Genomic DNA, 111313 nt, shown 5'->3' with positions numbered 1-111313 from the left:
CGCGGCTGCTCGGGGTCGCGCCGCCGACCGGGTCGGGCGGCATGCGGGACCTGCTGCCCGCGCTGGACCGGGCCGCGCCGGGCCGTCCGCTGTGGCTGCTGCGGTTCGGGGCGACGTCGCTGGAGTATGTGCTGGCCTACCAGCGGGAGCGGCTTCTGCTGGAGTATCCGTCCGGGTACGGGGCGGGGATGGAGCGCGCGGGTTTCGGCGACCGGCTGGCGTCGAGCGAGCTGTACTGGTGGCTGTCGCGGCGCTGACCCCGGCGCCGGTGGTCAGTGCCGCGCGGCCTGGACGGCGGCGGCCCGCCGCACGTCCCGGACCGTGCGCAGGAAGCGCCGCCTGCCGGCGGGCAGGCCGAACGTCTCCTGCCAGCGCCAGGGCCCGCCGGAGCCGGTGGCGGCGGTGAAGGCCCAGCGGAGGAACTGGCTCGGCACGCCGTCCCCCGCGTGGACGGTCGCGCGGCCCTCCTCCTCGACCAGCAGGTAGGAGCGGCCCGCCCGGAAGCGGGCGCGCAGGGCGGCGTGCCCGGCCGGCGCGCCGGGCAGACCGCGCTCCTCCAGCACCGCGCGGACGCCCGGCGTCCCCGGCAGGAGGTGCCAGTGCGCGTGGTCGACGCACGCGCCGCCGCCCTGGGACGTCGCCGGGCCGTGCTCGAACAGCACCAGGTCGCCGCTCCCGTAGGCGGCCTCGTAGAGGCGGGAGACGTGGTCGCGCCAGTGGAGGGCCGATCCCCACAGCGGGGCGCCGAACGCCCCGGCGCACTGGTGGTGGCGCCGGGTCACCAGGAGGAGGTGGCCGGCGGCGAGGGGCGCCACGTCCGGGATGAGCAGGAACCCGGGGTCGCGGGCGAGCACGGCGGAGTCTCCGGGCAGCCCGGCCGCGGCGTTGACGCGGAACCGCAAGGGCGGGCACAGGACGCAGTCGCGGACGGGCGGGCTCCAAGTCGATGGCTCGGCCAACCGTCCTCCTGCGCCGGGGGCCGCACGGGATCTGCCCTTCCCAGCGTGCCCGGTGGCCGGGCGACCCGATCTGTGCGGGCACCGATACAGACATGGAACCCACGGGGTACAAAGCCTGGCCGGGCGGGCATAAAACATACAGAAGGCGATACCGTGCACCAGTCTCCCCCAGAACCCCCGCTTCCGCAGGCCACCCGTGGCGCCCGTCCGGACGATCCGTTCCCGGTCACCGGGGCCGTCATCGACATGGCCGTCCTCGCGACGCGGCTGGAGGAGTCCCTCGACGTGCTGCGCGACACCTACGCGCCCGCGCTCGGCGCGGGCGGCGGCTGGTACCACGAGCTCACGCGGCCCGAGCCGGGGACGACCGCGACGGCCCTCGGCCTGCTGGCGTTCGTGGAGGCCGGAAGGCCCTTCGAGTACTTCCACGAGGGGCTGGCGCTGCTCGCCGCGCGGCAGGCCGCCTCCGACGACGCGCTGCGCGACGGGGGCTGGGCCACCCGCACGAGCCTCGGCATGCCCGTCGTGGAGGCCACCGGCTGGATCGCCAGGTTCCTCGCCCGCGCCCGCTGCGACCTGCGCGAGGACGCGCCCGACCTGCGGCGGGCCTACCAGTGGCTGCTGCGCAACCAGAACCCCGACGGCGGCTGGGGCTCGCTGCGCGGCTGCCCCTCGCGGGTGTGGCTGACGTGCCTGGCGCTGCGGGCGCTGAGCCAGCTCAACCCGCACGACCCGGCGGTCGACCGGGGCGTGGAGTGGCTGACCGCGGACCGGACCGCGCACCGCCCCGGCTGGGGCCCGACCCCGGCCGCCGCGCCCACCGTCACCCACACGGCGTTCGTGCTGGTGACGCTGGCCGAGGCGCGTCCGGAGCTGGCGACCGAGCGGCTGCTGGACGCCCACGACTGGCTCGCGGCGCGGCTGGACGGCGCCGAAGACCACATCTGGATCGAGACCTACGACGTCTCCCCGCCGGGCGCCGCGCCGGGGCCCGTCTGGCGGCTCGCGCTGTGGCACTACGGCCTGCCGATCGCGCTGGTCGCGCTGCTGCGCGACCCGCGGGGCCCGCGCGGGCCCGCCGTCGCCCGCGTGTTCCGCGCGCTCGCGCGCGGCGAGGTCACCGGCCCCCGCTGGAACAGCCATCCCGGCGGCGGGCGCACCTCGCTGTGGACGCTGTGGTGGCGGCTGGAAAGCCTGGTCGCACTCACCCGTATCCCGCTGGCGGGGCGCGCGGACGTGCTGCACTGGCTGCCGGACGCCACGATCGTGCAGCGCGCCCACGCGCGCGAGCTGCCCCTCGCCGCGCTGCTGCCGCACCACCGGCGGCTGGAGCCGGTGGCGCTCGTCCGGCGGCACTGGTCGGCGCTGCTGCTGGCGTTCATCTGCCTCGGCAGCGCGCTCGGCGTCACGGCCGGGGCATGGGGCTGGCGGGACTTCTGGCTGAGCGTGATCCTGCCGATCGTCCTGGCGATGGTGGACGAGTCGCTGAAGCGGCGGCGCGGCTCGCGCGACCCGCCGCTCGACCCGACCTGACCCGCGACCCGCGCGGGGATCAGGCGCGGCGGGCGAGTTCGGCCTCCCCGGCGGCGCGCATCGCCTCCACCGGGACGTCCTCGCGCCCGGTCATCAGCGCCACCTGCCGGACCGCCTGGTGCAGCAGCATGCCGAAGCCGCCCGCGACCGTCCCGCCCGCCGCCGCGACGGCACCGGCGAGGGCGGTGGGCCACGGCGCGTAGACGACGTCGAACAGCGCCGCGCCCGAGGCCGCGACCGGCTCGGCGTAGGCGTCGGCGGCCCGTCCGGGCAGGGTCGAGACCACGAGCCCGGCCGGGAGGTGCTCGGCCAGCCGGTCCAGCGGGACGACCCGGACCGCGAGCCCGAACCGCTCCCCCACGGCGGCGGCCTCGGCGGCGCGCGCGGGGGTGCGGGCGGCGAGCACCGCCTCGTCCAGGCCGAGTCCGGCGAGCGCCGCCAGCGCCGAGGCGGCGGTCGCGCCGCCGCCGAGCACCAGCGCGGAGCCGGGCGCCGAGAGGCCCGCCTCGGCGAGCGCCGCCGTGATCCCGTGGACGTCGGTGTTGTCGGCGTACCGCCGCCCCTCCCGCAGGACGATCGTGTTGGCGCCGCCGACGCCGGCCGCGAGGTCGGACACCGAGTCCGCCAGCTCCAGCGCGACCCGTTTGAGCGGCATGGTCAGCGACAGGCCCGCCCACTGCGGTCCGAGCCCGTCCAGGAGTGCGGCGAGGCCGTCCTCGCCGCACTCGACCGCCTCGTAGGACCAGGCGTCCAGGCCCATCGCCGCGTACGCCGCCCGGTGCAGGACCGGCGAGAGCGAGTGGGCGACGGGCGAGCCCAGCACCGCCGCCCGCCGGACCGCGCCGTCCTCCCGCTCCGCCCGCGTCAGTTGCCCGGGTGCTTGCGCTGCCACTCGCGGAACTCCTGCTCCAGCTTCTGCCGGTCCGCCTCCGTCGAGGCGAACTTGGTGATCTTTCTGGTCGGGTCGGTGGCGACGAAGAACAGCCAGTCGCCCTTCTCCGGCGTCACCGCCGCCTCGATCGCCTCCGGCCCCGGGTTGGAGATCGGCCCCGGCGGCAGCCCCTTGTGCTTGTAGGTGTTGTAGGGCGAGTCGACCTGCAGGTCGCGGTTGCGCACGTCCAGCGTGCGCTTGTTGAGCGCGTACAGGACCGTGGTGTCGAACTGGAGCGGCATGCCCGTCTTGATCCGGTTGTAGATCACCCGCGAGATCTTCGGGAAGTCCGACGGTCGGCCGCCCTCGGCCTGCACGAGGCTCGCGAGCGTCAGCACCGTCCCCGGGCTCAGGTCCGCCGCCTTCGCCTTCTCCTCCAGGCCGACCGACTCCGCCTCCTTGCGGAAGCGGTCCACCATGAGCTTGAGGGCCTGCTTCGCCGAGCCGTTCGGGTCGAGGTCGTAGCGCCCCGGGTAGAGGTAGCCCTCGACGTTCCCCTTGGCGTAGGCGGGGAGGCCGAGGCCCGCCCCGTCCTTGGCCGCCGTCTGGAACTCCTTCACCGGGATGCCGGTCTTCTTCGACAGGAACTGGTAGACCTCGATGGCGCGGCGGCCCTCGGGGACCGTGACCTGGTTGCCCGCGCGGGACTTCGCGTCCAGCAGCAGCGCCATCGCCGCCGACGAGGACATCTTCAGCCGCATCTGGTAGAAGCCCGGCTGGATCGAGGACGCCTTGGTCTCCTTGCCGTAGGCCTTCACGAACGCGCGGACGCTCTTGACGACGCGGTGCTCCTGGAGCGTCGTGCCGATCGCCGAGCCGCTGTCGCCGTCCTTGATCTGGACGGTGACCTTGCCGCTCCCGGCGCCCTTGTAGTCCGGCGGGTGGAGCTTGTTGTCGAGCCAGGCGGCGCCGAGGACGCCGCCGGTGCCGAACACGGCCACGATGAACGCCATCGCGAACAGCGCGGCGGCCCGGCCGCTGCCCTTGCGCCTGCGCTGCTTCTTGCGCACGCGTCGCTGGGCCCGCCGGCCGGGCTGCTGGCGCTCCGGCTGCGGGCCGTCCCCGTGGGGATCGGAGAAAAGGTCCAAATCGTTCATGAGCTCCCCCGGACGATCTCGCCTGGGGGGCGCCCAGTCAACCGTTCCCCGTCAAGAGCCGCTTGAAGCAGGACGGCGGCCGCGGCCTGATCGACGACGCGGCGGCGCGCCTGACCGTGCACGCCGCCCGCGCGCAGGCCCGCCTCGGCCGTGACCGTGGTGAGCCGCTCGTCGTAAAGGCGGACCTCCGCGTCCGGGAGGCGGCCCGCGAGCCGCGCCGCGAACCTGCGCGCCGCCTGCGCCGCCGGGCCCTCCCGGCCCGACAGCGACGTCGGCAGGCCGACGACGACCTCGATCGCCTCGTGCTCGGCGGCGAGCCGGACGAGCCGGTCCACGTCCCCCTTGCCGCTCTTCACGGTCTCCAGCGGCGAGGCGAGGATCCCGCCCGGGTCGCAGCGGGCGACGCCCACGCGGACGGTCCCCACGTCCACCCCGAGCCGGACGCCCGGCCTCATCGCTCCGCCCGCCCCGGCCGGGGCGGGCACGCGCTCGTTCCCCCGAACGCGGGCCTCACGCGGCCCCTACGGCGTTCTCGACGGCGGCGAGCGCCTCACCGAGGGCGGCCGCGTTCGCGCCGCCTCCCTGGGCGAGGTCGTCCTTCCCGCCGCCCCCGCCCCCGAGGGTCCTGGCGGCCACGCCGACGAGCGCCCCGGCCTTCAGGCCGCGCTCGCGGGCCCCCTCGGTGACGGCGACCACGACGACCGGGCGGTCCTTCGGGACGCCGCCGACCATGACCACGGCGGGCCGGCCGGTCAGCCGCCCGCGGACGTCGACGGCGAGCTTGCGCAGGTCGTCGGCGCCGGTGCCGTCCGGGGCGCGGTGCCCGACGAACGCGGTGCCGCGCACGTCGCGGGCACCCTCGGCGAGCGACCCGGCGACCGCGAGGACCTGCTGCGAGCGCAGCCGCTCCAGCTCCTTCTCGGCGTCGCGGAGCCGGGAGACGACGCCGGAGATCCGCTCGGGGAGCTCCTCCTTGCGCGCCTTCATCTGCTCGGCGAGCTGCGCGACCAGGACGCTCTCGCGGGCCAGGAAGCGGAACGCGTCGATGCCGACGAGCGCCTCGACGCGGCGCACCCCGGCCCCGATCGAGGACTCGCCGAGCACCTTGACCAGGCCGAGCTGCCCCGAGCTGGCGACATGGGTGCCGCCGCACAGCTCGCGGGAGTAGTCGCCGACCTCCACGACCCGGACGTCGTCGCCGTACTTCTCGCCGAACAGCGCCAGCGCGCCCATCGCGCGCGCCTCGTCCAGCGAGGTGTGGAAGGCCCGCACGTCCAGGTCGTTGACCAGGACCTCGTTGACCTCGTCCTCGACGTCGCGCAGCACGCTGACCGGGACGGCGCCGGAGGCGGTGAAGTCGAACCGGAACCGGCCGGGCGAGTTCTCCGAGCCGGCCTGCGCGGCGGACTCGCCGAGCGCGCGGCGGAACCCGGCGTGGACCATGTGGGTCGCGGTGTGCGAGCGGGAGATCGCCCGCCGCCGCTCCACGTCGACCTCGGCGTGCGCGGTGTCGCCGGCCCGCGCCTCGCCGCTGCGCACGCGGCCCCGGTGCACGATGAGACCCGCGAGCGGCGCCTGCACGTCGGTCACCTCGATGACGGCGCCGTTGCCGAGCCTGATCAGCCCCTGGTCGGCGAGCTGGCCGCCGCCCTCGGCGTAGAAGGGGGTGCGGTCGAGGACGACCTCGACCTCGGTGCCCTCCCCCGCCGCGCCCGCGTTGGCGCCGTTGACCAGCAGGCCGACGACGCGGGCGTCGCCGAGCAGGCTGCTGTAGCCGATGAAGTCGACGGTCCCGCCCGCGCCGGTGAGCAGCTCGTCGAGGACCGAGACGTCGAGGTTGCCGGTCTTCTTGTCGCGGGCGTCCTTCTTGGCGCGCTCCCGCTGCTCCCGCATGAGCCTGCGGAAGCCCTCCTCGTCGACCTTGAGGCCCTGCTCGGAGGCCATCTCCAGGGTCAGGTCGATCGGGAAGCCGTAGGTGTCGTGGAGCTTGAACGCCTGCTCGCCCGCCAGCGCGCGGCCGCCGGACCTCCGGGTCTCCTCCACCGCCGTGTCGAAGATCGCGGTGCCGGTGCGCAGCGTCTGGAGGAAGGAGTCCTCCTCGGCGTCGATGACCGTGTGGATGTTCGGGGCGGTGCGGACGAGGTCGGGGTACTGCTCGCCCATCGCGGCGACCGCGACGGCGGTCAGCTCGTGCATCAGCCCGGCGTCCTGCCCGCCGAGCAGCCGCAGGTTGCGGATGGAGCGGCGCAGGATGCGGCGCAGCACGTAGCCGCGGCCCTCGTTGCCGGGGCGGATGCCGTCGGCGACCATCATCGTCCCGCTGCGGACGTGGTCGGCGACGACGCGCAGCGACACGTCCGCGCGCTGGTCGCGGCCGTACTTCGCGCCGGTCAGCTCGGCGGCACGGTCCAGGACGCGCCACAGCGTGTCGGTCTCGTAGATGTTGTCGACGCCCTGCAGGATCGCCGCCATGCGCTCCAGGCCCATGCCGGTGTCGATGTTCTTGGCGGGCAGGTCACCGAGGATCGGGAAGTCGGTCTTGCTGTCGCCGGGACCCCGCTCGAACTGCATGAACACGAGGTTCCACACCTCAAGGTAGCGGTCCTCGTCGGCGACGGGGCCGCCCTCGCGCCCGTACTCGGGGCCGCGGTCGTAGTAGATCTCCGAGCAGGGCCCGCAGGGGCCCGGGACGCCCATCGACCAGAAGTTGTCCTCCATGCCGCGCCGCTGGATGCGCTCCAGCGGCACCCCGACCTTGCGGTGCCAGATGTCCTGGGCCTCGTCGTCGTCGGTGAAGACGGTCACCCACAGCTTCTCCTCGGGGAACCCGAAGCCGCCCTCTTCACGCGGCCGGGTCAGCAGGTCCCACGCGAAGGGGATCGCCTGCTCCTTGAAGTAGTCGCCGATGGAGAAGTTGCCCAGCATCTGGAAGAAGGTGGCGTGCCGGGTGGTCCGGCCCACCTCCTCGATGTCGGGGGTCCGGACGCACTTCTGGGCGCTGGTCATCCGCTGCGACGGCGGCGTGCGCTGGCCGAGGAAGTACGGCTTGAAGGGGACCATGCCGGCGTTCACCAGCAGCAGGGTGGGGTCCTCGGCGATCAGGCTGGCCGACGGCACCACCGTGTGGCCGCGCTCCTCGTAGAACCGAAGGAAGCGGCGCGCTACCTCTGCCGACTCCATGATCAGTGGCCATCCTTGTCGTCGTCGATGATCGTGTACCTGGCCCGCAGGACCCGGCGGGGCCGGGAGCCGTCGGGCTCGGGAGGAGCCTGGTCCATGCGGACGGCCTCGCGCAGCTCCTCCTCGCGGGCCCGCATCTCGGTACGCACGTCGGCGGCGAAATCCCTCAACCGCTCGCCCGCGCCCTGCCCGGTCGAGACCGCGCGGGCCGCGACACCCTCGGGCGACCAGGTGCGCGCGATGCGCTCCACCCGCCGCTTGACGCGGTGCGTGGCGTAGATGCCGGCGCCCGCCCCGACCGAGAGCCAGAAGAGCCTTCTCATCCGCGTCCCTTCCCGTCGGAGCGGGTCTGAAGCTCGCGCCGGCCGGACCCGGCGGACCGGCCCCTGCCCTTCCCCGCGCGCCTGCCGGAGCGCTTGCGCGGGGCGGGGGCCGGGGCGGCGTCCTCCTCCGCGCCCTTCGCCGAGCCGCCGAGCGCCTTGCGGACGCCGTAGGAGAACGCGGCGGCCTTCACCACCGGGCCGCCGACGACCGAGGTCATGACGGTCGTGACGGCCGAGACGTTCTGGGTGACGCCGGCGACCTGCTTGGTGATCACGTCGGTGCGGCCGAGCTGCTCGTTGGCGCGGCCGACCGTGCGGGCCATCTCGTCCATCAGCGGGCCCGCCTGGTCGCCGATCTCGCGTACGACCTCGCTGGCCTCGCCGAGCAGCCGCGCGAGCCGCAGCAGCGTCAGCGCGACGAACGTGACGAGCACCGCCCAGAAGACGGCCACGATGAGACCTGCGAGCTGTCCACCAGTGAGCATCGGGGCTTTCCGTTCGACGTGTGTGCGGCTCGGGCCGGGTCAGCAGACCCTACCGTGGGCGCCGGCCCCGGCCGCTCGGGCGATCCAGGCTATCGGGCGAACGCCGCCGATGGCGCGAGCACCGCGTGATCACGGCGTGGGCGTGATCACGGCCTGGGACGGCGCCGGCCCGGCCGGCGGGCGGCGCCGCGTCAGGGCGTCCCGTTCGCGCGGGTGCCGCGCAGCACCGACCGGATCCGGGCGAGGACCTCGGTGAAGCGGGACTCGGCGCCGTGCCGGGTCGGGCGGTAGTACTCGCGGCCGTCCACGGCGTCGGGCGCGTACTGCTGCCGGACGACGCCGCCCGGGTGGTCGTGGGCGTACTTGTAGCCCTTCCCGTGCCCGAGCTGCTTCGCGCCCGTGTAGTGCGCCTCGCGCAGGTGCGTGGGGACGGCCCCGGCGAGGCCCTTGCGGACGTCGCCGAGCGCCTCGTCCACCGCCTTGACGACCGCGTTGGACTTGGGGGCTAGAGCCAGGTGGATGACCGCCTGGGCCAGGTTGATGCGGACCTCCGGCAGACCCACCAGCTCCACGGCCTGCGCCGCCGCGACGGCGGTCTGGAGCGCGGTCGGGTCGGCCATGCCGACGTCCTCGCTGGCGTGCACGACCAGCCGCCGCGCGATGAACCTCGGGTCCTCGCCGGCCTCGATCATCCGGGCGAGGTAGTGCAGCGCGGCGTCGACGTCGCTGCCCCGGATGCTCTTGATGAACGCGCTGATCACGTCGTAGTGCTGGTCGCCCTCGCGGTCGTAGCGGACGGCGGCGCGGTCGACGGCCCGCTCCAGCACGTCCACGTCGATGGTGCCGCCCTCCTCGACGACGAGGGACCCGGCCTCCAGGTAGGTGAGGGTGCGGCGGGCGTCGCCGCCCGCGAGCCTGATCAGGTGGTCCTCGGCGGCGGGGTCGAGGCCGACGGCGCCGCGCAGGCCGCGCTCGTCGGCGAGCGCGCGGCGGATCACCTCGCGCAGGTCGTCCTCGCCGAGGGGCTGGAGGGTGAGCAGCAGCGACCGCGACAGCAGCGGGCTGATCACCGAGAAGAAGGGGTTCTCGGTGGTGGCGCCGATGAAGGACACCCAGCGGTTCTCGACGGCGGGCAGCAGCGCGTCCTGCTGGGCCTTGTTGAAGCGGTGCACCTCGTCGACGAACAGCACCGTCTGGCGGCCGGTCATGCCGAGCTCGCGGCGGGCCAGGTCGATCTCGGCGCGGACGCGCTTGACGCCGTCGCTGACCGCCGAGACCTCCACGAACCGGCGGGAGGTGACGTGGCTCACGACGGTGGCGAGGGTGGTCTTGCCGGTGCCCGGCGGCCCCCACAGGACCAGCGACATCGGCGCGTCCCGGTCGACGAGCTGGCGGATCGGGGTGCCGGGGCCGAGCAGGTGCGCCTGGCCGACGACCTCGTCCAGCCCGCGGGGGCGCATCCGCACCGCGAGCGGCTGCCCGGCCTCGGTGCCGGTGTTCCTGGAGGCCGCCGCGGACTCCGGTGCCGGGGACTGCGCCGGGCCGCCGGCCGGATCGTCGAAAAGGCCCTCTGGTTGGCCCGATTCCGCCCTACTGGTCACGCTCCGACACTATCTCGCCGCGCCGACGCCCCGGCCCGGCCGCGGTCCCGGTCGTCCAGCGCCGGGATCCGGGACGTGGCCCACAGCGCGGCGACGACGATGGCCGACCCGGCGACGCCGTCCAGCCAGTAGTGGTTGGCCGTGAGCACCACGACCAGCAGCGTGACCACGGGATGGGCCGCGGCCAGCCAGCGCCACCGGCCGCGGGCGTAGCGGATCACGCCCCAGGCGATCAGCAGCGCCCAGCCGACGTGCAGCGAGGGCATCGCGGCGAACTGGTTGGTGATCCCCTGCCCCGGCTCGGTCGCGTAGGCGCTCGGCCCGTAGGCGGTCATCAGGTCCACGAACCCGTGGCCGGGCAGCATCCTGGGCGGCGCCAGCGGGTAGGCGAAGTGGACGAGCAGCGCCGCCGCCGCCGACCCGAGGATCACCGCGCGGACCCGCGGCCAGGCGCGGCGCCGCCAGAAGTACACCCAGACCATGAACGCGGTGATCGCGGGGAAGTGCACGCGGACGTAGTACTCGTTGGCGGCCCGGACCCAGCCGTCCCAGCGCAGCGCGCCCTTCTGCAGGGACGACTCGTCCGGCAGGAACAGGGAGCGCTCCAGCCCCCAGACGGCCCGCGCGTGCTCGTAGGCCCGCTCGGGGCGCCCGTCGGCGAGGTGGCGGCCGTAGGCGTAGGCGCCGAGCGCCGCCGCCATCAGCAGGAACTGCAGGACGGCGGCGAACGCCAGGCCCGTGACGCGCCTGTCGCCGCGCAGTGTCGCTCCCTCGCCCGCCCATCGCCGCATCCGTTCATCATCCAACTACCCGCGCTTCCGCGCGTGATACGTCAGGAGGGTTCGCCTGGTACGTCAGGAGGGGCCGCGCTCCATCCGAGGTCCCAGGCACGGGGAACCCCAGGGCGGGTTTTGGCGTTGGAACCGGCCGGAGGGTTGAATCAGGAGCGTGAGGGTGCCAGGGACGACCCAGCGTCGGCGGCACGGGCTGGCAGGGCTGCTCGTGGCGCTCTTCGTCGTGGGCGGGCTCGTCTTCAGCTACGGGCTGGGCCACGCCCCGCCCGCGCGCGCCTGCACCGAGCACGCGGTGACCGCCCCGGTGGGCGCCCCGACCGGGCACGCCACCGGGCAGACCACAGGGCAGACCACAGGGCACGCCACCGCCCGGCATGCCTTGCAGGGGGCCGTCGCCGACGCCGCGATGAACGTCCCGAAGCCCCCGGCGCACGGCCCGGCCGAGGTCTGCCTGTGCCTGGCCGTGCTGTTCACCCTCCTGGCCCTCGGCCTGCTGGCGGCGGGCCTGCGGCGCCCCCTCCTGCGCCTGCCCGCCCGCTCCGGCTGGTCGCCGGCGCTGCCCCGGGGCGGCGTCCCGCCGCTCTCCCCCGTGTCCTCTCTCCAGGTGCTCCGGCTGTGACGGACCGGCCGTAAGGCCACCGGCACCCGTCGCCCGCGCCCGCCGCGGTGCGGCGCTGCCGCCGTTTCCGAACATCCAGCCAGAGCGGAGGGGACAGCCATGTCCAAGAGCAGTCGCAACAGGAACGCCAGGAACACCAGGAACACCAGCGCGAGAGGCTCCGGCGCCAGGAACAAGAACGTGCTGACCCAGCGGCAGGTGCCGTGGGGCGGCATCGCCTTCTTCACCGTGATCGGCCTGGTCGCGGTCGTCGCGATCACCTACGCGTTCATGCAGACCAGGTCGGCCTCGGCGGGGTCGGCGTCGATCTCCGGGCTCGTCCAGAAGGACGGCCTCGGCCGCGACCACACCACCGGCGCCGTCAAGTACGACGCCGAGCCGCCGATGGGCGGCGACCACGACCCCACGTGGCAGAACTGCGACGCGCACGTCTACGACCGGCCGCTGCGCAACGAGAACGCCGTCCACTCCCTGGAGCACGGCGCCGTGTGGATCACCTACCGCCCCGGCCTGCCCGCCGAGCAGCTCGACCGGCTCAAGGCCCGGGTCGCCTCCACCGACTACACGTTCCTGAGCCCCTACCCGTCCCTGGACGCCCCGCTCGCGCTCACCGCGTGGGGCCGCCAGGTCAAGCTCCAGGACGCGGGCGACGGGCGCGTGGACGCGTTCCTGCGCGCGTTCGTGAAGGGCCCGCAGACCCCGGAGCCCGGCGCCGCCTGCAACGGCGCCAAGGACGCCCCGTGAGCACGCCCGCCCCCGCGCGAGGACGGCGGGTCACCGTCGTCCTCGCGGCCCTCCTCGTGGCCGCCGCGCTCGCCACGCTGGCGATGACGCGCTCGGGCGGCCCGGGCGCGGACGGCCCCGAGGCGGGGTTCGCCCGGGACATGAGCACCCACCACGCGCAGGCGGTCCGGATGTCCTTCCTCGTCCGGGACCGCACGCGCGACCCCGCCGTCCGCCTGCTGGCCTACGACATCATCAACACCCAGTCGGCGCAGATCGGCATGATGACCGCCTGGCTGGACGAGTGGGGGGCGCCCAAGACCGACCCGGCGGGCCCGATGCGCTGGATGTCCGGCCATCCCGGCCACGGCGCGGCCTCCCCGGGCGGGACGGCTCCGGCGCGGATGCCGGGGATGGCGTCCCGGGAGCAGCTCGCGGAGCTGGAGAAGGCCGAGGGCCGGGACGCCGAGCTGCGCTTCCTGCGCCTGATGATCGCCCACCACCGCGGCGGCGTCGGCATGGCGGAGGCGGTCCTCGCCCGCACCGGCCGGGACCGCGTGCGGCGGCTGGCCCGCACGATGGTGGACGGCCAGAACGCGGAGATCACGCTGATGAACCGGATGCTCGCCGAGCGCGGCGGCGGCGCCACGTGAGGGCCGCCGAGCGGGGGCGCTCCCATGGCGGACCGGTCCGGAGGTGACCCCGGCCACCTTCGTGATATCGCTTGACAGCGTCCCCCGATCGCGGGTCACTGACGACCATGGCTCAGAACCTCAGCGGCTACCACCGGGCCCTCGACCTGTTCGAGGGCCTGGTGGCCGGCGTCCCCCGGGACGGCTGGGACGCCCCCTCACCCTGCGCCCGCTGGACGGCGCGGGACGTCGCGGGCCATGTCACCGGCGGCCAGCACCTGGTCCGCGCGCTGGCGTGCGGCGAGCCCGTCCCGGACGTCACCGCCGACCCGGCGCGGTTCGTCCCCGGCGATGTGCGGGCGGCGTGGGACGCGGCGCGCGAGGAGTGCGCGGCGGCCCTCACCCCGGAGGCGCTGAGACGCCCCGTCCCGGTGGGGGCGCTGGGCGAGCTGCCGCTGGGCGACTACCTCGGCGGCTACGTCCTGGAGCCGCTGGCGCACGCGTGGGACCTGGCCGTGGCCACCGGCCAGCCGTCCCGGCTGGACCCGGGCCTCGTCCACCACGCCTTCGCGACCGCCCACCTGATCGCGGCGCCGCTGCGGGCGGCCGGGCACCTGGCCCCGGCGCTGCCGGTCCCGCGCGGCGCGGACGAGCAGACACGCCTGCTGGCCTTCCTCGGCCGCGCCTCCGACGGACACGCCGACGGCCGCGGCTCCGACGGACATCCCGCCGGGCGCGCCTCCGACGGACACGCCGACGCGCGGACCTACCGGGCGTGACCGGCGCGGGTCAGGAGAACGGCGCGGGTCAGGAGAACTCGGCGAGCGTGCGCTCGGCCTCCTCCAGCCACGCGCGGCGGGCCGACAGCGCCTCCTCGGCGTCCTTGATGTCCTTGTCGCGCCCCGCGCCGCGGGCCTTGTCGAGGCGCTTCTCCAGCTGCTCGATGGAGCTGCGCAGCTGGTTGACGGTCGCCTCGGCGCGGGCGCGGGCCTCGGGGTTGGTGCGCCGCCACTCGTTCTCCTCGGCGGAGCGCACGGCCTCCTCGATCTTGCGGAGCCGCCCCTCCAGCCGGTCGCGCTGCTCGCGCGGCACCATCCCGGCGGCCTCCCAGCGCTCCTGGACGGTCCGCAGCGCCTGCCTGGCGGCACGAACGTCCCGGACGGGCAGCAGCCGCTCGGCCTCGGCGAGGATCTTCTCCTTCTCCTCGGCGTTGCCGCGGAACTCGGCGTCCCGCTCGGCGAACGCCGATCCGCGCGCCTGGAAGAAGGTGTCCTGGGCGCCCTTGAAGCGGGCCCACAGGTCCTCCTCGGCCTCGCGGGACGCGCGGCCCGCCATCTTCCAGCGGCGCATCAGGTCGCGGTAGGCGGCGGCGGTGTCGCCCCAGTCGGTGGACCCGGCCATCGCCTCGGCCTCGGCGACCAGCCGCTCCTTCTCGCGGCGGGCCTCCTCGCGCTGGTCGTCCAGCGTCGCGAAGTAGACCTTGCGGCGCTTGGTGAAGGCGTTGCGGGCGGCCGACAGCCGCTTCCACAGCGCGGTCTCGGTCGGCCGGTCGATGCGGTCGGCGGCCTTCCACTCCTCGACCAGCTTGCGCAGCCGCTCCCCGCCGTTCTTCCAGTGGGTCTCCTCGGCGGCGATCCGCTCGGCCTCGGCGACGATGCGCTCCTTGACCTCGCGGGCCTCGTGCCGGTGCTGCTCGCGCTGGGCCTTGACCTCCTCGCGGCGGCGCCCGACCTGCTCGGTCAGCCCGTCCAGCCGGCGCGCGAGGGCGCCGAGGTCGCCGACCGCGTGCGCGTCGACGACCGCCTCGCGCAGCCGCTCGATGCTCTGCTGCGCCTGCGCGGGCTGGAGGTCGGTGGTGCGGACGCGCTGCTCCAGCAGCCCGATCTCGGTGGCGAGCGCGTCGTACTTGCGCTTGAAGTAGGCGAGCGCCTCCTCCGGCGCGCCCGCCTGCCAGGACCCCACGACCCGCTCACCGTCCGACGTTCTCACGTAGACGGTGCCGTCCTCGTCCACCCGGCCCCAGGGATCGGTAGCGCTGGACACCCTTGCCTCCTGAATCGCAGGTCCGATCGAGCTCTCGGCCACCGGACCCTCCACACCTTAGTATCCCGTTCGGCTATTTCCCGACGATCGTTACGTCCTGGATCGTGACCTTCTCCTTGGGCGCGCCGTCGAAGCCGGGCTGACCCTTCTCCTGCTTGTTGTCCGCCACGCCCGCCTTCGCCGCCTTCTCCAGCACCTCGACACCCTTGGTGATCTTCCCGAACACGGTGTAGTCGGGCGGGAGCTGCGAATCGGCGTACACCATGAAGAACTGGCTGCCGTTGGTGTCGGGGCCGGAGTTCGCCATCGCGAGCGTCCCCTTGGGGTACTTCGCGCCGGTGGTGTTCTCGTTGGCGTACTGGTAGCCGGGCCCGCCGCGTCCGGTCCCCTTGGGGTCGCCGCACTGGAGCACGTTGAGGGAGCCCCCGCCGGTGATCCGGTGGCACGGGGTGTTGTCGAAGTAGTTCTTCTGCGCCAGGAACCCGAAGGAGTTCACCGTGCAGGGCGCCTTGGACGCGTCCAGCGACATGACGATGTCGCCCTGGCCGGTCTTGACGGTCGCCTGGACCATCCCCGTGTAGGCGGGGTTCCCGGGCGGCGTGCCGACCTTCTTGGAGTCGGCGGCCTGCGCGGCGTCGACCGCCTTGTAGGCGCAGCCCGAGGCCACGGGCGCGGGCTTGGCCTTGGGCTTGTCGTCGTCCTTCATGACCACGGCGGTCGCGGTGCCGCCGCCCGCGAGGACGACCACCCCCGCGACGGACCCTATGATCTTGACCCGGCGGGCCCTGGCGGCCTCGGCCTGCCGGCGCTGCTCCTGGCGCTCGTAGCGCTGCCGAGCGAGCTGCTTCTTGCGATCCTTCCCCGCCACGGGCCTGCCTCTCCACGGTGATCAGGTGAACGTGCAGCGCATAGTAGCGGTACCGCGCGCGGGGCGCCCCTCCCCCTGAACGAACATGGAGGAACCCTCCTGCTCTCCCCCCACGAGCCCGCCACGAGCCCGCACGGCAGGCTCCGCGACACGGCGGCCGCGGCATCTCGTTCGCGGTGGCCTCGGCCGCGCCGGTACCCTCGGACACGCCCATCCGAGATGGTTCGAAGGAAGGACGGCCGTGCTCGTCGCCGGGTTCCCCGCTGGATCGCTCGCCGCGAACTGCTACGTCGTGGCGCCCGCCGCGGGCGAGGAATGCGTCATCGTCGACCCGGGCCAGGACGCCGGGGGCGGGATCGAGGAGATCCTCCGCGAGCACCGGCTGAAGCCGGTCGCGGTGCTGATCACGCACGGCCATTTCGACCACGTCATGTCGGTCGCCCCCGTCTGCGGCGCCCGGGACGTCCCCGCCTACATCCATCCGGACGACCGGGCCCTGCTCAGCGACCCCGGCCGCGGGCTGAGCCTCGCCGCCGCCCAGCAGCTGCTCGGCGGCCTGGAGATGAGCGAGCCCGACGACGTGCGCGAGCTCACCGACGGGACGACGCTGGAGCTGGCGGGGCTGACCCTCACCGTCGACCACGCCCCCGGCCACTCCCCGGGCTCGGTGACGTTCCGGACGCCCGCGACCGCCGAGATCCCCGAGGTGATGTTCTCGGGCGACCTGCTGTTCGCCGGGTCGATCGGCCGCACCGACCTGCCCGGCGGGTCGGACGAGGAGATGACCGAGAGCCTGCGGCGGGTGTGCCTGGCGCGTCCCGACGACACCGCCGTCCTGCCCGGCCACGGCGTGCAGACCACAATCGGCCGCGAGCGGGCGACCAACCCCTACCTCACGCGGCTCGCGCCGGGCGGCGCTCCGGGTTCGCCGGGCGAGGCACCGCTGAACGCGCCCACCAAGGGAATCTGAGCCAAGAAGATCATGAGTTCGAGCTTTCAGGCCCCCAAGGGGGTCAGTGAATACGTCCCGCCGCGCGCGGACCTCTTCTACGCCATCCGGGAGGCGTTCGCCGAGCAGGCCCGCCTCGCCGGCTACGGCTACCTGGAGCTGGCCGTCTTCGAGGACACCAACCTGTTCCGGCGGGGCGTCGGCGAGTCGACCGACGTGGTGTCCAAGGAGATGTACACCTTCGAGGACCGCGGCGGCAGGTCGCTGACGCTGCGTCCGGAGTTCACCGCGACCGTGCTGCGCTCGGTCCTGGAGAACAACCTGCACAAGCAGGGCGCGCTGCCGGTCAAGGTGTGGACGAGCGGGCCCGCGTTCCGCGCCGAGCGCCCGCAGCAGGGCCGCTACCGGCAGTTCTACCAGCTCGACCTGGAGGCGATCGGCAGCGAGGACCCGCAGGTCGACGCCGAGACGATCGCGATCGCCGCGAACTGGTACCGCTCGCTCGGCCTGACGCGGGTGCGGCTGCTGCTGAACTCGCTCGGCTGCCGGGAGTGCCGCCCGGCCTACCGGGCCCTGCTCCAGGACTTCCTGCGCCGCCTCGACCTGGACGAGGCGACCCGCGCCCGCATCGAGATCAACCCGCTGCGCGTCCTGGACGACAAGCGCCCCCGGGTGCGCGAGCAGCTCGCGGGCGCGCCGCTGATGGCCGACCACCTGTGCGCGGCCTGCAAGGACCACCACGACCGCGTCCGCGGCCTGCTGGCCGACCTCGGCATCGGCTGGGAGGACACCCCCACCCTCGTCCGCGGCCTGGACTACTACACCCGCACCACCTACGAGTTCGACCACCCGATGCTCGGCGCGCAGTCGGGCATCGGCGGCGGCGGGCGCTACGACGGCCTGTCGGAGGACATCGGCGGCCCGCCGCTGCCCGGCATCGGGTTCGGCCTCGGCCTCGACCGGACCGTGCTCGCGCTGGAGGCCGAGGGCGCCGCGTTCGCCGCCAAGCCGCGCTGCGAGGTGTTCGGGGTGCCGCTCGGCGACGCGGCCGAGCGCGCGATGTTCGCGCTCGTGGCGGAACTGCGCGGCGCGGGCATCGCCGCCGACATGGCGTTCGGGGGCAAGCGGCTCAAGGGCGCGATGAAGGACGCGGACCGGTCGGGCGCCCGGTACGCCGTGATCCTCGGCGAGCGAGATATCTCGGACGGCGTCGCCCAGGTCAAGGATCTGACCGAGGGCGAGCAGACCGCCGTCCCCCTCGCCGACATCACCCCGACGTTGAAGGAAAGGCTTTCGAGATGATCCGCACGCACGAGGCGGGGACGCTCCGCAAGGAGCACGCCGGGCAGCAGGTCACGCTGGCCGGCTGGGTGGGCCGCCGCCGCGACCACGGCGGCGTCACGTTCATCGACCTGCGCGACGCGTCCGGCACCGCGCAGGTGGTGTTCCGCGAGGAGGGCGGCCCGGACGCCGCGGGGGCCGCCCCCGAGGGCGGCGCGGGGGCCGTGGTGAGCGGCGTCGCGCACGACCTGCGCGCCGAGTTCTGCGTCCGGGTCACCGGCGAGGTCCGGGTGCGGCCCGCCGGCAACGAGAACCCGGAGCTGCCCACCGGCGGCATCGAGGTCGCCGCCACCGAGATCGAGGTCCTGTCGGACTCGGCGCCGCTGCCGTTCCCGATCGAGGGCGACGTCAACGTCAACGAGGAGATCCGGCTCCGGTACCGCTACCTGGACCTGCGCCGCGACGCGGTCGCACGGACGATGCGGATCCGCTCGGAGGCGACCTTCATCACCCATGAGGTGATGCGCGAGCACGGCTTCGTCAACGTCGAGACCCCCACCCTCACCCGGTCCACGCCCGAGGGCGCCCGCGACTTCCTCGTGCCCGTCCGGCTCCGCCCGGGCCACTGGTACGCGCTGCCGCAGTCGCCGCAGCTGTTCAAGCAGCTCCTCATGGTCGCCGGGATGGAGCGCTACTACCAGATCGCGCGCTGCTACCGCGACGAGGACTTCCGCGCCGACCGGCAGCCCGAGTTCACCCAGATCGACATCGAGATGTCCTTCGCCGAGCAGGACGACGTCCTGCGGGTCGGCGAGGACCTCGTCGCCCGGCTCTGGAAGGACGTCGCGGGATACGAGATCCCCCGCCCGATCCCCCACATCACCTACGCCGACGCCATGGCCCGCTACGGCTCCGACAAGCCCGACCTGCGGTTCGGCAACGAGCTGACCGACCTGACCGAGTACTTCGCCGGCACCTCGTTCCGGGTGTTCCAGGCGCCCTACGTCGGCGCCGTGGTCATGCCGGGCGGCGCGTCCCAGACCCGCAAGGAGCTGGACGGCTGGCAGGACTGGGCGAAGGCGCGCGGCGCCCGCGGCCTCGCCTACGTGCTCGTCGGCGAGGACGGCACGCTCGGCGGCCCGGTCGCCAAGAACCTCTCCGACTCCGAGAAGTCAGGGCTCGCCGCCGCGACCGGCGCGGCCGCCGGCGACGCGATCTTCTTCGGCGCCGGCAAGCGGCACGCCACGCAGGAGCTGCTCGGCGCGGCCCGCCTGGAGATCGGCCGGCGCGGGAACCTGATCGACCAGTCGGCCTGGGAGTTCGTCTGGGTCGTGGACGCGCCGATCTTCGAGCCCGTCGAGGACGAGAAGGGCGAGCAGATCGGCTGGACGTCGGTCCACCACCCCTTCACCGCGCCCAAGCCGGAGTTCGCCGACTCCTTCGCGGACGACCCGGGCACCGCGCTCGCCGACGCCTACGACCTCGTCCTGAACGGCACGGAGATCGGCGGCGGGTCGCTGCGTATCCACCGCGCCGAGACGCAGCAGCAGGTGTTCGACGTGCTCGGGCTGTCCAAGCAGGAGGCCGAGTCGCAGTTCGGGCACCTGCTGGAGGCGTTCAAGTTCGGCCCGCCGCCGCACGGCGGCATCGCCTTCGGCTGGGACCGGACCGTCATGCTCCTCTCCCGCCAGGACACGATCCGCGACGTGATCGCCTTCCCCAAGGCGGCGTCCGGCACCGACCCGCTGACCGACGCGCCCACCACGATCACCGCGCGGCAGCGCGAGGAGGCGGGCGTGGACGTGGTCCCCGACGAGGACGAGGCCCAGGCCGAGGGCTAGGGACGGTTCAGGGCGACCGCTCAGCGCGGTCGCCCTGGAGGACCCGCCCCGGATCCGCCCCGGGGCCCGCCGCCGGTGTTACCGGGTGGCGCCGCTGGTCACCCGGTAGACGTCGTAGACGCCGTCTATCGACCGGACGGCCTTCAGGACATGGCCGAGGTGCTTCGGATCGCCCATCTCGAAGGTGAAGCGCGACACCGCGACCCGGTCGCGGGTGGTGGTGACCGACGCCGACAGGATGTTGACGTGCTGGTCGGACAGGACGCGCGTCACGTCCGACAGCAGCCGGGGGCGGTCGAGGGCCTCGACCTGGATCGCCACGAGGAAGACCGAGTCCTCGCCCGGGGACCACTTCACGTCGATCAGCCGGTCGGGCTGGGACTTCAGGCTCGCGATGTTCGAGCAGTCGGCGCGGTGCACCGACACGCCGTGCCCGCGCGTGACGAACCCGACGATGTCGTCGCCGGGGACGGGCGTGCAGCAGCGCGACAGCCGCACCCACACGTCGGGGTCGTCGGCGACGACGACACCCGGGTCGCCGGCGGGACGGTTCCGCTTGCGCCGCGTCGGGAAGGCGATCTCGGCGAGGTCCTCCTCGGCGCTCTCCACGCCGCCGAGGGCCTCCACGAGCCGCTGGACGACGGTCTGCGCGGACACGTGCCCCTCGCCGACCGCCGCGTACAGCGACGAGACGTCGGTGTAGCGCATGTCGCGGGCGAGGGCGAGCAGCGCCTCACCGGACATCATGCGCTGGAGCGGCATGTTCTGCTTGCGCATCGCGCGGGCGATGGAGTCCTTGCCGGACTCGATCGCGGTGTCGCGGCGCTCCTTGGAGAACCAGTGCTTGATCTTGTTGCGGGCGCGGGCGCTCTTGATGAAGCCCAGCCAGTCGCGGCTCGGGCCCGCGTCCTGCGACTTGGAGGTGAACACCTCGACGGTGTCGCCGTTGTCGAGGGTCGATTCGAGGGGGACGAGGCGGCCGTTGACGCGGGCGCCGATACATCGGTGCCCGACCTCGGTGTGGATCGCGTACGCGAAGTCGACCGGGGTCGCGCCCTGCGGGAGCGCGATCACGTCGCCCTTCGGGGTGAAGACGAAGACCTCCGACACCGACAGGTCGAACCGCAGCGACTCCAGGAACTCGGCGGGGTCGGCGGTCTCCTTCTGCCAGTCCAGGAGCTGGCGGAGCCACTGCATGTCGCCGGCCTTGCGGCCGCCGACCGTCTCCTCCTTGTACTTCCAGTGCGCGGCGACGCCGTACTCGGCGCGGCGGTGCATGCCCCAGGTGCGGATCTGGAGCTCGACGGGCTTGCCCTCGGGGCCGATGACCGTCGTGTGCAGCGACTGGTACATGTTGAACTTCGGCATCGCGATGTAGTCCTTGAACCGGCCGGGGACCGGGTTCCACCGCGCGTGGATCGAGCCGAGGGCGGCGTAGCAGTCGCGGACGCTGTCCACCAGGACCCGGATGCCGACCAGGTCGTAGATGTCGTCGAAGCTGACGTCCCGCGCGATCATCTTCTGGTAGATCGAGTAGTAGTGCTTGGGGCGCCCGGTGACGGTCGCCTTGATCCGCGCCTCGCGCAGGTCGGTCGAGACGTTCTCGATCACTTCCTGGAGGTAGACGTCGCGGCGGGGGGCGCGCTCGGACACCAGGCGGGCGATCTCGTCGAACCGCTTGGGGTACATCGTCGCGAACGCGAGGTCCTCCAGCTCCCACTTGAGGGTGTTCATGCCGAGGCGGTGCGCGAGCGGCGCGAACACCTCCAGCGTCTCGCGGGCCTTCTTCTCCTGCTTGTGCCGGGGCATGTAGCGCAGCGTGCGCATGTTGTGCAGCCGGTCACCGAGCTTGATCACCAGGACGCGGATGTCGCGCGACATCGCCACGACCATCTTGCGGACGGTCTCGGCCTCCGCCGCCTCGCCGTACTTGACCTTGTCGAGCTTGGTGACGCCGTCGACCAGCGCGGCGATCTCGTCGCCGAAGTCGGTGGCGAGCTCCTCCAGCGTGTAGGGGGTGTCCTCGACGGTGTCGTGCAGCAGCGCCGCGCACAGGGTCTCGGTGTTCATGCCGAGCTCGGCGAGGATCGTCGCGACCGCGAGCGGGTGGGTGATGTAGGGGTCGCCGCTCTTGCGCTTCTGGTGCCGGTGGTAGTGCGCGGCGACGTCGTAGGCGCGCTCGATCAGCCGGAGGTCCGCCTTCGGATGGGTGTTGCGGACCGTCTTGATGAGTGGTTCGAGTACCGGGTTCATAGTGGGACCGCGCTGGGCGCCCAGCCTGGCGAGCCTGCGGCGCACCCGGGCGGCGGACGGCGGGATGGTGGTGGACGTGGCGGACGGGCCCCCGCCGGCGGGGCCGTCGGCGGTGGCGGCGCTCCCGGGCGTCGCGGCGGGCCCTGCGGGCCGGTCGGACGGTGCTCTCTCGGGAGCCCTCTCGGAGGCCGCCGTGCCCGGCGGCGGCGTGCTGTCGGACGCCGCCCTGCCGGCGGAGGACCGGTCGGACGATGTCGCGGCGGCCGGTAGGGCGGGCGGGCCCGGGGGCGACGCCCCCGCGGGCGGGGAGCCCGCGGATGGCGACCGGGCGGGCGGCGACTGGGCGGATGGCCTGGCGGGCGGTCTGGCCGGCGGCATGGCGGAGGGCGGCGTTCCCGCCGCCTCGGCGGTCTCGTCCACGGCGCCGCCCCGGTCCGGGCGGGACTCGGCCGCGAGATCCACCGCGGCGTCGGTCACCGCGTCGGTCGATACCACCTCACCTGGCACTCAGCCTCCCTGGTCAGAGCGGGCCCGGTGCGCCGACCGGTCCCGCGGGCCGCGACCGGCCCGGATCTCGCCAGTGTATCCGGCCCCTTTTTGGTGCTAGACCGTAACCAGCGAATGGACGTCCACATTCCCGAGCCTCTGGCGTCCCTGGAGGAACGAAAGCTCGATCAGGACGCTGATCCCGGCGACCTCCCCGCCGCCTCGGCGGACGAGATCGACGGCCGCCCTGGCCGTCCCACCGGTGGCCAGCACGTCGTCGACGATCAGCACCCGGTCGCCGGGGCCGAAGGCGTCGACGTGCATCTCGATCGTCTCGGTCCCGTATTCGAGATCATAGGTCTCCTCGTGGGTCCGCGAGGGCAGCTTTCCCTTTTTGCGCACCGGAACGAAGCCCGCGCCGAAGTGGTAGGCGACGGGCGCGGCGATGATGAAGCCGCGCGCCTCGATCCCGACGATCTTGTCGATGGTGCCGCGGCCGTGGTGGTTGACGATCGCGTCGACCACGCCCGCGAACGCGACATGGTCGGCCAGCAGCGGGGTGATGTCCTTGAAGAGCACACCCGGCTTCGGATAGTCGTCCACGTCGCGGATCCGCTCCTGGATCAGCTTGTCGAGGTCCACGCTCGTCTCCCTGCGCTCGGTACCGCCGTGCTGGATGCCGCTGGTCCCCTTGAGGATGGACTCCACCGCTCAAGGAACGGCCGTGCGCGCGTCCCCTCCCGGTCGGGAGGGGCGCGGCACGGCCGCCGGTGTCTATCCGATCTTCGCTACTTGCCTCGGCGCTGCTGGCGGCTGCCGCGTTTGGGCTGCTGGCGCGGCCCCTGCTGCACCACCTTGCGGACGGTCACGCTCGCCTTCACGTCCTCGGCGCCGCCGTCGTCGTCATCGTCGTCGGCATCCTCGTCGGAGGACCCCGTCGCCCGCGTGACCTTGGCGGCCTTGGCCTGCCGCTTCGCGCTGTGCTCGCGGCGCGCGATGTTGGCGCGGATCTGCTTGTACTTCGGCTCGCGCTCCTTGAGCTGGACGAGCAGCGGCGTCGCCACGCACAGCGAGGAGTACGTACCGATGATCATGCCGACGAACAGGGCGAGCGACAGGTCCTTCAGCGTTCCCGCGCCGAACAGCGTGGTGCCGATGAACAGGATCGCCCCGACCGGCAGGATCGCGACCAGCGAGGTGTTCAGCGAGCGGACGAGGGTGCTGCTGAGCGCCTGGTTCGCCGCCTCGCTGTAGGTCGTCCTGGAGGCCGCCGTGAGCGGTTTGGTGACCTCCTTGATCATGTCGAAGACGACCACCGCGTCGTACAGCGAGTACCCGAGGATCGTCAGGAAGCCCAGCAGGGTCGCGGGGGTGACCTCGAAGCCCGACCAGGCGTAGACGCCCGCCGTGATCACCAGGTCGTGGACGAGCGCGACCACCGCGGCCAGCGCCATCCGCCACTCGAACGCCACCGACAGGTAGCCGATGATCAAGATCATGAAGACGACCAGCGCCTGCCAGGCCTTCTTCTGGATCTCACCGCCCCACGAGGCGCCGACGACCTGGGTGCTGACCTTGCTCTCCGGCACGTCCAGCCGCTGGGTGACGCTCTTCTTGACCTCGGTGACCTGCGCGGAGGACAGGCTCTCGGTGGTCACCCGCCAGTCGCCGCCGGCCTTCTGCACGATCGCCTGGTGGGCGCCGCCGCCGGTGACGGCGCCGCGCACGTCCTCGATCGAGTGGCCGGAGGCCTTGAAGGTGAAGACCGAGCCGCCCTTGAACTCCACGCCGATGTTGAGGCCCTGGACGAGCAGGCCCGCGATCGACAGCACGAGCAGGAACCCGGAGATCGAGTACCAGATCTTCGGCTTTCCGACGATGTCGGCGCTGATCTCGCCCCGGTAGATCCGGGAGATCGCCGCACGCAGCCCCATTTCGCTCAGACCTCCTGGCTCGTCGTGCGCGCGGCCTTGGTGGCCGCCGCGTTCTGCGCGGACTTGCGCAGCCGCTTGGCGTCCAACCCGGACAGCGGATGGCCGCGGCCGAAGAAGTCGGTGCGCGACAGCAGCGCCACCATCGGCTTGGTGAAGAAGAACACCACGACGACGTCGATCAGCGTCGTGAGACCCATCGCGAACGCGAAGCCCCGCACGCCGCCGACGGCGAGGAAGTACAGGACCAGCGCGGCGAGGAAGGTGACGGCGTCGGCGACCAGGATGGTGCGCCGGGCCCGCTTCCACGCGTTCTCCACCGACGAGCGCAGCTTGCGGCCGGCGCGCAGTTCGTCGCGCAATCGCTCGAAGTAGACGATGAACGAGTCGGCGGTGATGCCGATGGAGACGATCAGGCCGATGATGTGCGGCAGCGAGAGCCGGAAGCCCATGCCCTCACCGAGGATCACCACCGAGATGTAGGTGATCGCCGAGGCCACCACGAGGCTGGACACGGCCACCAGGCCGAGGCCCCGGTAGTAGAGCATGCAGTACAGCACCACCAGGCCGAGGCCGATCGCGCCGGCGATCAGGCCGCCCTCCAGCTGGTCGGCGCCGAGCGTGGAGGACACCTCGTCGATGGAGCTCTGCGTGAACTCCAGCGGCAGCGCGCCGTACTTGAGCACGTTGGCGAGGTCGGTGGCGTACTGGCGGTTGAAGCTGTCGGGCGGGCCGTCGATGCTGGCGGTGCCGCCGTTGATCGCGCCCCGGTTGATGCTGGGCGCCGAGACGACCTGGCCGTCCAGGACGATCGCGATCTGCGCCTGCGGGGAGCTGGGGTTCTGCTGGTAGGCGCGGTAGGCCTCGGTGGTCACCTGGCCGAACTGGCGGCCGCCCTTGCCATCGAACTTCAGCGAGACCGACCAGCTCGCCTGGCCCTGCTGGGAGTCCGGCGGCATCGCGTTGGCGCCGTCGACGTTCTCGCCGAGGACCCGCACCGGCCCGAGGATGTACTTGGTGACCTGGCCGTTCTCTTCCTTCTGGTCACAGGCGGCGACCCACTTGCGGTTCGGGTCGTTGGACCCGGGCGCCCGCCGGTCGCCGGTGTAGCAGTTGAGGGCCTCGAACTGCTTGATGACGTTCTTGTCGTCGATGCCCGTGTAGTCCTGCTGGGGCTGCTGCGGCTGCTGGGGCTGCTGCGGAATGCCCGACGGGACGCCCGTCGGCGTCCCCGAGGGAGTGCCGGACGGGGTGGCCGAGCCGGACGGATTCGGGGTGGGCGCGGTGAGCGCACCCGACAGCGCCCGCCCCCGCGGGGTGGCGGACGCCGAGCCGGACGGCGAGGCCGAGGCCGACGCGGACGGCGAGGGGCTGGCCTTGTCGTCCTTCTTCTTGCCGTCGTCCTTGCCCGACGGGCTCGCCGAGGGCGCGGGCGAGGCGGGCGCCCCGGTGGTCGGCTTGCCGTCGGCGATCGCGAAGGCCTGCCGGAACTGGAGCTTGGCCGTCGTCCCGATCAGCGAGACGACGCGCCCCTGGCCCTCGCCGGGCACGTTCACGACGATGTTGTTGTTGCCCTGCTTGGCGACCTCCGCGTCGGAGACGCCCAGGCCGTTGACGCGCTGCGTCATGATCTTGACGGCCTGGTTCATCTGCGAGGACGGGGGATTCTTCCCCGACTCGGTCTTGGCCGTGAGGGTGACGGTGGTCCCGCCCGCGAGGTCCAGTCCCAGCTTGGGCGTGGTCCGCCCCTGCAGGACGGCCACGCAGGCCAGCACCACCATGATCGCGAAGAGCGCTAGGAGCGTGCGCCCTGGCTTGGGAACATTGCTAGGCGGAGCCACTGGTCGTTTTTCCCGTCTTGTATCGGTGCCGGAGGGGGCGTCAGGCCGTGGGCTTCTCCGCGGCCTTCGCCTTCACGCGCACCCTCGACCTGGACCCGGACTTGGCGGCCGGGGCATCGGTGTCCGCGACGTCCGCGGCCGTCGCCCCCGCCCCTTCGGCGACCTCGACGGACTCGGCGCCCTTGGAGCGCCCCGAGCCCTTGGCGTCGTCGTCGTCGCCGTCCTCGTCCGCGGTGTCATCGGCGGAGGCGGTCTCGTCGGCGGCGTCCGTGTCGTCGGACTTGTCGGCCGCACCGGACTTGGTCAGCTCGACACGCCCCGCGTCCTCGGCCTCGTCCTGGTCGTCGTCGTCCTCGTCGAGCTCGTCGTCGAGGTCCTCGGGCTCGTCGTTCTTGAGGACCTGCATGACGGCCTGCTTGAGGAAGCGGACCTCGACGCCGGGGGCGATCTCCAGGAGAAGACCGTCGTCGTCGACCTCCACGACCGTGGCGCGCATGCCGCTGGTCGTCAGCACCGTGGCGCCGGGTTCCATGCGGGCCTGCATCTGCGCCTGCTCCTTGCGGCGCCGGCTCTGCGGCCGGATCAGCAAGAAGTAGAAGACCAGGGGTACGGCGAGGAGCAGCAGCAGGTTGAAACCCCCGCCGCCGCCCGAACCCGCCGCGATAATCATGTCGCTGCCGCCCATTACTGGGGCATCCTTCCGATGTGGTTTGCCCAGCCTGTGACCGAAGCGGTCACTCCCGCGAAACCGTCGGCTGGGGACGGTGAACCAAGTCCCGGAGTCTAGAGAGTACGCGAGACCCCGGCAACGACGTGACGATCGGTCACGCCGGGAAGTTCCCAAGCCGTTATCCGATGATCACTACTCCGTGCCTTCGGCGTCCCCGTCCACGTCGAAGAGCGTGCCGGTCAGCGGCGCGGCGGGCGGCGGCGTGAGGCCGAGGTGGGCCCAGGCGGCGCCGGTGGCGACGCGGCCGCGCGGCGTGCGGGCGAGCAGCCCCTGCCGGACGAGGAAGGGCTCGGCGACGACCTCGACGGTCTCGGGCTCCTCCCCCACCGACACCGCGAGCGTCGACAGCCCCACCGGCCCCCCGCCGAACTTGCGCAGCAGCGACCCGAGGACGGCGCGGTCGAGCCGGTCGAGGCCCCGCTCGTCCACCTCGTAGAGCTTCAGCGCGACCCGGGCCAGCTCCCGGTCGATCACGCCGTCGGCGCGGACCTCGGCGTAGTCGCGGACGCGGCGCAGCAGCCGGTTGGCGATCCGGGGCGTGCCCCGGGACCGCCCGGCGATCTCGGCGGCGCCGTCGTCGGTGATCTCCACGTCCAGCAGCCGGGCCGACCTGCGGACGATCACCTCCAGCTCGGCGGGGCCGTAGAAGTCCATGTGCGCGACGAACCCGAACCGGTCGCGCAGCGGGCCGGGCAGCATCCCGGCCCGGGTCGTGGCCCCCACCAGCGTGAACGGCGCGATGTCGAGCGGGATGGCGGTCGCGCCCGGGCCCTTGCCGACGACGACGTCGACCCGGAAGTCCTCCATCGCCATGTAGAGCATCTCCTCGGCGGGCCGCGCCAGCCGGTGGATCTCGTCCAGGAACAGCACCTCGCCCTCGGCGAGCGTGGACAGGACCGCCGCGAGGTCCCCCGCCCGCTCGATCGCGGGCCCGGAGGAGATCCGCAGCGGCTGCCCCAGCTCCGCGGCGATGATCATGGCGAGGGTGGTCTTGCCGAGGCCGGGGCCGCCCGACAGCAGGACGTGGTCGGGGGTGCGGCCGCGCCGCAGGGCGCCGTGCAGGACGAGCGAGAGCTGCTCGCGGACCCGCTCCTGCCCGACGAAGTCGTCGAGCTTCTTCGGCCGCAGCGCCGCCTCGATCACCTGCTCGTCGACGTTCTCGGCGTCCGCGGAGACGAGCCGCTCCTCCTCGCTCATCCGCTGAGCTTCCGCAGCGCGGACTTGAGCAGGGCGGCGACCGGGGGCGTCTCGCCGCCGTCCAGGTCGGCTGCGACGGCCTCCACGGCGGCGTCGGCGTCCTTGGCCGACCAGCCGAGGTTGATCAGCCCGGCCTGCACCTGGGCGCGCCACGCCTGGGCGGGGCCCGCCGCGCGGGTGGCGGGCGCGCCGTCCCCGACGGGGCCGCCGAGCCGGTCCTTCAGTTCCAGGACGATGCGCTGGGCCCCCTTCTTCCCGATCCCCGGGACGCGCGTGAGCGCGGCCAGGTCCTCGGCGGCCACGGCGTGCCGCAGCGCGTCGGGGGTGTGGACGGCGAGCATCGCCAGCGCCAGCCGGGGGCCGACCCCGCTGGCGGTCTGGAGCAGCTCGAACACCGTGCGCTCGTCGTCGTCGGCGAACCCGAACAGCGTGAGGGAGTCCTCCCGGACGACCAGGGACGTGGGCACCCGGGCCTGGTCGCCGACCCGCAGGCCGGCCAGGGTGGCGGGGGTGCACTGCACCGCGTACCCGACGCCCCGCACGTCGATCACCGCCCCGTCGGGCCCGGCGGCGGCCACCTGGCCGCTGACGAAGGCGATCACTGGCTGGTTCCTCCTCTGGTCGGGGCGGTCCGGACCGCCGGGGCCGTCCGAGCGGCGAGCCGCTCACGTTCGGCGCGCGCCGCGTCCTCGATCCGGCTCCGCTGCTCGCGCGCGAGCCGCTGCTGGGCGCCGCCGCGCCACACGTGGCAGATGGCGAGCGCCAGCGCGTCGGCGGCGTCGGCGGGCCTGGGGGCCGTCTCCAGGTTCAGCAGGCGCGTCACCATCCGGGTCACCTGCGCCTTGTCGGCGCGGCCGTTGCCGGTGACGGCGGCCTTGGCCTCGCTCGGGGTGTGCAGCGCGACCGGCAGCCCGCGGCGGGCGGCGGCGAGCATGGCGATCCCGGCGGCCTGGGCCGTGCCCATCACGGTGCGGACGTTGTGCTGGGAGAACACGCGCTCGACGGCGACGGCCTCGGGGGCCAGCTCGTCCATCAGCGCCTCGACGCCGCGCTCGATGCCGAGCAGCCGGAGGGCGTGGTCCTCGCCCGGATCGGTGCGGACGACCGACACGTGCACCAGATGGAGCCGCCGCCCCGGGGCGCCCTCGACGACGCCCACCCCGCACCGGGTGAGCCCGGGGTCCACCCCCATCACCCGCACGGCCACTCCTTCGATCATCTGTTCGGCCGAACACGCTACCAAGCCAGCATCCCACCCGTTCAGCGGCGGCGGACGTGTCGCGGAAGTAATCCGCTTCCGGAAGGCCCTCAGAAGTAGTCCAGGGAGAAGGGGGCGGCGGCGAAGGGCGCCGTGAGCGCGCTCGCGTTGCCGCCCCGGAGCAGCCCGGAGCGGCGCAGGGTGGCGACCGGGACGCCCGCGTAGAGCGCGGCGAGGCCCCGCGGCCCGAGCCGGACGGCGTCCGGGTGTTCGGCGGAGCGTTCCAGCCGGCCGCGCCCGTCCGCGACCTCGAACAGCCAGTGGCCGGAGTTCGACGGGCGCTGCGGATCGTCGACCAGCAGGGGCACCCGGGCGCCCACCCCGGCCGGGTAGCCGCGCGCCTCGATCGCGGCGGGCGCGTCGACCACGCGCAGCATCCACTGGTTGCGGCGGACGTGGTCGACCTCGCGCTCGGCGGGCAGCCACAGCGCCGCGTCCATGGGTCCGACGCACGCGTGGACGGTGGGCGCGACCGACGACCCGGACCCCACGATCGCCCACAGCGCCCGCAGGGTGCGCTCCGACGCCGCGACGAGCCGGACGACCTCCAGCGCCGTCTTGCCGCCCGTCCAGCGGTAGGTGAGGAACCCGTCGTCGGCCAGGTAGGAGAAGTCGTTCTCCTCGGCGAGTTGGACGCGCCAGTCCGCGTCCGCCCATCCGACCGGACCGCAGTCGCCCGCGCCCCGGTGGACGCGGCGGATGACGGCCGCGACCTCGGCGGCGTCCTCCGGCCCGGCGCGGCGGACCGGGACGCGCTCGGCCGCGATCCCCCGCAGCGCCTCGGCCGAAAAGTCGATCTTGTGCTGGGCGCCCGCGTGCTCCCAGCCGAGCGAGCGGTACAGCCGCGTCGTCGCCGGATACAGCATGGACAGCGGGTGCCCGAGCGCCGCGCAGCGCTCCAGCAGGTCGGCCATCAGCGCGCGGCCGAGCCCGCGGCCGCGCTCCTCGGGCGCGACCGCGACGCCGCCGACGCCCGCCAGCGACACCGCCCGCCCGTGCCACCACTGCGTCATGTCGTGCAGCCGTCCGGCGGCGACGACGCGTCCGCCGTCGAAGCCCGCGAACTGCCGCCCGGCGGCGAGCGTGGCGGCGTTGTAGCGCAGCGACCGCTCCCACTCCGCGTCCGAGTAGGGCCCGAAGGCGCGGGCCCGGACGTCGCGGGCGGCCTCGGGCTCATCGGGTGCGAGGGCGCGGATCTCCATGATCCAGACCGTACCCGCCGCCGGTGACCGGCGGCGGGCCGGGCCGGGCTAACCCGCCGAGACCGTGCTCAGGCGTCGATCGAGGCCATGATCTCGTCGGAGACGTCGAAGTTGGCGTAGACGTCCTGGACGTCGTCGGAGTCCTCCAGGGCGTCCAGGAGCCGGAAGACCTTCTTGGCGTTGTCCTCGTCGAGCGGGACGGTGACGCTCGGCAGGAACTTGCTCTCGGCCGACTCGTAGTCGATGCCGGCCTCCTGCAGCGCGCTGCGGACGGCGACCAGGTCGCCGGCCTCGCTGACGACCTCGAAGTTCTCCTCGTCCAGTTCGGCCACCTCCTCGGCGCCGGCGTCCAGCACGGCCATCATGAGGTCGTCCTCGCTGGTGCCCGCCTTGGGGACGATCACGACGCCCTTGCGGTTGAACATGTAGGACACCGAGCCGGGGTCGGCGAGCGAGCCGCCGTTGCGGGTGAGGGCCACCCGGACCTCGGACGCGGCGCGGTTGCGGTTGTCGGTGAGGCACTCGATGAGCACGGCGACACCGCCGGGGGCGTAGCCCTCATAGGTGATGTTCTGCCAGTCGGCGCCGCCCGCCTCCTCACCGGCGCCGCGCTTGCGCGCGCGCTCGATGTTGTCGTTGGGGACGGAGTTCTTCTTCGCCTTGTAGATGGCGTCGTACAGGGTGGGGTTCGCGTCGGGGTCGCCGCCGCCGGTGCGGGCCGCCACCTCGATGTTCTTGATCAGCTTGGCGAAGAGCTTGCCCCGCTTGGCGTCGAGGGCCGCCTTCTTGTGCTTGGTCGTCGCCCACTTGGAATGGCCGGACATCTGTCAATCCTCCTCGGTCGCCCGGCGCACCAGATCGGCGAAGTAGTGGTGCACGCGGAAGTCGCCCGTCAGCTCCGGATGGAAGGCGGTCGCCAGCAGGCGGCCCTGACGGACGGCGACGATCCTACCGGCGTTCGGACCGCCCTCGGCGCGTCCGAGGACGTCGACGGCCTCCCCGACCGACTCCACCCAGGGCGCGCGGATGAAGACGGCGTGGTACGGCGTGTCCCCCATGCCGGTGAGCGGCACCTCGGCCTCGAAGGAGTCCACCTGGCGGCCGAAGGCGTTGCGCCGCACGGTCATGTCGATCCCGCCGACGGTCTCCTGGTCCGCCACGCCGTCGCGGATCCGGTCCGCCAGCATGATCATGCCGGCGCAGGAGCCGTAGGCGGGCATCCCGCCCTCGACGCGCTTGCGCAGCGGCTCCAGCAGCTCGAAGGAGCGGGCCAGCCGCCACATCGTGGTGGACTCCCCGCCGGGGAGGACGAGCCCGTCCACCCGCTCCAGCTCGTCAGGGCGGCGGACGTCCAGCGTCCGCGCCCCGGCGGCCTCCAGCGCGCGGGCGTGCTCGCGCACGTCTCCCTGCAGGGCGAGGACACCGATCGTCGGCACAGCAGTCACGTAGGAACCTTCCGGGGGTACGCGGGGGTTTGGCCGGTATCAGACGTCTCGTACAACGTTCCAGGACGTGCGGGATCTTCCCGGAGGAGCGAGGGTCAGGCGTGCTTGAACCGGCGGAGCGGCAGCTCCAGCGGGAGGAAGCCGTCCTGGCCCCGGCTGGCGATGCCGCGCCCGAACATGTGGGCCTCGGCGAGCGCCAGGCCGAACTCCTCGGGGTCGAAGGGCAGCGGCACGTCGGCGGCGCCCGCGTCGATCGCGCTCCAAAAGGGGCGCTCGGCGGGCAGCCGGTCGCCCTGGTCGACGACGACGCCGTCCTCGGCGGTCACGAAGACCTCGCGGAGCAGCGCGCCGGACTCGTACCAGCGGAACCAGCAGCCGTGGATGACGGTGTGCAGGACGAGGACGCCGCAGCGCGAGCCCGGCAGCGCGGCGGCGGCGGTGTCGGCGATGCGGCGGGCGTCGTCGTCGAGGCTGAACAGCCGCCGGTCGCACAGCAGCAGCGCCCGCTCGAACGCGCCGACGAACAGCTCGTCCTCGTAGGGCCAGAGCGCGAAGTCCAGGACCGTGTCACCGGTCTCGGTGAGGGTGGCCGCCGGATAGAGACCGCGCGCGATCTCCGCGGCCGCGCCCGGATCGGACACCAGGCCCGGCCGGAACACCTCGGTGGGTTCACCCGCGCTCGCGCATGCCAGCGCGACCGACCAAGCCATGCTCGTCCCTCCCGCGGCCGGGCACCGCCCGGGAGGCCTCGCGCCTGCCCACCGGCCGCGCGGCCAGCGTAATCCCTCGACCTGCGCGTTGTGGAGGGGGGTCCCCCGGTTGCCGCCCGGCCGCCGCGCCCGTGCCGGCGGGCTCGGGCGGGCGGCGGGCGCCGGGGTCGGTCAGCGCGGGGTCACCAGCCGCGGCCGGCGAACTTCTGGTCCTCGCCGAGGGAGGCGGCGCTGATCCCGACCATGGCCTCGCCGAGGCCGCGGGAGACCTTGGCGATCACCTCGGGGTCGTCGTGGAAGGTGGTGGCCTTCACGATGGCCTCGGCGCGCTGGGCGGGGTTGCCGGACTTGAAGATGCCCGATCCGACGAACACGCCCTCGGCGCCGAGCTGCATCATCATCGCGGCGTCGGCGGGGGTGGCGATGCCGCCGGCGGTGAACAGCACGACGGGCAGCTTGCCGGCCCGCGCGACCTCCTTCACCAGCTCGTACGGCGCCTGCAGCTCCTTGGCGGCCACATACAGCTCGTCGTCGGCGAGCGACCCGAGCCGGCTGATCTCCCGCCGGATCTGGCGCATGTGGGTGGTGGCGTTGGAGACGTCGCCGGTGCCGGCCTCGCCCTTGGAGCGGATCATCGCCGCGCCCTCGGTGATGCGGCGCAGCGCCTCGCCGAGGTTGGTGGCGCCGCACACGAACGGGACGGTGAAGGCCCACTTGTCGATGTGGTTGTCGTAGTCGGCCGGGGTGAGCACCTCGGACTCGTCGACGTAGTCGACGCCGAGCGCCTGGAGCACCCGGGCCTCGACGAAGTGGCCGATGCGCGCCTTGGCCATCACCGGGATGGACACCGCCGAGATGATCCCGTCGATCATGTCGGGGTCGCTCATCCGGGAGATGCCGCCCTCGGCGCGGATGTCGGCGGGAACCCGCTCCAGGGCCATGACGGCCACCGCGCCCGCGTCCTCGGCGATCTTCGCCTGGTCGGGCGTGACGACGTCCATGATCACGCCGCCCTTGAGCATCTCCGCCATGCCGCGCTTGACGCGGGCGGTCCCCGTCTCGGGCGCGGTGTTCTCGGGGGCGGGACTGGAAGTGGACACGGGCATTCCTCACCTCGCGGACGACAGGTCACTTCCATGATATTGCCTGCTAGCGGGACATCTCGACCGGGCAGAGTGTCAGAACCGCGACTTTTTGGCTTACGAAGTGACCGCAGAACGCCCCCGACTCACTGGTCCGTAAGGGTTCGTCACGGAATGCGAGGCTTGCCGTCGTTGAGCAGAACGACCCAGACCTGGCCCGGCGCGAAGGTCATCGGCCTGCCGTCGGGGGTGGTGTAGGCGGTGCCCTTGTCCTCGCTGGGCCGGGTCCACCGGGCCTGGTAGGACTTCCCGTCGCGCAGGACGAGCGCGCGTCCCGAGCCGGTGGTGCGGATCAGCGGCGTGTAGCTGCCCAGGAAGTCGTGGAACCGGGACCTGGTCGTCTGGGCGTACTGGACGACGATCGTCCGGCCGCCGAGCCGCCCGCCCTCGGCGGCGAGGTCGGGCCGCCCGCCCCAGGACGCCAGCCAGCGCTTCTGCCGGGCCGACCAGGTGAAGCCCATCGTCGTCGCGGGCCACCGGGCGGTGAAGGACGCGGTGGGCCTGCCGCCCTCGGGCGCCGGGCCGAAGCGGAACCCGATGTCGCGGGGCGGCTCGGCCTTCGGCGCCTGCTTCAGCAGGTTCCTCGGGTCGGCGTAGAGGTTGTACGGGATGGGCTTGGGCCCGGCGCGGAAGTAGGCGGACCCCGCGTTGTCCTGGGAGATGTCGTAGACCGGCGCCTGGCGGATGTAGGGCTTCATCTTGCTCTGGACGCCGCTGAAGGCGAACGCGGGGCGGCCGAACTGCGGGAGGATGTGCAGGTCGGAGATGCGGGCGCTGCGGACCGGTCCAACGCGGCCCGGCAGCCGGGAGGAGTAGACCGCCATCAGCCGGGTCTCGCCGCCCTCGACCTGCTCGACGTAGACGATGTCGGCGGAGGAGACCCCCGCCTGCGGCAGCGCGGGCCGGGTGTTCTCGATCTTGACGGCGAGGACGGGGTTGCGCCGGCCCGTCGCGCCGCCGGTGAAGGGGTGCGTCGTCGGCTCGGGCGTGCCGGATCCGGAGGGGCCCGGCGCGCCGGGGGGACTCGCGGTCCCGCCGTCCGAGCCGTCCGAGCACGCGGCCCCCGCGGCGCCGAGCAGCGCGAGCGCCGCGAGCGCCGCGGCCGTCCGCCCGTGCGTGACGAACCGGCCGCGACGGGGTGTTTCCCACGCGTATCGCACGATATGACCCTCCCTTGAGCGATCTGCCCGAGGGTAGCGAACCCACCCAGATGGGAACCCCCGTATGCGAACCCCGGGGATGCGCGGCCCCCGGAAGGGGAGTCGGAAGGGTGCCCGCTCAGATGCCCGGGGGGTCGTCGTCGATCTCGAAGAAGCCGGGCAGCGGCGCGCGCCCGTGCAGCGGCAGCACCCGGACGAGCAGCTTGCGGCGGGCGATGCGGGCCTGGGAGACGGCGTCGTTGTAGAACCGGCGGGCGTAGGCGACCTTCGCGGCGGCCGAGGACAGCTCCTCCAGGACGGCCTTCCCCTCGCCGTCCGCCCGCTCGGCGAGCGTGCTGGCGAACTCGGGCTGGTCGACGACCGCGCGCAGCGCGCGGGACAGGTCGCTCTCGGCGAACTCCCGGTTGTCGGCGTCGGCGGTGCGGGCCTCGTGCGCGGCGGTGGCGAGGACGAGGCTGGTCGCCGGGTCCAGCAGCCGGGAGGCGGCCAGCTCCAGCGCGGCGGCGGCCCGCCGGACCAGCGCGGCGTCCAGCGCGGCGCGGGCGGTCTCGACGCGGACGTGCAGCCGGTCCAGGCGGGTGGCGCGCCACGAGACGTAACCGGCGGCGAGGAAGACGACCGCGATCCAGAACAGGACGTCGATGATCCAGTCGTAGGACATGGGGTCCCCTAGGCGCCGACGCCGGACTCGACGACGCCCGCGCTGTCGAGGGACACCGTCTCGTACACGCGCACCACGTCCCGCGCCACCGACGACCAGTCGTAGGCGCGGACGGCCGCCCGCGCCTCGGCCGAGAGCTGCTTGCGCCGCGCGGCGTCGGCGAGGAGGTCGTCGGCGGCGGCGGCCAGGGCCTCGTGGTCGCCGACCGGGAACAGCACGCCCGCCCGGCCGCCGAGCAGCACCCGGTCGAACGCCTCGATGTCGCTGGCCACGATCGGCGCGCCCGCCGCCATCGCCTCGGCGAGCACGATCCCGAAGCTCTCGCCGCCGGTGTTGGGCGCGACGAACACGTCCACCGAGTGGTAGGCGCGGATCTTGTCCTCCTCGCTGACCATGCCGAGCACGACGACGCGGTCGCGCAGCTCGGGCGAGACCCGGGCCACGACGTCGTCGGCGTCGCCGGGGCCGGCGAGCAGCAGCCGCAGCCCCGGGCGGCGGCGGCCGAGCACCTCGAAGGCGCGCAGCAGGACCTGGAGGCCCTTGCGCGGCTCGTCCATGCGGCCGAGGAAGCCGAGGGCGCCGCCCTCCCCCTCGCCGCCGGAGCCGCCGGCGCGCGGGCCGCCGCCGCGCCCGGGCCAGCCGGGCAGCGGCTCGCCCATCGCGAACCGCTCGGTCGCGACGCCGTTGGGGATCAGCACGGCGTCGCCGCCGAGGTGCTCGACGAGCGTGGTGCGGGCGGCCTCCGACACCGCGATCCGCCCGGTGATCTTCTCCAGGGCGCTCTGCAGGATCGGGGCGGTGACCGACACCACGCGGGACTTCTCGTAGGAGGCGTGGAAGGTGCCGACGATCGGCCCGTCGGCGGCCCAGCAGGCCAGCAGCCCGAGCGAGGGCGCGGCGGGCTCGTGGACGTGCAGCACGTCGAAGCGCCCCTCGTTGATCCAGCGCCGGACCCGCGCCGCCGACAGGAACCCGAACGCCAGCCGGGCCACCGAGCCGTTGTAGGGGACGGGGACGGCGCGCCCGGCCGAGACCACGTAGGGCGGCGGCTCGGCGTCCTCGTCGGCGGGCGCGATCACCGACACGCGGTGGCCGAGGCCGATCAGCGTCTCGGCGAGGTCGGCGATGTGCCGCTGGACGCCGCCCGGGACGTTCCAGGTGTACGGGCAGACGAGGCCGACCCTCACCGGGGTGCCTCCGCGAGGTCCTCGACCCAGACCTTCTGGAGCATGTGCCAGTCCTCCGGGTGGGCGGCGATGCCCTCCTGGAAGACGCGCGCCATCTCCTGCGTCATGGCCTGGATCTTCTCCTGCCGGGAGCCCTGCCCGGGGACGGGGATCTCCTCGTGGACCCGCGCCCCCCAGTACTCCCCCTCGTACCAGAGTGTCACGGGGATCAGCGCGGCGCCCGTCTGGAGGGCCAGCGCGGCGGCCACGGCGGGCATCCGGGCGGTGGCGCCGAAGAACTCGACGTCCACGCCGGTGGCGGTGAGGTCGCGGTCGACGACCAGGCACACCGGGCGCCCGGCGCGCAGCCGCCGCGCCATCCGCCCGAACGCCGAGGCGCCCTTGTGGGCCAGCACCTCCATGCCGAGGCCCTCGCGGAACTCGACGAAACGGTCGTAGAGCGACTCCGGCCTCAACCGCTCGGCGACGGTGGTGAACGGGTAGCCGCTGTGGACGAGCCAGGCCCCGGCGTGCTCGTAGTTGCCCATGTGCGGCAGCGCCAGCACGACGCCGCGTCCCGCGTCGAGGTTGCTGAAGATCTTCTTCTCGCCGGTGACGCGCATGCCGCCGAGGATCCGCTCCCGGTCGTACTCGGGGAGCCGGAACACCTCCAGCCAGTAGCGGAAGTAGGAGCGCAGCACCTTCTTGCTGAGGACGCGGACCTCGTCGTCCACGGCGTCCTTGCCGAGGACGCGGCACAGGTTGCGTTCGAGCTGGCGCACCCCGGACCCGTGGCCGTGCCAGGTGCGGTCGGCCAGCGCGGCGAAGGCCAGCCGCGCGGCGCGCTCGGGCATCTTGCGGACGACCGTCCAGCCGAGCGCGTACGCGGCGTCCATGACCTCGTCGCGGACCGAGGCCGGGGCGGCGCCGCGCGGCCGGGTCACGGCCTGCGCTCCGCTTTGGGTCTGGCGGGTTCGGCGGGTTCGGCGGGTTCGGCGGGTTCGGCGGGGCGGCCCGGCGCGGGCCTCGGCGCGGGGTCGGCCTTGGCCTGCGCGTAGACGGTCGCGAACCGCTGGCCGACCGTGACCGTGCTGAGCGCGGCGAGCACCCACAGGGCCAGGGCCAGGATGTAGGGGACGCCGAGGCCGTCGAACCCGGCGGCCACCAGCGCGACGATCAGCCGTTCCGCGCGTTCCGCGATGCCCACGTTGCAGGTGTACCCGAGCCCCTCGGCGCGGGCCTTGGCATAGGACACCACGACGCCGGACACCAGGCAGTACAGGGCGACGCCGGCGAGCATCTCCCGGTCGTCCCGGTACAGGCCGATCATCAGGCCGGAGAAGATCGCGGCGTCGGCGACCCGGTCCATCGTGGAGTCCAGGAACGCGCCGAACTTGGAGATCTTGCCGGTGACCCGGGCGACGGCGCCGTCCAGCATGTCGAACAGCACGAACGCGGTGATGACCATCGTGCCCCAGAAGAACTCCCCGCGCGGGAACAGCACGAGCGCGCCCGCGGCGACGCCGACCGTCCCGATGACGGTGATGGCGTTGGGCGAGACCCCGGTCCGCGCGACCGCCCCGCCGATCGGGGTCAGCACACGCCCCAGCGCGGGCCTGATTCTGTTGAGCATCGCCGTCCGTTCTCGTGATTGCGGGGCCGAGGGGCGGCAGGGGGCACCCGAGGGCGCCGCGGGCCGCGCGGCGCGCCCAATCGTAGTGCGCGAGCCGGCCCCCGAGGGTCGGACCGGCCGGAGCAGGGGGTTCGCCGGGCGCGCCGCGCACCGGAGGGAAGGCCGGAGGAGAGATGACGGATGTTTGGCGTTCACCCCTTGTGATCCTGGCCGTCACGGGAAAAGGTGTTGGCACGGGTGTGACGTCGGTCACGCACGTTGGACGAGGTCGGACGCCGCACTCGGACGTCAGGGCCGGGCCCGCCGGGCCGTGGCCCCAGCCGCACGCGGGCCTCCGCGGCGAGGCCCGTCCGAGGAGGTAGTCATGGCGGACAAGGGAGGCCACCCGGGAGCCCCCGGCAGGGCACCGGAGGCCGGCGGGTGCGACAGGGTGCGCAACGTCGCGCTGGTCGGCCATTCGGGGGCGGGCAAGACCACGCTGGTGGAGGCGCTGCTGGCCGCGACGGGGACGGTCCAGCGCGCGGGGAGGGTCGAGGACGGCACCACCGTCAGCGACTTCGACGAGGTCGAGGTGCGCCAGCAGCGCTCGGTCAACCTCGCGCTCGCCCCCCTCCAGTACGGCGACATCAAGGTCAACCTGATCGACACCCCCGGGTACGCCGACTTCACCGGCGACCTGCGGGCCGGGCTGCGCGCCGCCGACGCGGCGCTGTTCGTGATCTCGGCGGTGGACGGCGTCGACGGGCTGACCCGGATGCTGTGGGAGGAGTGCGCGGCCGTCCAGATGCCGCGCGCGGTCGTCATCACCAAGATCGACCAGCAGCGCGGCGACTTCGACGACGTCGTGCTCAACTGCCAGGACGCCTTCGGTGAGGGCGTGCTGCCGCTGTACTTCCCGGCGGCGGGCGAGCAGGGGCTGAGCGGCCTGGTCGGGCTGCTGACGCGCCGCTGCCTGGACTACTCCACCGGCGAGCGCGTCGAGTGCGACCCCGACCCCCGCTACCTGGACCAGATCGCCGAGCAGCGCGCGTCGCTGATCGAGGGGATCATCCAGGAGAGCGAGGACGAGACCCTCATGGACCGGTACCTGTCCGGTGAGGAGATCGACGTCAAGGCCCTCATCGAGGACCTGGAGACCGCGGTCGCGCGGGGCAGCTTCTACCCCGTCCTCGCCACGTCGGTGCCGCACGGCGACCACCCCGGCCCGGTGATCGGGATGCGGGAGGTGCTGGAGCTGATGGCGCAGGCGTTCCCGTCCCCGCTGGAGCACGGCATCCCGCCCGTGACGCCGGTGAAGGGCGGGCCGCCCAGGGAGCTCGGCTGCGACCCCGACGGGCCCCTGGTCGCCGAGGTCGTCAAGACCACCTCCGACCCCTACGTCGGCCGGATCTCGCTCGTCCGCGTGTTCTCCGGGACGCTGCGCCCCGACACCGTCGTCCACGTCTCCGGGCACGGCATGGCGGACCGGGGCCACGAGGACCACGACGTCGACGAGCGCGTCGGCGCCCTCACCTCGCCGCTGGGCAAGACCCAGCGGACCGTCTCCTCCTGCGGGGCGGGCGACATCTGCGCGGTCGCCAAGCTGGCGCGCGCCGAGACCGGCGACACCCTCTCCGACCCCTCGGCGCCGGCGCTGATGGCCCCCTGGTCGATGCCCGACCCGCTTCTGCCGGTGGCGATCCGGGCCCACTCCAAGGCGGACGAGGACAAGCTCAGCCAGGCCCTCGCCCGGCTCGTCGCCGAGGACCCGACGCTGCGCCTGGAGAACAACCCCGAGACCCGCCAGCTCGTCCTGTGGTGCATGGGCGAGGCGCACGCGGACGTGCTGATCGACCGGCTGCGCGCCCGCTACGGCGTCGAGGTGGAGCGGATCGACCTGCGGGTCCCGCTGCGCGAGACGTTCGGCGGCACGGCCAAGGGCCTCGGCCGGCACGTCAAGCAGAGCGGCGGGCACGGCCAGTACGGCATCTGCCACATCGACGTGGAGCCGCTGCCGTCCGGCGGGGGCTTCGAGTTCGTCGACAAGATCGTCGGAGGGGTGGTGCCCCGGCAGTTCATCCCATCGGTGGAGAAGGGCGTCCGGCAGCAGATGGGACGCGGCGTGTCGGCGGGCTACCCGCTCGTGGACATCAAGGTCACCCTGCACGACGGCAAGGCCCACTCGGTCGACTCCTCCGACATGGCCTTCCAGGCCGCCGGGGCGCTCGCCCTGAAGGACGCGGCGGGCGCGGTGCCGATCCTGCTGCTGGAGCCGGTGGACGAGGTCGCCGTGCTGATCGCCGACGAGTACGTCGGCGCGGTCATGTCCGACCTCACCTCCCGGCGCGGCCGGGTCCTCGGCTCCGAGGCCGTCCCGGGCGGCCGCACGATGATCAAAGCGGAGGTCCCCCAGCTGGAGATCATCCGCTACGCGATCGACCTGCGGTCCATGTCCCAGGGCACGGGCACCTTCAACCGCGGCTTCCTGCGCTACGAACCGCTCCCCTCGCACCTCGCCGAGAAGGTGGCCGCGGGCTCCCGGGACGGCTGAGCCCCGCCCGCGAAGGGCTGGGGGCGCCCCGGGCCGGCCGGGCCGCCCCCACCTGGGGATCTCACCCTGGAGTTCATCCTCGCGCCACCCCCTTCTCATCCCACAGGGTGACGAGCGGTTCAGCCGCCCGGTCGATCAACTCGATCTTCCGGCGTGGAACAGTGGATCATGCTATGGACGCTACGGGGATGGAACGGCGGCCGGGGCGGCGCCGGGTGCTCAAGGGGCTCGGGCTGGCCGCCGGGGGGCTGCTGGTGGGCGGCGCGGGCGTCGCCGCCGAGCAGGAGTGGAAGCGCGACGCGGCGCCGCTGTCGGCGTCGTCGGTGGACTCCTGGCGGCCCGAGGGCCGCCAGGTCGACGTCGTGTGGGCCGTCGACACCACGCGCCGCCTGGCCGCGCTCACCTTCGACGACGGCCCGATGAACCACTGGACGCCGCAGACCCTCGACATCCTGGACGCCGAGCGGGTCACCGCCACGTTCTTCGTCGTCGGCAGCCGGCTCGTCCGCAACGCCGGGCTGGTCAGGGGGCGGCTCGGCCGCCACGAGGTGGGCAACCACACCTGGAACCACGACGACCTGTCGAAGATGAGCCACGCCCGCGCCTACCGCTCCATCCACCGCACCCACGAGGCGATCACGGAGGTCACCGGCCGGGCCCCGACGCTGCTGCGGCCGCCCTGGGGACGGCTCGGCGGGACGACCCTGCACGTGGCCGCCCAGCACGGCTACGACATCGCGCTGTGGTCGCTGCTGGTGCAGGACCGCCGGTTCGGCGACGAGCCGGCCGAACTGGTGCGGGCCGTCGTCGACAACACCCGTCCCGGCACCATCCTGCTCGCCCACGACGTCGGCGCCCGCAGCCGCGAGACCGCCGTGCGGCAGCTTCCCGCCATGATCCGGGGCCTGCGCGCCAAGGGCTTCGAGTTCGTCACGGTCTCCGAGCTGCGGCGGAACGCCGCCCCTTCGAACAAGGGCGGCACGGGCCGCACCGGCGCGCCGGGCGGGCGCGGCACGGGCGAGCCGGTGTCCGTCCCCGGGCGGTCCGGGCGGCCCTAGGGTAGGACGATGCACATCCCGGCCCTCCGCCTCGGCGCGCGCGCCAGGTTCTGGCGGTCCGCCGTCGCGGCGGCCGGCATCGCCGCGCTGTTCTACACCAGCGCCTACGGCGCCGACGACGACTTCCCGTTCGGGCCCATGACGCAGTTCGCGTTCTCGGTCAAGAACGACGGCGGCGAGATCGTCTCCCACTGGCTGGAGGCCGACACCGCGACGGGCGCGCACGTGAAGCTGTCCATGGACGCGGTCGGGTCGGGCATGAAGCGCGCCGAGATCGAGGGGCAGATGACCCGGCTCGGGCGCGACCCGTCCCTGCTCCAGGGCATCGCGGAGGGGCAGCACCGGCTGCACCCGAAGGAGCCCCGGCTCACCAGGATCTACATCGTGAAACAGGTCCAGACGTTGAAACACGGGAAGGTCGTGTCGACGACCAGGGCGAACGCCGTCGTCTGGGGGGTGCGGTGACGGCCGCCGCCGCGCCGGAGACGCCCGCCCCGGCGCAGCAGGACGCGGCGCCCCGCCGGGGCCCCTGGGACCGCTGGTGGTTCGGGCCCGTGCCGCGCGCCAGGATCGCCTGGCTGCGGATCCTCGGGTACGGGTTCCTGCCGTTCGACATGCTGCTGCTGACCAGCAGCTCGATGGCGCACGCGCGGCTGCCCGCCGACCTGTACCAGCCGGTGCGGCTGGCCCGCTGGCTGCACCTGCCCGCGCCCACGCCGGGCGCCATGACCGCGCTGCTGGTGGTGACGATCGCCGCCGGGCTGGCCGCCGCGACCGGGCGCGTCCTGCCCCGGCTCACCGGGTACGTCGCGGCCTGCGGCTACCTGTGGTGGGTCACGATCAGCATGTCCTACGGCAAGGTCGACCACGACCACCTGGCGCTGGTCATCGCGCTGTTCGTGCTGCCGGGCGTCGGGCGGGCCGGGATCGGCGACCGGCGCCGCTGCGAGTCCTCCGCCTGGTCGATCCGGTGCGTCCAGGTCTCGGTGGTCGCGGCCTACTTCCTGTCGGCCTGGGCCAAGGTCCGCATCGGCGGGTTCCCCGACTGGCCGAACGGCGCCACCGTGCAGTGGGCGCTGAGCAGGCGCGGGACGCCGTTCGGGCGGAGCCTCATCGACTACCCGCTGCTGCTGAAGATCAGCCAGTGGTTCATGTTCACGGCGGAGGCGACCTCGCCGCTGCTGCTGTTCCTGCGCGGGCGGCCGCTCTACCTGCTGGTGCTGTTCTTCGCGGGCTTCCACGCCGTCACCTACGCGCTGATGACGATCCACTTCCTGCCGCACGCGATCTGGCTGGCGGCGTTCCTGCCGCTGGAGCGGCTCACCGGCCTGCTGCCCGAGCGGCTGCGCGGCGCCGCCACGCCCGCGGGCGCGGCGGCGGAGCCGGCGCGGACCTGATCGGCCGGACGTCCGGGCCCGGTCAGCCGGAGGCCCCGGGCCGCCGCGCGGCGGGCAGCGCGCACGCGGCGGTGCCGCCCGGCATCCGCTGCCGGTTGTTCGCCACCAGCCGGTAGACGACGTGCGCCGCCCAGCTCACCGGCGGGACCCGCATGAGGACGCCGAGCGCGCGCCAGGGGCCGCCCGCGGCGGTCAGCAGCCGTCCGATGGCCTCCGCGCCGCCGCTGACCCGCCCGGCCCGGTCGATCCACAGGACCTCGTGCTCGGCCCGCTCCGCCGTGGTGCCGAGCGCGTCCAGGTCGGCGAACTGGAACGCCACGACGGTCGCGTCGACGGGCACGCGCCGCTCCAGGAACCGCACCGAGGACGTGCAGAACCCGCAGTCGCCGTCGTACACGAGGACGGGCCGCTCCCTCATCGCACCTCCCGATCGCACGGAGCCTCCGGCCGCCGCCGCGCCCCTCACGGGCGCGGCCACGCGTCGGCGAGCATCTGCCGGGTGTCGCGCAGCAGCTGCGGGAGCACCTTGGTGTGCCCGACGACGGGCATGAAGTTGGTGTCGCCGCCCCAGCGGGGCACGACGTGCTGGTGCAGGTGCGCCGCGATGCCCGCGCCCGCGACCAGGCCGAGGTTCATGCCGACGTTGAACCCCTGCGCGCCGCTCGCCTTGCGCAGCGCCGCGAGCGCGCGCTGGGTGAAGACGGCCAGCTCGCGGTACTCCGGCTCGTCGAGGTCGCCGTAGTCGGCGACGTGCCGGTACGGGACGACCATGAGGTGCCCGGAGTTGTAGGGGTAGAGGTTCAGCACCGCGTACACCGCCGCGCCGCGCGCGACGACGAGGCCGTCCTCGTCGGTCATCGCGGGGATCTCGCAGAACGGGCAGCCCTCGTCGCCGCCGGTGCCGGTGGGCTTGTTCTCGCCCTTGATGTAGGCCATGCGGTGAGGGGTCCACAGCCGCTGGAAGTTGTCGGGCGTGCCCGCGCCGCCCCTCTCCTCCTCGATGCGGGGGCTGCGTTCGGTCCCGGGGCCGGCGCCGGGCGCGTCGTCGCGTCCCGTCCGGTCCACGGGCTTGTCCGGCTCTGCGCTCAAGGCGGCGGTCTCCTTTTGTTCACGGCCTGACCAGCAGCATAGAGAGGGACGCGGCGGGCCCTGTAGCCGGGCTCCCCCGCCGCGGGGGCTCCGCTGGTGACGCGCCCGCGAACCCGCCGTTGCGTGACGTCCGGCGGCCCGCTCCGACACCATGGTCACCTAGCCGACCACAGGGAGCGATCATGACCGACCCCGACCAGGGCCGCGCCGGGACCGGCGGGGAGCCGCGCGCCGAGGCCGGGTCGCTGCCCTTCTATCCCGGCCCGCCGGGGCGGCCGGGGCCGCTGCCGCCGGGGGCCCCGCTGCCCGCGCCGCCGGCCTCGCTCATCCCGCACATGCCCGCTCCCTCGTCCGCCCACACCCCCCTGACCCTGCACGGCGGCGCCCCGGCGCCCGGCGCGGCGCCGCCGGTCCCCCGCCCGGCTCCGGACGCGCAGCCGGACGCGCGGCCGGACGCCGGTGACGCCGCGCCGGTGGACGGCCGCATCACGATCGACGACGAGGTGGTCGAGAAGCTCGTGGCGATGGCCGCGCTGGAGGTGCGGGGCGTCGCCGGGCTGGTCGCGCACCCGGGGCAGGACGGCGGGCGCGGCGCGGGCGGCGTCCGGGTCCGGATGCACGACGACGAGGTGACCCTCGACCTCGGCATCGCGGTCGGCTACGGCAGCGTGATCATGGAGGTGGCGCGGGTCGTGAAGGCCAACGTGGCGCGGGTCGCGGGGCTGATGCTCGGGATGCGGGTCGCGGCGGTCAACGTCGCGGTCGAGGACGTCCGGATGCCCGCCGGGGCCGCGCCCCCGGCGGCCCCGCCCTCTCCGCACCCGCCGTCCGTCTAGGCGCGCCGGGCGGCTAGGCGGCGACGCGTGCATAGCAGGTCTGCATGGCCACGCCGACCGAGACCGTGGTGACCTTGACCCGCTCGACGAGCGCCGGGGGGACGCCGGTGAAGCGGAACGTGTGCGGCGCGCCGCCCCGGACGGCCGCCTGCTGCGACCGGGGCGCGTACCCGCGCAGCGCCATCTCCGCGCGGATCGCGCCGCTGGCCGACACCGTGATCACGACCTCGACGGCGTCGCGGACCGCGCGGTAGTACGCCGTGCCCCGCGGGCACCACGTCAGCGAGGTCCCGGAGCCGTTCCCGCCCGGCATCGGAGGACCGCCGCCCTCTCCCCCGCCGCCGCCTCGGCGCGGGCCGTCCGCGTCGACCGTGCCCTTGGGGCCGGGGAGGGACGGGGCGGCCGGCGGCGGCGACGCCTCCGGCACCGCGGCCGAAGGGGTTCGGCCGGGGGGCGGGGCGGCCTGGGCCCCGGCGGCCCTCGTCCCGCCCTCATCCTCGTCGAGCAGCGGCAGCACCAGCACCACGACGGCGGCCACCACGAGCAGCACGGCCGTCCCGTAGCCGGCGACCCGGACGGGCAGGCCGCCGAGCCCGCGGGGCCCGCGAAGCCCCCGGGGCCCGCGCGCCGCGCCGCGCGGCCCGCGGCGCGGCCTCGTGGACTTCATCGGTGCGCCCTCCCCGGTCGTGGCACGTGACCGTCGAGGTTAACGGGTCAGATCTGCACGCGGGCCTCAACGGCCTTGACGATCTCCTCGACGGCCTCGTCGATCGGGACGGCGTTGCGCTGCTCGCCGTCGCGGTAGCGGAACGACACCGCGTCCTTGGCGACGTCGTCGTCGCCCGCGAGCAGCATGTAGGGGACCTTCTGCTTCTGCGCGTTGCGGATCTTCTTCTGCATCCGGTCGGACGAGGCGTCCACCTCGACGCGGATCCCGCGCTCGCGCAGCCGCTCGGCGACCCGCTCCAGGTGCGGGACGTGGGCGTCGCCGATCGGGATGCCGACGGCCTGCACGGGCGACAGCCACGGCGGCATCGCGCCCGCGTAGTGCTCCAGCAGCACGCCGAAGAACCGCTCGATCGACCCGAACAGCGCCCGGTGGATCATGACGGGCTGCCGCCGGGTGCCGTCGGCCGCCTGGTACTCCAGGCCGAACCGCTTGGGCTGGTTGAAGTCGACCTGGATGGTGGACAGCTGCCAGGTCCGGCCGATCGCGTCCTTGGCCTGCACGGAGATCTTCGGGCCGTAGAACGCGGCGCCGCCGGGGTCGGCGACGAGGTCGAGCCCGGACTCCTCGGCGGCCAGCCGCAGCGCCTCGGTCGCCTCCTCCCAGTCGGCGTCCTCGCCGATGAACTTCGGCGAGTCGTCGCGGGTGGACAGCTCCAGGTAGAACTCGCTCAGGCCGTAGTCGCGCAGCAGGTCCAGCACGAAGGTGAGCAGGTCTTTCAGCTCGCCGCCCATCTGCTCCTTGGTGCAGTAGATGTGCGCGTCGTCCTGGGTCATGCCCCGGACGCGGGTGAGGCCGTGCACGACGCCCGACTTCTCGAACCGGTACACCGACCCGAACTCGAACAGCCGCAGCGGCAGCTCCCGGTAGGACCGCCCGCGCGCCCGGAAGACCAGGTTGTGCATCGGGCAGTTCATCGGCTTGAGGTAGTAGTCGCCGCCGTCCACCTCCATGGGCGGGAAGATGTCGTCCTTGTACCAGCCGAGGTGGCCGGACACCTCGAACAGGTCGCCCTTGGTGATGTGCGGGGTGTTGACGAACTCGTAACCCGCCGCCTCGTGCCGCCGGCGCGAGTAGTCCTCCATGACGCGGCGGACGACGCCGCCCCTGGGGTGGAAGACGGGCAGGCCGCTGCCGATCTCGGGCGGGAAGGAGAACAGGTCGAGCTCGGCGCCGAGCCTGCGGTGGTCGCGCTTCTCGGCCTCCTCCAGCATCCTGAGGTACTCGTCCTGCTTCTCGCGGGACTCCCACGCGGTGCCGTAGATGCGCTGGAGCTGCGGGTTCTTCTCGCTGCCGCGCCAGTAGGCGCCGCCGGTCCGCATCAGCTTGAACGCCGGGATGACGCGGGTGGTGGGCAGGTGCGGCCCGCGGCACAGGTCCTTCCAGCGCAGGTCGCCGGACTTGGCGTCGAGGTTGTCGTAGATGGTCAGCTCGCCGCCGCCGACCTCGACGTCGGCGCCGTCGGCCGCGTCCCGCACCGGGCCCGCGCCCTTCAGGCCGATCAGCTCCAGCTTGTAGGGCTCGGCGGCCAGCTCCGCGCGCGCCTCCTCGTCGGAGACGGGGCGCCGGGAGAACCGCTGCCCCTGCTTGACGATCTCGCGCATCCGCTTCTCGATGCGCTTGAGGTCGTCGGGGGTGAACGGCTCGGCGACGTCGAAGTCGTAGTAGAAGCCGTTCTCGACCGGCGGCCCGATGCCCAGCCTGGCCTCGGGGAACAGCTCCTGGACGGCCTGCGCCATCACGTGCGCGGCCGAGTGCCGCATGATGGCCCGGCCGTCCGGCGAGCCGACCTCCACGGGCTCCACGACGTCGCCGTCGCTCAGCACGCCGGCCAGGTCGCGCAGCTCGCCGTTGACGCGGGCGGCGACGACCGAGCGGCCGTCGGCCTCCAGCGCCTCCCCCGCGGTGGTGCCGGCGGGCACCACCCGCTCGCCGCCTTCCAGGGTGACGCGCAGATCGGACACGGTGGACACGGGAACTCCTCATGATCGGGCGGCTGGTCGTCGGGAGCGGATCGGGGTCGCAAAGCCGTGAGGCCCCGGGATCGCTCCCGGGGCCTCACCGCGTGCAATGTCAGGACATGCGGCCGTCGCGCCGGGGTGGACCCGGCGTCGTCGTCTCCGGTACGGCGCGCATTCCCTTACTGTAGCCGACCGCCGCCCGCGCGCGCATTCGTCCCGGACGGGCCCACACGGCCCTCAGAAGGCCGCAGGGGCCTCGCGCGCACGCGCGCGGCACTCAGGCGGGGGCGCGCCCCTCGGGCGCCCTGGTGCGGGCACGGGGGACGGCGATCGCGTCCATGTCCTCCAGCTCGCGGCCGCGGGTCTCGGGGACGCCGCGGACCACGAACAGGAACGCCAGGATCGCGAACAGCGTGTAGATCCCGTAGGCGAGCCCGAGGGAGAAGCCGGAGACGCCGGGGAACGTCGTGGTGATCATCCAGTTCGCGATCCACTGCGCCGCCGCGGCGACGGCGAGCGCCGAGGCGCGGATGACGTTGTTGAACATCTCCCCGAGCATCACCCACACGACCGGCCCCCAGGTCGCGGCGAACGCGAACACGTAGACGTTGGCGGCGACGAGCGCGACGGGCCCGGCGACGGAGCCGAGGTGCGGGTCGCCGTCCACGACCGGCGCGGTGGCGAAGCAGACGGTCAGCGTCGCAAGCGTGACCGCCATGCCGACCGCGCCCGCCAGCAGCAGCGGACGGCGCCCGACCCGGTCGACCAGCGCGATCGCCACCAGCGTGGACACGACGTTCACCACCGAGTTGATCACGGAGGTGAGCATGGCGTCGTCCTCGCTCATCCCCGCCGCCTGCCACAGCGAGGACGAGTAGTAGAAGATCACGTTGATCCCCACGAACTGCTGGAACACCGACAGCAGGATGCCCGTCCAGACGATCGGCATCAGCCCGAAGCGGCGGCCGCGCAGGTCGCTCAGCCGGACCGGGCGGTCGCCGGCGAGCGACCGGACGATCTCGCTGATCTTCATGTCGACGTCGCCGCGGCCCATGACGCGCGCGAGGACCTGCCGGGCGCGGGCCGTCTCGTGCTTCTTGACGAGGTAGCGCGGCGACTCGGGGATCGTCGTGGCGATCACCCCGTACATGAGGGCGGGCACGACCGCGCTGGCGAACATCCAGCGCCAGGCGCCGCCGCCCCAGGGGAAGGTCCCGGTCGCGCCGCCGTCGGAGGCGGTCGCGATGACGTAGTCGACGACCAGCGCGGCGAAGATGCCGAGCACGATCGCCATCTGCTGGAGCGAGCCGAGCCGCCCGCGCAGCTCGGCGGGCGCGATCTCGGCGATGTAGGCCGGCGCGATGACCGAGGCGGCGCCGATGGCGAGGCCGCCCACCAGCCTCCAGAACGTCAGGTCGACGGCGTTGAAGGCCAGCGCCGACCCGAGCGAGCTCACGACGAACAGCACCGAGGCGATCAGCATCACCCGGACCCGCCCGATCCGGTCGCTGAGCGGCCCGGCGAACCAGGCGCCCGCGGCGCACCCGAGCAGGGCCGAGGACACCACGAAGCCCACGGCGAACGAGCTGAGGTGGAACTGCTGCTTCAGCGCGTCCACGGTTCCGTTGATAACCGATGAGTCATAGCCGAACAGGAAACCGCCGAGCGCCGCGGCGCCCGCCAGCAGAATGGCGGTGGACGCCGAGTTGGACGGCTCGGCGCGTCCCCGCCGGGGCACCGATCGCGATCCACTGGTCATGCGCCGGATCTTCCCCGGAGCGGGGACCTTATGCGGACGAACCGCGACGACCCGCGACGACTCAGTCGCGCACCGCGATCCCGAGGACGTGGGGCGAGGCCGGATTGGGCATGGCGGTGGGCGGGAACTCGAAGCGCCGCTGGCCGCGCACGGTGAATCCGCTGCCCGCGATCCACTCGTCCGTCGGGCGGGACACGCGGCAGCCGGCGGCGATGAGCGGCCAGGCGAGGTCGGCGTAGCGCTGGAAGCGGATCTTGCCGGGCGTCCGGCCGCGGACGTGCTCGTAGTAGCGCAGCTCCCCGCCGGGCCGCAGCACCCGCCTGATCTCGGCCAGGGCGCGGATCGGGTCGCGCACCGAGCACAGCACGAGCGAGGCGACGACGACGTCGACGGACGCGTCGTCCAGGTCGAGGTCCTCGGCGCGGCCGGGGCGGACCGTCACCGGGACGGGCGCGCGGGACGCCGCCTCGGCGGCCAGCGCCCGCAGCCGGGGCTCCGGCTCCAGCGCGACGACCTCGGCGACCGCCTCCGGGTAGTGCGGGAAGTTCGCGCCGTACCCGGCGCCGATCTCCAGGACCCGGCCGGCCGCCCCGTCCAGCAGCTCGGCGCGGTGCTCGTCCCCGCCCGCCTTCGCGCTGGCGGCGTCCAGCCTCGGGTAGAGCCGGGCGAAGATCGGGTGCCTGAGATCATCGGTCATTCCCGCAGTCTCCGTCGCCCCGGCGATCACCGCAAGATCACCGGGGCGGCGGAGTGCCGGACGGCGCCGCGGGAGCGGGGGACGGTGCCCCCGGAGCGCCGCCGACGGCGGCGGTGCCGTCCGGGCTCACCAGTCCTCGGCGGACTCGGCCGCGAGCTCGACCAGCTCCCCGGTGGAGTCCACGTCGTAGCGCCGCATGGACGACAGCGGCGGCGAGTACACGTGGACGCTGACGGCCGGGGCGTCGGAGGTGTTGCGGACGTCGTGGACGTAGTCGGGGCCGAACGCGTGCGTCTCCCCCGCCCCCACGTCCCGCGCGGAGCGGACGTGGTGCTCCTGCAGCGTGCCGAGGGCGACGGCGAACGCGCCGGACGAGCCGCCGTGGTCGTGGAAGCCGGTGGACTGGCCGGGCAGCCAGCTGATCACCCAGACCTCGTGGTCGGCGTCCTGGTGGATCCGCTCGTACCAGCGGCCCTGCGGGTCGAGGCGGACGCGGTGCAGCCAGTCCCCGGAGTCGCGGGCGAGGTCACGGGCCCGCTCGGCCAGCCGGGGCGGCGCGAGGGATCCCTTCCGGGGGGCGCGGGTGGTCGTCCCCCTGCCGGGGACCGGCCCGCCGGACTGTTTCGCGGGCGTGCTCGATTCGGTGGTGACGGTCATTGCGGTGTCGCTCCTCGCGGTGTGTCGTGGGTCCTTCCTGTTCAGCGGAACGGGTGCGGACACAGCGCGCTGGCCTGCCGGCGCAGGTCGACATGGAGGCGCTCGTGGAGGCTGGTGAACGTCACGACTCCCAGCGTGAACCACATTCCCTATAAAGTCAATCGGAAATAAGGAGATGAGGCGAACGCCGCAGCTCAGCGCTGATACCCAGGGAGCGGGTCGGATCTCCCTCCCCGGGGTCAGGCAGGTCCGGCGCGCCGCGTCCTAGGCTCACTCACAAATGAACGAACCATCGCGCTCCTACGGGGGCCGGCGGGCCCGGCTGGGCCGGGGCGTCCGCGCCGCCCTCGTGCCGGGTCCGGCCGACCCGGCCGTCACGCTGCTGCCCGAGCACCCTTTCCTGCGGATCCCGCTCCTGCTGTTCCTGACCGGCCTCACGATCGGGTTCACCGCCGGGTCCATCGCGATCCCGATCGCGGTCGACCAGCAGGCCGCCGGGCTCTCCTGGCCGCTCGGGGTGCTCCAGGCGACGCCGCTGGTGTTCGCGGCGCGCTGGCCGCTGGCGGCGTGGCGGATCGCGCTGACGGGGCTCCTGCTGACGGTCGTCGTGCGGCACGGCGGCGGCTTCATGCCGTGGCCGGTCCCCGCGATCCTGGCGCTGATCGTGATCCTGTTCTTCGTCGGCGTCGGCTGCGACCGGGAGACCACGGTCGGCGCGGGCACCGTGACGATCGTCGGGGCACTGGTCCCGGCCGTGCTGTTCGGCATGCCGAGCTGGTTCGGGATGATCCTCGCCGGGCTCGTCGTGCTCGCCCTCACCTTCGGCGACGCGGTCGGCGGCCGGCACTCCGCCGAGGAGGAGCTGCGCAGGCGCGAGGCCCAGCACCGCGAGGACCTGGCCCGCCAGGCGGTGCTGGAGGAGCGGGCCCGCATCGCCCGCGAGCTGCACGACGTGGTCGCGCACCACATGTCGGTGATCGCGATGCAGGCGGAGGCGGCCCCCTACAAGATCCCGGACCTGCCGGACGCGGCGCGACAGACGTTCGGCATCGTCCGCGACGCCGCCCGCGAGGCGCTGACCGAGACCCGCCGCGTCGTCGGCCTGCTGCGCTCCGACGACGACGGCGCCGAGCGCGCCCCGCAGCCCGGTCTCGACCGGCTGGACGACCTGGCCTCCTCCACGCGCCGCTACGGGCTGTCGGTCGCCACCGTGATCACCGGCGTGCCGCGCCCGCTGGACGCCGGGGTGGACCTGTCGGCGTACCGGATCGTCCAGGAGTCGCTGAGCAACGCCGCCCGCTACGCCCCGGGGTCGCGCGTGCACGTCGAGGTCAGGTACGGGGCGAAGACGCTCACGGTGACGGTCACCGACGACGGGGCCCGCAGCACGCCGGAGGAGTCGCACGGCGGCGGGCACGGGCTGGTCGGGATGCGCGAGCGCGTGACGATGCTCGGCGGCACGCTGTCGGCCGGCCCGAGCGAGCCCGCCGGCTGGGAGGTCGTGGCCGAGCTGCCCTACGGCGACTGACCGCCCGGACGGGGGGAGACGACCGTTCCCGCGTGCCCATAGGGTTGCAGGCGTGACGATTCGGGTGCTGATCGCCGACGACCAGGTGATGATCCGCGACGGGCTCGCGGCGCTGCTGTCCTCCGACCCGGAGATCGAGGTGATCGGGCAGGCGGGCAACGGCCGCGAGGCGGTGGCGATGGCCCGCGAGCTCGACCCCGACGTGGTCGTGATGGACATCCGGATGCCGGAGATGGACGGGCTGGCCGCGACCGCCGAGCTGGTCGGCGAGCCGATCGCCGACGCCGACCCGGCCGCGACGCGGCCGAAGGTGCTCGTCCTCACGACCTTCGACCTCGACGAGTACGTCTACGAGGCGCTCGGCTCGGGGGCCAGCGGGTTCCTGCTGAAGGACGCCTCGGCCGCCGACCTCGTGAGCGGCGTGCGGGTCGTGGCGGCGGGCGACGCGCTGCTCGCGCCGTCGATCACCCGGCGGCTGATCGGCGACTTCGCGCGGCGGCGGCGCCACCAGCGGCCGAGCCCGAAGGCGACCGCCGGGCTGACCCCGCGCGAGCTGGACGTGCTGCGGCTGATCGCGCGGGGGCTGTCCAACGCCGAGATCGCCGGGGAGCTGGTGCTGGCCGAGCAGACGGTCAAGACGCACGTCGGGCACGTGCTGACCAAGCTCACGCTGCGCGACCGCACGCAGGCGGTCGTCTACGCCTACGAGAACGGCCTGGTGGGCTAGCCGCCCCCGGTCGGCTCCGGCGCCGCCGTCCCGCTCAGCGGGACGGGTCGAGGACGAGCTTGCCCGTGGTGCGGCGGGCCCGCAGGTCCTCGTGGGCGCGGCGGGCCTCGGTCAGCCCGTACTCGCCGCCCGCGACGACCCGCAGCAGCCCGGTGGAGGCGAGGCCGAACAGCTCGTCCAGGGCGGTGCCCATCACGTCGCCGGGCAGCTGGAAGACGTGCGGCAGCCACATGCCCGCGATCGTGGCGGAGTGCGCCAGCAGCGCGGCGGGCGGCACCGGCTCGGGCTCGCGCCGGGACGCCATGCCGTAGAAGGCGAGTCGGCCGAAGGGGGCGAGGGCGCGCAGGCTCTGGTCGGTGACGCTCCCGCCGGTCATCTCCAGCACGACGTCCACGCGGCGGCCGCCGTTGGCCTCGACGAGGGCGTCCCGCAGTTCGGGCTCGGCCGCGTCGACGGCGGCGTCGGCGCCGAGCTCCAGGGCCAGGGCGCGCTTCTGCGGGGAGGAGGCGGTGGCGATGATCCGTCCGGCGCCGAAGGCCCGCGCGAGCTGGACGGCGAGCGTCCCGACCCCGCCCGCCGCCGCGTGCACGACGACCGACTCGCCCGGCGCCAGGTGGACGCTGCGGCGCAGCAGCAGCCACGCGGACGCGCCCTGCACGAGCAGGCCGAGCGCGGTGACGTCGTCGATGGCCGCCGGGACGTCCCAGGCCAGCGGGACGGGCGCGACGGCCCGCTCGGCGTACCCGCCGGTGCCGACCAGCGCGACCACGCGGCGCCCGTCGCCGGTGGTGCCGACGACCTCGCCGCCGGGGACGAGCGGCAGCCGCGGCTCCCGCAGGTAGCTGTTCTCGGCCTGGTGGGTGTCGGCGTAGTTGACCCCCGCCCGCGCGACCTCCACGAGCAGGTGGCCGGGCCCGGCGACCGGGTCGGGCAGCTCGGCCGGCACCAGCACCTCGGGCCCGCCGAACTCGGTGATCTGGATCGCGCGCATGCCCACTCCAAGTGACTGACTGGTCAGTTACTGTAGCGGAATGGACTTCGGACTGAGCGGCCGGGCGCGCGAGCATCTCGACCGCCTCCAGTCCTTCATGGACGCCCATGTCTACCCGGCGGAGCCGGTGTACGCGGCGCAGCGGCGCGAGCTGGCGGCGCTCGGCCGCGAGCACCACGTCCCGCCGGTCGTGGAGGAGCTGAAGCGGGAGGCGCGCGGGCTCGGCCTGTGGAACCTGTTCCTGCCGGACTCCGACGACCCGGCGCACGGGCTGTCGGTCACCGACTACGCCCCGCTCGCCGAGCTGACGGGCCGCTCCCCCGTCCTCGCGCCCGAGGCCATCAACTGCGCGGCGCCCGACACCGGCAACATGGAGGTGCTGCACCTGTTCGGGACGCCCGAGCAGAAGCGGCGGTGGCTCCGCCCGCTGCTGGACGGCGAGATCCGCAGCGCGTTCGCGATGACCGAGCCGGACGTGGCGAGCTCCGACGCCACCAACATCGCCACCCGGATCGAGCGCGACGGCGACCACTACGTCGTCAACGGCCGCAAGTGGTGGATCACCGGGGCCGCCGACCCGCGCTGCGCGGTCGTGATCGTGATGGGCCGGACGGACCCGGAGGCCGCCGCGCACCGGCGGTGGTCGATGGTGCTGGTGCCGATGGACGCGCCCGGCGTGGAGGTGGTCCGCGCGCTGCCCGTGTTCGGCTACCAGGACCAGCACGGCCACTGCGAGATCACCTTCACCGACGTCCGCGTCCCGGTGGGCGACCTCGTCGGCGAGGAGGGCGGCGGCTTCGCGATCGCGCAGGCGCGGCTCGGGCCCGGCCGCGTCCACCACTGCATGCGCGCCCTCGGCACGGCCGAGCGGGCGCTGGAGCTGATGTGCCGCAGGGCGCTGGCGCGGGAGGCGTTCGGCGGGCCGCTGGCCGCGCAGGGCGTGGTGCGCGAGCGCATCGCCGAGTCGCGGATGGCGATCGAGCAGGCGCGGCTGCTCACGCTCAAGACCGCCTGGCTGATCGACGAGCACGGCGTGGCGGCGGCGCGGTCGGAGGTCGCGGCGATCAAGGTGGTCGCGCCCCGGGTCGCGCTGGAGGTCGTGGACCGGGCGATCCAGCTGCACGGCGGCGCGGGCGTCGGCGACGGCACCCCGCTCGCCGAGATGTGGGCGGGGCTGCGCGCGCTGCGGCTGGCCGACGGCCCCGACGAGGTGCACGTCCGCTCCGTCGCCCGCGCCGAACTGGCCGGGTACACCGGCGGCTGACGGGCGCCGTCGCGGCGGGGCCGGCGCGCGGGGGCTCAGCCGAAGACGTCGTCGCGGGTGAGGTCGAGCGCGGTCAGCACCGCGCCGCGCAGGACGGCGTCCCCGGCGACCAGGCTCGGCCGCACCTCGGTCGGCGCGAACGACAGGTCGCCGAGCCGGGCCGCGACCAGCGCGGCGAGCCGGTCGCCGCCCCCGCCGCCGACCGCGCCGCCGAGCACGACGAGCCCCGGGTCCAGGACGGCGACGAGGGCGAACACGCCCTCGACGATCCGGTCGGCGAGCGCCTCGGGCCCGAGCCCCTGCGCGAGGCCGGTCTCCATCAGGTCGCAGAAGTCGGTGCCCCCGAACTTGAGCAGCCCCACCTCGCCCGCGCCGCCGGACGCGCCGCGCCGCAGCCGCCCGTCCAGGACGACCGCCGCGCCGATCCCGTCGTCCAGCCACAGCAGCACGAAGTCGTCGTGCCCGACGGCGGCGCCCTCGCGGTGCTCGGCGATCGCGGCCAGGTTGACCTCGTTCTCCAGCACCACCGGCACGCCGAGCCGGTCGGCGATCACCGTGCGCAGGTCGGCCCGCCCGCCGGGGAGCTTCCCGAAGGACGCCGCGCCGGTGCGGGGGTGGATCAGCCCGGGGGCGCCGACGACGACCGTGTGCGGGGTGACGCCGCCCGCCGCGTCCACGACGGCGTCGGCGACGAGCGCGCCGAGGTCGGGGCCGGGCAGGACCGCGCGGGTGGCCGTGCCGCGGACCGACCCGGCGATGTCGGCGACGCTCACGTGCACGGAGCCGCGCCGCAGGTCGACCCCGGCGACGTGGGCGCGCCCGGCCACCACCCCGTAGAGCCGCGCGTTCGGACCGCGCCGGTCGGCGCCGGACTCGCCGGTCACCTCGATCAGCCCGTCCGCGCGGAGCCGCTCGATCAGGTCGGACACGGTCGGCCGGGACAGCCCGGTCAGCGCGCGCAGCTGCGGCGCCGTCAGCGGGCCGCGGTCGAGCAGCAGGTCGAGCGCGAGGCGGTCGTTGATCGCGCGCGCCATCGTCGGGGTCGCCGTCTTCACACCGACCATATTAGTCAGGGAGCCTGCCGGTTAATCTCTTTTCATCAGGAAGCCTGCCTGTTAGTTTCTGTGGGCATGAGCAACCGCAGCGCCATCAGCGCCGTCTTCGCCGTTCACGGGGCCGTGGCCGGCACCTTCGCGACCCGCGTCCCCTGGATCGAGCACCGTCTCGGCCTCGGCCCCACCCTTCTCGGCCTCGCCCTGCTGTGCCCGTCGATCGGCGCGTTCGCGGGGATGCCGATGGCGAGCCGGCTCGCCCACCGCGTCGGCGGGCGCACCGCGACGCGCGGGCTCCTGGCGGCCTGGTGCGCCGTCCTCGCGCTCCCCGCGCTGGCCCCCGCGCCCGGCTGGCTGTTCCCGGCGATGCTGCTCTTCGGAGTCACCTCGGGCATGTGCGACGTCGTCATGAACGCGCACGCGCTGACGCTGGAGCGGAGGCTGCGGCGCTCGATCATCTCGGGGCTGCACGGGTTGTGGTGCGTCGGCAGCCTCGCCGCGGGCGGCGTCGGCATCCTCGCCGCGCACGCCGGCGTCGACGCCAGGCTGCACCTCGGGACCGTCGCGCTGGCGCTGCTGGGGGCGGGGGTGCTCGCGGGACGGCAGCTCTTCCCCGACCGGGTCGCCCCCGGCGCCCCGGCGCCGCGCCGCTTCGCGCTCCCGGGCCGCGCCATCCTCGCGATCGGCGCGGTCGGCTTCTGCGGCACCTTCGCCGAGGGCGCCAGCGCCGACTGGGCCGCCGTCTACCTCACCAAGGTCGCCGACGCCGGGCCCGGCCTCGCCGCCGCCAGCTTCACGATCTTCATGTCGTGCATGGCGGCCACCCGCCTCGCCGCCGACCGGCTGGTGGGGCGGATCGGCCCGGTGACGCTCGTCCGCTGCGGCGGCGCCGTCGCCGTGCTCGGCGGCGTGCTCGTGGTGACGGCCCGCACGCCGTGGCAGGGCATCACCGGGTTCGCGCTGCTCGGCGTCGGCGTCGCGACCGTCGTCCCGATGGTCTTCGCGGCGGCGGCCGCCACCGAGGCGAACGCGGGCGAGGGTGTGGCGGGCGTCGCGACGATCACCTACCTGTCCGGCCTGACCGCCCCGGCCGTCACCGGCTGGACGGCGGGCGCGTTCTCCTACCCGGCCGCGTTCACCATGATCACCTGCATCGTGGCAATGATCACGGTGACCGCCGGAGCCCTCCGTCCCCGGACGGGGACGGCCGGCGCGGGCGCGCCCTCGGAGGCCGCGTCGGTTCCGGCCTCGTCCCAGGGGGCCGGGCGCCCATGACTTCTGCCGGAAATGCCGGTGATGGTGGAGCGCGCACGAATGGACAGGACAGCGGCGAATTTCTGACCGTAACGATTTCGGCACGGCAGGTTCCGCCGGGGGCCACCTCGGCGCAACGATTACGGTGTGGCTACTGGCGGGAGTGGCACGGATTCCAACGCCGGACGCGTCGTCGCCCGGCTCAGAAAATGGTCCGGGGTCTCGGTGGGCCGGGCCGACTGCGGTGTGGGCGTCGCGCTCTGCGCGGGACACGGCCAGTTCATGCACCTGCACACCGGTGACGAGGCGGAGCTGTGCCTGACCCGGCCGGTCGTGGACCGCCTCGGCGGCGCGCTCGCCGACTCGGGGCGGGTGCTGGTCCGGCCGGGGGGCGACTGGGTCGCCGTCCGGCTCGACACCGACTCCGACATGGCGATGGCCGTGTCGCTGGCCAGCGTCGCGATCAAGGCGCACACCCGGCCCGCGGCGCGGGGGACGCCGATCACGCCGTGCCCGGCCGCGACGCCGCCCCGCCCCGGCGGCTCGGGGGCGTCCGGCGGTCCGTCCGGCGAGCCGTCCGGCGAGCCGTCTGATGGACCGTCCGGCGGGCGGGACGCCGAGGGTGAGCCGGATCACAGGGGCGGGCACCGTCCGGCCGACTCGGACGCGCGGGCGGAGGCCCCGGATGGTTCGGGCGTGGAAGCCGAACGCCCCGGCATCCGCGATGCGGTGCCGGGGCGACGGTCCGGATAGTCCGGAAGGCCGACGGGTGGGCCTCCGGTGGGGGCGCCCCCACCGGAAGGCCCGGAGCCCTGCGATCGGCCGGGAGCCTCAGAGCGGGTAGACGCCCTCGGCCTGCGGGCCCTTCTGGCCCTGGGTGATCTCGAACCCGACGCGCTGGTTCTCCTCCAGGCTGCGGTAGCCGCTGGTGGTGATCGCCGAGTAGTGGACGAACACGTCGGGGCCGCCGCCGTCAGGCGCGATGAACCCGAAGCCCTTTTCGGCGTTGAACCACTTCACGGTGCCTTCGGCCATGCTTCCTTCTCCTCTGGTGACGCTTCACCGGCCGCCGGGCGACGACCGGGCTGCAATGCGGACAAATCTCACGTCCGCCGGATCACCCGGGGAAACGGAGAACGCCCGTTGTCTAGAACTTCTGCGGGCGTTTCATTAGCAAACGTTCGAGACTGCTGGCCAACTGCCTGCCTAACTGCAACGCCTCGAACCTACCCCATGCGGGCCCCTCAGGGACACCGACACACCGGGCGCGCCAAGGGCACGCGCGGCCGCGCTCAGGACGGGCCCGGGGCCAGATCGGCGAGGGCCTCGGCGGCGCGGTGGCAGTCGTGGAACGTACAGTACAGCGGGGCGGGCGCCAGCCGGACGACGTCGGGTTCGCGCGCGTCGGCGATCACCCCGTGCCGGGCGGCGAGGGCCCTGACCAGGGCGCCCGCGTCCGCGACCCGCAGCGAGAGCTGGGCGCCGCGCGCCGCCGGATCCCTCGGCGTGATCAGTTCGGCGCCGCGCGCGGCGCCGAGCCGGGAGGCGAGGTATCCGGTGAGCCGCTCGCTCCTGGCCCGCAGCGCGTCCATCCCGATCCGGTCGAAGATCTCCAGTGCGGTGAGCACCGGCGCGAGCGCCAGGATCGGCGGGTTGGAGAGCTGCCAGGCGTCGGCGGAGGCGGGCGGCGCGATGGCGGGGTCCATCCGGAACCGGACGGCCGGGTCGGTGCCCCACCAGCCCGCGAGCCTGGGCGGCGACGGGTCCCCGACGTGCCGCTCGTGCACGAAGCACCCCGCGACCGCGCCCGGCCCGGAGTTCAGGTACTTGTAGGTGCACCAGGCGGCGAAGTCCACGTCCCAGTCGTGCAGCCGGAGGGGGACGTTCCCGGCGGCGTGGGCGAGGTCCCAGCCGACGACGGCGCCGGCGGCGCGCCCCGCCTTGGTGATCGCGGCCATGTCCATGAGCTGGCCGGTCAGGTAGTTGACACCGCCGAGCATGAGCAGCGCGACCGTGCCGCCCTCGCGTTCGAGGAAGGTCAGGACGTCCTCGGTGCGCAGCACGTCCTCGCCCGGACGCGGCGTGAGCCGCACGACGGCGCGCTCGGGGTCGAGCCCGTGGTGGACGGCCTGGCTGGCCACGGCGTAGGAGTCGGACGGGAACGCCGAGTCCTCGATGACGATGCGCACGCGCTCGCCTGCGGGCCGGTAGAAGGTCGCCATCATCAGGTGCAGGTTGACGGTCAGCGAGTTCATCGCGACGACCTCGCGGGGCAGGGCGCCGACGAGGCGGGCGGCCGGGTCGCGGAGCAGCTCGTGGTAGTCGACCCACGGGCGGCGGGCCCGGGTGTGGCCCTCGACCGCGAGCCGCGCCCAGTCGTCCAGCTCCTCGCGCAGGACGCCCGCGACGGCCCTCGGCTGGAGGCCGAGGGAGTTGCCCGCGAAGTAGGCGGCCTCCGCGTGCGGGCCGCCCGGCGCGGGCGGGACGAGGAACTCCGCGCGCGGCGGGGGCAGCGGGTCGGAGGCGTCGAGGCGCAGCGCCTCGTTCTCGGAGCCCGCGGCTTCGTCGAGGCTCACAGCGCGCCTCCTTCCGAGGCCACCAGGCCGGCGGGGGCCTCGGCGGGCGCGAGGAAGTCGCGCGCGTTGCCGCCGAGGAGCCGGGCGCGCGCCGCGTCGTCCAGGCCCGGGCAGGCGCGGATCGTCGAGCCCGGCTCCCGCTCGCCCAGCGGGAACGGGTAGTCGGTGCCGAGCAGCACCCGCTCGGGGCCCATGACGTCCACGAGCAGGCGCAGCGCGCGCGGGTCGAACACGGCCGAGTCGACGCTGAACCGGTCGAGGTACCCCGACGGCGGGAGCGGCGAGTCGGCGCGGACGATGTCGCGGTTGTGCCAGGCGTTGTCCGCGCGTCCGAGCAGGAACGCGAAGCTGCCGCCGCCGTGGCAGAAGCACAGCCGCAGCGTCCGGGGGATCCGCTCGAACGCGCCGGAGAGCATCAGCCCGAGGATGCTGAGCTGCGTCTCGGCGGGCATCCCCGACAGCCACGGCAGCATGTGGCCGCGCATCCGGTCGGCGCCGAGCATGTCCCACGGGTGCGCGAGCACGGGCAGGCCGATGCCGGCGCAGTGCGCGAGGAACGCGGTGATGCCGGGGTCGGCGAGGTCGCGGTCGCCGACGTGGTTGCCGATGTGCACGCCGCGGTGCCCGGCCGCCGCCGCCCGGCTGGCGACCTCGCAGGCGAGGACCGGGTCCTGGAGCGGGACCTGGCACAGCGGCAGCAGCCGGTCGGGCGCGTCCGCGCAGAAGGCGAGGATCCGCTCGTTCACCAGCTCGCACCAGTCGGCGGCGCGGGCCGGGTCGGCGGCGTACCCGAACATCAGCGGGGTGGAGGAGACGGCCTGCGCGTCGACGCCCGCGGCGTCCATGTCGGCGAGGCGGCGCTCGGGGTCCCACAGCCCGGCGTGGACGGGCCGGTACTCGGCGTCGCCGCTCATCATCATGCCGGTGCCGTCGGCGGCGACGCGCAGCCACGGCTCGTCCGCGTCCGCGAGCACGCGGCCCTGGGCCCGGGTGAGGTGCGGGAAGACGTGCGAGTGGACGTCGACGACGGGCTCAGACACGGGGCGCCGTCACCGGGACCATGGACTCGGGCCACTGCTTGCCCGGGTGGACCGCGCCGCAGTGCGGGCACTTGCGGTCGCTGTCGTAGAAGCTCTGGAAGACCGGCGGCAGGTCGGCCACGATCGAGCGCACCTGGAGCTCGGCGCGGTGCACCAACCGGTGGCACTCGACGCAGTACCACTCGAACGACTCCAGCGTCCCCTCCGGGCGCGGGATCTCGACGACGAGGCCGATCGAGCCCTCCTCGGGCCGCTGCGGCGAGTGCCGGACGTGCGGCGGCAGCAGGAACACCTCGCCCTCGTTGATCTGGACGTCGACCGGCGGGCGGCCGACCTCCTCCATGACGCGCAGGACCATGTTGCCCTTGAGCTGGTAGAAGAACTCCTCCTTCGGGTCGTCGTGGAAGTCGGTGCGGCGGTTGGGGCCGCCGATGACCATCACGATCAGGCCCGCGTCCTCGAACACCTGGACGTTGCCGACCGGCGGCCTGAGCAGGTCGCGGTGCTCCTCGATCCACGCCTCGAAGTTGAAGGGCCGTCCGAAGGTGAGCTGCGGAAGGGTCATGCTCCGGCCTCCTTACCGGTGGTGCGGTCGGCCGGGACGTGGGCCACGCACGAGATCTCGACGAGCAGGTGGGGGTGCGGGAGCTGGTGGACGGCGACGGTGGTGCGGGCGGGCCCGGTCTCGTCGAAGTACTCGGCGTAGACCTCGTTGTAGCCGCCGAAGTCGTTCATGCTCACCAGGTAGGCGGTGACGTTGACGACGTCGGCGAGCCCTCCCCCGGCGGCCGCCAGCAGGTCCCGGATGTTCTCGATGACGGCGCGCGTCTGGGCGCGGATGTCGAGGTCGGTGACTCCCATCGCGTCGGCGCTCGCCCCGGCGAAGGTCCCGTCGGGGCGTCGGGAGCTCGTCCCGGACACGAACACGAGGTCGCCGGCGCGGCGCAGGTGCGGGAACCGGCCGCGCGGGGCGGCCTTGCCCTCGACGAGGATCGCGTCGCTCATGTCGTCACCTCGACGGCGCCGAGGCCCGCGCAGGTGACGCGGACGTGCGCGTCCTTGGGCAGCGGGACGGCGGCGGTCGCGGCCCCGGCGAGCACCACCCAGCCGGGTTCGAGCGTGATCCCGGCGCCGAGCGCGAGCCGCGCCGCCGCGCGCAGCGACCGCGCGGGGTCGCCGAGGATCGCGGCGGACGACCCGGTCTGCGCGACCCGCCCGTCGATCTCCAGGACCATCCCGGCGTTGGCGAGGTCGCGCGGCGGGTGCCAGGCGCCGACCCCGAACCGGGCGGCCGAGGCGTTGTCGGCGACCACGTCGGGGAGCGTGAAGCTGAAGTCGGCGAAGCGGGAGTCGAGCACCTCGAACCCGACGGCGACGCCCGCGACGGCGGACTCGACGTCGGCGACGGAGCGGACCTCGCGGCCGATGAGGTAGGCGATCTCCGGCTCGACGCGCGGATGGATGAGCCCGGACACCTCCACCGACGGCCCGGCCACCATCGCGTCGGTCAGCAGGCCCCAGATGACGTCGTCCACACCCATCTGGGCCATCTTCGCGCGGCTGGTGAAGCCCATCTTCACGCCCGCGAGGCGCTCGCCGCGCCGCTCGCGCCGCTCGATCACCGCGCGCTGCACGGCGTAGGCGGTCGCGACGTCGAACGGCTCGGCCTCGGTCAGTTTCGGGATCGCCCGGACGTCGCGCGCGGCGCCGTCCAGCGTCGCCGCCAGGGCCTCGACGTCGATGCTCATGATTCCTCCTTCGCGAACGCGGCGCGCACGTCGCCGAGCCCCTCGACGCGGGCCTCGAACACGTCACCGGGCGCGGCGGCCACCACGGGCCCGAGCGCGCCGGTCAGCACGGTGTCGCCCGCGCGCAGCGGGCGCCCGACGCGCACGAGCGTGTCGGCGAGCCACAGCGCGGCGTTGAGCGGGTTGCCGAGGCAGGCGGCGCCCGTCCCGGTGGACAGCTGCTCGCCGCGCCGCTCCAGCACCATCCCGCACAGCCGCAGGTCGAGGTCCCGCAGCGGCACGGGCCGCGTGCCCAGCACGTACAGGCCGGAGGAGGCGTTGTCGGCGACGGTGTCGACGAGCGTGATGTCCCAGTCCGCGATCCGGCTGCCGACGACCTCGATCGCGGGCAGCGCGAACGCGGTCGCGCGGAGCAGGTCGGCGACGGTGTGCCGCTCGTGGGTGAGGTCGGCGTCCAGCACGAGCGCGATCTCGGCCTCGGCGCGCGGCTGCAGGACGGCGCCCGGCGGGATCTCCGCGCCGTCCGGGACGGCCATGTCGGCGAACAGCATCCCGAAGTCGGGGCTGTCCACGCCGAGCTGCGCCTGCACGGCCGCGGACGTGAGGCCGATCTTGCGGCCGGTGAGGCGGCGCCCGCCCGCCAGGGCGTGCTCGGTGAGGCGGTCCTGGACCGCGTACGCCTCGTCCGCGGTCGTGATCAGGTCGCGGACGGGCGCGCACGGCACGCCGGAGGCGCGCGCCGCGAGCAGGCGCTCCGCGGCCGCGCGTACCGGGTCGGGACTGGTCGGATCGGTCACTGGGCTCGCTTTCAGATCTGGATGCAGACGTTGACGGGCTCGGAGAAGAAGTCCAGGGAGTACTCGCCGCCCTCGCGCCCGATGCCGGACGCCTTGACGCCGCCGAACGGGGTCCGCAGGTCGCGCAGGTTCCAGCAGTTCACCCAGACGATCCCGGCCTCGACGCGCGGCGCGACGCGGTGGGCGCGCGAGACGTCCCGCGTCCACACGGTCGCGGCGAGGCCGTAGTCGCTGTCGTTGGCGAGCCGGAGCGCCTCGTCCTCGGTGTCGAAGGGCGCGACGTGGCAGACCGGGCCGAAGATCTCCTCGCGGACGGTCCGCGCGGTCTCCGGGAGGCCGGTGAGCACGGTCGGCTCGACGTGGTAGCCGCCGTCGCGCGCGTCGCCGAACTCGGGCGTGCCGCCGCCCGCGACGACCGTCGCGCCCTCCTCGCGGGCGAGCCGGTAGTACGACAGGACCTTGTCGCGGTGCTCGGCGGAGATCATGGGGCCGTAGCCGGTCAGCGCCCGCGCCCGCGCGCCGAGCCGCTCGACGAACTCCTCGTACAGGGGCCGCTCGACGTAGACGCGCTCGGTGCACAGGCAGATCTGCCCGGAGTGGGTGAAGGACGAGCGGACCGTCCCCTCCACGGCGGCGTCGAGGTCGGCGTCGGCGAACACCAGCGCGGGGTTCTTGCCGCCGAGCTCGAACGACACGGGCGTGACGTGGTCGGCGGCGTTGCGCATGATCGCCGCGCCGGTGGCCGACTCGCCGGTGAAGGCGATCGCGTCCACGCCCGGGTGCGCGGTGAGGAACTCGCCCGCCGCGCCCGCGCCGTGCCCGTGGACGAGGTTGAACACGCCGTCCGGCAGCCCGGCCTCGGCGATGACGCGGGCGAGCAGGGTGGCGGTGGAGGGCGTCTCCTCCGAGGGCTTGGCGACGACCGCGTTCCCGGCGGCGAGGGCGGGAGCGACCTTCCAGGTGAGCAGCAGCAGCGGCAGGTTCCAGGGCGAGATGACCGCGACCACGCCGAGCGGCCGCCGGACGCTGTAGTTCAGCGCCTGCCCGCTCCCGCCGCTCCACCCGGGCACCTGGGTCGTGTACGCGCGCTCGGGGCGCCCGTAGAGCAGGTCGGCGTAGGCGCGGAAGTTGCCGACGGCCCGGGGGACGTCGATCGTCGCGGCCAGCTCGCGGGGCTTGCCGGTGTCGGCGACCTCGGCGTCCACGAACTCCTCGAACCGGGCCTGCACCCCGTCGGCGATCCGGCGCAGCGCGGCGGCGCGCTCCTCCGTGCTCGTCCGGCCCCAGGGACCGGCGAGCGCGGCCCGCGCGGCGGTGACCGCGTCGTCGACGACCTCCCGGGTGGCCTCGGGGACCTCGCCCAGCTCGGTGCCGTCGGCCGGGGCGATGAGGGGGAAGGCCGGGCCGTCCGAACGGAAGACCCCGCCGACGTAGTGCTCAGCCTTCATCCCGCTTCCTCCACCCTGGTGATCTGCCCGGACACCTGTGATCCTGCGCCACCCGAGCTATGCCTGGCAAATACCAAAAGGCGGTCGAGCTATAACAAGCATGTGATATCAAGGGCGCATGCGCGCGATCGACCTGCTCAACGGGCGGCTCAAGCTCCGCCACCTCGTCCTGGTCGTGGCCGTCGCCGACCAGGGCAGCGTGCTGCGGGCCGCCGAGCAGCTGCGGCTGGCGCAGCCGGCGGTGACCCGCAGCCTGCGCGAGGTGGAGGGGATCCTCGGCGTCGAGCTGTTCACCCGGGGCCCGCGCGGGGTCACGCCGACGATGTTCGGCGACGCGTTCGTCGAGCACGCCCGCGCCGTGCTGGCCGAGCTGCGCCGCGCGGGCGAGCGGATCACCGGGCTGGCCGACGGGGAGGTCGGCACGGTCACGATCGGGACGCTGCTCGCCGGCTCCAACGTGCTGCTCCCCCGCGCGATCGCCGCGCTGAAGCGCGACCGCCCCGGCATCACCGTGATCGTCCAGGAGGCGACGTTCGACGCGCAGGTCCCCCGGCTGCTGGACGGCGAGATCGACCTGATCCTCGGCCGCCTCAACCCGATCGGCGACCTGCGCGGCCTGCGGCAGGTCACCCTGTACGGCGAGCCCGTGCGGCTGGTCGCGCGGCTCGGGCACCCGGCCCGGTCGCGGCACCCGCTCGGCCTCGCCGACCTGCTCGACTACCCGTGGGTGCTGCCGCTGGAGCAGACGGCGCTGCGCGCGGAGCTGGAGCAGGTGTTCCGCGCCGAGGGGCTGGTCCCGCCCGGGAACCTGGTGGAGTGCACGTCGGTGCTGACCGTCCGCACGCTCGTCCGCGACACCGACATGATCGCCGCGCTGCCCGAGCTGGTCGCCGAGACCGACGCGGGGATCGCGCCGCTGCCCGTCCCGCTGGAGACCGTCCGCCGCCAGGTCGGGGTGACGCTGCCCGCGCAGCGCGCGCCCACGCCGTCCGCGCGGCTGATGCTCGACCACCTGCAGCGCCAGGCCGCCGAGATCACCGGCGTCGAGGCCGGCTGACCGGGCCCCTCCCGGACGGCCCGCGCGGTCCCGGGACATCCTTGTTCTCCCGCTCCCAGGATCACCGCGCTCTGCCTGCGCGGCGCCGTCCGGCGAAGCATGGGCTCATCGCGCGGACGACCACCGCGCCACCGAGGAAGGGCACGCCATGACTTCGTCCACCACGCTCCCCGGCGGAACGTTCACCCTGCCCGGCGGGCTGACGCTCACCCGCATGGGCTACGGCGCCATGCAGCTCGCCGGCCCGCACGTCTTCGGCCCGCCCGCCGACAGGGACGGCGCCGTGGCGGTGCTGCGGGAGGCCGTGCGGCTGGGCGTCCGGCACATCGACACCAGCGACTACTACGGCCCGCACGTCACCAACGAGATCATCAGGGAGGCGCTGCACCCCTACCCGGACGACCTGCGCATCGTGACCAAGGTCGGGGCGCTGCGGGACGCGGAGGGCAACTGGCCGCCGGCGCTGCGGCCCGACCAGCTGCGCCAGGCCGTCCACGACAACCTCGACCGCCTCGGGCTGGACGCGCTCGACGTCGTCAACCTGCGCGTCGGCGGGTTCGACACCCCCGAGCCGGGTTCGATCGCCGAGCCGTTCTCCGTGCTCGCCGAGCTGCGGGACCAGGGGCTGATCCGGCACCTCGGGCTCAGCACCGTCACCGCCGACCAGATCGCGGAGGCCGAGGCGATCGCGCCGGTCGTGTGCGTCCAGAACCGCTACAACCTCGCCCACCGCGCCGACGACGACCTGATCGACGCGCTCGCCGCGCGGGGCGTCGCCTACGTGCCCTACTTCCCGCTCGGCGGCTTCACCCCGCTCCAGTCCGGCGAGCTGGACGCGGTCGCGGGACGTCTCGGCGCCTCCCCGATGGCCGTGGCGCTGGCGTGGCTGCTGCGGCGCTCGCCGAACATCCTGCTGATCCCCGGCACCTCGTCCATCGCCCACCTGCGGGAGAACATCGCGGGCGCGGCGCTGCGCCTGCCCGAGGACGAACTGGCCAGGCTCGACGCCATCGCCCCCTGAATCCGTCTCCCCACCCGGCGGTTCAGCGGGCGCCCGTCCAGTCGGGGACGTCCGACTCGGTGACCCGGCCGCCGGCGCCGAAGACCAGGTAGCGGTCGAAGTCCTCGGCGAACCAGCGGTCGTGGGTGACGGCGAGGACCGTCCCCGCGTAGGAGGCGAGGCCCTCCTGGAGGGCCTCGGCGCTGGCGAGGTCGAGGTTGTCGGTCGGCTCGTCCAGCAGCAGGAGCGTCGCGCCCGACAGCTCCAGCAGCAGGATCTGCAGGCGCGCCTGCTGGCCGCCCGACAGCGTCTCGAAGGGGCGGGAACCGGCCGGGGCCAGCTCGTAGCGGGCGAGGGCGGCCATCGCGTCGTTGCGGGTCAGCGCGTACCCGGACATGACGATGTCGGCGGGGGTCCGGCCGCGCAGGTCGGGGCGCGCGTGGGTCTGGACGAACAGGCCGGGTACGACCCGGGCGCCGAGGCGGAACGCGCCGCGATGCGCGACGTCGTGCCCGGCCAGGACCCGCAGGAAGGTCGACTTGCCCGCGCCGTTCGGGCCCAGCAGCGCGACGCGCTCGCCGTACCAGACCTCGGCGCCGAAGGGCTCGGTCAGGCCGGTCAGCTCCAGCGACTCGCAGGTCAGGGCGCGTTTGCCGGTGCGCCCGCCCCGCAGCCGCATGCGCACGTTCTGCTCTTTGGGGGCGCTGCGGGGCGGGCCCGCCTCCTCGAAGCGCTGGAGGCGGGTGCGCGCCGCCTGGTAGGACGAGGCGACCGCGTCGTTGTGCGTCGCGCGCTGCCGGAGCGTGTGGACGAGGCGCCGGAGCCGCGCGTGCTCCTCATCCCACCGGCGGCGGCGCTCGTGGAGGCGGTCCACGCGCTCGCGCCGGGCCTGGGCGTAGCCCGCGAACCCGCCGCCGTGCACCCACACGTCCCGCGACTCGACGGTGACGATCCGGTCGGCGGCGTCGGCGAGCAGCCGCCGGTCGTGCGACACCAGCAGCACGGTCTTGCCCGTCGCGCGCAGCCGCTCGGCCAGCCATTCCTTGCCGGGCACGTCGAGGTGGTTGTCGGGCTCGTCGAGCAGCAGGACCTCGTCGGGCCCCCTGAGCAGCGCCTCCAGCACGAGGCGCTTGCGCTCCCCGCCCGACAGCGTGGACACCGGCCTGTCCCTCGCCTCGTCGAAGGACAGGCCGAGCGCGACCGTCGCGCAGGTGTCCCAGACGACCTCGATGTCGTAGCCGCCCGCGTCGGTGTAGTCGGTGATGGCCCGCGCGTAGGCGAACTGGGTGCGCTCGCCGTCGTCCAGGGCGGCCTCCGCGCGTTCCAGGGCGTCCGCCGCCGCCCGGACCCGCGCGGGGGCGACCGACAGCAGCAGGTCGCGGACGGTGCGCCCGGTGACGAACTGCCGCATCACCCCGAGGCCGCCGCCGGTGGCGACGGTGCCCGAGGCGGGCCGCAGGTCGGCGGCGATCAGCCGCAGCAGCGTGGTCTTGCCCGCGCCGTTCGGGCCGACCAGCGCGGCCTTCGCGCCCGCGCCGACGCGGAAGGAGACCTCGTCCAGCAGCAGCCGGCCGTCGGGCAGGGCGTAGCTGAGGCCGCTGACCTCGATGTGTCCCAAGAAGAGCACTCCTCGTACAGTGTTCGAGTATCTGGACCAACGGTCCGGTGCTCGCCCAATGTACTAGGGTGGCGGGCATGAGCGAGAGCGTGTGGCTGCGCGAGGAGCGCCCCCGGCGGGACGCGCCGCCGCTGACGCGGGAGCGGATCGTGGCCGAGGCCGTGGCCCTGCTGGACGAGGAGGGCGCCGCCCGGCTGACCATGCGCCGCCTCGCCGAGCGCCTGGGCACCGGCTCCACGACGCTGTACTGGCACGTCAGGACCAAGGACGACGTGCTGGAACTGGCCCTCGACGCGATCTTCGGCGACGTGCCGGTACCGCCGCCCGGACCGGGCCGGGCCGGAGTGGTCGCGCTGATGTCGGGGTGGCGGGCCGCGATGCTCGCCCACCCGTGGTCGGCGGCGGTGCTCGGCGGGCGCCCGCTGCTCGGGCCGAACGTCCTCGCCCGCACCGACCGCCTCTACGGCGCGCTGGCCGCGACGGGCCTGAGCGGCACGGAGCTGGCGGGCGCCGCGTACGCGGTCGCGAACTACGTCATCGGCTCGGCGCTGATGGAGGTCGGCGCCCGGAGCGCCCCGGACGAGCGCGGCGCGGGCGAGTACCTGGAGCGCACCCGCGACCGGTACCCGCACCTCGCCGAGCACGGCCGCCTGCGCGGCGACGGCTGGGACACGGCGTTCGCCCAGGGGCTGGGGTACCTCCTGGACGGGATCGAGCGCCCCCCGTCAGCGGCTCAGGAGTTGAGGTAGGCCAGCACCGCGAGGACGCGGCGGTGCCCGCTGTCGCTCGGCGGGAGGCCGAGCTTGGCGAACACGGCGCCGATGTGCTTGCTGACCGACCGCTCGGTGATGACGAGCGTTGTGGCGATCGTGGCGTTGTCGAGGCCCTGCGCCATCAGCCCGAGCACCTCGCGCTCGCGGGGCGTGAGCGCCTGCAGCGGGTCGCTGCGCGTCGTCATGAGCTGCGAGACGACCTCGGGGTCGAGCGCGGTGCCGCCGCCCGCGACCCGCGCCAGCGCCTCCAGGAACTCGTCGACGCGGCTCACCCGGTCCTTGAGCAGGTAGCCGACGCCGCTGGCGCCGCCCGCGAGCAGCTCCGCGGCGTAGGTCTCCTCCACGTACTGCGACAGCACGAGCAGCGGCAGGCCCGGCAGCCGCTTGCGGGCCTCGATCGCGGCGCGCAGCCCCTCGTCGCGGAAGCCGGGCGGCAGCCGGACGTCCAGGACCGCGACGTCGGGACGGTGCTCCAGCAGCGCGGGCAGCACGTCCGGGCCGGTGTCGGCGACGGCGACGACCTCGTGCCCGTCGGAGGTCAGCAGCAGCACCAGGCCCTCGCGCAGCAGGACGTTGTCCTCGGCGATCACGATCCGCACGGCAGGTCCACCTCCAGCGTCGTCCCCTGTCCGTCGGGGCTGTCGATACGGGTACTGCCGTCGAGCGCCGCCACCCGGCGGCGGATGCCCGCGAGGCCGCTGCCCCGGCCGGGGTCGGCCCCGCCCTTGCCATCATCGCGCACCACGAGCCGCAGCACCGGCCCGTGGCGGCCGACCGTCACCCACGCGTGCCCGGCGCCGCTGTGCTTGGCGATGTTGGTGAGGGCCTCGGCGACGACGAAGTAGGCCGCGGCCTCGACGGCGGCGGGGACGCGGCCCTCCGCGACGTCCATCTCGACGGGGATCTGGTGCCCGGCGGCCAGCGCCCGCAGCGCCCCCGCGAGTCCCCGGTCGGACAGGATCGGCGGGTAGATCCCGCGGATCACCGTCCGGAGCTGGGTGAGCGCCTCCTCCACCCCCTCCCTGGCCTCCAGGAACAGCGCGCGCGAGGCGGCCGGGTCGGCGTCGAAGCGGCGGTCGGCGAGGCCGAGCCGCAGCGCCGCCGCGACGAGCTGCGCCTGCGTCCCGTCGTGCAGGTCGCGCTCGATCCGGCGCAGCTCCGCGCCGTGTGCCTCCAGCGCCTCCGCGCGGGTCTCGGTCAGCACCTCGACGCGCTCGGTGAGGCTGGTGCGGCGGGTGGGGCGCAGCAGCAGCTCCGACAGCCGCGCCTGCCAGTGGGCGAGCCTCGGCACCAGCCACAGCAGGAGGAAGCCGTCCAGCGCCACCTGGAGGAACGGCAGCGTGAGCGCCTTGGGCCAGCTGTCGAGCGTGACGAACGCCGACTGCGAGCCCTCCGGCGCCGCCCACCACCACAGCGGCAGCGACGCCGAGAACGGGATCGCGGGCCACAGCGAGACCGCGAGCACCGCCGCCACGAAGCCGAGGAGCCCGTGGGCCGCCATCCAGCCCACGTCCCGCCACAGGACGGGCGAGCGGACGAGCGTGACCCCCTGCCGCAGCGACGAACCCTCCAGCCGCCGGTAGGGGCTCGGGATCTCGCGGCCCAGCAGCCTCCCGGCGCGGCGCCGCTCGGCGTCGGCGAGGGCGCGCAGCGGCCTGACGGCCTCGGGCAGCCACGGCAGCGCGACGAGCAGCAGCACGGCGCAGAACGCCAGCGGCATCAGCCCGGCCAGCGCGGGCCCGGCCGTGCGAAGGGCCGCGACCAGGGTCCAGGTCGCGCCCGCACTCCGTCTCAACGCCTTGGTCATGTCACCTCCCAGCCCACCGTAGGCGACACCGCCGCGGCGCGCCCCGGGGCCGGCACCCCGGCCGTTGGTGTAGCCCGCTACACCACGGTTTCGGGGGCGCGCGCCAATGTGGCGGCCCCCCTCCGGATTCTAGATTCGACCAGGTGAGCGGCGATCTGACGGAGGGACCATGACGACGATGACGGCCGAGGCGACCGCGGTGGCGGTGAGCCTGGAGTCGGTCACCAAGGACTACGGTGACGTGCGGGCGCTGGACGGCGTGAGCTGGGCGTTCCCACGCGGCGGGTTCACCGCCGTCATGGGGCCCTCGGGCTCGGGCAAGAGCACGTTCCTGCACTGCGCGTCCGGGCTCGACCGGCCGAGCGCGGGCGCGGTCCGGATCGGCGGGACCGACATCGGCCGCCTCAGCGAGACCAGGCGGACGCGGCTGCGCCGCGAGCGGATCGGGTTCGTCTTCCAGGCGTTCAACCTGATCCCCTCGATGGACGTCGAGCAGAACATCACGCTCCCGCTCCAGTTGGCGGGGACGAAGGCCGACCCGGGCCGGGTCGCCGAGGTCGCCCGCCGCGTCGGGCTGGCCGACCGGCTGCGGCACCGGCCCTCGGAGCTGTCGGGCGGGCAGCAGCAGCGCGTCGCGCTCGCCCGCGCCCTGGTGACCCGCCCCGAGGTGGTGTTCGCGGACGAGCCGACCGGCGCGCTCGACCCCCGCACGGCCCGCGACGTCCTGCGGCTGCTGCGCGAGGCGGTCGACCTGGCCGGGCAGACGCTCGTGCTGGTCACCCACGACCCGATGGCGGCCGCCTGGGCCGACTCGGTGCTGTTCCTGAGCCGGGGGCGGATCGTCGACGAGATGACCTCCCCCACCGTCCAGGGCGTCATGAGCCGCTGGGAGTCGCTGTGAGCGCGGGCGGAAGGCGGATCGGGGGCGCGTTCGCGGGGGTGTTCGCGGCCCTGCTGTTCGCGGCGGCCCTGGTCGGGTCCTGCGGGGTGCTGCTGGAGTCGGCGCTGCGCGCGCACGCGCCGGTCGAGCGCTACGGCGCCGCGGCGGCCGTCGTCAGCGGGCCGGAGAAGGTCGAGGACATGCTGCGGCGGCCCGGGGACTCCCCCGAGCACCAGACCCGGCCGGTGGCCGAGCGCCCCCGGGTGCCGGTCGCCGCCGCCGCGAGGCTGCGGGCCGTCCCCGGTGTCCGGGGCGTGGTGGCGGACGTGTCGTTCCCCGTCCTGACGTCCACGGGGGCGTCGGTCAGCGGGCACGGATGGGACTCGGCCGCCCTCCGCCCCTACCGGCTGAGCGCCGGCCGGGCCCCGCGCGCGGCGGACGAGGTCGTCCTCAGCGAGTCCGCCGGGATCCCCGCCGGCAAGAGCGTGTCCTTGCAGGCGGGCGGGACGCCGCGTCCGTACCGGGTCACCGGGACGGTCGCGTCCGGACCCGGCGCGGCGTTCTTCACCCCCGCCGCGGCCGCAGCGCTCTACGGGCGCCCCGGCATGGCCGACGCCCTCGTGGTGACCGCCGACGGGAAGCTCGACGAGGGCGCGCTGCGCGCCGCCGTCCCCGGGCTGACGGTCGCGACCGGGGCCGCGCGCGGCGACGTCGAGGACCGCGCGGTCCTGGCCGCCCGCCCCGACATCGTGGACCTGGCGCTGTCGATCGGCGGCGTCGCGGTGATGACCGCGCTCGTGGTCGTCGGCGGGCTCATCGCCCTGGCGACGCGGGAGCGGGCGCGCGAGTTCGCGCTGCTGCGCGCGGTCGGCGCGACGCCCTGGCAGGTGCGCGGCAAGCTGCTGCGCGAGACGCTGTGGACCGGCGTCCCCGCCGCGCTGGTCGGCGGCGTCCTGTCGCTCGGGCTCGGCGCCGCGATGCACTCGCTCATGATCGGCAAGGACGCGCTGCCGCACGGGTTCGGGCTGTCGCTCAGCCCCCTCCCCGCGCTCGCCGCGTTCGCGATCACGATCGTCGCCGCCCTGCTCACGGCGCTGGTGGCATCGCTGCGCGTCTCCCGGATCCGTCCGGTCGAGGCGCTGGGCGAGTCCGCCGCCGAGCCCGCGCGGCTGCCCCGCTGGCGCCTGGTCACGGGTGTGGTGTTCGTCGTCGTCGGGCTGAACGCGCTCGGGGTGTCCACCGCCACCAGCGGCCCGACCGCCGCCGCGTCGGTCGGCGGGCTGGTGATCTCCCTGATCGTCGCGACCGCCCTGCTCGGGCCGCTGCTGGCCCGGCTCGGCAGCCGCCGGCTCGGCCGCCTGGCCGCACTCGCCTCCCCCGTGTCCGGACGGCTCGGCCGGCACGCGAGCGGCGCCGCCGCGCTGCGCGCCGGGTCGGTGCTCACCCCGGTCGCGCTGGCGATCGCGTTCGGCTGCACGCAGCTGTTCGCCCAGTCCACGATCGCCCACGCGACGCGGGGGCAGGCCGCCGACGGCAACCGCGCCGACCAGGTGATCGTCTCGGCCGGTCCGGGGCTCCCGGCCGGCGCCGCCGAGGCCGCGCGGCGCGTGCCCGGCGTGACCGCCGCGACCCCCGTCAAGCGGACCACGGTCGTGATGGCGGTCAAGGAACTCGGCGAGAAGGACCTCAGGACGCTGAACGCCCAGGGCGTCGGCGCGAGCGCCGAGGCGACCATGGACCCGAAGGTCCGCTCCGGGCGCCTCGCCGACCTGCGCGGCGGCACGGTCGCGCTCAGCCGCGACGTCGCCGCCGGGCTGCACGTCGGGTCGACCGCCCGGTTCTGGCTCGGCGACGGGACGCGCGTCCAGGCGCGCGTGGTCGCGATCTACGACCGGGGCCTCGGCTTCGGCGACGTGCTCCTCCCCCACGCGACGGCCGCCGCGCACTCCACCACGGCGCTGGACGACCACGTCCTCGTCCGGGGGAAGGCCGACCTGCGCCCGGTCGCCGCCGCCTACGCGGGGGCCCGGGTGGTCGACCGGGACGCCTACGGCGAGGCGCTGTCGCGGGAGCTGCGGCTCCAGGGCCTGGTCAGCCTGATCGTCGTCGCGGCGATCGGCGGGTTCATCGTCATCGGCGTCGTCACCACGCTCGCGCTCGCGACCGGCGCCAGGCGGCGCGAGTTCGCGCTGCTGCGGCTGGTCGGCGCGACCCGGCGGCAGGTCCTCGCGGCGCTGCGCTGGGAGGCCGCGATCGTCCTCGGCACCGGGCTGCTCACCGGCGCGGCCATCGCCCTGGTCACACTGCTGGCGCTCGCCATGGCCGTCACCGGGGCGCCGCTGCCCGCGATCTCCCCGGTCGCCGCCGCGGCGATCCTCGCGGGCGTCGCGGGCCCGGCCGCCGCCGCGATGCTCCTGCCGGCCCGCGCGATGCTGCGCCGCCGCTCGTCCCCCCGACTCCCCTGACCCACCGGAAGGAAGAACACGATGACCAACAACGGGCGCTGGACCATCTTCGGCGTGCTGCTCACCGTCAACGTCATGAGCAGCGTCATGCTGCGGGGCACCTGGTACCAGACCGTCATCAGCGTCGTCACCGGGCTGGGCGTGCTCGCCGTGGTGATCGACTACCTGGTCCGCGGGCGCGGCGGCGCGCGCTGACCCCGAGCCCCCGCTCCGCCGGGTTACCGAAGACGGCCGCTCCGGCCACGGCGGGTGCCCGACGCCGTTACCATCTCGGAGTGCCAAGATCCCGTTGGCATGCTCTGTACCGGAACGGCGTGAAATGGATGACGTAGAGGTCCGGCGGCACCTGCCGGGCAACCTGCCCCAGCTGTTCGCCGGCGGCGCGGAGGACGCCGCCGGGCGGACGCTGTCGGTGCCGCTGCCCGAAGGGGACGTGGTCTGGCCCGACCCCGGGTACCCGCAGCGGCAGCTGCTGCCGCGCCCCGCGTTCTGGCTCAGCGACGAGCCGGTCCACGGGGAGCTGTGGGGGCGGCTGCGGGCCGAGCACGAGCGGTCGGGGCTGTGGCCCCTGCTGATGGACGAGACCGACCAGCCGTGGGCCTCCGGGCAGATCGCGCCCGAGCCGGTCGAGGAGGTCGGCAACTACGTCCCCCACGCGTTCATGTACGAGGTGTGGGGCGACTGGGCGGCGCAGGCCGCCGACGGCGACCACGACGACCTCGCGCCCTTCGGGCGGCACTGCCCCGGCCCCGCCCCGGAGGGCCATCCGCTGGACGACCCGGACGCCATGGCCGACCGCTACGCCCGCTCCCTGTCGGCCCGCGGCCTGTCGCTCGGGCTCGTCGCCGTCGAGCGGGGCGCGGACGCCCTGGCCGCCGTCGGCTGGCAGGGCGCGCTCAACCACAACGAGTGGACGGCGCCGCTCGCCGCCGTCGTGCGGAGCTGGGAGGAGCGGTTCGGCGCCCGCGTCGTCGGGCTCGGCTTCAACACGCTGGAGCTGAGCGTCGCCGCGCCGCCGGTGACGACCCGGCACGCCGTCCATGTCGCGGCCGAGCACTGGGCGTTCTGCCCCGACATCCTGTTCCAGGGCCCCGGCACCCTCGCCGGGTACGCCGAGGAGATCCGCGGCAAGACGTGGTGGTCGTTCTGGTGGGACTGAGGCCGGGCCGGCGGCGCCGAGGGCGGGTCAGGACGTCCGCTGCTCGCACCAGACGACCTTGCCGCCGCTGGTGTGCCGGACGCCCCACCGCTCGGCGAGCCGCCCCACGACGTGCAGGCCGCGCCCCGAGTCGAGCATGTCGCCCTCGTCGTCGAGGCGGATGCGGGGACGGCCGTCGGAGTGGTCGAACACCTCGCACACGAGGCCGCCCTCGCGGACGAGCCGCAGCGTCACCCGGCCGCCCGCGTGCCGGATCGCGTTGGTGACCAGCTCCGACACCAGCAGCGCGGTGGTGTCGGCCAGCTCCCCGAGGTCCCAGCGGTCGAGCCGGTCGCGGACGAGCCCGCGCGCCCGCCGCACCGCCGCGGGCTCGGCGGGCAGCTCCCAGGACGCGTGGTGGTCGGAGGGGATGCGCCGCAGCCGCGCCACCAGCATCGCGATGTCGTCGCGGTGCTGGTCGTCGTAGACGCCGTCCAGCGCGGCCTGGCACAGCTCCTCCAGCGGCCGGGCGGTGGCGTCGCGGCCGAAGGTCTGCTGGAGCCGGGCGAGGCCGTCGTCGATGTCGCGGGCCCGGTTCTCCACGAGCCCGTCGGTGTAGAGGAACAGCAGCGTGCCGTCGTCGACGGTGAACTCGCGGCTGACGATCGGGCCGTCGCCGACGCCGAGCGGCGGGGCGGGCGGCACCGCGAGGTAGTCCGACTCGGCGCCGGGCGGGGCGATCAGCGGCGGCAGGTGCCCGGCGCTGGCGACCTCGCACCGGCCGCTGACCGCGTCGTAGACGACGTAGGCGCAGGTGGCGAAGTGCGGTTCGCGCTCGCCGAGCGTCCGCATCAGCGAGTCGAGCCGCTCCAGCGCCTCGGCGGGCGGCAGTTCGAGGCCGGCGAGGGTGTGGATGGCCGTGCGCAGCCGTCCCATCGTGACCGCGGCCTTCACGCCGTGCCCGGCCACGTCCCCGACGACGAGCGCGACCCGCGCGCCGGGCAGCGCGATCGACTCGTACCAGTCGCCGCCGACCTCGATGAGCCGGCTGCCGGGCAGGTAGCGGTGGTGGACCTCGACCGTGGAGGGCGCCGACAGGCCGGTGGGCAGCAGGCTGCGCTGGAGGGTGAGCGCGGTGGCACGCTCCCGCGAGTAGCGGCGCGCGGTCTCGACGAAGATGGACGCGCGGCCCGCGAACTCCATCCCGATCTCGACGTCGTAAGCGTCGAAGGGGCGGTGCGCGACGCTGCGGGTGCAGACGAAGAAGCCGAGCACGCCGGTCGGCGTGGTGATCGGCAGCAGCAGCATCGAGGCGCCCTTGAGCAGGTCGGCGACCGGCGGGCGGCGCCAGGTCGCGGCGATCCGCGCGGCGCCGTCGCCGCCGAGCCCCACCAGCACCGGCTCGGCCGTCTCCATGCACCGCGAGTAGGGGGTCCCGGCCGGGTAGGTGAGCGTCTCGCCGGTGGGGAACGTCGCGTCCCAGGCCGGGTCGCCGTCGTCGAAGCCGAGCGCCATCCGGCGCAGCAGCAGCGACCCGTCGGTGCCCGCCGGGGGCTCGTCGGCGTCGACGAGGCTCTCCAGCAGCAGCAGCGCGCCGGAGTTGCAGAAGTGCGGGACCAGCACGTCCATCAGGCCGCGCGCGAGCAGGTCGAGGTCGAGGGTGGAGCCGATGCGCGGGAGCGCGTCGTCCAGCAGCGCCCGGCGGATCACGGCGGGGTCGACGAACCGGTCGGCGAGCGGCACCGGCACCCGGACGACGGCGAGGGCCGCGAGGTCGGGCGAGCCGCCGCTCATCGGGTGCACGGTGACGACGGCGTCCAGCGTGCCGCCCGCCGGCGTCTCCACGGCGAGCATGGCCGTGCGCTCCCGCCCGGCCCGCAGCGCCTCCAGCAGCGGCCTGCGCGCTCCGGCGATCACCTCGTCGAGGTGGGCGCCGCGCAGTCCGCCCGGTATGCCGGACAGCACGCCGGCGGCGTTACGGTCGAACTGGAGTATTCTCCCCGACGAATCCATGCCGAGAATAAGAATTCGGGTGGACGACTCCATCGCTCGATTATGGGACATCGCGCGCCCCCGTGAGGCCGATACGGCGGGGGAAACCCGCACAGAACCCCGATCCCGTGGGCTTGGCGGGCCGTCCGCCTCCGTCGTCGACGGTGCGCGAAATTGGAATCCGCGGACACGTGGGCGCCTTTCACCCGCCGCTGATTTCGCGTATATGCGCCGCTATCTGGGAAAAGACGCGTCGAGGAACTCCTGCCATGTCCGGCGGCCCGTGGCGCCGCCCGGGGCGAGGTGCAGGCCGGCCCGGAACCCGCGCATCGCCCGGCCCGGAACCGGCAGCGGCAGCCGCGTGCGGCGCCGCCCTCGGGCCAGCAGGTAGGTGCGCGCCATCTCCTCCAGCGTCAGCACCTCCGGGCCGCCCATGTCGTCGGCGCGGCGGGCGGGCCCGGCGCCGAGCGCGAACCCGGCGAGCCGGTCGGCGACCTCGGCGACCTCGACCGGCTGGCAGCGCAGCCCGGTCGGCAGCGGCATGACGCCCGGGGCCCGGGAGAGGTAGTCCAGGACGGCGGCGGGCAGCGAGTGGAACTGCGTGGCGCGCAGGATCGTGTAGGGCAGCCCCGACTTCTCGATCATCCGCTCGACCGTGTGCTTGATCGTGTAGTAGCGGTAGGGGATCCGGTCGACGCCGACGATCGAGACGTAGACGAGGTGGGGCGCGCCCTGCTCCCGCGCGGCCTCGATGAGGTTGCGGGCGGCGGGCAGGTCGCTCTTGGGGTGCCGGGGGTCGCTGGCGCAGTGCACGATCGTCTCGGCGCCCTCCAGCGCGGCGCGGACGCCCTCCCCGGTCGCCAGGTCGCCCCTGGCCCAGGCCATGCCGTCCGCGGGTTCCCTGGCGCCTCGGCTGAGCCCGCGCACGTCCGCGCCGGCGGCCCGCAGGGCCCGGGTGAGCGGGCGGCCGAGCGTGCCGCTCGCCCCGGTCACGATGATCATGTGCTCCCCTCCATGCCGGCGCCGGGCGGCGCCGGCGGACGTCAGGACTTGCCGAAGGTCCGCGGCGGCGGGACGGGCGCGGTGACCTCCTCGCCGTCGCGCAGCGGCGCGACGCCGGCGCAGAAGCCGGCCAGGTCGTGGCCCTCCACGACGCGGGCCCGGGTGATGCCGCCCGCCGCGCGGCGGGTCAGCACGTCCACCGGCAGCGGCGCCCGGGACGCGGCGACGATCAGGTTGCCGAACCGGCGCCCCCGCAGCACGCCCGGGTCGCCCATCAGCAGCGCTTGCGGGAACACCGAGCGGACCGTCGCGGCGACCCGGCGGGCGAACGGCAGCCGGAACCCGTCGGCGACGTTGACCAGGTACGCGCCGCCGGGGCGCAGCACCCGCGCGACGTCCTCGACGAACTCGCGGGTGGCCAGCTCGACCGGCATCGACGCCTCGGCGAACGCGTCCATCACGACCAGGTCGTCGGCGGCGTCGGGCAGCGCGGCGATCCCGGCGCGCCCGTCGGTGACGCGGATCCTCAGCCCCGGCACGCCCTTGACGGGGAGCCGCTCGCGGACGACCGCCACGAGTTCGCCGTCCGGCTCCAGCACGACCTGCCGCGAGCCGGGGCGGGTCGCGGCGACGTAGCGCGGCAGCGTGCATCCGGCGCCGCCGATGTGCACCGCGTCGAGCGCGTCGCCCTCCGGGGCGATCGCGTCGACGCAGTCGCCCATGAGCCGCATGTACTCGAAGTCGAGGTAGGTCGGGTCGGACAGGTCCACATACGACTGCGGGACCCCGCCCACCAGCAGCATCCAGCCGCCGTCCCGGTCGGTGTCGCGCAGGAACTCGGCCTCTCCCCCGGCGATCGGGTACCGGTCGGGCCAGGGACCCCGCCTGCCCTTGCGTGCCATGACCCCACCCTACGGAACCGCCTCGGGGCGCTCGTCCGGGGTGGCGTCCGGGGCGCTCCCCGGGGCGTGGTCCTCGGCGGCGAAGTGGCAGGCGCTCGGGTGCGCGGAGCCGTCGCGCGCCGCGAGCGCGGGCTCGTCGGCGGCGCAGACGTCGCGCGCCTTCCAGCAGCGGGTGCGGAACCGGCACCCGGACGGCGGGTCCAGCGGCGAGGGCGGCTCCCCCTCCAGCCGGAACCCCTCGGCGAAGCCCGGCGCGTCCGGGTCGGGGACGGGGACGGCCGACAGCAGCGCCTGCGTGTAGGGGTGGGTCGGGTGCTCGTAGATCTGCGCGCCGTCGCCGGTCTCCACGACCTTGCCGAGGTACATGACCGCGACGCGGTCGGAGATGTGGCGGACCGCCGCCAGGTCGTGCGCGATGAACACATACGCCACGCCCAGCTCGCGCTGGAGGCTCGCGAGCAGGTTCATGACCTGCGCCTGCACGGACACGTCCAGCGCCGACACCGGCTCGTCGCAGACGATCACGTCGGGGCGCAGCGCGAGGGCGCGGGCGATCCCGACGCGCTGGCGCTGCCCGCCGGAGAACTGGTGCGGGTAGCGGTTGACGTGGTCCGGGTCGAGGCCGACCAGCTCCAGCAGCTCCTGGACGCGGGCGCGCCGCTCCCCCTTGGGCGCCGCGTCGGGGTGGATCGCGAACGGCTCCCCCACGATGTCGCCGACCGTCATCCGGGGGTTGAGGGAGGAGTAGGGGTCCTGCATGACCATCTGGACGCGGCGCCGCAGCGCGCGCAGCTCGCCCCGCGGCAGCGCGAAGACGTCGCGCCCCTCGAACCGGACGGTCCCGGCGGTGGGGCGCTCGGCCGCGAGCAGCAGCTTGGCGAGCGTCGACTTCCCGCACCCCGACTCCCCGACGACGCCGAGCGTCTCGCCGCGCGCCAGCTCCAGGTCGACGCCGTCCACGGCCCGGACCTGCCCGACGGCCCGCTTCAGCAGCACCCCGCGGGTCACCGGGTAGTGCTTGACCAGGCCCTCCACCCGCAGGATGGGGTCCTCACTCGGCTGCGGCACCGTGCACCTCCGGGGCGAAGTGGCAGGCGGACTCGTGGCCGGGCGCGACGGTCACCAGCGGCGGCGGCTCCGCCGAGCACAGCGCCTCGGCGCGCGGGCAGCGCGGCGCGAACGCGCAGCCGGGCGGCAGCGCCGCCGGGTTCGGCGGCGCCCCCTTGATCGGGACGAGCGGCGCGCCGCGCCGGTCCAGGCGCGGCACCGAGGCCAGCAGCCCCCGCGTGTAGGGGTGGGCGGGCCGCGCGTACAGCTCCCGCGCGGGCGCCCGCTCGGCGACCGACCCCGCGTACATCACGACGATCCGGTCCGCGACGCCCGCGACGACCCCGAGGTCGTGGGTGATCAGCACCATGCCCATCCGCAGCTCGTCCTGGAGCGCCGCGAGCAGCCGCATGATCTGCGCCTGGACGGTCACGTCCAGCGCGGTGGTGGGCTCGTCGGCGATCAGCACGTCCGGCTCCAGCGCCAGCGCCATCGCGATCATGATGCGCTGGCGCATGCCGCCGGAGAACTGGTGCGGGTGGTCGCCGAGCCGCCTGGCCGCCGACGGGATCCGCACCCGCTCCATCAGCTCCACGGCCTTCGCCGTCGCCTCCTTGCGCCGCATGCCCCGGTGCACCTGGTACATCTCGCGGATCTGGTCGCCGACCGTGAACACCGGGTTCAGCGCGGTCAGCGCGTCCTGGAAGATCATCGAGATGCGGTCGCCCCGGTAGGCGCGGCGGCGGCGCTCGGGCAGGCCGAGCAGCTCCTCGCCGCGCAGCCGCACCGACCCGCGCGCGATCCGCGCGGGCGGGGTGTCGAGGATGCCCATGACGGCCTGCGCCGCCACGCTCTTGCCCGACCCCGACTCGCCGAGGATCGCGACCGTCTCGCCCTCGGCGAGGGTGTAGGACAGGCCGTTCACCGCCCGCACGTCCTGGCCCCGGACGTCGAACCGCACGTGCAGGTCGTCCACCGCGAGGAGCGGCGCGCCGTCTTTCCCCAGGTCCGTCGTCATCTCCGCCGTCATCTCCTGCTCACCGCAGCTTCGGGTCGAGGGCGTCGCGGACGGCGTCGCCGAGCATCAGGAAGCTCAGCACCGTGGCCGACAGCAGCACCGCGGGGAACACCAGCAGGTGGGGGTGGTCGACGAAGGCGTCCTTGGCCTGGTTGAGCTGGAGGCCCCACGACACCTGCGGGTACTGGAGGCCGACGCCGAGGAAGTCCAGCGTCGCCTCCCCGGCGATCACGTTCCCGACGTTGAGGGTCGCGACGACGATCACCGGGGCGAGCGCGTTCGGCAGGATGTGCCGGGCCATGATCCGCGCGTCGGACGCGCCGAGCAGCCGCGCGGCCTGCACGTAGTCGGCGTCCCTGACCGAGATGACCTGGCCGCGCATGATCCGGATCATCGTCGTCCAGCCGAGCAGCACCAGCACCAGCGTCATCGCGCCGACGCCGTGGCTCGGGAAGGCCACCAGGATCACGGTGGCGCCGAGCACGAACGGCAGCCCGAAGAACACGTCGGTGATCCGGGCGACCAGCGCGTCCAGCAGCCCGCCGTAGTAGCCCGCGAGCATCCCGAACACCAGCGCGATCGCGAACGCGAACAGCGTGACCGCGACGCCGATCAGCAGCGTCGGCCGGGCGCCGTGCACGACGTGCGCGTAGTAGTCGCAGCCCGCGAGGTCGGTGCCGAACCAGTGGCCGCCGGACGGGCCGAGCTTCGCGCTGTTCGGGTCGCAGCCCTCGTTGACGCCCTTGGAGGTGAACAGCCTCGGGACGGCCGCCATCACCGCGACCAGCGCGAGGAACACCGCCGACGCCCAGAACACCCAGCGGCGCCGCAGGTCGCGCCACGCGTCGTCCCACAGCGACGCCCGGCCGATCTCGCCGCCCGCGACGGCGAGCGCCGCCGCCGCGGGCTCGGCGGCCGCCACCGCCGGTTCGGGGCCCGGCACGCCCGGTTCATCGGTCTTCATCGCCCACGCCTCACCGCGCCCGCGCGCGCTCCGTCGGTCGCCCTCACCCGTGCCCTCACCCGTGCGGCCGCCCTCACTCGTACCTGATCCGGGGGTCCAGGAACCCGTACAGCAGGTCCACCAGCAGGTTGACGAGCAGGAAGATCAGCACCAGCACGGTGACCGCGCCGACCACGACCGGCCCCTCCTTGAGCTGGATCGACTGGAACACCTGCTGCCCGATGCCGGGGAGGTTGAAGATCCCCTCGGTGACGACCGCGCCGCCCATCAGCGACCCGAAGTCCACGCCGAGGTAGGTCACGACGGGGATCAGCGAGTTGCGCAGCGCGTGCCGCCCGACGACCCGCGCCCGCGACAGCCCCTTGGCGTTCGCGGTCCGCACGTAGTCGGCGCGCAGGTTCTCGGCGAGGCTGGTGCGGGTGAGCCGCGCGACGTAGGAGAGCCCGAGCGAGCCGAGCACCATCCCGGGCAGCAGGTAGCTCATCGGCCAGCCGTCGTCGGTCCCGGCCGTGGGGAAGACCTTCCAGTGCAGGCCCAGCAGGATCTGCGCGGTGTAGCCGAGCACGAACACCGGCACCGCGATCAGCAGCGTCGTCCCGCCGAGGACGAGGGTGTCGGCGAGCCTCCCGCGCCGCAGGCCCGCCCACACGCCGAGCAGGAGCCCGAGGGCCAGCTCGAACAGCCAGGCGGTGACGGCGAGCTGCGCGGTCACCGTCCAGCGCCCCGAGAGCATCTCCGACACCTTCTGGCCCGTGTAGTTCTCGCCGAGGTTGCCCTGGAGCAGGCCCCACATGTACTTGCCGTACTGCACCAGCAGCGGGTCGTTGAGGTTGTAGCGCTCCCGCAGCGTCTGGAGGACGTTCTCCGGGATGGGCTTGTCCCCCGCGAGGGCCTGGATCGGGTCGCCCGGCAGGGCGAACACCATCGCGTAGATGAGCAGCGTCGTGCCGATGAAGACGGGGACCGCCTGGAGCAGCCGCCTGAGGACGTAGCGCCACATCGCCGGCTACTTCACGGTCACTTCGTAGGCGAGGAGACCCGTCGCGTACGGGGTGATGGTGACGTTGCCGACCCGGTCGGAGCGCCCGCCCTGGCCCGCCCACGTCCACAGCGGGATCATCGGCATCTCGCGGATCGCGACGTCCTCGGCCTGGTTGTAGAACCTGAGCGCCTCCTGCGGGTCGGCCGTCCGGTTCGCCTTGCCGACGAGGCCGTCGAACTCCTTGCTCGTCCACCCCATGCGGTTGGCGCTCGACAGCCACATGTTCTCCAGGTAGTTCTGGGCGCTCGGGTAGTCGGCCTCCCAGTTCTGCCGGTAGGGGCCCTTCTCGGTGCGCTTGTTCAGCATCCCGAAGTAGTCGGACGCGGGGACCTGCCGGAACTGGATGTCCTGGATGCCGAGGTTCTGCCGCAGCGAGTTCGCGACGATCTGCATCCACTGGTAGTAGGTCGGCTGCGCGTTGGAGAAGTACAGCTCCAGCGTCCCCTTGAACCCGCCCGACCTGGCGTACAGCTCCTTGGCCTTCGCCGGGTTGAAGGTGCACAGCTCGCCGCACGCGTTCGGCCGGTGCCCGGCGATGATCGCGGGGAGCAGCGAGTCGGCGGGGATGTAGTCGCCGTTGTAGACCGCCTTGTTGATGCCCTGCCGGTCGATCGCCATCGAGATCGCGCGCCGCAGGTCGGGGTTCGCGAACCGCTTGTCGAAGACCGGGAAGCCCAGGTAGTCGATCGTGCCCATCTTGCGCGGCAGGAACTTGTCGCCCAGCAGCCGCTTGGCCTCGGGCACCTTCCCGGCCGGGATCGTCTGGTAGACGTCGATGCGGCCCGCCCGCAGGTCGGTGTAGGCGGTGTCGGCGCTGGAGTAGCTCTTCCAGGTCACGCCCTTGTTCTTCGGCTTGCGCGGCCCGGTGTAACCGGGGTAGGCGACGAGTTTGATCTGCTTGTTGCGCTCCCACTTCCCGCTCATCATGTACGGGCCGTTGCCGATGGGGTGCTCCTCGAACGCGCGGAGGTCCTTCAGCCCGGCCTTCGGCATCGGCGCGAACGCCGGGTAGGTCAGCAGTAGCGGGAACTGGTTGAACGGGTCGTTGAGCGTGACCTTCAGCGTGTTCTGGTCGACCACCCGCACGCCCGACAGCGTGTCGGCCTCCGGCTTGGCGTTCTCGTCCTCGGGGTTCATCTCCGCGTACCCCTTGATGTGCGAGAAGTAGTCGTTGGCGTTGTAGGCGTGCGGACCGTAGGCGGCGTTGTTCCACCCGTCGGCGAAGCTGGCGGCGGTGACCGGCTCGCCGTTGTGGAACCTCCGGCCCGGCCTGACCTTGATCGTCCAGACCTTCTGGTCGTCGCTGGTGACCGACTCGGCCGCGAGGTTGTAGCCCTTGCCGTCCGGGGTGAGCCCCACGAGGTTGTCGAACAGGTTGCCGAGGACGTCGAAGGCGTAGCTGCTGGTGGTGTTGCCCGGCACGAGGTGGTCGGGCTCGGGGTGGCCGGCGGTGAACGTGCCGTCGCCCGCCTCCGCCCCGCCGCCGCAGGCCGACAACCCGAGCGTGGCCGCCAGCGCCGCCGCGCCCAGCGCCGCCGTCGCGCGCCGGCCGCGCCTGCGCCGGTGGACGTCACGGCTCGCACCCCTGAGGCTGGTCATGCTCCTCCTCGTGCCCTGTCGCGTACGCGGCGTGGCATCCGCCCGCGCTCTTCAGATTGGTGGCAGCGTCGTACCGGCGGGATGATTTGGGTACGGCGCTGAACGATTCGAAACCGGATCGATACGTTCTTGATCATTGGTTGACAGAGGTCAGCGCGGGGGGAAAATGAAGGTTTGTTGCGAAAGGTGGGTATCGGCGTGACGGAACCGAAGGTGCGCGAGGACGTCGGGGCCGCTCCGGCGCCCAGGGCCGCCGAGGCGGCCGGGGCTGAGGCGGCCGGGGCTGAGGCGGCCGGGGCTGAGGCGGCGGAGATCTGCTCCGCGCTGATCCGCATCGACACCACGAACCGGGGCGAGGGCGTGGCCCGTCCGGAGCGTCCGGCCGCCGAGTACGTCGCCGCGCTGCTGGACGAGGTGGGCGTCGCCGGCACGATCGTGGAGTCCGCCCCCGGCCGCGCCAGCCTGCTGGCGCGGATCCCGGGCACCGACCCCTCGCACCCGCCGTTCCTGATCCACGGGCATCTCGACGTGGTGCCCGCCGAGGCGTCGGAGTGGAGCGTTCCGCCCTTCTCGGGCGAGGTGCGGGACGGATGCGTGTGGGGGCGCGGCGCGGTCGACATGAAGGGCACGCTCGCGATGACGCTCGCGACCGTCCGGCGGCGGCTGCGCGAGGGCCGCCGCACCCGGGGCGACCTGGTGCTGGCCTTCCTCGCCGACGAGGAGTGCACGGGCGACCTCGGCTCCCGGTTCGTGGCCCGCGAGCACCCGGAGGTCTTCGAGGGGTGCACCGAGGCGATCAGCGAGTCGGGCGGCTTCAGCGTCCACGCGGGCGGCGCCCGGATCTATCCGATCGCGACCGGCGAGCGCGGCACGACCTGGATGCGGCTGACCGCGCACGGCACCGCGGGGCACGGCTCCAAGCCCGCGCCCGACAACCCGGTCGCCGAGATCGCGCACGCGGTCTCGCGCATCGCCTCCCACGAGTGGCCCGTCCGCCTGACGCCGGGCGTCCGGGCGCTGCTGGACGGCCTGGCCGCCGCGCTCGGCACCACGATCGACCACGACCGCCTCGACGAGGAGGCGCGGCGGCTCGGGCCGGCCGGGCGGCTGTTCGCGGGGACGATCCGCAACTCGGCCAACCCGACCCGGCTGGACGCCGGATACAAGATCAACGTCGTGCCGGGGACCGCGACCGCGCAGGTCGACGGCCGGTACCTGCCGGGCACCGGCGAGGAGTTCCTGGCCACGATCGACCGGCTGCTCGGCCCGAAGGTGACGCGCGAGTTCGTCAACTACGAGGAGGCGCCCGCCGCCGATCCGGCGGGCGCCACCTTCGCCGATCTCGCCGCCGCGCTCCGCGCCGAGGACCCGGCGGCGCGTCCCGTCCCGTATGTGATGCCGGGCGGCACCGACGCCAAGTCCTTCCACGGGCTCGGCATCGCGAGCTTCGGGTTCGCGCCGCTGTTCCTCGGCCCGGACCTGGACTACTTCGGCATGTTCCACGGGGTCGACGAGCGCGTCCCGCTGGACGGCCTGGCCTTCGGCACCCGCGTCCTGGACCGGTTCCTCGACACCCGCTGACCGGGCGCCACCGCCGTCACTGCGACCTCTGGTAGCTGCGGAAGGAGAAGACCGCGAGCCCCACCGTCGCCGCCGCCAGCGCCAGCAGCGGGGCGGCGTGCCCCGCGACCGCGCCCCAGTCCGGGTCGTCGGCGAGCGCCGCGCGTCCGGCGTCCAGGGCCCAGCTCACCGGGTTCCCGGACGCGACGTGCCGCATCCAGCCCGGCATCAGGCCCTTGGCCATGAACGCCGAGGACAGGAACGTCAGCGGGAGCAGCAGCATCACGTTCAGCATGATGATGGTGTTCCGGTCGCGCACCAGCAGCGCGAGCGTGGTGGACAGCTCGGCGAGCACGACGCCGATCAGCACCGACGCCGCGACGAGGATCGGCAGCCCGGCGGCGGCGCCCGGGTAGTGCGCGCCGCCGGCCCAGCCGAGCGCGATGATGACCAGCGACTGGAACGCGGTGCTGAGCGCCTGCTCGATCACGCCCGCGTTGGCGAGCGCGCTCCGCCGCACCGGGGTGACCAGGAACCGGTTGAGGGTGCCGCGCTCGATCTCGTCGAGCGTGGCCATCCCGGCGAAGGAGTTCAGCGACACCGCGTTCATGATCACGACGCCGGGGACGAGGTAGTCCAGGTAGGACCCGGCGCCGAAGCCGGGCAGCTCCACGACCCGCTTGAAGAGCTGGCCGAACAGGAACAGCCAGATGACCGGCTGGGCGAGCGACATGATCAGCATCGCGGGGTTGCGGACGAGCGCGGACAGCCGGCGGTGCGTCATCCACCAGGTCCCGGCGATCAGGGCGGTCATCGGGCGCCTCCCGTGGCGGCGGGCTCGGCGGCCGCGTCGGCGGTGCCCGCGGTGTCGGCCTGGGCGAAGCGGCGGCCCGCGTAGCGCAGGTAGACGTCGTCCAGGGACGGTCGCGCGACGGTCACCGCGGCGGCCGGCACCCCGGCCTGGTCGAGCGCGGCGAGGACGGCGGGCACGGCGGCGGCGCCGTCGTCGGCGCGCGCGCTGAGCCGCGGGCCGTCCAGGACCACGTCGCGGAGGCCGGGCAGCCGGCCGAGCGCGGCCCGCACCGGCGCCTCCTCGGGGGTCTCGCCCCACTCCAGGTGGACGGCGTCGCCGCGCAGCTCGCCCTTCAGCGCGTCCGGCGTGCCCTCGGCGACGACACCGCCCCGGTCGACGATGGCCAGCCGCCGCGCGAGCCGGTCGGCCTCGTCCAGGTAGTGGGTGGTGAGCAGGATCGCCAGGGCCTCGTCCCCGGCGAGGGCGGCGATCTCCGCCCACATCGACGCGCGCGCCTCCGGGTCGAGGCCGGTGGTGGGCTCGTCCAGGAACAGCACGCGCGGCCGGTGGACGAGGCCGAGCGCCACGTCCAGCCGCCGCCGCGTCCCCCCGGAATAGGTCTTCACCTTCCGGGAGGCCGCCTCCCCCAGCCCGAACCGCTCCAGCAGCTCGTCGGCGCGGCGGCGGGCCTGCGCGCCGCCCGTCCCGTACAGCCGGGCCTGCAGGACGAGGTTCTCGCGGCCGGTGGCCTCGGGGTCGGCGCCCGAGCGCTGCGACACGACGCCGATGACGCGGCGGACCCGGTCGGGGCGGCGGAGCACGTCGTGCCCGGCCACCGCCGCCGTGCCGGCGTCCGGCCTGACCAGCGTGGTGAGGATCTTGACGGTGGTGGACTTGCCGGCGCCGTTCGGGCCGAGCAGCCCGAGGATCTCGCCCTGCCCGAGGGTGATCGACAGTCCGTCCAGGGCCCGGACGTCGCCGGGGTAGTTCTTCACGAGGCCGTCGGCCTCGATGGCGTGAGCCATGGTCTCCTCCGTTGTCCGCGGAGGGCCCCGGGCTAGGCTGTGACTGCGGTCTCGCCGCCGGGGCCCGCTCCGCGAGCGGGTCGGGTGGTGGGTTCCCGGCCCCGGCGGAGGTGTTGCCGCACCTCCGCCGGGGCCCTTCTTCGGCTACTCCTCGGCGCCCCTCTCCGCCAGCTCCGCCATCTCGGGCGGTATCTCGCCGGTCTCGTGGAAGGCGCGCCACAGGTCCAGGCCCTGCAACGTGCCCGCGGCGATGTCGGCCAGCAGGGCGCGCACCCAGGCGGCCTCCGCCCTGCGCATGGCCAGCTCGTACTCGGACTCGATGAGGAAGACGCGGGGGACGTCCGCCGCGTCCGCGAGCGCCGCGTCCTGCTCGGCGATCTCCCGCTCCAGCGTGCCCAGCCGGCGCCGCATCAGCTCCGACGCCTCGTCCGGGCCGAGCGCGCCGAGCACCGAGAGCGCGGCGACGAAGCGCGGGGACTCGCGCTCGGGGACCGCGACCAGCTCGCGGACCCAGTCGGCGAGCTCCTCGCGCCCGGCGTCGGTGATGCGGTAGACGGTCCGCTCCGGCCGCGCCCCCTCGCGCACGCTCCCCTCGACGGCGAGGAAGCCGTGCTTCTCCAGGTTGCGGACGACGGTGTAGAGCGTCCCCCACTTGATGTCGATGTCGCGGTCCTTGCCCCGGGCGCGCATCAGCGAGGCCATCTCGTACGGGTGCATCGGCCTGGCGGTGACCGTCGAGAGCACGGCGAGGGCGAGGAGGTTGCCCACCTTGCGCCGCTTGGCCATCTCAGCTCCTCGGATACGAATACTCGTTGGCGAGTATAGGCACGGCGCCCGGTCCTCGTCCAGCGGGCGCGGAGCGGGTAGAGACCGGTCGTGGACTTCTCCAGCGCCGCCGGGGAGCTGTACGGCGTCACCCCGGACGAGTTCGTGGCGGTCAGGACCCGGCTGTCGCGGCGGGCCAGGGACGAGGGCGACGCCGCGCTCGCCAAGCGCCTCGGCGCGCTGCGCCGCCCGACGCTCCCGGCGTGGGCGGTCAACCAGCTCGCCCGCTCCGCCGCGGACGACCTCGGCCGCCTGCTGGACGTCGGCGGGGAGATCCGGGCGGCGTGGGGGTCGGGCGGCCTCGGCGACCTGGAGCGGCGCCGGGCGGGGCTCGTCCGCGACCTGGTGCGGACGGCGGGCGAGCTGGCCTCGGCGGCGGGCCGTCCGCTGCGCGACCAGGCCGTCCGGGAGGTCGAGGACACGCTCCAGGCCGCGACCGTCGACCCGGACGTCGCGGACGAGGTCCGCGAGGGCCGCCTCGCGCAGCCGCGCAGCCACAGCGGCTTCGGCCCGGTGGGCTTCCCCACGCCCGCCGAGAGGGCGGCGCGGCCCCGGAAGGCGCCCGCGAAGGACGAGCGCGCCGGGACGCGGCGGAAGCGGGCCGAGGCCGAGAAGCCCAAGCCGAGGCCCGAACCGAAACCCGAGCCCAAGCCGGAGCCCAAACCGAGTGCGGCGCGGGTGCGGCGGGCGGAGACGCTGCGCAGGCGCGCCGACGAGGCGGAGGCCGCGCTCGCCGGGCACCGGGAGCGGGCCGCGGAGGCGAGGGCGGCGGCCGGGTCGGCGGCCGGCGAGGTGGGGCGGCTGCGGCACGAGCTGGAGCGGGCCGTCGCCGACCGCGACGCGGCGGAGCACCGGGCCGAGCGGGCCGAGCGGGCCCTCTCCCGCGCCGAGGACGCGGCGCGGGAGGCGCGCGCGGCGGCCGACGCGGCCGGCGCCGCCGCCGGGGGCCGAGGTCAGCCGGGGCGGCCCGCCGGGTCGCGCCCGAGGTAGGCGAGCAGCCGCTCGCCCGCCCCGGCCGTGCCGGGCACCGGGACGGGCGGGGCGAACAGCCCGTGCCGGGTGGCGCCGGAGACCAGCGTCGGCGCGAGTTCCAGCAGGGCCCCGGCGAGCGCGGGCGGGACGGGGCGGGGCCGGCCGGCGGCCTGCGCGACGTCCCAGCCGTGCACGGCGATCTCGATGGCGCCCGTCCCGGCGACGAGGTCCGCGCAGAGGGCGGATCCGCCGACGGTGACCGGGCCGGGGGCCTCCGTCCAGGCGCCGAGGAGCCGCTCCGCGCCCTCGCGGAACACCGCGATCGGCTCCTTCCCCTCCTCCGGCCCCGCCTCCGGGCGCGGGACGAGGCGGACGCGGCCGGTGTCGACGGCCTCCAGCAGCGCCGCCAGCGACTCGCCGGTGTGCCGCAGCAGCGTTTCGAGGTCCCAGCCCCGGCAGGGCGTCGGACGGCCCAGGGCCGCGGGCGTCACGTCCTCCAGCGCGCGCAGCGCGTACCCGATCGCCTCCTCCAGGAGTGCGGGTCCCCGCCCCTCCGGCGGCCTCGTCGACGCCGCCGTGTCCACCGAGCCCATGCGCCCTCATCTCCTCGGGGTTTCCGTCCCTCACAGGAACCGACCGTCCGGAGGCCCGGAAGTCACCGCCGCCGGACCGATGAGTTCGCGAGCGCCCCCGAGTCTGTATCGGATGACGGCGCAAGGAACCCGATTCCGGACGGAGGACCAGGCATGACTCTCCCCGATGTGGTGTCCCGCGAGGAGTGGACCGCCGCGCGCAAGGCGCTGCTCGCGAAGGAGAAGGAGCTCACCCGGGCCCGCGACGCGCTCAACACCGAGCGCCGCCGCATGCCGATGGTCCGGGTCGAGGAGGACTACGCCTTCGAGGGGCCGGACGGCCGGGCGAGCCTGCTCGACCTCTTCGAGGGGCGGTCCCAGCTCATCGTGGGCCACGTCATGTGGGACCCGTCGTGGGAGCGCGCCTGCCGGAGCTGCTCGTCGGGGCTGGCGGAGATCTCCGTCGGGCACCTGCGCCACCTGCACGACCGCGACACCACCTACGCCGCGGTGTCGCGCGCCCCGCAGGCGAAGATCGGGCCGTTCCGGGCCGGGATGGGCTGGGTGTTCCCCTGGTACTCCTCGTTCGGAAGCCGGTTCAACCACGACTTCCACGTGACGATCGACGGGTCGGTCGCGCCGGAGGAGTACAACTACCGCCCGATCGGGGAGTTCGAGCGGGCGGGGACGTCCTTCGGGGACGAGCGGCCGCTGGAGATGCCCGGCACGAGCTGCTTCCTGCGCGACGGCGACACCGTCTACCACACGTATTCCATGTACGCGCGCGGCGCCGAGCAGGTCGGCGGCTCCTACTACTTCCTCGATCTGACGGCCCTCGGCCGCCAGGAGCCGTGGGAGAGGCCCGAGGGACGCGGCTCGGGCGGCGTCGCGGCGGGCGGCAGGCTCCCCTACCCCGACGAGTACGACGACGAGTACTCCTGACGCCTCGTCGGGCACCGACCTGACCCGGGCACCGCCGCGCCTTCCCACCGGCGCCCGCCCCCGGCGGGGCGCCGAACGCGGCGGCCGGGGGGGGGGGGGGGGGGGGGGGCCCGGGGGGGGGCCCCCCCCCCCGCCCGCCGATCACCTCAGGCGGAGCCGCCGGTCACCGCGCGCAGAGCGCGTCGCGGACGACCACCCCGGCCGCCAGGTCCTCGCGGTCCCCGGCGTCGCCGTCGAGCTGCGTCGAGACGTTGACCGTGACGGCGCGGCGCCCGTCCGGGGTGACGCCGCCGCGGGTCATGTAGCCGGGCGTGTCGCCGCCGTGCCCCCAGTACCCGGCCTTGGAGCAGCCCAGCGGGAACCACATCAGACCGAGGCCGTACCGGCTGCCGGCGAGGGACCCGTCCAGGTCGTCCGGGACGGTCCGGCGCATCTCGGCGAACTCGGCGGGCCGCAGCAGCCGCCCGCCGAACAGCGCCCGGAGGAACCGGTTGTGGTCGGCGGCGGTCGTGACCAGGTTGCCCGCCGAGGACGCCCAGCTGTAGTCCATCGCGGTGGCGTCCAGCAGCGGGCCGCCGTCCTCGAACTGCTGGTAGCCGCGCGGGTGCCGACCGGGGAACTCCACGCCGTGCGCGAACGCGGTGTGCGTGAGGCCGAGCGGCCGGACGATCCGCCGCATGACCTCCTCGTCCCACCGGTGCCCGGTGACCCGCTCCACGATCATCCCGGCGAGGACGTAGCCGGTGTTGCAGTACGACCACCTGGGGTTCCCGTCCGGCCCGGTCTCGCCCGGCTCGAACTCCGGGCGGTGCCGCAGCGCCAGCCCCACCAGCCGCTCGGAGGTGTAGTGGTCGAACCGGTGGGCGTCGAGGTCCTCCCGCGTCTCGAACGGGAGGTCGTGGGTGTAGTTGTAGAGCCCGCTCGTGTGCTGGAGCAGGTTCCGGACCGTGATCTTCCGCCCGTCGTTGCCGTTGCCCCGGACGAGGCCGGGCAGCCACCGGTCGACGGTGTCCTCCAGGCTCATCCGCCCCTCCCCGACGAGCTGGAGGACGACGGTGGCCACGTACGTCTTGGTGTTGCTGCCGCCCCGGAACGACGCGCCCCGGGGGATCGGGCGCCCGGTGCGGACGTCCATGACGCCGGCGCGGGCCTCCTCCGTCCCGCCCGGCGCGCTCGTCTCCGCCAGGACGCCGGTCACCCCGGCGGCCCTGACCGCGTCCACGTCCCGCTGGAGCGTCGTCCCACCGGGCGACGCGGCGGCCACTCCCGTTCCCGCGAGGAGCGCCACGGCCCCGACTCCCGCGGCGACGCCCCGGCGGGCCCTGCTGAGCGTGCTCAATGTCTTCTCCCTCTGGTGCTCCACGCCGCCCGGAGATCACGCTAGGCAGGCGCCCGTGCCCGCACGACGGGGCCAGCCGGTGTCCGCAAGGTGGGGTGTGCACCCTGGACCCCGCCCCCCGGATCCCGGACCGCGCGAAGTTACGCTGAACCTCCGGCCCCCGGCGGAAGGATCGGCCATGACGCTCGCCACGGAGTCAACCGAGCCCACCAAGCCCACCGAGCCCATCAAGCCCACCGAGCCCGCGAGGTTCACGGAGATCACCTCGGCGGAGGAGCTGCGCGCCCTGCTCGGCACCCCGCTCCGGCGCGCGCTCGACAAGGAGCGCGCCACCCTGCACGCGTGGGACCGGGAGTGGCTGCGCCTGTCGCCGTTCTGCCTCATCTCGACCAGCGACGCCGACGGCAACTGCGACGTCTCCCCCAAGGGCGACCCGCCCGGGTTCACGCTCGTCCTGGACGACACGACGATCGTGATCCCCGAGCGTCCGGGCAACCGCCGCGCCGACGGCTACATGAACGTCCTCGGCAACCCGCACGTCGGGCTCGTCTACCTGATCCCCGGCCGCCGCGAGACGCTGCGGATCAACGGCCGCGCCCGGATCCTGCGCGACGCGCCGTTCTTCGACGAGATGGTCGTCAAGGGGCACCGGCCGGAGCTGGCCCTGCTCGTGGAGATCGAGCAGATCTTCTTCCACTGCGCGAAGGCGCTGATGCGCTCCAAACTGTGGATGCCGGAGTCATGGGAGCCGGACGCGCTGCCCTCGCAGGCCCGGATCGTCAAGGACGTCCAGTACACCGAGGAGACCCTGGAGCAGATGGAGCAGCGCTACGGCCCCGCCTACGCCGACGCGCTCTACAAGGGCCGCTACGAAGGCGGCCGGCCCTCCAGCTGAGCACGGCGCGGCGGGCATGGCGGGCATGGCGGAACAGGCCGACGGGCCCCGCGCCTGGCGTGCGCGGGGCCCGTCGGCCTGGCGGCCTGTCCCGGCCGCTCCCTCGTGTCCGCGGGCGGGTGGCCCCGGGCGCGCTCAGCCGCTCTTGCGGCGGAACTGGCGCTGGTGGTCGGCGCGGTCGTGGGTGCCACGCACCTTCGACCCGTTCCGGCCGTCCCCGCCCGCGTTCTTCTCGGCCGCCGCTCCGCGCTTGCGCTCCAGGGCCTCCCGGAACCTGCGCTTCACGTCGTCCTCGTTGCCGTCCTTCTCTCCTGAGTCGGCCATGCGGACCTCCAGCCGTTCGTAGGGGCACCCCCTAGCCTCACATACCCGGACGGGAAGCGCGCGACGGACCCGCCCCGAAGATCATTCCGGTCTTTTCCCCGACGAACGCGAGCGAAAAGGACGAACTCCCCTAGGGTGTGGGGCGTGGAGCCCCAGACGCCGCAGGCCGAGCCCGCGCCCTCGCATCCGCCGCTGGAGTCGCTCGCCGTCCAGCCGCTGGTGAACCGGGACCACGAGTCCCGCCCCGCGCTCTTCTACGAGCGGCTCCGCGCCGAGTACGGCCCGGTCGCGCCGGTGGACGTCCTGGGCGTCCCGGCGTGGCTCGTGATCGGCTACCCGCAGACGCTCGACATCCTGCGCGACACGCGCGGCATCTGGAGCCGCCGCCTGGACTCCTGGCGGGCGCGCCGGGAGGGCCGCGTCCCGGCGGACTGGCCGCTGCTGCCCGCCTACGGGTTCGACATGTCGGTCTACTCCGACGGCGCGGACCTGTCCCGGCTGCGCGGCGCCTGGGCCGAGGGGCTGCGCCCGTTCCAGGACCGCACCCGCCCGCAGGCCAAGGAGCTGGAGCAGGCCATCCGGCGGTACGCCGACGAGCTGATCACCGTCCTGTCGGAGGGCGGCCGCACCGGCTGGGCCGACCTGTCGGCGCAGTACGCGCGGCCGCTGCCGATGATGGTGATGGGACGGCTGCTCGGCGCCGGCACCGGGTACGGCGACGAGGTCGTCATGGACGTCTGGCGGGTGCTGGACGGCGGCCCGGACGCCGCCGAGGCCGCGGGGCGGCTGCTGGCCGACCTCACCCGGGTCTGCGCCGACAAGAAGACCGCGCCGGGCGAGGACCTGCCGTCCTACATGCTCGCCGCCACGCCGGACCTGACGGTCGACGAGCTGGCCCGCGAGATGGTGCTGCTGGCGGGGCTGATCGGCGACTTCACCGGGACGCTGGTCTGCAACACGATCGCCGAGGTGATCATCGGGGAGACCGGCGCCCGCGACAGCCTGTCCGCCGGGATGATCCAGGAGGCGGTGAACCGGGCGGCGATCTCCAGCCCGCCGATGTCCAACCTGACGTTCCGCTGGCCGAAGGTCGACGTGCGGGTCGGCCGGTTCCAGATCGCGGCCGGCGACCCGGTGATGCTCTCGCCCGCCGCCGCGCACCTGGACCCGGCGTTCAGCGACGGCGCGGCGGCCGACTCGATCTACAGCTCCCGCGCGCACCTGACGTGGGGCGCGGGCCCGCACGCCTGCCTCGGCCGCGACCTCGCCACGACCATCACCACGATCGCGGTGGAGCGGCTGTTCGACCGGTTCAGCGGGGTGCGGCTCGCGCTGCCCGCCGACCAGCTGCCGTGGCGGTCGTCCCCGATGATGCGGGGGCTGCGCTCGTTGCCGGTGAACTACGAGCTGGCGGCGCCGCCGCCCGAGCCGCCCGCCGGCCCGTCCGACACCGGCGCGGCGGAGGACCCCGCCGAGCCGGAATCGGAGTCGCTGGTCAGGCGGCTGCTCCGGGCGATGCGCCTCGCCCAGGGCTGACCCCCGCCCCGGGCCTCAGCCCGCCAGGGCCTCCTCGCGGACGCGGCGCCAGGCCGCCTCGATGTGCTCGGGCCCGGTCGCGGGGGCGCCGACCGCCATGCGCAGCAGCACCCGCCCGCCGGCCCTGGTGTGGGTGAGGTAGAGGTCGCCGGAGGCGTTGAGCCGCTCCATCAGCCGCATCGTCGCGGCGTCGGCCTCGTCGGCGGGCAGGCCGTCCCAGCGCGGCCGGAAGCAGACGAGCCCGAACGGGTGGTGCTCCAGCAGCTCGAAGCCGGGGTCGGCGCCGATCCGGGCGGCGAGGTCGGCCGCGAGCCGGACGCCCGTCCGGACGTGCTCGCGCAGCCCCTCCGCGCCGTACCAGCGGATCACCGACCACAGCTTCAGCGCGCGGAACCGGCGGCCGAGCGGGATCTGCCAGTCCCGGTAGTCGATGACCTCCCCCGACGTCGTCGCCTGGTTGCGCAGGTACTCGGGCAGGATCGACAGCGCGCCGGTGAGCGGCGCCCGGTCGGCCACCCACATCGCGGTGCAGTCGAAGTTGGTGAGCAGCCACTTGTGCGGGTTCGTGGAGTAGGAGTCGGCGTACTCGGCGAGTCCGTCGTTGACCCAGCGCAGCTCCGGGCACACGGCGGCGACGCCCGCGTACGCGGCGTCCACGTGCAGCCAGACGCCGTGGCGGCGGCACACCGCGCCGATCGCGGGCACGGGGTCGACCGCCGTCGTGGACGTGGTGCCGACGGTCGCGCAGACCAGCACCGGCAGCGCGCCGGCGGCGGCGTCCTCGGTGAGCAGCGCGTCCAGGTGGGCGGGGTCCATGGCGAGCGTGGCGGGGTCGACGTCCACCACGCGGACGTTCGCGGCGCCGATCCCGGCGATCCGCGCGGCCTTCTCCAGCGACGAGTGCGTCTGCGAGCTGATGTAGAGGGTGTGGCGCCGGGTGATGCCGTCGCGTCCGGACGTCCCGCCGTCGGCGCGGTGCAGCGCGGCGAGGATCGCGACCAGCGCGGCGCTGGACGCCGAGTCCTGGATGACGCCGCCGCCGGTGCCCTCGCTGCGGAACCCGGCGGGCAGGCCGAGCAGCTCGGCGAGCCAGTCCAGCACCCGCGTCTCCAGCTCCGTGCAGGCGGGGCTGGTCGCCCACAGCATGCCCTGGACGCCGAGCCCCGCCGACAGCAGGTCGCCGAGGATCGCGGGCCCGCTCGTGTTGGAGGGGAAGTAGGCGAAGAAGGCGGGGTGCTGCCAGTGGGTGATGCCGGGCATCACGACGCGGTCGAGGTCGGCGAGGACGGCCTCGAAGCCCTCGCCCCGCTCCGGCGGGTGCGCGGGCAGGTCCGCGAGGACGTCGCCCGGCTCGGCCCGCGACAGCACGGGGTAGGACTCGACCTTCTCCTGGTAGTCGGCGATCCAGTCGACCACCTGCCTGCCGTACCGGCGGAACTCCTCCGGCGTCATGTGACCCGCCACCGCGTCCCTCCCTGCCGCGCCGCTCCCGGACCCTCGGATCCTACGGCGCCGGACGGCGCTCCCGCCCTCCCCCCAACGGCGTGCGGCGCACCGCAGGACGGTCGCGGCTGTTTAGGCGCGTCCGCCCGGGAACGTTCACCCCCGTTGAAGAAGGGACGGACGATGCCAGACAAGAGCGACAAGCACTCCCCCAGGGTCGACGACGAGATCGGCGCCGAGACGCAGGGCATGGTCAGCGGCGGCCATCCCACCCGCGCCGAGGAGTTCAAGGAGACCGAGCCGTTCTCCGATGAGGACCCGACGGACCCCGTCGTGGCGTCCGGGTTCGCGGCCGAGGGGACGCCGCCGGGGATGAGCGCGCGGGACGTGGAGAGCCGCAGCGCCCTCGCCCGGCTGCTCACCGGCGTCCGGTACCCGGCGCGGCCGAACGAGCTCGTGCGGCACGCCGCCGACGGCGGCGCGCCCGACGAGACGGTCGAGGCGCTGCGGGCCCTGCCGAAGCGCGAGTACGAGAACGTCGCCGACATCGCGGAGGAACTCGGCTACGGACGGGAGGAGCGCCGCTACTAGCCCCTCGCGCCGCTCGCGGGCGAGCCGGACCGCCGGTCGCCGCGCAGCAGGGGGATCTGCCCGCCCGCCGCGACGAGCTCGCGCTGGCGGGGGGACAGGCGGTGCCGCGTCCGGTACGTCTCGCCCTTGGTGGCGTTGCGGACCTCGACGTCGCCGCCGGACGCCAGCGCGCCGCGCACGTCCGGGATCTTGAGGGCGTCCCCCCGCTCGACGCGGTCGTAGTCGGCCTCGTCGGCGAACTCCAGCGGCAGGATCCCGAAGTTGACGAGGTTCTGCCGGTGGATGCGGGCGTAGCCGCACGCGAGGACGAGGCGCAGCCCGAGGTGCCGGGGCGCGATCGCGGCGTGCTCGCGGGAGGAGCCCTGCCCGTAGTTGCGCCCGCCCACGACGGCGTGCGGCCCGGCCGCGCGGGCCCGCTCCGGGTAGTCCTCGTCGATCCGGACGAACGCGAAGTCGGCGAGGCGCGCGATGTCGCTGCGGAACGGCAGCGCACGCGCGCCCGCCTGGAGGATCTCGTCGGTGGACACGTCGTCGCCCACCTTGATGGCGACGGGGACGTCCAGGTCGTCGGGCAGCGGGTCGAGCTCCGGGAGGGCGCCGATGCTCGGCGCCTTCTCAAGCTCCACGCGCCGCGCCTCGTCCGGGGGGAGCGGCGGTTCGAGCAGGTCGGCGGCGCTCGCGGCGGCCCCGGGGAGCCGGAGGGCGGGCGGGTCCACCGGCAGGTCGCGGGGGTCGGTGATCACACCGGTGAGGGCGGCCGCGGCGGCGGTCTCGGGCGAGCAGAGCCACACCCGGTCGTCCTCGGTGCCCGACCGCCCGCGGAAGTTGCGCGGGAACGTCCGCAGGCTGTTGCGGCCGATCGCGGGCGCCTGGCCCATCCCGATGCAGCCGAGGCACCCCGCCTGGTGGATGCGGGCGCCCGCCTGGAGGAGGTCGGTGGCGGCGCCCATCCGCGTCAGGTCGAGCAGGATCGACCGGGACGCCGGGTTGACGTCCAGCGAGACCCCCGGGTGCACCCGCCGGCCCCGCACGATCGCCGCGACGGACGCGAGGTCGCGCAGCCCCGGGTTCGCCGAGGACCCGATGACCACCTGGTGGACCTCCTCCCCCGCGACGTCCCGCACCGGCACCACGTCGCCGGGCGAGCCCGGACGCGCGATGAGCGGCTCCAGCGCGGACAGGTCGATCTCCTCCTCGACCTCGTAGGCGGCGCCGGGGTCGGCCAGTAGCTCGGCGAAGTCGTCCGCGCGCCCCTCGGCGCGCAGGAACTCCCGGACGCGCCCGTCGGCGGGGAACACCGTCGCCGTCGCGCCCAGCTCGGCGCCCATGTTGGCGATGACGTGCCGGTCCATCGCCGTCAGTGACGCGAGCCCGGGGCCGTGGTATTCGATGATCCGGTTCACGCCGCCGCGCACGCCGTGCCGGCGGAGCATCTCCAGGATCACGTCCTTCGCGCTCACCCAGGGCGGCGGCGCCCCGGTCAGCCGCACCCCCCACACGTCCGGCATCGTGAGGTGCAGCGGCTCCCCCGCCATCGCCATCGCGGTCTCCAGCCCGCCCGCGCCGATCGCGAGCATGCCGAGCGCCCCGGCCGCGCACGTGTGGGAGTCCGACCCGGCGAGCGTGGCGCCGGGCACGCCGAACCGCTGCATGTGGGTGGGGTGCGACACGCCGTTGCCCGGCCCGGAGTACCAGAGGCCGTAGCGGCGGCACGCCGACCGCAGGAAGAGATGGTCGGCCATGTTGCGCTCGTCGGCCTGGAGCAGGTTGTGGTCGACGTACTGGACGGAGACGTCGGTGCGGACGCGGTCCAGCCCGAGCGCCTCCAGCTCCAGCATGACCATCGTGCCCGTCGCGTCCTGGGTGAGGGTCTGGTCGACGCGCAGCGCGATCTCGCCGCCCGGCGCCATCTCCCCGTCCACCAGGTGCGAGGCGATCAGCTTCCGCGCCACGTTCAGCGCCCCCGTGCCGTTCCGCTCGCTCGTGCCGTTCCGCTCCCCCGTGGCGTGCGGCATGTCAGGCCCTCCCCTCCTCCCGGACGTCGCCGGGGACCCGCCAGCCCTGGCGCCGTTCGTGCGCGGGCGGCCCGCACCAGTGGGCGAGCGCGTCGCGGATCGCGGTGGCCCGGCGGTCGGGCGCGGTCTCGTCGGTCGCCCACGCCACGTACCCGTCCGGCCGGACGAGCGCGGTGGTGCGCGTCGCGCGGCCCGCGAGCGCGTAGTGGACGCGGTCGGCCCACATCTTCGCCGCCAGGTAGGTGACCGCCGGGTCGTTCGCGGCGACGACCAGCACGAAACGCCCGTCGCCGAGCAGCCCGTACAGGTGCCCGGGGGTCCCCGAGAGCGGGACGTCGGGCGCGCGCCTGCCGGTGAGCCGGTGCGCGCCGCGCGGCGCGGGATAGGCGATGGCGACGCCCGACACCGCGCCCGCCAGCCGCCGCGCGACCGGCGGGACGCGCGTGAGCGCCCACGCCGCCGCGTCGCGCGCCGCCCGCAGCGGCGCCCGCTCCACCAGCGCGAGCCGCAGCAGCGCCCCGCTGCCGCGCAGGACGAACCGCCCGACCGGGTAGCGCTCCGCGTGGTAGGAGTCGAGCAGCCAGGGCGGCGCCCACCCGCGGACCTGCGCCGCGAGCTTCCAGCCGAGGTTCGCCGCGTCCTGCAGCCCGGTGTTCATGCCCTGCCCGCCGAGCGGCGAGTGGACGTGCGCGGCGTCGCCCGCGAGGAACACCCTCCCGACGCGGTACGCCGGGACCTGCCGCTCGTCGCTGTGGAACCGCGACGTCCAGCGCGGGTCGCGCATGCCGTGGTCGCCGCCGAGGACCCGCCGCGTCACCTCCCGCAGCTCGTCCATGTCGACGGGCTCGGAGTCGGGGGCCCGGTGCCGCCGGTTCCAGGCGATCACCCGGTACCAGCCGTCGCCGAACGGGGCGAGGAAGGCGAACCCGGCGGCCCCGGCGCCGACGGTGAGGACCTCGCCCGGCGGGGCGTCCAGCCGGACGTCGGCCAGCATCACCGACCGGACGGCGGAGCGGCCGGGGAACGGCAGCCCGAGCGCCCGCCGGACGGCGCTGCCGACCCCGTCGGCGCCCACCAGGTAGGAGGCCCGATGCGTGAAGCTCTCGCCCGCGCGGGTGCGCACGTCGACCTCGACGCCCGCCGCGTCCTGCCGGAGGGCGGTCACCTCGGCGCCCCGCACGATCCGCGCGCCCGCCGCGAGGGCCCGCTCCCGCAGCAGCCGCTCGGTCTCGTACTGCGGCGTGACCAGCACGTACGGGAACCGGCCCGGCACGCGGAACAGCTCCAGGCGGGACCGGCCGACCAGCCGCAGCGCGCCCACCCGCTGACCGGTCAGGGCCAGCTCGGCGGCGACGCCGCGCGCGTCGAGCAGCTCCATCGTGCGCGCGTGCACGGCGAACGCGCGGGTCTCGCCGGTGGTCCGCGCCTCGCGGCGCTCGAACACGGTGCAGCCGATCCCGGCGGCGGCGAGGTCCCCGGCCAGCATGAGCCCGGTGGGGCCCGCGCCCACGACCGCCACGTCCCCGGTCGTCGTCCCGCTGGGCGCCATCGGTTCCCCCTCTCGCCGCTGCGGCCGGCTCGTCCCGTCGCCCCCGTCCCCTTCCCCCGCTGCGAACCCTCACGCGCCGTGACGCAGACCGGCCCCGGACAGCGGCGGCCCCGCTGATCCGGGGATCAGCCCTGGACGCGCCGGTCGTGCCCGGCCCACTCCTTCTCGCGGAGCTGGAACTTCTGGATCTTCCCGGTGGAGGTCTTCGGCAGCGCCGCGACGAACTCGACGCGGTCGGGCGCCTTGAACCGCGCGAGGGTCAACCGGACGTGGTCGGCCAGTTCCTCCCCGGTGGCCGCACACCCCTCGCGCAGCACGACGAACGCCTTCGGCCGCTCCCCCCACCGCTCGTCGGGGACGGCGACGACCGCGACCTCCAGCACCGCCGGATGCGAGTCGATCGCGCGCTCGACCTCCACGGTCGAGATGTTCTCGCCGCCGGAGATGATGATGTCCTTGGACCGGTCGCGCAGCTCGACGTAGCCGTCGGGGTGGCGGACGCCGAGGTCGCCAGAGTGGAACCAGCCGCCCCGGAACGCGGTCGCGGTCGCCTCCGCGTCGCGGTGGTAGCCCTTCATGACGTTGTTGCCGCGCATGACGATCTCGCCGAGGGTCTCCCCGTCGGCCGGGACGTCGTTCATGTCGTCGTCGACGACGCGCAGCCCGTCGGTCTGGATCATGCCGACGCCCTGCCGGGCCAGCAGCCGCGCCCGCTCGGGCGCCGCCAGCCCCGCCCAGCCGGGCTGCGGCTCGCACACCGAGTAGGGGCCGTAGGTCTCCGTCAGCCCGTACACGTGGACGATCCGCGCGCCGAGCGCCTCCATCTGCCCGATGATCGTGGGACTCGGCGGCGCGCCCGCCGTGGTGACGACGAGCGGGCGCTCCAGCGGATGCGCCTCGGGCGCGTTGGCGATGCCCACCAGGACGGTCGGGGCGCCGTTGAGGTGCGTGACGCCCTCGGCGTCGACGATCCGCCAGATCTCCGCCGGGACGACGGCGCGCAGGCACACCTGCGTCCCGCCGATCGCGACGAGGCCCCAGGGCGTGCACCAGCCGTTGCAGTGGAACATCGGCAGCGTCCACAGGTAGACGCTCTCGGGCGTGTGCCGCGAGTGCAGGACCTCGCCGAGCCCGTTCAGGTACGCGCCGCGATGGGTGTAGACGACGCCCTTCGGACGTCCCGTGGTGCCGGAGGTGTAGTTGATGGAGATGGCCGCGTTCTCGTCGTCCACCTCCCATGGCAGCGGGTCGTCGGAGCCGCCCGCGAGGAACTCCTCGTAGCCGAGCCCGCCGACGGACGGGTCGGGTTCCGCGCCGGCCGCGGGCACCGTGACCACCCGCGGCAGGCCGCCCGCCAGGGGAGCGACGACCGGGTGCAGCGCCGCGTCCACGACCAGCGCCTTCGCGCCCGAGTGGGCGAGGATGTGGCGGACCTCCTCCGCCGCCAGCCGCGTGTTGATCGCCACCAGCACGCCGCCCGCCAGCGGCACCGCGAAGTGCGCGACGAGCAGTTCCGGGATGTTCGGCGCGAGATAGGCGACCCGGTCGCCCGGCCCGACACCGAGGGCCCGCAGGGCGTGCGCGGCCCGCGTGACCTGCCGCGCGAACTCCGCGTAGCCGACGCGGAGGTCGCCGTGGATATAGGCGGTCTTGCCGGGGAACACCTCCGCCGACCTTCCGAGGAAGGCGAGCGGGGTGAGCGAGGTGTGACCCGGGCCGTTGTCCATGTGCGGTCCTCCGGTGCCGTCGGCCGGGGACGTCCGCCGCCCCGGCCCGAATGTGATCTACGTCTCCAGGCTCTCACGCGGGGCGGGGCGGCGTCCCGGGTCCTCAGCGGAGCCCGGAGGCGGGCCTGCGCGGCGGCTCCAGACCGAGATGGATGCGGTACCGGTCGGCCCGGTAGGTGGCCAGCGCGACCTCGACGCACAGGCCCCGGCTGAACGTCCGCTGCCGCAGGAGGAACACCGTCGCGCCCGGCGGGATCGCCAGCAGGCGCGCGTCGGCGGCGCCCGCCGGGCCCGCCTCGATGGTCTGCTCCCCCGCGTCCATCACGATGCCGTATCCGCGTTCCAGCGCGTCGAACAGGGACGTGTCGGGCGGGCGGCGCTCGAACAGGCCCGGCGCGACCGACGCCAGGATGTGGGAGCGCTCCACCGCCATCGGCTCGCCGTCGGCCAGCCGCAGCCGCTCCAGGACGTGCACGCTCACCCCCGGCGCGGCGCCGAAGAACCGCGCGAGCCGCGCGTCGGCCTCGACCGTGCGGGACGCGAGGTCCACCGACCCGGGCCGCATGCCGCGCGAGCGCATGTCCTCGGTGAAGGAGACCAGCTCCTTCGGCATCTGCACCTTGGGGCGCGCGACGAACGTGCCCTTGCCGGGGATGCGGCGGAGCCGGTCCTCGGCGACGAGCTGGTCGACCGCCTGCCGCACCGTCATCCGCGACACCCCGAACCGGCGGCACAGCTCCCGCTCGGACGGGACTGCGGCGTCGACCGGCAACCGGTTCTGCTCGATCAGGTCGACCAGGATGGCCCGAAGCTGGAGGTACTTCGGCAACGGCCCGGAGGGATCGATCACACTCCATACATACCGGATCCGCCCGCGCGCGTCCGCCGCTCACCGCCGAATCACCGGTGCCGGACGCGGCGTCATCCAATCGTATGACCGGCCATCGGACCGAAGGCTGACGATCGGCGGAGGCCCGCTGGATTAGCGTCGGCCGCATGATGAGATCACGGTGGATGGCGCGCGGGGTCGCGGGACTGGCGGCGGTGGCCGCGGGCGCGGGCGCGCTCGGGGGGAGCGTCGCGGCGGCGGCGCCGCCCGGCGGGGCTCCCTGGGCGGCGGCAGCGCCGCAGTGGGGCGAGTGCGCCTACGGGGAGCCGAGCCCGGCGGAGTGCGCGGACATCCAGGTGCCGCTGTCGTGGGCCGATCCGGACGGCCCGAAGATCTCCCTGCGCCTGTCGCGGCTGCCCGCGCAGGACCGCGAGCACCGGCTCGGGTCGATGCTGTTCAACCCCGGCGGCCCCGGCGGGCCGGGCGCCGCGGTGATCGCCCTCAGGGGGCGCCAGCAGATGCCCGCCGACCTCCAGCGGCGTTTCGACATCGTCGGCTTCGACCCGCGCGGCGTGGGCGACAGCACCCCGGTGACGTGCGCGGGCGCGGCCCTGTCCCCCGACGTCGCGGTGTTCCCCCGCTCCAAAGCGCAGTTCACCGCGATCAAGCGGCAGAGCGCCGCCTACGGCGCCTCGTGCGCCGCGGGGTCCCGGCCCGATCTGCTCGCGCACGTCGACACCGTGAGCGCGGCCCGCGACATGGACGCGATCCGCACCGCGCTCGGAGAACAGCGGATCAGCTTCCTCGGCCTGTCCTACGGGAGCTTCCTCGGCCAGACCTACGCCCGCCTGTACCCGCGCCGCGTCCGGACCATGGTGCTCGACGGCGCGGTGGACCACGCGGTCGGCCCGTATGCGTTCCTCGACCAGGAGTCCTCGGCGCTGTCGAAGGTGTTCGGCCAGTTCGCCCGCTGGTGCGGCACGACGGCGTCGTGCGCGCTGCACGGCCAGGACGTGACCGCCGTCTGGGACGGCCTGCTGGCCCGGGCCGCGCGCACGCCGATCCCGGCGCCGCACGCCGCCGGCGGCCCGACCACGGTGAACGCCGACGCGATCCGGATGGTCCTGCCCAACCTGCTGCTGCTCGGGCCGACCAGCTCCCTGCTGCCGTCGACCTGGCCGGAGCTGGGCAGAGCGCTCGCCGAGGCACGGGCGGGCGACGCGTCCCTGCTGGCCGACAACTCCTCCGTCGGCCAGCCCCAGGACGCCTACGCCGCGGTGGGCTGCCACGACTTCCCGCCGCGACTGCGCGGCTACGGCGACGCCGCCGCCCGGCTGAGGAAGGCGCGCGCCCTGGCCCCGCACACCGGCGGCGCCTCGGAGGCATGGCTGATGACGCTCCTGTGCGCGGACTGGCCGGTGCCCCCGGCCAACCCGTGGACCCGGGAGCGGGTCGTGGGCGCGCCGCCGATCCTGGTGGCCAGCACCCGGGACGACCCGTCCACGCCGCTGGTCTGGGCGCAGGGCATGCACCGCCAGATCGACGGCAGCGGACTGCTCGTCGCCGACCTCACCGGCCACACCGCGTACTTCAACTCCGCCTGCGCCCGCCGGGCGGAGACCGACTACCTCATCACCGGCAGGCTCCCCGCGTCCGGCCACTGCGGAGCCTGAGGCACCCGCCCCGGAAAACCGGGTGCGTCCGGCGGGGGCGCCCGCCTAGCCTGCCGCCATGGACGTGAGCTTCGAACGGACCGGGGAGCGCGGCTACGCGACCGTCGTCACCCTGCCCGGCCGGGCGCCACGCCGCATGGACCCGGCCCCCGGCTACGACGAGGACATCCCGCACGACCTCGTCCACTACATGGTCGAGGCGGAGCTGGGACTGGCGCACGCCGTGTACGGGCGGGCGCTGGCGGGCGGCGGGAGCTTCCGCGAGACGGTCGAGGCCCCCGGCGACCGGCGCCGCCGCGCCCGCGCGCAGCGCAGGCTGAACAGGCGCGAGGCGGCGCTGCGCCGGGGCCACCACGCCGACATGGCCACCTCCGAGCACTTCGCGAGCATCTGCGACATCGCCTGGAGGCGCCGCGCGGGCGCCCGTCCCCCCGAAGGGGCCGAGCGCAGGCACATCCCGGAGGAGGACATCGCCAAGATCGGCCGCGTCCTCGACCGCCTCGACGCGGCCGCCCCGCTCTGGCGCGCCGTCCCCGTCGGCGGCTCCCTCACCTTCACCTGGCCCCGGACGACCGCGAACCCGCCCCGCTGAGCCGCCGCCCGCGCGGCCCTATCCGGCGCGCAGGGCCAGGCCCAGGGCCTGGAACTGCTCCACCGGACGGTGGTAGCCGCGCTCGATGTGGTGCACGCCGCGCAGCGTGGACGGTCCTTCCGCCACCGCCGCCGCGAGCACCGCCGAGAACCCCGCCCGGATGTCGGGCATGGTCACATCGCCGCCGCGCAGCTTGCTCACGCCGCGCACCACGGCCGAGTGGACCGCCGCCGTGTCGTGGTAGCGGCACGCCGGGCCGCCGAGGCAGGTGTCGTACACCTCGATCTCCGCGCCCATGCTCTGCAGCGCCGGGACGTAGGCGAGCCGGTTCTCGTACACGGTCTCGTGCAGCACCGACATGCCGTCCGCCTGCGTGAACAGCACCATGAGCGGTGTCTGCCAGTCCGTCGCGAACCCGGGGTGGGTGTCGGTCTGGACGGCGGCGGGGCTCAGCCCGTCCGGCGCCGACGCCATGATCCAGTCGTCGGTGATCTCGAACCGGGCGCCCATCCCGGTCAGCGTGGTGATCGCGGTGACGAGCCGGTCCTGCGGGCAGCCGTGCACCCGCACCTCCCCGCCCGTGACCAGACCCGCGACCAGGTAGGAGAACGCCTCGATACGGTCGCCCGCCAGCCGCGTCTGCGCGCCGCCGAGCCGCTCGACGCCCTCGACCACGATCCGCCGGTCGGGCGCGAAGGAGATCCGCGCGCCCATCCGCTGGAGGAACAGCGCCAGCTCGATGATCTCCGGCTCGGTCGCGGCGTTGCGGATGACCGTCTTGCCCTCGGCGCGCACCGCCGCCAGCAGCACCGTCTCGGTGGCGCCGACGCTCGGGTAGGGCAGGTCGACGCGCGTCCCGACGAGCCGCGACGCCCGCGCGCGGATCCCGTCGCCGTCGATCGTCACCTCGGCGCCGAACGCCCGCAGCGCCTCCACGTGGAAGTCGACCGGGCGGCGGCCGATCGGGTCGCCGCCGACCAGCGGGACGAACGCCTCCCCCGACAGGTGCAGGAGCGGGCCGAGCATCAGGATCGGGATGCGGTTCAGACCGGTGAACGCCTTGCCGACGCTCGGGTCCGCCACGGGCCCCGGCACGATCACGACCTCGCCGCCGGAACGCTCCACGCCCATCCCGACGTGCTCCAGCATCCCCGCGGTGATGCCGACCTCGCCGACGTCCGGCGCGTTGCGGATCGTGCTCGGCTCCGCGCCCAGCATCGCCGCGACCATGTGCTTGCTGACCGCGTTCTTGGCCCCTCGCACGGTCACATCGCCGCGCAGCGGACCCGACGGCTCGATCTCCCACCACTTGTCGGTCATCCGGAAAGCCTACGGCCGGGCCGGGAGTGGACGAACCCGATCCACCGAAAGGACATCTCCGGGCGGCCCCGGCGTCGCCCTCCGGCCCCCCGCGCGTCCTACTTGACGGTCAGCACGGGGAGGCGGCCCCTGCTCACGGCCCGCGCCCCGACCGCTTTCGCCCTCGGCGGGCTCCAGGGCGACAGCAGGTAGGCGCCCGGCGCCAGCGAGACCGTGAACGTGTAGGTGCTGTGGACGATCGTCGTCCGCTCGCACCCCTTGGCCGACACCCGGGGCTGCGAGCGCCGCACGTCCGCCTTCACCGGCGTGCCGACCCGGGTCGCCGGAAGGAGCCCTGCGGAGCGCGGATAGGACCACAGCGCGCTCTGCCCGTCCCCGATCCGCCACTTCAGGACGGGCGGGCAGCCCGCGCGCCGCCGCTCCGCCATCTTCACGGTGACGGTGTTGCCCGCGTGAACGACGGCGGGCGTCACGGTCAGCGCCACGTCCAGCCTCTGCTTGCCGACCGCGTACGCGAGCCTGCCGCGCGCGAGCCCCGTCCCCTGCGGGACGGCCTTGTGCGTGGCCGGGGGCGCCGCGTGCTTCGGCTCGTCCTCGCCGACCGCCTTCCCGACACCGAACCCGCCGCCCGCGCAGACCACCCCGAGCGCCACGGCCAGGGCCATCGGACGCGCGAGCCCCGGCCTGCCCTCGGGCACCGGTGCCGAGGACACCGGCTGCGGGGGGCTCGGCCGCGACCACTGGTTCCGCGCGACGGCCTCCACCAGCGCCGCGTACGCCTGCGCGGAACCCGGCCGCGCCATCGGGTTCTGCGCCAGCCCCCGCGCGACGAGTCCGCGCGCCGGCTCCGGCACCAGATCGAGCTGGACGACACCGGGCGCCTGCCCGGTCAGGCACGCGTAGAAGATCGCTGCCGCCGAGTACAGGTCGCCGGCGGGCGTGAACTCCCCCGCCCTCCGCTCGGGCGCCGTGAAGGCGTCCGTCCCGGGAGCCTCGATCCCGAACCCGGTGAGCTTGCAGGTACCGCCCACCAGCAGGACGTTCGCCGGGGACAGGTCCCGGTGCACGAGGCCGGCGTCATGGGCGGCGGCGAGCCCGAGCAGGCACCCCCGCAGCACCCGGAACGCCGCGCCCGGCGCCATCGGCCCCCCGGCGAGCTGCCGAGCCAGCGATTCGCCCTCGACGAACTCCATGACCAGCGCCCGCCGGGCCTCGACGTACTCGTGGACGCGCACCACATGCGGGTCGCGCAGCCGCGTCAGGGCCCACGCCTCGTCCTGGACGACCGGGGCGCCGTCCAGGACCAGGACCCGCTCCCCGAACCCGTCCCGCACCGCCTCCGCGACACGTCCCGCCGGCCCCTCCCTCAGGACTCGCACCACGGAATAGCCCGGAACGTCCCAAGTCATGGCCTGTACCCTGCCGTTCACCCAGGTCCGGCCGCAACCACGCATAGGTCACAATGCCAGGACGACACGTCCGCCGAGGACATGCCGTCCCGGCGCGGAGCGGGAGCGCGGCCCGCGAACGTGCCCGACGCCGGATCCCCAGGGACTCTACGAGATCGAACCGCGTCGGGCGACTTAGACCGCGCAACGGACCAACGCCGCGATAATGCTCTGATGGCGACGCTCGTGGCATTTCACGCCCATCCCGACGATGAGGTACTGCTGACCGGCGGCACCCTCGCCCGCGCCGCGGCCGAGGGGCACCGGGTCGTGGTGGTCGTGGCGACCGACGGCATGATGGGGCCCGTCCCCGACAAGGGCGCGCCACGGCTGGACGAGTTGCGCGCCAGCGCTGCCATCCTGGGCGTCCACCGCGTGGAGCACCTCGGCTACGCGGACAGCGGGCACGGCCCGCTCCTCTACCCCGACCCTCCGGACCGGACGCGCTTCGCCCGCGCCGACCCCGAGGAGGCCGCCGCCCGCCTGGCCGCGCTGCTGCGCGAGGAGAAGGCCGACATGCTGCTCAGCTACGACCCCAACGGCGGGTACGGCCACCGCGACCATGTCAGGGTGCACGAGGTCGGAAAGCGCGCCGCCGAGATGGCCGACGTGAAACGCGTGCGGGAGGCGACGATGCCGCACGACAACGTCATGCGCCTGGTGCGGCTGATCCGCCTGCTGCGGATCCCTCTCCGCTTCGATGACGCCGCACTGCGCGCGGTCGGCAGCCCGTCGTCCGCCATCACCCACCGGGTGGACGTCCGGCGCTTCGCCGAGCAGAAGCAGGCGGCGCTGGCCGCGCACCGCAGCGAGGTGCGGGGGGACGGAAGGACCGCGGCCGTCATGCGGGTCCTGGTGCGGCTCCCGACCCCGCTGTTCGGGCTGCTCCTGGGCCGCGAGTGGTACATCGAGGGCCCCCGCGAATAGCGGCGGTCCGGACGGTGGGGACCGGGTGGCCGCGCCGGTACATGTTTCGTGTGGGTGGCACCGGCGCGACCATGGTTACCAGCCCTATCTCTAGGACCAATTCTTGCACATGGAACGTTGCATCAAGGTTGCTTCGGAGACACGAGTCGCAGAAATGAGAAAGGGCCCCGCCACAAGGCGGGGCCCTTCCCTACAAAGAGTCCGGCGGCGTCCTACTCTCCCACACAGTCCCCCATGCAGTACCATCGGCGCTGAGAGGCTTAACTTCCGGGTTCGGGATGGGACCGGGTGTTTCCCTCTCG

The 111313-nt window shown here is 74.3% G+C and carries 106 protein-coding genes and 1 rRNA gene (1 of these 107 cut by a window edge); 35 read left to right on the top strand and 72 right to left on the bottom strand.

All coding sequences use genetic code 11. The annotated features are described in order from the left end of the window. Positions 1-257 carry the 3' portion of a carbohydrate kinase family protein gene (locus GNZ18_RS37570; protein WP_156221773.1) on the top strand. Its footprint begins 685 nt before the window's first position, so only the last 257 of its 942 coding nucleotides appear in the window; its start codon lies beyond the left edge, outside the window; the stop codon is at positions 255-257. A 15-nt stretch (positions 258-272) separates the two neighbouring features. On the opposite strand, the gene GNZ18_RS37565 is transcribed toward GNZ18_RS37570, so the two are convergent. Continuing rightward, positions 273-959 carry an HIT family protein gene (locus GNZ18_RS37565; protein WP_156221771.1) on the bottom strand — a complete coding sequence of 229 codons (687 nt, stop codon included), beginning with the start codon at positions 957-959 and terminating at the stop codon, positions 273-275. 153 nt (positions 960-1112) lie between these two features. Between GNZ18_RS37565 and GNZ18_RS37560 the strand changes: the two genes are divergently transcribed. After that, a complete protein-coding gene (locus GNZ18_RS37560; RefSeq protein ID WP_156221769.1) occupies positions 1113-2492 on the top strand; it encodes a prenyltransferase/squalene oxidase repeat-containing protein in 1380 nt (459 codons plus the stop codon). A gap of 19 nt (positions 2493-2511) precedes the next feature. Here GNZ18_RS37560 and GNZ18_RS37555 read toward each other — a convergent pair whose 3' ends face one another. From GNZ18_RS37555 to GNZ18_RS37520, 8 genes are all read right to left on the bottom strand, one after another. Further along, on the bottom strand, positions 2512-3384 hold the full coding sequence (locus GNZ18_RS37555; RefSeq protein WP_312874968.1) for a shikimate dehydrogenase: 873 nt from the start codon (positions 3382-3384) through the stop codon (positions 2512-2514). Beyond that, on the bottom strand, positions 3357-4520 hold the full coding sequence (mltG, locus tag GNZ18_RS37550; RefSeq protein WP_156221767.1) for an endolytic transglycosylase MltG: 1164 nt from the start codon (positions 4518-4520) through the stop codon (positions 3357-3359). The genes GNZ18_RS37555 and mltG overlap by 28 nt, the downstream gene beginning before the upstream one ends. Beyond that, positions 4517-4975 (bottom strand): Holliday junction resolvase RuvX, encoded by a 459-nt coding sequence (gene ruvX / locus GNZ18_RS37545; RefSeq protein WP_156221851.1) that lies wholly within the window; start codon positions 4973-4975, stop codon positions 4517-4519. The genes mltG and ruvX overlap by 4 nt, the downstream gene beginning before the upstream one ends. Before the next feature lie 55 nt (positions 4976-5030). After that, positions 5031-7700 (bottom strand): alanine--tRNA ligase, encoded by a 2670-nt coding sequence (alaS, locus tag GNZ18_RS37540; protein WP_156221765.1) that lies wholly within the window; start codon positions 7698-7700, stop codon positions 5031-5033. A gap of 2 nt (positions 7701-7702) precedes the next feature. Beyond that, positions 7703-8023 carry a hypothetical protein gene (locus GNZ18_RS37535; RefSeq protein ID WP_156221763.1) on the bottom strand — a complete coding sequence of 107 codons (321 nt, stop codon included), beginning with the start codon at positions 8021-8023 and terminating at the stop codon, positions 7703-7705. Next, a complete protein-coding gene (locus GNZ18_RS37530) occupies positions 8020-8508 on the bottom strand; it encodes a DUF948 domain-containing protein (protein WP_156221761.1) in 489 nt (162 codons plus the stop codon). Before GNZ18_RS37530 ends, GNZ18_RS37535 begins: the two co-directional genes overlap by 4 nt. A 191-nt stretch (positions 8509-8699) precedes the next feature. Next, a complete protein-coding gene (locus GNZ18_RS37525) occupies positions 8700-9968 on the bottom strand; it encodes a replication-associated recombination protein A (protein ID WP_156221849.1) in 1269 nt (422 codons plus the stop codon). Between the two features lie 137 nt (positions 9969-10105). Continuing rightward, entirely contained in the window at positions 10106-10900 is a 795-nt protein-coding gene (locus tag GNZ18_RS37520) for a phosphatase PAP2 family protein (RefSeq protein ID WP_156221759.1), read from the bottom strand. A 163-nt stretch (positions 10901-11063) separates the two neighbouring features. Here GNZ18_RS37520 and GNZ18_RS37515 point away from each other — a divergent pair, with 163 nt between their 5' ends. From GNZ18_RS37515 to GNZ18_RS37500, 4 genes are all read left to right on the top strand, one after another. Continuing rightward, a complete protein-coding gene (locus GNZ18_RS37515) occupies positions 11064-11522 on the top strand; it encodes a hypothetical protein (protein ID WP_156221757.1) in 459 nt (152 codons plus the stop codon). A 99-nt stretch (positions 11523-11621) separates the two neighbouring features. Continuing rightward, positions 11622-12266: a thioredoxin-like domain-containing protein gene (locus tag GNZ18_RS37510; RefSeq protein ID WP_156221756.1), complete on the top strand. Its 645-nt coding sequence runs from the start codon at positions 11622-11624 to the stop codon at positions 12264-12266. After that, positions 12263-12898: a DUF305 domain-containing protein gene (locus tag GNZ18_RS37505; RefSeq protein WP_312874967.1), complete on the top strand. Its 636-nt coding sequence runs from the start codon at positions 12263-12265 to the stop codon at positions 12896-12898. Before GNZ18_RS37510 ends, GNZ18_RS37505 begins: the two co-directional genes overlap by 4 nt. A gap of 107 nt (positions 12899-13005) precedes the next feature. Then, positions 13006-13656 carry a TIGR03086 family metal-binding protein gene (locus tag GNZ18_RS37500; RefSeq protein WP_156221754.1) on the top strand — a complete coding sequence of 217 codons (651 nt, stop codon included), beginning with the start codon at positions 13006-13008 and terminating at the stop codon, positions 13654-13656. A gap of 28 nt (positions 13657-13684) precedes the next feature. On the opposite strand, the gene GNZ18_RS37495 is transcribed toward GNZ18_RS37500, so the two are convergent. Then, complete coding sequence (locus tag GNZ18_RS37495) at positions 13685-14920, bottom strand: DUF349 domain-containing protein (RefSeq protein ID WP_312874966.1); 1236 nt, start codon at positions 14918-14920, stop codon at positions 13685-13687. Between the two features lie 73 nt (positions 14921-14993). Beyond that, positions 14994-15788 carry a peptidylprolyl isomerase gene (locus GNZ18_RS43915; protein ID WP_214620946.1) on the bottom strand — a complete coding sequence of 265 codons (795 nt, stop codon included), beginning with the start codon at positions 15786-15788 and terminating at the stop codon, positions 14994-14996. Positions 15789-16029: 241 nt separating this feature from the next. On the opposite strand from GNZ18_RS43915, the gene GNZ18_RS37485 reads away from it, so the two are divergent. From GNZ18_RS37485 to aspS, 3 genes are read left to right on the top strand one after another with little or no spacing between them, the layout of a single operon-like run. Further along, entirely contained in the window at positions 16030-16758 is a 729-nt protein-coding gene (locus tag GNZ18_RS37485) for an MBL fold metallo-hydrolase (protein ID WP_214620947.1), read from the top strand. Between the two features lie 12 nt (positions 16759-16770). Next, entirely contained in the window at positions 16771-18039 is a 1269-nt protein-coding gene (gene hisS, locus GNZ18_RS37480; RefSeq protein ID WP_156221750.1) for a histidine--tRNA ligase, read from the top strand. Beyond that, positions 18036-19859, top strand: coding sequence for an aspartate--tRNA ligase (gene aspS / locus GNZ18_RS37475; RefSeq protein WP_156221748.1), 1824 nt, complete (start codon positions 18036-18038; stop codon positions 19857-19859). Before hisS ends, aspS begins: the two co-directional genes overlap by 4 nt. 78 nt (positions 19860-19937) lie before the next feature. On the opposite strand, the gene GNZ18_RS37470 is transcribed toward aspS, so the two are convergent. The 18 genes from GNZ18_RS37470 to pgsA all read right to left on the bottom strand — a co-directional run bounded on the left by GNZ18_RS37470 (position 19938) and on the right by pgsA (position 38674). Continuing rightward, positions 19938-22112 (bottom strand): RelA/SpoT family protein, encoded by a 2175-nt coding sequence (locus GNZ18_RS37470; RefSeq protein ID WP_173391006.1) that lies wholly within the window; start codon positions 22110-22112, stop codon positions 19938-19940. Positions 22113-22715: 603 nt separating this feature from the next. Next, positions 22716-23240 (bottom strand): adenine phosphoribosyltransferase, encoded by a 525-nt coding sequence (locus GNZ18_RS37465; protein ID WP_214621002.1) that lies wholly within the window; start codon positions 23238-23240, stop codon positions 22716-22718. Positions 23241-23386: 146 nt separating this feature from the next. Continuing rightward, a complete protein-coding gene (gene secF, locus GNZ18_RS37460) occupies positions 23387-24532 on the bottom strand; it encodes a protein translocase subunit SecF (protein ID WP_156221747.1) in 1146 nt (381 codons plus the stop codon). Positions 24533-24537: 5 nt separating this feature from the next. Next, positions 24538-26310, bottom strand: coding sequence for a protein translocase subunit SecD (gene secD, locus GNZ18_RS37455; RefSeq protein WP_156221746.1), 1773 nt, complete (start codon positions 26308-26310; stop codon positions 24538-24540). A 100-nt stretch (positions 26311-26410) separates the two neighbouring features. After that, entirely contained in the window at positions 26411-27055 is a 645-nt protein-coding gene (yajC, locus tag GNZ18_RS37450; RefSeq protein ID WP_246251157.1) for a preprotein translocase subunit YajC, read from the bottom strand. Between the two features lie 177 nt (positions 27056-27232). Beyond that, the gene (ruvB, locus tag GNZ18_RS37445; protein ID WP_156221745.1) at positions 27233-28297 is read right to left on the bottom strand and encodes a Holliday junction branch migration DNA helicase RuvB; all 1065 of its coding nucleotides are present in this window, start codon (positions 28295-28297) and stop codon (positions 27233-27235) included. Beyond that, positions 28294-28899 (bottom strand): Holliday junction branch migration protein RuvA, encoded by a 606-nt coding sequence (ruvA, locus tag GNZ18_RS37440; RefSeq protein ID WP_214620950.1) that lies wholly within the window; start codon positions 28897-28899, stop codon positions 28294-28296. Before ruvA ends, ruvB begins: the two co-directional genes overlap by 4 nt. Then, on the bottom strand, positions 28896-29498 hold the full coding sequence (gene ruvC / locus GNZ18_RS37435) for a crossover junction endodeoxyribonuclease RuvC (RefSeq protein WP_214621003.1): 603 nt from the start codon (positions 29496-29498) through the stop codon (positions 28896-28898). Before ruvC ends, ruvA begins: the two co-directional genes overlap by 4 nt. 107 nt (positions 29499-29605) lie before the next feature. After that, complete coding sequence (locus tag GNZ18_RS37430; RefSeq protein ID WP_156221744.1) at positions 29606-30757, bottom strand: GNAT family N-acetyltransferase; 1152 nt, start codon at positions 30755-30757, stop codon at positions 29606-29608. Between the two features lie 68 nt (positions 30758-30825). Next, on the bottom strand, positions 30826-31581 hold the full coding sequence (locus tag GNZ18_RS37425) for a YebC/PmpR family DNA-binding transcriptional regulator (protein WP_156221743.1): 756 nt from the start codon (positions 31579-31581) through the stop codon (positions 30826-30828). Between the two features lie 3 nt (positions 31582-31584). Continuing rightward, complete coding sequence (pdxT, locus tag GNZ18_RS37420) at positions 31585-32202, bottom strand: pyridoxal 5'-phosphate synthase glutaminase subunit PdxT (protein ID WP_308198732.1); 618 nt, start codon at positions 32200-32202, stop codon at positions 31585-31587. A 95-nt stretch (positions 32203-32297) separates the two neighbouring features. After that, positions 32298-32912 (bottom strand): DUF6928 family protein, encoded by a 615-nt coding sequence (locus GNZ18_RS37415; protein ID WP_156221742.1) that lies wholly within the window; start codon positions 32910-32912, stop codon positions 32298-32300. Between the two features lie 182 nt (positions 32913-33094). Next, the gene (gene pdxS / locus GNZ18_RS37410; RefSeq protein ID WP_156221741.1) at positions 33095-34018 is read right to left on the bottom strand and encodes a pyridoxal 5'-phosphate synthase lyase subunit PdxS; all 924 of its coding nucleotides are present in this window, start codon (positions 34016-34018) and stop codon (positions 33095-33097) included. Between the two features lie 143 nt (positions 34019-34161). Next, positions 34162-35214 (bottom strand): DUF3048 domain-containing protein, encoded by a 1053-nt coding sequence (locus GNZ18_RS37405; RefSeq protein WP_312874965.1) that lies wholly within the window; start codon positions 35212-35214, stop codon positions 34162-34164. Between the two features lie 118 nt (positions 35215-35332). Beyond that, a complete protein-coding gene (locus GNZ18_RS37400) occupies positions 35333-35875 on the bottom strand; it encodes a LemA family protein (protein WP_156221739.1) in 543 nt (180 codons plus the stop codon). A gap of 8 nt (positions 35876-35883) precedes the next feature. Then, positions 35884-37062, bottom strand: coding sequence for a glycosyltransferase family 4 protein (locus GNZ18_RS37395; protein ID WP_312874964.1), 1179 nt, complete (start codon positions 37060-37062; stop codon positions 35884-35886). Beyond that, entirely contained in the window at positions 37059-37937 is an 879-nt protein-coding gene (locus GNZ18_RS37390) for a phosphatidylinositol mannoside acyltransferase (protein WP_156221834.1), read from the bottom strand. Before GNZ18_RS37390 ends, GNZ18_RS37395 begins: the two co-directional genes overlap by 4 nt. 44 nt (positions 37938-37981) lie before the next feature. Then, a complete protein-coding gene (gene pgsA, locus GNZ18_RS37385; RefSeq protein WP_156221738.1) occupies positions 37982-38674 on the bottom strand; it encodes a phosphatidylinositol phosphate synthase in 693 nt (230 codons plus the stop codon). A 364-nt stretch (positions 38675-39038) separates the two neighbouring features. Here pgsA and GNZ18_RS37380 point away from each other — a divergent pair, with 364 nt between their 5' ends. From GNZ18_RS37380 to GNZ18_RS37365, 4 genes are all read left to right on the top strand, one after another. Further along, positions 39039-41204 carry an elongation factor G-like protein EF-G2 gene (locus tag GNZ18_RS37380; RefSeq protein ID WP_156221736.1) on the top strand — a complete coding sequence of 722 codons (2166 nt, stop codon included), beginning with the start codon at positions 39039-39041 and terminating at the stop codon, positions 41202-41204. Positions 41205-41377: 173 nt separating this feature from the next. Next, positions 41378-42262 (top strand): polysaccharide deacetylase family protein, encoded by an 885-nt coding sequence (locus GNZ18_RS37375; protein WP_216651569.1) that lies wholly within the window; start codon positions 41378-41380, stop codon positions 42260-42262. A 9-nt stretch (positions 42263-42271) separates the two neighbouring features. Then, a complete protein-coding gene (locus tag GNZ18_RS37370) occupies positions 42272-42727 on the top strand; it encodes a hypothetical protein (protein WP_156221734.1) in 456 nt (151 codons plus the stop codon). Then, positions 42724-43659, top strand: coding sequence for an HTTM domain-containing protein (locus GNZ18_RS37365; protein WP_156221732.1), 936 nt, complete (start codon positions 42724-42726; stop codon positions 43657-43659). The genes GNZ18_RS37370 and GNZ18_RS37365 overlap by 4 nt, the downstream gene beginning before the upstream one ends. Positions 43660-43681: 22 nt before the next feature. Here the strand turns inward: GNZ18_RS37365 and GNZ18_RS37360 are convergent, their stop codons facing one another. Then, positions 43682-44077, bottom strand: coding sequence for a thiol-disulfide oxidoreductase DCC family protein (locus GNZ18_RS37360; RefSeq protein WP_156221730.1), 396 nt, complete (start codon positions 44075-44077; stop codon positions 43682-43684). A gap of 44 nt (positions 44078-44121) precedes the next feature. After that, entirely contained in the window at positions 44122-44748 is a 627-nt protein-coding gene (locus GNZ18_RS37355; RefSeq protein WP_156221728.1) for an HIT family protein, read from the bottom strand. A gap of 182 nt (positions 44749-44930) precedes the next feature. On the opposite strand from GNZ18_RS37355, the gene GNZ18_RS37350 reads away from it, so the two are divergent. Beyond that, a complete protein-coding gene (locus GNZ18_RS37350; RefSeq protein ID WP_156221726.1) occupies positions 44931-45584 on the top strand; it encodes an Asp23/Gls24 family envelope stress response protein in 654 nt (217 codons plus the stop codon). 13 nt (positions 45585-45597) lie between these two features. Here the strand turns inward: GNZ18_RS37350 and GNZ18_RS37345 are convergent, their stop codons facing one another. From GNZ18_RS37345 to GNZ18_RS43910, 6 genes are all read right to left on the bottom strand, one after another. After that, a complete protein-coding gene (locus GNZ18_RS37345) occupies positions 45598-46251 on the bottom strand; it encodes a hypothetical protein (RefSeq protein WP_156221724.1) in 654 nt (217 codons plus the stop codon). A 47-nt stretch (positions 46252-46298) separates the two neighbouring features. Continuing rightward, entirely contained in the window at positions 46299-48284 is a 1986-nt protein-coding gene (gene thrS / locus GNZ18_RS37340; protein ID WP_312874963.1) for a threonine--tRNA ligase, read from the bottom strand. Positions 48285-48549: 265 nt separating this feature from the next. Beyond that, positions 48550-50031: a sugar porter family MFS transporter gene (locus GNZ18_RS37335; protein ID WP_156221722.1), complete on the bottom strand. Its 1482-nt coding sequence runs from the start codon at positions 50029-50031 to the stop codon at positions 48550-48552. Between the two features lie 61 nt (positions 50032-50092). After that, on the bottom strand, positions 50093-50728 hold the full coding sequence (locus tag GNZ18_RS37330; RefSeq protein ID WP_156221720.1) for a class I SAM-dependent methyltransferase: 636 nt from the start codon (positions 50726-50728) through the stop codon (positions 50093-50095). Between the two features lie 126 nt (positions 50729-50854). Next, positions 50855-51385, bottom strand: coding sequence for a cysteine dioxygenase (locus GNZ18_RS37325; protein WP_156221718.1), 531 nt, complete (start codon positions 51383-51385; stop codon positions 50855-50857). A 41-nt stretch (positions 51386-51426) separates the two neighbouring features. Then, positions 51427-51531, bottom strand: a complete 105-nt coding sequence (locus tag GNZ18_RS43910) for a putative leader peptide (protein ID WP_312874962.1) — start codon at positions 51529-51531, stop codon at positions 51427-51429. A 134-nt stretch (positions 51532-51665) separates the two neighbouring features. Between GNZ18_RS43910 and GNZ18_RS37320 the strand changes: the two genes are divergently transcribed. Both GNZ18_RS37320 and GNZ18_RS37315 read left to right on the top strand, forming a co-directional pair. Next, on the top strand, positions 51666-52913 hold the full coding sequence (locus tag GNZ18_RS37320) for a sensor histidine kinase (RefSeq protein ID WP_156221716.1): 1248 nt from the start codon (positions 51666-51668) through the stop codon (positions 52911-52913). A gap of 52 nt (positions 52914-52965) precedes the next feature. Beyond that, positions 52966-53640, top strand: coding sequence for a response regulator (locus GNZ18_RS37315; RefSeq protein WP_214620960.1), 675 nt, complete (start codon positions 52966-52968; stop codon positions 53638-53640). 34 nt (positions 53641-53674) lie between these two features. On the opposite strand, the gene GNZ18_RS37310 is transcribed toward GNZ18_RS37315, so the two are convergent. Further along, positions 53675-54631 carry a quinone oxidoreductase family protein gene (locus GNZ18_RS37310; protein WP_156221714.1) on the bottom strand — a complete coding sequence of 319 codons (957 nt, stop codon included), beginning with the start codon at positions 54629-54631 and terminating at the stop codon, positions 53675-53677. A 40-nt stretch (positions 54632-54671) separates the two neighbouring features. Between GNZ18_RS37310 and GNZ18_RS37305 the strand changes: the two genes are divergently transcribed. Beyond that, on the top strand, positions 54672-55895 hold the full coding sequence (locus tag GNZ18_RS37305; RefSeq protein WP_156221712.1) for an acyl-CoA dehydrogenase family protein: 1224 nt from the start codon (positions 54672-54674) through the stop codon (positions 55893-55895). Between the two features lie 35 nt (positions 55896-55930). On the opposite strand, the gene GNZ18_RS37300 is transcribed toward GNZ18_RS37305, so the two are convergent. Further along, positions 55931-56950: an ROK family transcriptional regulator gene (locus tag GNZ18_RS37300; RefSeq protein ID WP_214620962.1), complete on the bottom strand. Its 1020-nt coding sequence runs from the start codon at positions 56948-56950 to the stop codon at positions 55931-55933. 75 nt (positions 56951-57025) lie between these two features. Between GNZ18_RS37300 and GNZ18_RS37295 the strand changes: the two genes are divergently transcribed. Next, positions 57026-58222 carry an MFS transporter gene (locus tag GNZ18_RS37295; protein WP_156221709.1) on the top strand — a complete coding sequence of 399 codons (1197 nt, stop codon included), beginning with the start codon at positions 57026-57028 and terminating at the stop codon, positions 58220-58222. A 126-nt stretch (positions 58223-58348) separates the two neighbouring features. Further along, positions 58349-58954: a luciferase domain-containing protein gene (locus tag GNZ18_RS37290; RefSeq protein ID WP_156221707.1), complete on the top strand. Its 606-nt coding sequence runs from the start codon at positions 58349-58351 to the stop codon at positions 58952-58954. A gap of 78 nt (positions 58955-59032) precedes the next feature. Here GNZ18_RS37290 and GNZ18_RS37285 read toward each other — a convergent pair whose 3' ends face one another. The 8 genes from GNZ18_RS37285 to GNZ18_RS37250 form a co-directional block, all read right to left on the bottom strand. Beyond that, positions 59033-59236 (bottom strand): cold-shock protein, encoded by a 204-nt coding sequence (locus GNZ18_RS37285; RefSeq protein WP_030173892.1) that lies wholly within the window; start codon positions 59234-59236, stop codon positions 59033-59035. Positions 59237-59493: 257 nt separating this feature from the next. Then, positions 59494-60777, bottom strand: coding sequence for a kynureninase (gene kynU / locus GNZ18_RS37280; protein WP_312874961.1), 1284 nt, complete (start codon positions 60775-60777; stop codon positions 59494-59496). After that, positions 60774-61817, bottom strand: coding sequence for an amidohydrolase family protein (locus GNZ18_RS37275; RefSeq protein WP_312874960.1), 1044 nt, complete (start codon positions 61815-61817; stop codon positions 60774-60776). The genes kynU and GNZ18_RS37275 overlap by 4 nt, the downstream gene beginning before the upstream one ends. Beyond that, a complete protein-coding gene (locus GNZ18_RS37270; protein ID WP_156221705.1) occupies positions 61810-62382 on the bottom strand; it encodes a 3-hydroxyanthranilate 3,4-dioxygenase in 573 nt (190 codons plus the stop codon). Before GNZ18_RS37270 ends, GNZ18_RS37275 begins: the two co-directional genes overlap by 8 nt. Then, positions 62379-62822: a RidA family protein gene (locus GNZ18_RS37265; RefSeq protein ID WP_156221703.1), complete on the bottom strand. Its 444-nt coding sequence runs from the start codon at positions 62820-62822 to the stop codon at positions 62379-62381. Before GNZ18_RS37265 ends, GNZ18_RS37270 begins: the two co-directional genes overlap by 4 nt. Then, on the bottom strand, positions 62819-63565 hold the full coding sequence (locus GNZ18_RS37260; protein ID WP_156221701.1) for a 2-keto-4-pentenoate hydratase: 747 nt from the start codon (positions 63563-63565) through the stop codon (positions 62819-62821). Before GNZ18_RS37260 ends, GNZ18_RS37265 begins: the two co-directional genes overlap by 4 nt. Beyond that, entirely contained in the window at positions 63562-64362 is an 801-nt protein-coding gene (locus tag GNZ18_RS37255; RefSeq protein ID WP_312874959.1) for a 2-keto-4-pentenoate hydratase, read from the bottom strand. The genes GNZ18_RS37260 and GNZ18_RS37255 overlap by 4 nt, the downstream gene beginning before the upstream one ends. 11 nt (positions 64363-64373) lie before the next feature. Further along, positions 64374-65810 (bottom strand): 2-hydroxymuconic semialdehyde dehydrogenase, encoded by a 1437-nt coding sequence (locus GNZ18_RS37250; protein WP_156221699.1) that lies wholly within the window; start codon positions 65808-65810, stop codon positions 64374-64376. Between the two features lie 118 nt (positions 65811-65928). Here GNZ18_RS37250 and GNZ18_RS37245 point away from each other — a divergent pair, with 118 nt between their 5' ends. After that, positions 65929-66867, top strand: coding sequence for a LysR substrate-binding domain-containing protein (locus GNZ18_RS37245; RefSeq protein ID WP_156221697.1), 939 nt, complete (start codon positions 65929-65931; stop codon positions 66865-66867). A 148-nt stretch (positions 66868-67015) separates the two neighbouring features. Further along, the gene (locus tag GNZ18_RS37240; RefSeq protein WP_156221695.1) at positions 67016-67888 is read left to right on the top strand and encodes an aldo/keto reductase family oxidoreductase; all 873 of its coding nucleotides are present in this window, start codon (positions 67016-67018) and stop codon (positions 67886-67888) included. 22 nt (positions 67889-67910) lie between these two features. Here the strand turns inward: GNZ18_RS37240 and GNZ18_RS37235 are convergent, their stop codons facing one another. Next, positions 67911-69485, bottom strand: coding sequence for an ABC-F family ATP-binding cassette domain-containing protein (locus tag GNZ18_RS37235; RefSeq protein ID WP_156221693.1), 1575 nt, complete (start codon positions 69483-69485; stop codon positions 67911-67913). Positions 69486-69562: 77 nt separating this feature from the next. On the opposite strand from GNZ18_RS37235, the gene GNZ18_RS37230 reads away from it, so the two are divergent. Then, positions 69563-70234: a TetR/AcrR family transcriptional regulator gene (locus GNZ18_RS37230; RefSeq protein ID WP_156221691.1), complete on the top strand. Its 672-nt coding sequence runs from the start codon at positions 69563-69565 to the stop codon at positions 70232-70234. On the opposite strand, the gene GNZ18_RS37225 is transcribed toward GNZ18_RS37230, so the two are convergent. Beyond that, positions 70219-70857: a LuxR C-terminal-related transcriptional regulator gene (locus GNZ18_RS37225; protein ID WP_312874958.1), complete on the bottom strand. Its 639-nt coding sequence runs from the start codon at positions 70855-70857 to the stop codon at positions 70219-70221. The two genes, GNZ18_RS37230 and GNZ18_RS37225, sit on opposite strands and share 16 nt — an antisense overlap. Continuing rightward, positions 70845-72065, bottom strand: a complete 1221-nt coding sequence (locus tag GNZ18_RS37220; protein WP_156221689.1) for a sensor histidine kinase — start codon at positions 72063-72065, stop codon at positions 70845-70847. The genes GNZ18_RS37225 and GNZ18_RS37220 overlap by 13 nt, the downstream gene beginning before the upstream one ends. 169 nt (positions 72066-72234) lie before the next feature. Here GNZ18_RS37220 and GNZ18_RS37215 point away from each other — a divergent pair, with 169 nt between their 5' ends. The 4 genes from GNZ18_RS37215 (at position 72235) to GNZ18_RS37200 (ending at position 76569) form a co-directional block, all read left to right on the top strand. Next, entirely contained in the window at positions 72235-72966 is a 732-nt protein-coding gene (locus tag GNZ18_RS37215; RefSeq protein ID WP_214620975.1) for an ABC transporter ATP-binding protein, read from the top strand. Then, positions 72963-75410, top strand: coding sequence for an FtsX-like permease family protein (locus GNZ18_RS37210; protein ID WP_156221687.1), 2448 nt, complete (start codon positions 72963-72965; stop codon positions 75408-75410). The genes GNZ18_RS37215 and GNZ18_RS37210 overlap by 4 nt, the downstream gene beginning before the upstream one ends. A gap of 21 nt (positions 75411-75431) precedes the next feature. Further along, on the top strand, positions 75432-75605 hold the full coding sequence (locus GNZ18_RS37205) for a hypothetical protein (RefSeq protein ID WP_156221685.1): 174 nt from the start codon (positions 75432-75434) through the stop codon (positions 75603-75605). 124 nt (positions 75606-75729) lie between these two features. Then, a complete protein-coding gene (locus tag GNZ18_RS37200; protein ID WP_156221683.1) occupies positions 75730-76569 on the top strand; it encodes a DUF4253 domain-containing protein in 840 nt (279 codons plus the stop codon). A gap of 27 nt (positions 76570-76596) precedes the next feature. Here the strand turns inward: GNZ18_RS37200 and GNZ18_RS37195 are convergent, their stop codons facing one another. From GNZ18_RS37195 to GNZ18_RS37160, 8 genes are all read right to left on the bottom strand, one after another. Beyond that, positions 76597-78561 carry an ATP-binding SpoIIE family protein phosphatase gene (locus GNZ18_RS37195; RefSeq protein ID WP_156221681.1) on the bottom strand — a complete coding sequence of 655 codons (1965 nt, stop codon included), beginning with the start codon at positions 78559-78561 and terminating at the stop codon, positions 76597-76599. A gap of 213 nt (positions 78562-78774) precedes the next feature. Next, complete coding sequence (locus GNZ18_RS37190; RefSeq protein ID WP_156221679.1) at positions 78775-79542, bottom strand: SDR family oxidoreductase; 768 nt, start codon at positions 79540-79542, stop codon at positions 78775-78777. Between the two features lie 41 nt (positions 79543-79583). Continuing rightward, entirely contained in the window at positions 79584-80444 is an 861-nt protein-coding gene (locus GNZ18_RS37185) for a spermidine synthase (protein ID WP_156221677.1), read from the bottom strand. A 9-nt stretch (positions 80445-80453) separates the two neighbouring features. Beyond that, positions 80454-81512, bottom strand: a complete 1059-nt coding sequence (locus GNZ18_RS37180; protein WP_214620980.1) for an ABC transporter ATP-binding protein — start codon at positions 81510-81512, stop codon at positions 80454-80456. Further along, on the bottom strand, positions 81496-82509 hold the full coding sequence (locus tag GNZ18_RS37175) for an ABC transporter ATP-binding protein (protein ID WP_216651568.1): 1014 nt from the start codon (positions 82507-82509) through the stop codon (positions 81496-81498). The genes GNZ18_RS37180 and GNZ18_RS37175 overlap by 17 nt, the downstream gene beginning before the upstream one ends. A gap of 19 nt (positions 82510-82528) precedes the next feature. After that, a complete protein-coding gene (locus GNZ18_RS37170) occupies positions 82529-83473 on the bottom strand; it encodes an ABC transporter permease (protein WP_156221673.1) in 945 nt (314 codons plus the stop codon). A gap of 73 nt (positions 83474-83546) precedes the next feature. Further along, the gene (locus GNZ18_RS37165; protein ID WP_156221671.1) at positions 83547-84473 is read right to left on the bottom strand and encodes an ABC transporter permease; all 927 of its coding nucleotides are present in this window, start codon (positions 84471-84473) and stop codon (positions 83547-83549) included. A 6-nt stretch (positions 84474-84479) separates the two neighbouring features. Then, on the bottom strand, positions 84480-86114 hold the full coding sequence (locus GNZ18_RS37160; protein WP_156221669.1) for a peptide ABC transporter substrate-binding protein: 1635 nt from the start codon (positions 86112-86114) through the stop codon (positions 84480-84482). A gap of 198 nt (positions 86115-86312) precedes the next feature. On the opposite strand from GNZ18_RS37160, the gene GNZ18_RS37155 reads away from it, so the two are divergent. After that, positions 86313-87695 (top strand): M20/M25/M40 family metallo-hydrolase, encoded by a 1383-nt coding sequence (locus GNZ18_RS37155; RefSeq protein ID WP_312874957.1) that lies wholly within the window; start codon positions 86313-86315, stop codon positions 87693-87695. A 16-nt stretch (positions 87696-87711) separates the two neighbouring features. On the opposite strand, the gene GNZ18_RS37150 is transcribed toward GNZ18_RS37155, so the two are convergent. From GNZ18_RS37150 to GNZ18_RS37140, 3 genes are all read right to left on the bottom strand, one after another. After that, positions 87712-88488 (bottom strand): ABC transporter permease, encoded by a 777-nt coding sequence (locus GNZ18_RS37150; protein WP_156221665.1) that lies wholly within the window; start codon positions 88486-88488, stop codon positions 87712-87714. Continuing rightward, positions 88485-89492: an ATP-binding cassette domain-containing protein gene (locus tag GNZ18_RS37145; protein ID WP_156221663.1), complete on the bottom strand. Its 1008-nt coding sequence runs from the start codon at positions 89490-89492 to the stop codon at positions 88485-88487. Before GNZ18_RS37145 ends, GNZ18_RS37150 begins: the two co-directional genes overlap by 4 nt. A 144-nt stretch (positions 89493-89636) precedes the next feature. Next, positions 89637-90278 carry a PadR family transcriptional regulator gene (locus GNZ18_RS37140; RefSeq protein ID WP_156221661.1) on the bottom strand — a complete coding sequence of 214 codons (642 nt, stop codon included), beginning with the start codon at positions 90276-90278 and terminating at the stop codon, positions 89637-89639. Between the two features lie 90 nt (positions 90279-90368). Between GNZ18_RS37140 and GNZ18_RS37135 the strand changes: the two genes are divergently transcribed. Then, positions 90369-91307 (top strand): hypothetical protein, encoded by a 939-nt coding sequence (locus tag GNZ18_RS37135; RefSeq protein WP_156221659.1) that lies wholly within the window; start codon positions 90369-90371, stop codon positions 91305-91307. Here the strand turns inward: GNZ18_RS37135 and GNZ18_RS37130 are convergent. After that, positions 91271-91882: a TIGR03086 family metal-binding protein gene (locus GNZ18_RS37130; RefSeq protein WP_156221657.1), complete on the bottom strand. Its 612-nt coding sequence runs from the start codon at positions 91880-91882 to the stop codon at positions 91271-91273. The genes GNZ18_RS37135 and GNZ18_RS37130 overlap by 37 nt on opposite strands. A 153-nt stretch (positions 91883-92035) precedes the next feature. Between GNZ18_RS37130 and GNZ18_RS37125 the strand changes: the two genes are divergently transcribed. After that, entirely contained in the window at positions 92036-92803 is a 768-nt protein-coding gene (locus GNZ18_RS37125; protein WP_156221655.1) for a DUF899 domain-containing protein, read from the top strand. Positions 92804-92966: 163 nt separating this feature from the next. Here GNZ18_RS37125 and GNZ18_RS37120 read toward each other — a convergent pair whose 3' ends face one another. Further along, a complete protein-coding gene (locus GNZ18_RS37120; RefSeq protein WP_156221653.1) occupies positions 92967-94142 on the bottom strand; it encodes a serine hydrolase domain-containing protein in 1176 nt (391 codons plus the stop codon). Between the two features lie 178 nt (positions 94143-94320). Between GNZ18_RS37120 and GNZ18_RS37115 the strand changes: the two genes are divergently transcribed. After that, a complete protein-coding gene (locus tag GNZ18_RS37115; RefSeq protein ID WP_156221651.1) occupies positions 94321-95037 on the top strand; it encodes a pyridoxamine 5'-phosphate oxidase family protein in 717 nt (238 codons plus the stop codon). A 135-nt stretch (positions 95038-95172) separates the two neighbouring features. On the opposite strand, the gene GNZ18_RS37110 is transcribed toward GNZ18_RS37115, so the two are convergent. Next, the gene (locus GNZ18_RS37110) at positions 95173-95361 is read right to left on the bottom strand and encodes a DUF5302 domain-containing protein (protein ID WP_156221649.1); all 189 of its coding nucleotides are present in this window, start codon (positions 95359-95361) and stop codon (positions 95173-95175) included. 144 nt (positions 95362-95505) lie between these two features. Here GNZ18_RS37110 and GNZ18_RS37105 point away from each other — a divergent pair, with 144 nt between their 5' ends. Next, positions 95506-96897, top strand: coding sequence for a cytochrome P450 family protein (locus tag GNZ18_RS37105; protein ID WP_156221647.1), 1392 nt, complete (start codon positions 95506-95508; stop codon positions 96895-96897). Between the two features lie 15 nt (positions 96898-96912). Here GNZ18_RS37105 and GNZ18_RS37100 read toward each other — a convergent pair whose 3' ends face one another. Further along, positions 96913-98361: an aminotransferase class I/II-fold pyridoxal phosphate-dependent enzyme gene (locus GNZ18_RS37100; RefSeq protein ID WP_308166557.1), complete on the bottom strand. Its 1449-nt coding sequence runs from the start codon at positions 98359-98361 to the stop codon at positions 96913-96915. A 162-nt stretch (positions 98362-98523) separates the two neighbouring features. Here GNZ18_RS37100 and GNZ18_RS37095 point away from each other — a divergent pair, with 162 nt between their 5' ends. Next, a complete protein-coding gene (locus tag GNZ18_RS37095) occupies positions 98524-98931 on the top strand; it encodes a DUF2795 domain-containing protein (RefSeq protein ID WP_156221645.1) in 408 nt (135 codons plus the stop codon). On the opposite strand, the gene GNZ18_RS37090 is transcribed toward GNZ18_RS37095, so the two are convergent. From GNZ18_RS37090 to GNZ18_RS37075, 4 genes are all read right to left on the bottom strand, one after another. After that, positions 98928-100946: an aconitate hydratase gene (locus GNZ18_RS37090; RefSeq protein WP_156221643.1), complete on the bottom strand. Its 2019-nt coding sequence runs from the start codon at positions 100944-100946 to the stop codon at positions 98928-98930. The genes GNZ18_RS37095 and GNZ18_RS37090 overlap by 4 nt on opposite strands. A gap of 1 nt (position 100947) precedes the next feature. Further along, positions 100948-102495 carry an FAD-dependent monooxygenase gene (locus GNZ18_RS37085; RefSeq protein WP_156221641.1) on the bottom strand — a complete coding sequence of 516 codons (1548 nt, stop codon included), beginning with the start codon at positions 102493-102495 and terminating at the stop codon, positions 100948-100950. 125 nt (positions 102496-102620) lie between these two features. Next, the gene (locus GNZ18_RS37080) at positions 102621-104222 is read right to left on the bottom strand and encodes a long-chain-fatty-acid--CoA ligase (RefSeq protein ID WP_156221639.1); all 1602 of its coding nucleotides are present in this window, start codon (positions 104220-104222) and stop codon (positions 102621-102623) included. Between the two features lie 103 nt (positions 104223-104325). Next, the gene (locus GNZ18_RS37075; RefSeq protein ID WP_214620993.1) at positions 104326-105072 is read right to left on the bottom strand and encodes a GntR family transcriptional regulator; all 747 of its coding nucleotides are present in this window, start codon (positions 105070-105072) and stop codon (positions 104326-104328) included. Between the two features lie 146 nt (positions 105073-105218). On the opposite strand from GNZ18_RS37075, the gene GNZ18_RS37070 reads away from it, so the two are divergent. Together GNZ18_RS37070 and GNZ18_RS37065 are read left to right on the top strand one after the other, a co-directional pair. Further along, positions 105219-106724 carry an alpha/beta hydrolase gene (locus GNZ18_RS37070; protein WP_156221637.1) on the top strand — a complete coding sequence of 502 codons (1506 nt, stop codon included), beginning with the start codon at positions 105219-105221 and terminating at the stop codon, positions 106722-106724. Between the two features lie 58 nt (positions 106725-106782). Beyond that, entirely contained in the window at positions 106783-107316 is a 534-nt protein-coding gene (locus tag GNZ18_RS37065; protein WP_156221635.1) for a hypothetical protein, read from the top strand. Between the two features lie 18 nt (positions 107317-107334). Here the strand turns inward: GNZ18_RS37065 and murA are convergent, their stop codons facing one another. Together murA and GNZ18_RS37055 are read right to left on the bottom strand one after the other, a co-directional pair. Continuing rightward, positions 107335-108636, bottom strand: a complete 1302-nt coding sequence (gene murA, locus GNZ18_RS37060; RefSeq protein ID WP_156221633.1) for a UDP-N-acetylglucosamine 1-carboxyvinyltransferase — start codon at positions 108634-108636, stop codon at positions 107335-107337. Between the two features lie 98 nt (positions 108637-108734). Next, positions 108735-110015, bottom strand: coding sequence for a protein kinase domain-containing protein (locus GNZ18_RS37055; RefSeq protein ID WP_173391003.1), 1281 nt, complete (start codon positions 110013-110015; stop codon positions 108735-108737). Between the two features lie 243 nt (positions 110016-110258). Between GNZ18_RS37055 and GNZ18_RS37050 the strand changes: the two genes are divergently transcribed. Further along, the gene (locus GNZ18_RS37050) at positions 110259-111011 is read left to right on the top strand and encodes a PIG-L deacetylase family protein (protein ID WP_156221629.1); all 753 of its coding nucleotides are present in this window, start codon (positions 110259-110261) and stop codon (positions 111009-111011) included. 199 nt (positions 111012-111210) lie between these two features. Here the strand turns inward: GNZ18_RS37050 and rrf are convergent. Next, positions 111211-111313 (bottom strand): 5S ribosomal RNA (gene rrf, locus GNZ18_RS37045); the annotation flags it as partial.

The organism is Actinomadura litoris (genome assembly GCF_009733595.1).
Classification (GTDB): Bacteria; Actinomycetota; Actinomycetes; order Streptosporangiales; family Streptosporangiaceae; genus Spirillospora; species Spirillospora litoris.
This window is presented reverse-complemented; position numbering and strand designations above follow the sequence as displayed.

Excerpts from the sequence above, each read along its gene's own strand:
- GNZ18_RS37185 (WP_156221677.1), bottom strand. The coding sequence starts at position 80,444 with ATGGCACGCAAGGGCAGGCGGGGTCCCTGGCCCGACCGGTACCCGATC.
- GNZ18_RS37430 (WP_156221744.1), bottom strand. The coding sequence starts at position 30,757 with ATGGAGATCCGCGCCCTCGCACCCGATGAGCCCGAGGCCGCCCGCGAC.
- GNZ18_RS37205 (WP_156221685.1), top strand. The coding sequence starts at position 75,432 with ATGACCAACAACGGGCGCTGGACCATCTTCGGCGTGCTGCTCACCGTC.
- GNZ18_RS37230 (WP_156221691.1), top strand. The coding sequence starts at position 69,563 with ATGAGCGAGAGCGTGTGGCTGCGCGAGGAGCGCCCCCGGCGGGACGCG.
- ruvB (WP_156221745.1), bottom strand. The coding sequence starts at position 28,297 with ATGAGCGAGGAGGAGCGGCTCGTCTCCGCGGACGCCGAGAACGTCGAC.
- GNZ18_RS37090 (WP_156221643.1), bottom strand. The coding sequence starts at position 100,946 with ATGCCGCACGCCACGGGGGAGCGGAACGGCACGAGCGAGCGGAACGGC.
- GNZ18_RS37165 (WP_156221671.1), bottom strand. The coding sequence starts at position 84,473 with ATGTGGCGCTACGTCCTCAGGCGGCTGCTCCAGGCGGTCCCCGTCTTC.
- GNZ18_RS37140 (WP_156221661.1), bottom strand. The coding sequence starts at position 90,278 with ATGGCCAAGCGGCGCAAGGTGGGCAACCTCCTCGCCCTCGCCGTGCTC.
- ruvX (WP_156221851.1), bottom strand. The coding sequence starts at position 4,975 with ATGAGGCCGGGCGTCCGGCTCGGGGTGGACGTGGGGACCGTCCGCGTG.
- GNZ18_RS37115 (WP_156221651.1), top strand. The coding sequence starts at position 94,321 with ATGACGCTCGCCACGGAGTCAACCGAGCCCACCAAGCCCACCGAGCCC.
- GNZ18_RS37350 (WP_156221726.1), top strand. The coding sequence starts at position 44,931 with ATGACCGACCCCGACCAGGGCCGCGCCGGGACCGGCGGGGAGCCGCGC.
- mltG (WP_156221767.1), bottom strand. The coding sequence starts at position 4,520 with ATGAACGATTTGGACCTTTTCTCCGATCCCCACGGGGACGGCCCGCAG.
- GNZ18_RS37240 (WP_156221695.1), top strand. The coding sequence starts at position 67,016 with ATGACTTCGTCCACCACGCTCCCCGGCGGAACGTTCACCCTGCCCGGC.
- GNZ18_RS37125 (WP_156221655.1), top strand. The coding sequence starts at position 92,036 with ATGACTCTCCCCGATGTGGTGTCCCGCGAGGAGTGGACCGCCGCGCGC.
- pdxS (WP_156221741.1), bottom strand. The coding sequence starts at position 34,018 with ATGCCCGTGTCCACTTCCAGTCCCGCCCCCGAGAACACCGCGCCCGAG.
- GNZ18_RS37370 (WP_156221734.1), top strand. The coding sequence starts at position 42,272 with ATGCACATCCCGGCCCTCCGCCTCGGCGCGCGCGCCAGGTTCTGGCGG.
- GNZ18_RS37250 (WP_156221699.1), bottom strand. The coding sequence starts at position 65,810 with ATGAAGGCTGAGCACTACGTCGGCGGGGTCTTCCGTTCGGACGGCCCG.
- hisS (WP_156221750.1), top strand. The coding sequence starts at position 16,771 with ATGAGTTCGAGCTTTCAGGCCCCCAAGGGGGTCAGTGAATACGTCCCG.
- secF (WP_156221747.1), bottom strand. The coding sequence starts at position 24,532 with ATGGGGCTGCGTGCGGCGATCTCCCGGATCTACCGGGGCGAGATCAGC.
- GNZ18_RS37335 (WP_156221722.1), bottom strand. The coding sequence starts at position 50,031 with ATGACCAGTGGATCGCGATCGGTGCCCCGGCGGGGACGCGCCGAGCCG.
- murA (WP_156221633.1), bottom strand. The coding sequence starts at position 108,636 with ATGACCGACAAGTGGTGGGAGATCGAGCCGTCGGGTCCGCTGCGCGGC.
- GNZ18_RS37145 (WP_156221663.1), bottom strand. The coding sequence starts at position 89,492 with ATGGCTCACGCCATCGAGGCCGACGGCCTCGTGAAGAACTACCCCGGC.
- GNZ18_RS37295 (WP_156221709.1), top strand. The coding sequence starts at position 57,026 with ATGAGCAACCGCAGCGCCATCAGCGCCGTCTTCGCCGTTCACGGGGCC.
- GNZ18_RS37190 (WP_156221679.1), bottom strand. The coding sequence starts at position 79,542 with ATGATCATCGTGACCGGGGCGAGCGGCACGCTCGGCCGCCCGCTCACC.
- GNZ18_RS37330 (WP_156221720.1), bottom strand. The coding sequence starts at position 50,728 with ATGACCGATGATCTCAGGCACCCGATCTTCGCCCGGCTCTACCCGAGG.
- GNZ18_RS43910 (WP_312874962.1), bottom strand. The coding sequence starts at position 51,531 with ATGTGGTTCACGCTGGGAGTCGTGACGTTCACCAGCCTCCACGAGCGC.
- GNZ18_RS37530 (WP_156221761.1), bottom strand. The coding sequence starts at position 8,508 with ATGCTCACTGGTGGACAGCTCGCAGGTCTCATCGTGGCCGTCTTCTGG.
- GNZ18_RS37270 (WP_156221705.1), bottom strand. The coding sequence starts at position 62,382 with ATGACCCTTCCGCAGCTCACCTTCGGACGGCCCTTCAACTTCGAGGCG.
- GNZ18_RS37175 (WP_216651568.1), bottom strand. The coding sequence starts at position 82,509 with ATGACGACGGACCTGGGGAAAGACGGCGCGCCGCTCCTCGCGGTGGAC.
- GNZ18_RS37130 (WP_156221657.1), bottom strand. The coding sequence starts at position 91,882 with ATGGGCTCGGTGGACACGGCGGCGTCGACGAGGCCGCCGGAGGGGCGG.
- GNZ18_RS37320 (WP_156221716.1), top strand. The coding sequence starts at position 51,666 with ATGAACGAACCATCGCGCTCCTACGGGGGCCGGCGGGCCCGGCTGGGC.
- GNZ18_RS37535 (WP_156221763.1), bottom strand. The coding sequence starts at position 8,023 with ATGAGAAGGCTCTTCTGGCTCTCGGTCGGGGCGGGCGCCGGCATCTAC.
- GNZ18_RS37085 (WP_156221641.1), bottom strand. The coding sequence starts at position 102,495 with ATGGCGCCCAGCGGGACGACGACCGGGGACGTGGCGGTCGTGGGCGCG.
- GNZ18_RS37510 (WP_156221756.1), top strand. The coding sequence starts at position 11,622 with ATGTCCAAGAGCAGTCGCAACAGGAACGCCAGGAACACCAGGAACACC.
- GNZ18_RS37070 (WP_156221637.1), top strand. The coding sequence starts at position 105,219 with ATGATGAGATCACGGTGGATGGCGCGCGGGGTCGCGGGACTGGCGGCG.
- GNZ18_RS37260 (WP_156221701.1), bottom strand. The coding sequence starts at position 63,565 with ATGAGCATCGACGTCGAGGCCCTGGCGGCGACGCTGGACGGCGCCGCG.
- GNZ18_RS37375 (WP_216651569.1), top strand. The coding sequence starts at position 41,378 with ATGGACGCTACGGGGATGGAACGGCGGCCGGGGCGGCGCCGGGTGCTC.
- GNZ18_RS37215 (WP_214620975.1), top strand. The coding sequence starts at position 72,235 with ATGACGACGATGACGGCCGAGGCGACCGCGGTGGCGGTGAGCCTGGAG.
- GNZ18_RS37110 (WP_156221649.1), bottom strand. The coding sequence starts at position 95,361 with ATGGCCGACTCAGGAGAGAAGGACGGCAACGAGGACGACGTGAAGCGC.
- pgsA (WP_156221738.1), bottom strand. The coding sequence starts at position 38,674 with ATGCTCAACAGAATCAGGCCCGCGCTGGGGCGTGTGCTGACCCCGATC.
- GNZ18_RS37525 (WP_156221849.1), bottom strand. The coding sequence starts at position 9,968 with ATGCGCCCCCGCGGGCTGGACGAGGTCGTCGGCCAGGCGCACCTGCTC.
- GNZ18_RS37305 (WP_156221712.1), top strand. The coding sequence starts at position 54,672 with ATGGACTTCGGACTGAGCGGCCGGGCGCGCGAGCATCTCGACCGCCTC.
- GNZ18_RS37160 (WP_156221669.1), bottom strand. The coding sequence starts at position 86,114 with ATGACCAGCCTCAGGGGTGCGAGCCGTGACGTCCACCGGCGCAGGCGC.
- GNZ18_RS37400 (WP_156221739.1), bottom strand. The coding sequence starts at position 35,875 with ATGTCCTACGACTGGATCATCGACGTCCTGTTCTGGATCGCGGTCGTC.
- GNZ18_RS37415 (WP_156221742.1), bottom strand. The coding sequence starts at position 32,912 with ATGGCTTGGTCGGTCGCGCTGGCATGCGCGAGCGCGGGTGAACCCACC.
- GNZ18_RS37050 (WP_156221629.1), top strand. The coding sequence starts at position 110,259 with ATGGCGACGCTCGTGGCATTTCACGCCCATCCCGACGATGAGGTACTG.
- yajC (WP_246251157.1), bottom strand. The coding sequence starts at position 27,055 with ATGGGCGGCAGCGACATGATTATCGCGGCGGGTTCGGGCGGCGGCGGG.
- GNZ18_RS37520 (WP_156221759.1), bottom strand. The coding sequence starts at position 10,900 with ATGCGGCGATGGGCGGGCGAGGGAGCGACACTGCGCGGCGACAGGCGC.
- GNZ18_RS37200 (WP_156221683.1), top strand. The coding sequence starts at position 75,730 with ATGGATGACGTAGAGGTCCGGCGGCACCTGCCGGGCAACCTGCCCCAG.
- GNZ18_RS37220 (WP_156221689.1), bottom strand. The coding sequence starts at position 72,065 with ATGACCAAGGCGTTGAGACGGAGTGCGGGCGCGACCTGGACCCTGGTC.
- GNZ18_RS37095 (WP_156221645.1), top strand. The coding sequence starts at position 98,524 with ATGCCAGACAAGAGCGACAAGCACTCCCCCAGGGTCGACGACGAGATC.
- GNZ18_RS37500 (WP_156221754.1), top strand. The coding sequence starts at position 13,006 with ATGGCTCAGAACCTCAGCGGCTACCACCGGGCCCTCGACCTGTTCGAG.
- GNZ18_RS37310 (WP_156221714.1), bottom strand. The coding sequence starts at position 54,631 with ATGCGCGCGATCCAGATCACCGAGTTCGGCGGGCCCGAGGTGCTGGTG.
- GNZ18_RS37150 (WP_156221665.1), bottom strand. The coding sequence starts at position 88,488 with ATGACCGCCCTGATCGCCGGGACCTGGTGGATGACGCACCGCCGGCTG.
- GNZ18_RS37470 (WP_173391006.1), bottom strand. The coding sequence starts at position 22,112 with ATGAACCCGGTACTCGAACCACTCATCAAGACGGTCCGCAACACCCAT.
- GNZ18_RS37065 (WP_156221635.1), top strand. The coding sequence starts at position 106,783 with ATGGACGTGAGCTTCGAACGGACCGGGGAGCGCGGCTACGCGACCGTC.
- GNZ18_RS37265 (WP_156221703.1), bottom strand. The coding sequence starts at position 62,822 with ATGAGCGACGCGATCCTCGTCGAGGGCAAGGCCGCCCCGCGCGGCCGG.
- aspS (WP_156221748.1), top strand. The coding sequence starts at position 18,036 with ATGATCCGCACGCACGAGGCGGGGACGCTCCGCAAGGAGCACGCCGGG.
- GNZ18_RS37360 (WP_156221730.1), bottom strand. The coding sequence starts at position 44,077 with ATGAGGGAGCGGCCCGTCCTCGTGTACGACGGCGACTGCGGGTTCTGC.
- GNZ18_RS37285 (WP_030173892.1), bottom strand. The coding sequence starts at position 59,236 with ATGGCCGAAGGCACCGTGAAGTGGTTCAACGCCGAAAAGGGCTTCGGG.
- GNZ18_RS37325 (WP_156221718.1), bottom strand. The coding sequence starts at position 51,385 with ATGACCGTCACCACCGAATCGAGCACGCCCGCGAAACAGTCCGGCGGG.
- GNZ18_RS37380 (WP_156221736.1), top strand. The coding sequence starts at position 39,039 with ATGGCGGACAAGGGAGGCCACCCGGGAGCCCCCGGCAGGGCACCGGAG.
- GNZ18_RS37425 (WP_156221743.1), bottom strand. The coding sequence starts at position 31,581 with ATGTCCGGCCATTCCAAGTGGGCGACGACCAAGCACAAGAAGGCGGCC.
- GNZ18_RS37170 (WP_156221673.1), bottom strand. The coding sequence starts at position 83,473 with ATGAAGACCGATGAACCGGGCGTGCCGGGCCCCGAACCGGCGGTGGCG.
- alaS (WP_156221765.1), bottom strand. The coding sequence starts at position 7,700 with ATGGAGTCGGCAGAGGTAGCGCGCCGCTTCCTTCGGTTCTACGAGGAG.
- GNZ18_RS37345 (WP_156221724.1), bottom strand. The coding sequence starts at position 46,251 with ATGAAGTCCACGAGGCCGCGCCGCGGGCCGCGCGGCGCGGCGCGCGGG.
- GNZ18_RS37390 (WP_156221834.1), bottom strand. The coding sequence starts at position 37,937 with ATGGACGCCGCGTACGCGCTCGGCTGGACGGTCGTCCGCAAGATGCCC.
- GNZ18_RS37080 (WP_156221639.1), bottom strand. The coding sequence starts at position 104,222 with ATGGACAACGGCCCGGGTCACACCTCGCTCACCCCGCTCGCCTTCCTC.
- GNZ18_RS37195 (WP_156221681.1), bottom strand. The coding sequence starts at position 78,561 with ATGGATTCGTCGGGGAGAATACTCCAGTTCGACCGTAACGCCGCCGGC.
- GNZ18_RS37245 (WP_156221697.1), top strand. The coding sequence starts at position 65,929 with ATGCGCGCGATCGACCTGCTCAACGGGCGGCTCAAGCTCCGCCACCTC.
- secD (WP_156221746.1), bottom strand. The coding sequence starts at position 26,310 with ATGGTGGTGCTGGCCTGCGTGGCCGTCCTGCAGGGGCGGACCACGCCC.